Here is a 111154-nt window from a genome sequence, read left to right on the forward strand (position 1 = left end):
AGGAGGCGATCACTCCCGGAGTCAGTCACACACCGTGACACCACGTCAGTGCGTGAGACGAGGCGCACCGCTCAACTTCGAAGACCCCACAATTGCCGAGGTCTGGCCTCCTACTACCGCCGCGAGGCCGGTATCCCGCCTCCACTCCGCTGGCAAAACCCTGCCCTCAGCTCGGACGACCCCGCGCTGCGGTCGGCCGCGGCCCACGCCAAGCAGCTCGGCGACGCCAACGGCTGGTCACCATCGCTTATCCGGTGCGCGATGGACGGCCTGATGGCGGTGCTGGAGGGCCGCCCGCCCGGCAAGCCCGTGAAGCTCACCGAAGTCCGTACGCCAATACCGCGACAGGCTTCCAGCCACCGGGTCGCCGAGGTCCTCGCCAATCTGGATCTTCTCGACGATGACAGCACCCTGGCGATCCGCGCCTGGATCGACCGCCGCACCAGCGAACTGCCCGCCGGCTTCGCCGCCGACGTCCGGGCCTGGCTGCTGGTCCTGCTCGACGGTGACAGCCGCACCAGACCCCGGTCCCACACCTGTGTCTACGTCTACTTCGGATGCGTGAAGCCCCTGCTGGAGATCTGGGCGACCACCCGTGGGCACCTGCGAGAGATCACCGTCGCCGACGTGACTACGGCCCTGGACCGGTTGTGCGGATGGCGGCGTCGCAACGCGATCGCCGCACTGCGCTCACTGTTCCGCTTCGCCAAGAAGCGCGGGCTGATCTTCGCCAACCCCACCACCCGCCTCGAAGCCGAGAAAATCGAGCGGAGCCTCCTGCCGATGACCGACGCCGAGGTGCTCGCCGCCCAGCAGATCACCGTCACCCCGGCACAACGGCTGATCGTCGCCCTGGCCGCCGTCCACGCCGCCCGCGCCACCGCCGTCCGACGCCTCACCCTGGACGACCTCGACCTGCCCAACCGCCGGATCACCATCGCAGGACACGCCCAACGACTCGGCGAACTGCCCCACCGGACCCTGCTGGCCTGGCTCGACCAACGCCGGCACCACCTGGCCCAAGACTCCGAACCGGCACGTGCTCATCAACGCGAAGACCGTCCTGGGGACCGGGCCAGTCAGCGCCGAATACCTCAAGCGACACCTGCTGCACCAGGGCGTCTACCTCGAACGCATCCGCGGCGACCGGGTACTGCACGAAGCTCTGACGATCGGCGCCGACCCGTTGCACCTCGCCCTGGTCTTCAACCTCCCCCACACCACCGCGAGACGCTACGCGACCATCGCTCAGAGCCTGCTGGAGGACCAGATCGAGCGGGCCGCCGGGAACGAATGAGCATCCTGCCAATCAGGCGCTCGGGGGCGGTCAGTTGCCCGCGATCGGCCTCACAGCTGCGGTGGGACCGGCCGGCCGAGAAACGCGGCGAGCCGATCGATGGCCGGAGCGGTCTCCTCGACGGGTTGCGGCTCGGCGAATCGTCCCGTTCGGGACTGAGTGGAGAGCTGGACCTGAACGAACGCCAGGGCCTGCTCGGCAAGGTCTTCGGGCAGCCGGGCAGGGATTCCGGTGGCCTGGGCGAGGTCCCATCCGTGAGCGAGCAGATCGTACAGGCGGATGTGCAAGCGCTCGGCGCCCGTGGCACTCCCCAAGGGTCCGCGATAACTCCGCTCGAGTACCCCGGGACGGGAGAAAGCGGCCTGCAGCGAGGCGCTGGAGGACCGGTAGGCTCCGACCGGGTCGTCACCGAGGCGGTCTGCTCCGCGCTCGGGCATCGGGCCATCCTCGATCATGGCTGCGAACACCAGGTCCATGCCGACCAGGTGGTTGACCACCTCGCGCACGTTCCATTCCGTGCACGGCGTCGGCGCCTTCCACTGCTCGGCGGGGACCTCGGCGATCAGGTCGCCGACGACTTCGGACGCGCGCGCGAGATCTTCAACAGAAACGGTAGTCATCCGGGGAGACTACGGCGTCATCTGCCAGACCTCCCAAGGGTTTTGCGTCGGTGCGGAGAAGCCCTGTCGAACCGGGTGACCGCGCGATCGCTTAACGTCGATGAGTACCTCCTCCGCCCACCAATAACAGCGACGCGGAACCCACCGCCCTTCCGAGCACGCCTGCAGAAGATGCCGTGGGTTCCCGGTGAAAGCCCCTCAGTCACGCTGGATCGTCGCCGAGTAGGACGCCGCCCCCAGGAACGAGAAGGGCGCGGTCTTGCGCCGGGAACGGCTCTACCACTCGCACGTCAAGGAGTGGCGGGCCGCCCGGGATGCCGGGGCCCTGGAAAGCCTGGTCGACCGCCGGACCAGCCCGGCCCGCACGAAGAAGTCCGCCGCGGAAGTGGAGAACGAGAAGCTGCGCCAGCAGGTGGAGCGGCTGCAAAAGGACCTGGCCCGGAACAAGGCCGCACTCGAAGTGATGGGAAAAGCCTCTGCGCTCTTGGAAATGATCTCCGAGAGCGCGGACTGAGGCACGCGGCCGACCCGGTCCTCGACACCGCGTTCCACCGGTGTCGAGGGCCGGCTGGGCATCACGGCCGCGTGCCGGCTGACCGGCCGCTCCAGGGCCACCCACTACCGTCGGCTCAAGCCCCCGGCAACCCCGCGCAGCCCGCTCCCGCGTCCAGGCGCAGCCCTCGGCTCTGACGGGCCAAGAGCGTGCCGTGGTACTGGAGTTGATGAACAGTGCCGAGTACGCAGAGCTGCCGTCGGCGCAGATCTGGGCCCGTGAGCTGGACGCCGGCCGCTATCACTGCTCGGTCTCCACGATGTACCGGGTCCTGCGCGAGCACGGGCAGTCCGGCGAGCGGCGTCGTCAGGCCACCCACCCGGCCAAGGCGGTGCCCGAACTGGTGGCCATCGCCCCCTTGCAGGTCTTGGGATATCACCAAGCTCGCCGGACCGGCCAAGGCATCTGGTACCACGCCTACGTCGTCATCGACATCTTCAGCCGTTACATCGTCGGGCACACCGTGGAGCGTGCCGAATCCGCGAGCGTGCCGAGGAGTTGATCCGCGAGAGCATCGAATGCAACGGCATCGTGCCCGAGGCCGTCCACGCCGACCGGGGCACCTCCATGACGTCCAAGAAGGTCTCCCAGCTGCTGATCGACCTCGGTGTCACCCGCAGTCATTCCCGGCCGAAGGTCTCCGACGACGCCCCCTACAGCGAGGCCCAGTTCAAGACCACCAAGTACATGTCCGACTACCCGAACGATTCGATTCCCTGGCGCACGCACGCGAGTGGTTCGACGCGTTCACGTCGTACTACAACCATGAGCACCGGCACTCGGGTATCGGCTGGCACACACCTGCGAGTGTCCACTTCGGCACCGCCGAAGAGGTCCGCGACCAGCGCGCCGTCACCTCGCCGCGGCCTACACCAGCCACCCCGAACGCTTCGGCCGCCGCCCCACACCACCCGAAACACCCCGGCAAGCGTGGATCAACGACCCCGCCAACCGCAGGGAACCCACACCACAGATCTCATAGCATCACAAACGTCTCACTGGACTTGAAATCTTCCGCGGCGCCCGCCAGTACGGGACGAGGCTGGGAACTCAGCGACTGTTGCTCACCCAACTCGGCGTCGGCTGCGCGTCCCGGCCCACCTCGTCCTTGCAAGGAGACGACACCGGTCGTACTGTTTGTGCCCGAACGACTTCGGTCCTTCGAGGGGAGCCGCAGTGGAAGACGTTCGGGAGTACGCCGCCGCACTGACCGTCGAGGACCTCGACCGCGACCCTTACCCGGTCTATGCCAGGCTGCGCCGGGAGGCGCCGGTGGCCTGGGTGCCCGCCGTCGGTCTGTGGTTCGTCACCCGGTGGCGGGACGTCGAGCGGGTGGCCACGGACACCGAGTCGTTCACAGCCGCACTGGACGACTCCCCGCTCGACCACTCCTTCGGCAGTCCCACGATCCTCACGGTCGACGGCGACGTCCACATGGAACTCCGCAGGAGCCTGGACGCCAAGTACCGCCCCCGCGCGGTCGCCTCCTACATCGACGACCTGGTGGGTCCCCTGGTCGAGGAACGGATCGCCGCCCTGCGCGGCAGGGACCGGGCCGAGTTGATGACCGAGTACTTCGAACCCATCTCGGTGCTCAGCCTGGGCCGCGTCCTGGGCCTGGGCGATCTGCCTGCCGACACCCTCCGCTCCTGGTTCTCCCGCCTGTCCGACGGTGCCACCAACTTCGAGAAGGACCCGCGCAAGCAGGCCCGGTCCGACGGCGCCGCGCGGGAGATCGACCAGCATGTCGGGGCTCTGATGACGCGGCTCGCCACCGCCCCGGACGACAGCACGGTCTCGCACATGCTGCACACGGCCATGCCGCCGGGCCGGTGCCGCGCACGGGAGTTCGTCATGCCGAGCTTCAAGGTGATCCTGCTGGGTGGCATGCAGGAACCCGGCCACGGCGGCGGCACGGTCGTGGCCGGCCTGCTCGCCTCCCCCGGCCAGGCCGCCGCCGTGCGGGCCGATCTGGACGAGATGGTTCCCAGGGCCGTCGAGGAGGGACTGCGCTGGGTGGCCCCGATCGGCACACAGACCCGCCAGACCGCCCGGGAGGTGGAGTTGGCGGGCGTCACCCTGCCTGCTGGAGCCCCGGTCGCCGCCGTGGTGTCGTCGGCCTCCCGCGACGAGGAACTGTTCGACGCTCCCGACACGTTCAACGTCTTCCGCGCGGGCCGCAACCACCATGCCGCGTTCGGCTTCGGCCGCCATTTCTGCACGGGCCACGCCTTCGCCCGCCACCAACTGCGCCTGGCGCTCCGCGGCCTGCTGGAGGCGTTCCCGAACCTGCGCCTCGACCCCGAGCACCCGCCCGTCTTCCGCGGCTGGGAGTTCCGCGCACCGCGCAACCTCGACGTCCTGCTCTCTTAAGGGGTCCTTGCACTGTGCCCGCCCCAGCCGAAGCCACCTGGGCCTTTTCCAGAGGAGAGATGAGACGCCGGTGGCATCGGCTCGCTCACAACCCCCACAGCCCCTTTCCGAGGGTGATCACACCTCCGGCCAGGGCAAGCAGGAGTACGAGGAGACGCGCTCGTTTCTCGGGGACGTGTCCGGCGAGTTTCCTGCCGGTCAGGGCGCCCGCGGCCATCGCGCCGACGGCGAGGCCCCAGACGGTAGCGCTGAGCCTCGGTATCCCGTTGGACGCCACAGAGACGGCGTTGACGACGACCCCGTAGAACTGTGCGTTGGGCACGAACTCCACGACGGTCCACTCCGCGTTGACGGCATACAGAGACACGGGCGGCCCGCCCACGCCCGCCGCGGAGTTCATGAATCCGCCGACAGCACCAGCGGTGACCGCACCCGCGCCGTCCCGCAGGGCGGCAACGCGCGTGCCGCGCATCACCAGCACGACGGCCACGGTCACGAGCACCCCCATACAAGCCATCAGCACGGGCTCGGGCAGCCGCCGCGCCATCCACGTCCCGGCCGGCACGGTGCACACGGCCGCCGTGCACAACGGCACCATGGCCTTCAGCCGCACCCTCCGCCATCCGACGGCGAGCCCGACGACACTGATGACTCCGGCAGCACAGTTGGCGAGCACGACGCCTTCAGCCGGCCCAAGGAGCAGCACCAGCGCGGGAACGGCGACGAGGGCAAAACCCATCCCGGTGAGCCACTGCACACAGGCACCCAACAGCACGACCCCGCCCAGCAGCAGCTCCTGCGCCCACGCACCCGTCAACGGCGGCATCCTCTCGGACGTACAGGCGGCCCGGGAACGCCAGGCTACTCAGGATCGGGGTGAACGGCCCAGGGCCAGTGCCGGGTCCGCAGCAAGGTCAGAGCATGCCGGGGGCGGATGCGTGGGCCACGCGGCGGAGGAACCTGTCGACCAGGTCGTATGCCCGCTGCCGGGAGTCCTCGCGCGACGCTCGGGTGTCGGCTATCAGGCGGTCCGGGGCTACGCCGTGTTGCTCGGCCTGGGTTCTGCCTCCGAGCACGAGCCATTGCCGGAGGGTCTCCTCGGTGATCTCGGGGTGGAACTGCACGCCGAGGGCCCGCCCGGCGCGGAACGCCTGAGGGCCGACCGCGCTGCGGGCCAGTTCCACAGCTCCGGGTGGGACGGTGAACCGGTCGAAGTGCCACTGGAACCACGGCCCTTCGGGGACCGAATCCGCGGCCTCGGGTTCGATGGTCATCCAGCCGATCTCGGGGCGCGGGGCGCGTTCGACGGTTCCGCCGAGGGCCGTCGCCAGGGCCTGCCCTCCGAAGCAGATGCCGAGGATGGGAATGTCCGTGGCGTGGGCGCGGCGCAGAAGGTCCAGTTCGCCTTCGATCCAGGGGCCGGTCGCGGTCTTGTCGTAGATGGACCAGGGAGCGCCCAGTATCAGGATCAGGTCGTAGGCGTAGGGGGCGGGGAAAGTGAAGTCCACGGCGGGGTCGTGGTGCCGCTCGGCCGGGACCACCGTCCGCTCGTCGAGGTCGTAGCCGTGCTCCGCGAGACGGCTGCCGATGGGGCCGGGCGAGGAGGCGTGGTCGTGGCGTATGACGAGGGCGCGCACGTGAGTTCTTCCCTTCGGTTCTGCCCTTGTTCGGTGGCCTGTCAGACCAGTGCGGATACGCGCCGTACGACCTCGCGGCAGAAGACTCCGACGCCGTCGGGATCGTCGATGAACTGCGAGGGCTTGACGCAGAACGTGGTGAAGCCCTGCGCCATCTGCTCGGGAATGGACGCCAGTGCCTGGCCGAGGTCGGCGCACGAGGTGTCGTCGGGGAAGACCGCGCGGGTGCCGCCGATCAGCTCCAGGTCGGCGATGTCCCGTCCGGCGGTGCTCATCGCGTCGGCGAGCTTGCACAGCTCCTCGGGTGCCGGGCGGCCGAGGGGGTTGAAGGCGTGGCCGTGGCGGACGATCCGGCGGACCATGGCGTCGTGCATGCCGGCGCCGCCGAAGCACAGGCGCGGTCCGTCGGGGCGGTACGCCTTCGGCTCGAAGTAGACGTTCTCGAAGGAGTAGTGCTCGCCTTTGTGGGACACCGGGGACGGGCCCCACAACTTGGCCCAGATCTCCAGGTGCTCGTCCAGCAGCCTGCCGCGCCGGGCGAACGGCACCCCGAGCGCCGCGTACTCGTCGCGGCTCCAGCTGACGTTGGGGAGCACCGTCAGGCGCCCCTCGGAGAGGAGGTCGAGGGTGCCGAGTTCGCGGGCGAGCAGGAGTGGGTGGCGCAGCGGGGCGATCACGGCGGAGGCGGCGAGGCGGATCCGCTCGGTGACCGCCGCGGCGGCGCTCAGCAGGAGCAGGGAGTTCGGCCAGGGGGTGTAGGGGTCCTGGTTGCCCGGCAGGGCGTAGTCGCGGGGGTTGCCCATCACGCCGTTCGCGCCCGCGTCCGGGCCGAGGACAATGTGCTCGCTGATCATGACGGAGTCGAACCCGGCGTCCTCGGCCTCGCGCGCCCAGCGCACCACCGCGGGCAGGTCGGCCCGGCCGCCGGTCATGGTCCAGTTCTCGCTCAGCACCAGTTGCATGCGGGGAACAGTCGTCATGGTCCCTCTTTCGTACACAGGGTCGTCGAGGCGGCTCACGGGTTCGTCGAGGCGGCTCAGAGCATCCACGAGTACTCGTGGAACTCCCAGTCGGCGACGGCCCGTTCGAACCAGGCCAGCTCTTGGCGCTGAGCGCGGCGAAGACTTCGGCAAAGCGCTCGCCCAGCGCCTCGGCGAGCACCTTGCCCCCTTCGAGGGACCTCAGGGCTGCGCCGAGCGAGGCGGGCAGCGGCGCGCCCACGCCGCCGTGGTCGCCGGTGATGGGCGGCAGGGGCGTGAGCTCGCGTTCGATGCCGTCGAGTCCGGCGGCGAGCAGGGCCGCGACGGACAGCCAGGGGTTGCACGCTGGTCGCCGATCCCGATCTCGATGCGGGCGCCGGGTCCGCGCTCGGGCGGGATGCGGGCGTAGGCGAGTCGGTTGTCGTAGTCCCGGTTGGCGGTGACGGGCGCAACGACGGGGTGCAGTCCGCGCGCGGCCAGGCGGTCGCTCTGCGCGCGCAGCATCGAGCGCGGGTCGAAGCGCAGCGGGGTGCCTCCGGCGGCGGGGTCGGAGACCTCGGCGAGGAGGTAGGCCGCGCGCGGCATGCCGCCGGAGACCGCGAGCGTGCCCGGGTCGATGCGGTCATCGGCGTCGGGCCAGCCGCTCTTGGCGGTCTCGGGGACGTCGGGTCAGTTGGTCGGCGGTGGCGGGCGGATGGCGGGCGGGCACCGAGCCTCCTCCAGTCTGCGACTCATTTGAAGCCAAACAATAGGCGCCCATGAGGTGCCAGGCAAGGTTTCTTGAAAGTTTGCCGACCCGGGGCGCCGCCTCGACATCGACGTGGGCTGCGCGGGCGTCCCGGAACTCAGGAGAGGGGCCGTCCGGTGGCTCCTCAGCCCTGTGACGCTTCGCTGGTTGCCGCCGATTCCAGGCGGGCCGACGTGACCCCGGCGCTCGTCACTGGCCCACTCTTCCGTCGATGCACTCGCGCAACAGGTCGGCGTGCCCGCAGTGACGGGCGTACTCCTCGATCATGTGGACCATGAGCTCCCGAACCGCGATCCTGTCCTCCCCCAGACGCTCGCTCAGCTCCGGGTGCTCGGCCAGCGCGGCGTCGGTCGCTGCCTGTTCGCGTGCCAGAGCGGAATACGCGGCGTCGACCACGGCCTGGTCGGCGACGGCTCCGTCGAAGTCCGCGTCACGCTTGCCGTACAGCTTCGGCAGCGGATCGCCGTCGCTGATCCAGTTCTGCCAGTCCCGTTCCACCTCGGCGAGGTGCCGGAGCAGGCCGAGCAGCGACATGGTCGACGGTGGAACGGACCGACGGGCCATCTGCTCCGCGGCAAGGCCCTCGCACTTCATCCGCAAGGTCGTGCGGTAGTCCGTCAGGAAGTCCCGAAGTGTGTCGAGTTCGCCGCCCGGACTGGCTCCGTCGCGGTTGCGGGGGTCGTCGTCCGGGTCAGCCCACATGTCGGGGTAGACCGTTGCCCGGCTCCATCGTGTGGGTTGGTCAGTCACACGCTCCATCGTCGTCCGTGAGGTAACGAGTTCGCCAGTGATTTGCGGTCCGGCATCGGCGCTGTGCCGGCACACCGCCGCCCGCGTCGGCGACCAACGGATTCCATCGCGTCGTCCGGACGCGAACCGTCAGTACGCCACGGTGATGCGGCGGCGTTTCGGCGCGCTCTTCTCCACCTCGCCGGGGGCGATCTCGCCGGCCGGGGAGACGTAGGTCCAGTCGAGATCGGCGACCTCGGCACGGAAGAGGCGCCGCAGCACCTCGCGCTGGGCGAGCGACTCGGCAGATCTCGGCGACGTCCGGGGTGTCGACCCGGTCCACACCCGACGTGGTCCGCAGGCTGCCGACGCCGCCGACGACCACCCGGCGGCGTACGCCCGCCGTGCGCAGCCACTCGATCGGTGAGCGGTACGTCGCCAGCAGCGGGGCCGCCGGTCGGAGCCGTCGCGGGGCGGGAGACGGCGGAGACCACCGCATCGTGACCGGCGGCGGCCTCTGTTACCGTGCCCGGCACGGAGGCGTCGAGCGACGCGACCGCCGGCGCCGACCACCGGGGGAGGCCGGCCGAGGCATGAACCGCGCCTACTTCCACATCGACGGCGGCCTCTACTCCGAGGGCCAGGATGCGTGGCTCGTGCTGCACAACAACCTGTACGCCAGGTTCCGGGACGACATGGAGGACATCGTCCCGACCACCAATCTCCCGAAGTTCCGGCAGAAACCGTACTCACCCGAGCCGTACCTCGAAGGCGCCTACGTGTTCAGGTACGAGGGCAAGTACTACGTCGTCCAGGCCGCCTGGGACTGGAAGACGAATCTCGACGGCACCACGCGGTACGCCTACGACGAGGGTCGCCAGCAGTACCAGTACGACGCGGTCGTCGCCGTTTCGGACACCTTCGAGGGGCCGTACTCCGAGCGATGGACTGCGGGCGTCGGCGCCGGCCACAACAACTTCTTCGTGGACCACCACGGCCGCCCGTGGGCGACGTTCTTCCTCAACCCGGCCGCCGGCTACTGGTCCGTCCCCGAACGCATCACCGACGCCGCCGTGCCCGGTGTCGTGCAGCTGGAATGGACCGGCCTGGAGGGCAACCGCTTGTACGTCAAGCGCCGAAACGGTGGTCGCGCGGTCAGCAGTTGACCACACGACGCGGGCAGCAGCCTGGCGGGCCGGCCCGCCAGGCTGCCCTCCTTCCGGTGGAGGTACGACGAGGGTGAGGTCGCGACGCCGGCCAACTCGCTCCTGGTGACCTTCGAGCTGGTTCCGTCCGGTGCGGGCACGCTGGTGCACTTCACCGAGTCGGGGCTCGGGGAAAAGGGCCGGGATGCAGCCGTACTCGAGGAGGCGTACCGCGAGCACGTCACCGGCTCGGATCACTTCCTGCCCCGCCTGGGGACCCGACCGGAAGCTGGTCGAAACCGGCAGGGGCGAGCCCGCGCCGCACGACGTCAAGATCAGCAACTGGCACTGGACCTTGCTAGGGGATGGCCACCGGGTCCGCGGCAAGGTCGATGGTGAACGCCACCCGATCGAATCCGGGGCCGTCGTAGTCCGGCTTCACGGCTGAGGCCGCGAAGCCGAGCCGAGCGTGAAACGCTTGCGACGCAGTGTTCTGGGGGCTGGTGATGCAGTGCACGTGTCGGCGCCCGTGTGACCGGGCGAGGGCGAAGAAGGCCCGGTACAGGGCACGCCCGATGCCCTGCCCGTGCAGCGCCGGGTCGACGCCCACGAAGTGCACATAGGCGGTTTCGGGCTCTGTCTGCGACAGAAAGCCGACCAGGAAGGCGGCGACCTCTCCACTGCCACGTTCGACCAGAAAACTGGTGGTGGTGAAGTGCTGGAAGTACAGCCGGGGCAGAAGCAGCGCACGTTCCGTCGCCCCTGCCTCCCCTTTGAGGCCACCCCACCACGTGTCCAGTACGGCGAGCACTCGGAGATGGTCTTCGACGGCAAGGTGCCGGGCCCTCAGGCCAGCGGGTAGATCGTCGATCATCTGGGCATGATGCCATCCGCGCGAGGCGACCGGGACGGCGATCCGCCGGCGGCTGCACGAGAGCCGGGGCCCCGGTCCGGAGCCGTCGAGTGACAGGAGGAAGCGCACCAGCTTCCTCAGCGCTGGGCGCGGGCGTGGAAGTCGGCGATCCGCCCCACACAGCGACGGGGTTGGAGTACATCGGCCAGTGACCGCTGTGCGGGACCTCGGCCAACTCGACGCCGTTCGCGGCGAGTTTTCTCAGGCTCGCCGCGTACAGGGCGCCGGCGAACTGCGGGGAGCGGCGCACCCGTTCGGTGAAGTCGGCCGCGAAGCATTCGGGGTCGTCCGTGGGTGCGTAACGATCTGCCGGCTCAGAAAGCAGTCCTCCGGGGCCACGTTGCCCTCGATGTCGACAAAACTGAGGACGCGGTCGGGCTGCTGGTGGCCGAGCAGCAGCGCGGTCAGGCCGCCCATGGAGTGCCCGGCCAGATGGAACCGCCGGATCTCCGCCCGGTCCGGTACCGCCTGGGCGGTCCGTATCAGGAACGGTTCAGCACCGCCATGGCATGAGTCCACCGGAATGCCGTCCACAGACTCAAAGCCTGATTCTGACTTCCAACGATATGGAGGGCGTCTCGCAATACCAGCTCTCGCGTCAGTTCGGCCGGTGTGTGCCAACGGGCCGCGCCACTGTCGGTATCACCCTCACACCGGCCTCGCGCAGAGCCAAGCAGGTCGCGTCGTCTTCCGATGCGTTGGTGATGAGTGCGTCCAGCTCCTCGGGGCCGCAGATCTTGACCATGCCGGTTCCGGGGAACTTGATCTTGTCGGCCAGGAGCACTACCTTGTCGCTGGCGGCGATCATGGCGCGCCGAGCGGGCACCTCGGCCACGGTGGTGTCCATGACCTGGCCCCCGGGGCGCAGGCCGCAAGCACCCATGAACAGCCAGTCGGCGTGAACTTGGCGAAGGTTGTCCTCGGCCATGAAACCGTCCAGCATGCGTGACTCACGGATGACCATGCCTCCGAGCAGCATCAGGTCGATGCTTTCGTCACCGTTGAGTTCGTCATACACAGCGAGGTTGTTGGTGATCACGGTGAGTCGGCGACCGTGCAGTTGAAGTGCCAGCCGGTGGACCGTTGTGCCGCTGTCGAGAATGACCGACTGGCCGTCCTCGATCATTGTGGCCGCTTGGGCGGCAATGGCGTCCTTCCCTGCCACCTGAACCTCGGCGGCCTCGTCGAAGGGCGGCTGCTCCTCCTCGACAACCGCTCCGCCATGGACCCGGGTGAGCAGCCCGTCCGCCTCCAGCTTGAGAAGGTCACGGCGGATGGTCGCCGCACTGGCGTGAAGCCGCTCGGCCAGGCCGGTCACGGAGGCGGTGCCGCCGGAACGCAGGGCCTGCAGGATGAGTTGGTGTCGTCGCTCAGCCAGCACACAACGGGACACTACACGCTACGGGCTGGGGCAATCTGCTGACTTCAGCGGCAGTTGACGACTACGCCGGTCAGTAGCCGACGGTGCAGCGGCGGTTGAGGTACCGGGGGAACTCGATCTCGTCGACGAGGGCGAAGACGTAGTCCTCGCAGGTGATGCGGGCCTGGCCATCGGCGTCGGCGAGGGCGCACCAGGCGTCGAGTGCCCGGATCCGGCCGATGGCGTACGGCTTGAACTCCGCCGGGAAGCCGGGGGCGTCGAAGAAGCGCAGGCCGTCCCCCGTTCAGGAGGCTCGCGCCGCCGCCCCTGTGGAGGATGCGCGGGGCCCTTTGGGCCCAGGGCACGGACGGCCCGCGGCGACCGTGGCCACGGCGACCGTGTAGAGACGCGCGTCGGGGCCGCCGACGGCGGTGACCTCGTGGCCGCGGGCTGCTGCCTTTGTGACGACGCGGGAGCCCGCCTTTCCGGCGGCTCCGAAGAGTCCTGGCCATCGCCCTGGGCCGCGGTCTGGTCGCGTACGGCGGGCAGTGCGTGCACGGCTGTGCCGAAGCGTGCGGCGCCGTGGAAGTGGTCCGGTGGGCGTGGGTGGTGATCAGCCGATCGATCGGCTTGCCCAGTGCCCCTTGGCGTACGCGACGGCCTCGTCGGCGCAGGCCAGCGCGTACTCGGCCTCCGTCCGGCCGTCCAGGGCCCTTCCACCCTCGCCCCTGGTGGGCGCACGGACGAGATACGCTGGGGACCCTCCCTGGTCGAAATCGGACATCGCCGGGTGAGGTCATCATGTCCGCTCAGGACAACAGCCCTGCGAGTGGCGGCCTGATCCCGGGGTCCGGCTTCAGCCCTCCGGCCGCTCCCGTCTCCGGCTTCGAGATCACCGACCTGGCCACGCTGCCCGGCCGGATGAGCGGCGGCGCCCTCCAGCGCGTCGCGGCGGGTGAAGAACTTGCCGAAGGTGGTGGCTTCGGAGAAGCCCCGGGCGCGTCCGGTGATCGGTCGACGGGCGATTGTCAGTGGTCGGTGTCACGCTGGGGGTATCCAGGATCTGCGAAAGGGAACCGGCATGATCACCACTGACTTCGCCCCCGGCTCACCTTGCTGGCTCGACCTCGGCGCGCCCGACGTCCGGGCCACCGCGGCCTTCTACGGCGCGGTGCTCGGCTGGGAGTACGAGTCGATGGGCGAAGGAGAGGACATGGAAGGCGGGATGTTCCGGAAGGACGGCAGGGTCGTCGCCGGACTCGGCAAGCTCACCGAGGAGGGAGCGCGGCCCGCCTGGATGATCTACTACTGCGTCACCGACGCGGACGCCACCACCCGGGCGGTGCAGAGCGGGGGCGGCACGGTGCGGGTGCCACCGAGAGATCTCGACGACTGGGGCCGAATGGCCCAGTACAGCGACCCGCTGGGGGGTCAGTTCGCGGTCTGGCAGCCGGGGACGAACAAGGGCGCCGAGCTGGTGGACCAGCCGGGTTCGCTGTCGTGGACCGAGCTGTTCACGAGCGACGCCAGGGCCGCGAAGGAGTTCTACGGCGATGTCTTCGGCTGGCAGTTCAGCGACATGGAGCTGCCGGGCGGCGGGGGCACGTACAGCCTCATCACACCCGCCGGGCTGCCCGAGGAGCGCATGCACGGCGGCGTGATGGAGCTGCCCAAGGAGAACCTCGCCCTGACGAACGGGCGGCCGTACTGGCACCCGGTCTTCGCCGTCACCGACTGCGACGCGGCGGTCGCCGCGGTCACCGGGAACGGCGGCAGCGTGCAGATGGGGCCGGAGGACGCGGAGGGCGTCGGCCGGCTGGCGGTCTGCCTCGACCCGTGGAACGCGGACTTCGTGGTGCTCACCCCTGCCGAAAGCTGAGACGGCCCTACGACCGGCGAGCGACGCCCGCGTACGCGTGCGCGGACTGCGGCCCGCGTCCCGCTCACCCACCTGTGGCCGGGGACAGATCCGGACGCCGCCCAGGAGGCGGCTGCCGAAGCCTTCGAGCACCCTCTCTGCGTCGCATCCCCCGGACTCGTCGCACACCTCAGCCCCACCGCACGCCGCGCGAAGTGATCCGGAAGGGCTCCGAAATATTTCGGCGATACCGCCCCGGAGATCCATCACTGAAACTCAGGGCACCGTCACCAGCGACGGCGGTACGTACGACATCTACCGTCGGCGGTCGTTGAGCCGGGCGGCCTGGCGTGTCAGGTAGTCGCGTTCGGCGAGGTTGGAGGCCTTGTGGGCCGCCTCGGCGTACAGCCGTGCCGCCGCCGCCAGGTCGCCGTCGCGCTCGTGGAGGTACGCCGCCACCGCGGCGTGGCGGGGCAGTGAGTCGTCCAGCGCCGCGAGCGCCGCCAGACCGGCGCGCGGCCCGTCGGCCTCGCCGACGGCCACGGCGCGGTTGAGCCGGACGACCGGGCTGTCGGTCAGGCGCGTGAGCTCGTCGTACCACTCGACGATCTGCACCCAGTCGGTCTCCTCGGCGGTGGGCGCGTCGGCGTGGAGTGCCGCGACGGCGGCCTGGGCCTGGAACTCGCCGAGGCGGTCGCGGGCGAGGGCCGCCTGCAGGATCTCGACGCCCTCGGCGATCGACTCGGTGTCCCAGCGGCCGCGGTCCTGCTCGGCGAGCGGCACCAGGCTGCCGTCGGGCGCGGTCCGGGTGGCGCGCCGGGCGTGGTGGAGCAGCATGAGGGCGAGCAGCCCCGCGACCTCCGGGTGGTCGATCGTGGCCGCGAGCTGCCGGGTGAGCCGGATGGCCTCGGCAACGAGGTCGACGTCGCCGGAGTAGCCCTCGTTGAAGACCAGGTAGAGGACGCGCAGCACGGTGGCCACGTCGCCGGGCTGGTCGAACCGCACGCCGGAGACGGTGCGCTTGGCCCGGCTGATGCGCTGCGCCATGGTCGCCTCGGGCACCAGGTAGGCCCGGGCGATCTGGCGGGTGGTGAGTCCGCCGACGGCGCGCAGTGTGAGCGCGACGGCGGACGACGGCGTCAGCGACGGGTGGGCGCACAGGAAGTAGAGCTGGAGCGTGTCGTCCACGGTGGGCGCGGGCCCGGGCGCCGGCTCCTCGCCGACGAGGTCCTCACGCCGGCGGCGGGCGGTGTCCGCGCGGGTCGCGTCGAGGAACTTGCGCCAGCCAACGGTGACCAGCCAGCCCTTCGCATCCCGCGGCGGGTCGGCCGGCCAGACGCGGACCGCCTCGACGAGTGCGTCCTGTACGGCGTCCTCGGCCGCCGCGAAGTCGGCTCCGCGGCGGACGAGGATGGCGAGCACGCTCGGCGTGAGGCTCCTGAGCAGGGCCTCATTCAATGATGAGGTCACTCCGTGATGGTGGGCGGCGCGGCCAGGAACGGGCGCAGCTCGAGCCACTCGTGGATCGGCTTCCCGCCGGCCCCGGGGGCGGCCGACAATTCCCCGGCCAGTTCGAGGGCGCGCTCGTAGCTGTCGACGTCGATCACCATCCAGCCGGCGATGAGGTCCTTGGTCTCGGCGAACGGGCCGTCGGTGACCGGCGGCCGCCCCTCGCCGTCGTAGCGGACCCACGCTCCCTCGGGGGCGAGCGCCTGACCGTCGACGAACTCGCCTGTCTTCTCCAGCCGGGCCGCGAAGTCGTTCATGTACTGCACATGCGCCGAGATCTCCTCCGGCGTCCACTCGTCCATGGGCACGTCGTTGACCGCCGCCGGAGCGCCGCGGTAGTGCTTGAGCAGCAGGTACTTGGCCATTGTTTTTCTCCTCGGTGCTGTGCGACCCATTCTGGTCGCGTTCACCCCGGGGACGGAGCCAGCCACGCGTTCTCGACATCGCCGCCCGAGTTTTTCGGTTTTTGTTGATGAGCCCTGGGCGGGCCGTCCCGTGGTGCGCTCGGACTGCGCATGTTGCCGGTTAAGCGGCTCTAGGGGTAACGTGCGTACCCGCTCAGCGCGGCGCCATCTCGCGCCCGACCACCACAAAGGGGAGACCGGATGGCCGAGGCACGCGACATCGACGCCGTCGTCTTCGACGTCCTCGGAACGATGGTCGACGAACCGGGCGGACTCCGAGCGGCCATTCGCGAAGCGGTGCCGCCATCCGACGACGGGCGTTGTCGACGAGGGTGAGCAGGGCGGCGTCCGTGCGGTCCTGTTTGTCGTCGTCGGCCATGTCGAAGGTGTGGGTGGCGACGGTCCGCACCTCGCGCCGCAGCTCGGCGCGGGTCAGCCCGCCGGACCCGGCGTCCTCACCGGCGTGGGCCACCGGTGGTGACGCCGGTGAGCGTGACCAGCGTGGCGCACCCGAGGGCGACCGCCAGGCCGGCCACCCGCCGACGGTGACCGGCCGCACCTGTGTCGTTGCTGTCATCGGCCATGCCGGTCAGCCTCGCCGGTCCGGGCGCCCGGCCGCCATCAGGCCAACTCCCCTGTGTGGGTGGGGATAACCCGAGAGCGCACGTCCTGTCGCCCGGCCGCCCGAAGGCCGCCGACGGCCTCGCTACCGTGTGCCGCCCGCCGCGGGGCTGGTGCGGACGGGCTGCTGCCCGCCGCCGCTGTAGTTGCCGTTGAAGCGGTACAGCCACAGGCCGTCGACGGCCAGGTAACCCTGGAGGTACGGCTGCTGGTCGACGGCGAACTGCAGGCTACGACCGCACTCTCACCGACCTCGTCGGCGACCTGTCCACCCGCAGGGAAACCTTCCGCCGGCTCTGGGCCGGCCACGACGTGCGCGCTACGGCCGAGGCACCAAGCGTCTCCAGCACCCGGTCGTGGGCTCGCTCGACCTGCGCTACGACATCCTCCAACCGGCCGCCGAGCCCGGCCTGACGCTGATCACACCGACCAGAACCAGGCGTCGGCGCGGGATGCCGAACACGGCGGCGCGTCCACCGGGACACCGGGTGGCTGAGAGGAGCCCGTAAGGGCCTGGGCCTGCCTGTTCGCCCGGCCAACGCGGCACGACAGTGCGTCCGAGGCGGGCCGCAGCTGCCCGGGCCTGCTCGTTGCTGACCGGGTGGGTTCCGTACAAGCCGCTCTCGGCCGGCGTCTGCCATCAACTGCGCAAGTACGAGGCGCCGTTGACGTCGAGGATGGTGCCCGAGGACCACTCGGCGGCGGGAGAGGCGAGCCACAGGACGGCCGCCGCGATCTCCTCCGCGGTGGCAACCCGGCCGAAGGGGCTCTGGGCACGGATCGCGGCGCCCTCGGGGCCTTCGAGACGCGCGGAGACCCGTTCTGTGGCGAAGAAGCCGGGGGCGACCGAGGCCACGGCGATACCGTGCGGTGCCAGCGAGACCGCGAGCGACTGGCCCAGGGCATGCACCGCCGCCTTCGTGGCCCCGTAGGCCGGGTGGTCGGGTTCGCCGCGGAAGGCGCCCCGGGAGCCGACGTTGACGATCCTTCCGCCGCTGCCCTGGTCGATCAGGCGCCGGGCCACGAGATGGCTGAGGTTCGCCGTGGCGAGCAGGTTCACGGCCACATGCTGCTGCCAGACCGCCACCCACTCCTCGTACGAGGTCTCCGCCAGGGGGTGGCGGATGTTCACCGCGGCGTTGTTCACCAGGACGTCGATCCCGCCGAGCGCCTCCGCCGCCGCGTCCACCACGGCCGCCGCCCCCGCCGGGTCCGCGAGGTCGCCTCCGACCAGGGTGTGGCCGGTGCCGGCGAGGGAGTCGAGGGTGACGCGCGCTTCCTCGGCGCGCGTACCGAAGTGGACGGCGACCCAGTCGCCGCCCGCCGCGAACGCCTGCGCCACCGCACGGCCGAGGCCCCGCGACGCGCCACTGACGAGGACGCGCCGACCGGATTCTGGGATGCTCATGAAGGGGTGCCTTTCGACCAACGATGTGGGGAACTCACCTGATCCTCCTGCATCGGCCTCTCCCTCAGCTCGAGGTGGCCTTCTCCGCGTCGTCATTGCGGTGGGCGAGCTCGGTGACCCCCACAGGGCGATGCCGATCACCAGTGGGACGCCGGCTATCCGGTACTGCATGGCGGGGCGCCCGGAGGACCAGGGCAGGACCAGGTAGAGGCAGGTGATCGCGCCCACCACTGGCAGGATGCGGCCGGCCCGGAAGTGCTTGGCCGTCACCTTGTCCCTGCGCAGCACGAGCACCGACACGTTGACGACCGCGAAGACCGTGAGCAGCAGCAGTGATGTCGTCCCGCCCAGCAGGGACACGACCGGGCTGTCGGGGTTCAGCGAGACGAAGCTGACCAGCCCGAAGGCGATGGCGGTGGTGAACAGGATCGCGGCCTGCGGAGTACGGCGCACGGCGTCCACCTTCGCCAGCAACGGCGCCAGCACTCCCTGCTTGCTCATCCCGTACAGCTACAACTGCCTCGGCTTCGCCTTGCTGCTGGGAGCCGGTATCGACCGCGCCATCCGCCGACGACCGGCTCGGGTGCCGTGGGCGGCGGCAGCCGCGGTGCTGATCGCCCTGGTACCCGTGAGCCTGCACCTGCGGCCCCCCGAGAGCCGCCACGACGATGTCGTCGCCATCGGCCGCGCCGTACCCGAGGCCGGCCACCCCGGCGACGGCCTGCTCCATCTGCCCGGCCGCCACCATGTCTGAACACAGGCCCGCCCCCGGACACCCGAGGCCTGACGGACCTCGCCACGCCCAGGAGGTCGCGAAGCGCCGCACACTGCAAAAGTATTTCCCGCACACCACTATGCTTCTACGTTCCTGTAGAACATGTGCGCGGCTAGATCGCGTCGCGCAGACACACGTACGTGAAGGAGCGGACGCCACGATGGTGTTCAAACGACTGCTCGGCTCGCTCGGTGTGGGTGGCCCCACGGTCGACACGGCCCTCGACCAGGGCCCGATCCGGCCCGGCGACGCGCTCAACGGCCAGGTCCGTCTCCAGGGCGGCAAAGCCGGCTTCGACATCGAGCACATCACGCTGGAGCTGGTGGCGCGGGCCGAGGCCGAGCACGAGGGGGGCGAGAGCGAGGGCGTCGTCGCCTTCGACCGGCTCACCGTCGGCGGCGGCTTCCGGCTCGGCGAAGGCGAGCCGCACAGCGTGCCGTTCAGCGTGACGCTGCCGTGGGAGACGCCGATCACCGAGCTGTACGGCCAGAGCCTGGGCATCGTCCTGGGCGTGCGCACCGAGCTGTCGGTGGCCGGCGCGAAGGACAAGGGCGACCTCGACCGGCTGACCGTCGCGCCGCTGCCCGTACAGGAGGCGATCCTCGAGGCGTTCGGGCAGCTCGGGTTCGGCTTCAGGTCCGCCGACCTGGAGTACGGGCGCATCGGCGGCACCGGCCAGCAGCTGCCCTTCTACCAGGAGATCGAGATCACCCCGTCGCCGGGGTACGCGCGCCAGGTGAACGAGATCGAGGTGACCTTCCTGGCCGGCCCGGGCGGGCTGGAGGTGGTCCTGGAGGCCGACAAGCGCGGCGGCCCGTTCTCGTCCGGCCATGACGCACTGACCCGCTTCACCGTCACCCACGACGGCGTCGGGCACCAGGACTGGAACGCCGTCGTCGACGGCTGGGTCCGGCAACTGATCGAACACCGAGCGGCATACGGCGCGCACGCCGCGTACGGTCACCACGGGCCCGGGTTCGACGAGCATCAGCAGGGCGGCCACCGTTCCGGCCCCGGCACGGGCACCGCGATCGCGGCCGGAGCGGCCGGGCTCGCGGGCGGCATGGTCGCGGCCGAAGTCGTCGACGAGGTCGGGGACTTCTTCGAGGGAGAAGAGGACGACGAAGGCTGAGCAGCACTCCGTCTGACATCTCCTGGATCACTGTTGTACGGCGTCCAGGAGCACGGGCAGGGAGCGGCGGAACTCGCGTGCCCGTACGGCGGAGAGTGGGTGTCGGCCAGACGTGGGTGGTCGTGGCGGAGCGCCTGGCCTCCCTCGGCACCCCTTTCCAGGACGAGCCGGAGTCGGTCGTCGCCCAGGAGAAGATCCCGCGGGAGCGCCCTCCTGGGCGGCACCACCGCCGAGAGCCTCCTGGCCACGGTGGTGGTGTCGTACTTCGCCGCCTTCGGCGCCCCGAACCTGCTGTTCGAGCACATCGTGGGCCACCTTCACGGTGCGCTTCGCGAGCGCCGACTGCCCCTCCTGGTCAGCACCCGCACGAACACCGCCACGTCGAACGCCGTGCGCTGGCAGGCCACGTCGTGCACGATGCTCGCGGTGATCGGGGCGCGCTCGCTGCCGGACTCCGCGTCCTGCCGCATCCAGGCCAGCTCGGCGGCCTCCTTCACGGGCCGGGACAGGGCCGCCGTCGCCATCAGCATGACCGTGTCCCGCCCCTCGGGCGAGCTCGACCAGTTCCTCGACCGGGTGACGCAGCGCGAAGGCGTGCAGGGCGCGCATGGCCATCGCCTCGCGGTGCTCCTCCCTGCGCAGGATCCCCACGAACCGCTGGACCTGGATCCGTGTCACCCAGGCGTAGGCCTCGTTGAGCGACTCGGCCAGGTCCGGCTGGAACAAGCGGTCCGTGCGGCGGCTGCCTTCGGTGCGGTCGGTAGGGGGGCGCCGGTCATCCGCCGCCCAGCATCGCGGGTTCGATCTCACCCCAGTGGGATACCACGGGGCGATCGCGGCGGCCGCGGCCCTGCTGGCGCGGGCGACTGGGGCAGATCGTGCTGCCGTAGACATGCTGCTGCACTTCGCCCTGCCCCCGGTCACCCGGCTGCACCGGGCCGCCGCCCTCCGCAACACGCAGGGGCCGCGGGCCGCGCTGGCGGAGGTGGACGGCCTCGCCGCGGAGCTCGACCGGTACTACCTGTTCCACGCCACGCGCGCCGGCCTCCGGCGCGCGCTGGGCCACCCCGACGAGGCCCGTGCCGCGGACCGGCTCGCGCTCGAGCTGACCGCCAACCCCGCCGAACACGGCCCTGCTCCAGGAACGCGCCGCGTCCTGAGCGATCGATGCCGCCCGCCGGGCGGGAACCAGGCCGGCCCTCCCCGGCGTTGAGCAGTACAGGAGCGAAGCTGGGGGTCCTCATGGTGTACGGATCGCATGACCACCCTGGATCTCGGTACGGACCGGGCGGTGCGGCCCGCCCCGCACGCGGGGCGCGCCGGGCCCGGGTGAGAGATGCCGGCGTTCTGATGGTTGCCTGGGTCGCCCTGCTGTGGGTGCTCGAGGCCGTCGACGCGGCGAGCGGCCACGCGCTGGACACGTTCGGCGTCAGCCCGCGCGAGGCCGGCGAACTGCGGGACGTCGTGCCCTCCGCCTTTGTGCACTTCGGCTTCGACCATCTCGCTGCGAACAGCGTGCCGCTGCTGGTACTCGGCTTCCTCGCCGCGCTGTCCGGTATACGCCGGTGCCTCGCCGTCGTCGCTGTGATCATGCTCGTCGGCGGCCTGGGCGTGTGGCTGACGGCCCCCGCCCACTCCACGACCGCGGGTGCGTCCGGCGTCGTCTTCGGTCTCTTCGGCTATCTGCTGCTGCGCGGCTTCGTCGATCGCCGCGTCGGCGACATCCTGGTGGGTCTCCTGGTCGGCGCGGTCTACGGCTCGATCCTGTGGGGTGTCCTGCCGACAACGACCGGGGTCAGCTGGCAGGGGCATCTCTTCGGACTCCTGGGCGGCATAGCCGCGGCCTTCGCGTTCCGGCGGTCCCGCGACGGCAGCGATGCGCTCTCGGACAGAGGAAGCCGCCGGTACGCGTGAGTGCCGCGGGGCGGCCAACGTGGCAGGACGGCGCCGCCCGCCGAGCGCACGGGTTTCGGGACCCGTCCCGTCGACGACGGCTACGGTTCGCGTCGGGCCAGACCGAACACCCGACGAGAGGGAGGAAACCCTCCATGCCAAGCACTCGGACCTGCGTGCTGGCGGTCATCACCGCGGCCGTTTCGACCGCCGTGTTCACGCTGCCCGCCCAGGCCGCCACAGCGGTCCCGCCCGAGCGGGCCGCCGCCCGGTGCGCGTACCCGTCCGAGGTCCTCGACCTGACCGACTGGAAGCTGACGCTGCCCACCGGCGAGGACGAGGATCCCACCGAGATCACCCAGCCGGAGCTGGCGGCCTTCTCCGCCGACCCCTGGTTCCGGGTGCGTGGCACCTGTGACGCGGTCCGGTTCCGGGCCCCCGTCAACGGCGTGACGACGGGAGGTTCCAGCTACCCGCGCGCCGAGCTGCGGGAGATGACCGACGGCGGCGAGGACGAAGCCGCCTGGTCCACCACGGACGGCAGGCACACCCTGGCGGTGACCGAGGCGTTCACGGCACTGCCCGCCGAGAAGCCGCACCTGGTGGGCGCGCAGGTCCACGGCGGGGACGACGACGTCACGGTCTTCCGCCTCGAAGGAAGCAGCCTCTACATCACCGACGGCGACGACCGGCACCATCACCTCGTCACCGACGACTACGAGCTGGGCACCGAGTTCGAGGCCAGGTTCCTGGCAGAGGACGGGAAGATCCGCGTCTACTACAACGGGAAGCCGCAGACCACGATCTCCCACGACGGCGACGCCAACTACTTCAAGGCCGGGGCCTACACCCAGGCCAACTGCGACAACGCCGACCCGTGCGCCGACTCGAACTACGGCGAGGTTCGCATCTCGGACATCAAGGTCGCCCACTCCTGACCGGCGGACGGGCCGGCAGCGTCCCTCCCCTACGTCGTGCCGAGGGCGGCGAGCCAGTGGTCCACTGGGCCGAGGGTGACCAGGCCGCTGCCGGCGCCGGCGAGTTCTCCGGAGGCCGGCTGCAGGCGGGTGCGGAGGGTCTGCAGCGCGGCCTGGTCGCCGAGTTCCAGGGTCAGGGCGGCGTGCAGGCAGCACAGTACCTCGTAGAGCAGGTCCGCGGGCGGCTCGGGCAGGGTGTGCAGTCTCGCCCGGGCGTCGGCGTGGCGGCCGGTGCGCAGCAGGACGAAGGGTTCGGCCCAGGGGGCGTACGGGCCCCAGTCCGTGTCCGCCGCCGGGTCGATGTGTGCGGCGGCCCGTGACGCGGGTGTGGTGGCGTCGGCCAGGTGCAGGCAGAGCCGGGCGAGGGGCAGCAGTCCGTGCTCCACGCCGGGCATGCCGGCGCCGTCCAGCAGCCGGGCGGCGGCCCGGTATGCGGTCCCGGCCCGGGCACGCTGCCCGGAGGCGGCCAGCCGCAGCGCCCGGTACCAGTGGGTGAAGACGCACACCAGTGGCCGTTCGTGGCGCTCGGCCAGCGCGTCCGCCGCGGCGGGGTGTTCGTCCGCCGTCGTGAAGTCGCCGAGTGCGCTGTTCGCCTGTATGCGGATCAGGTGGCCGAGCACCTCGAAGTTGACCAGGCCGTGCCGGGCGGCGAGCGCGATCAGCTCCTCGCCGATCACGTCCCGCCGCGGCGCGAGACCGGCCCGGGTGCAGGACTGCATGAACGCCCCGTTGAGGGCGAACGCCAGCAGCGTAAGGTCGTCCAGGCGGCGGGCGGTCTCCTCCGCCTCGCGGGCGGCCTGCGGGCCGCGCGGTGATCTGGTGCCGCGCATCTCCAGCGCGATCGTGGCGAGCAGCCGGCAGCGGGCCACCTCGTGCGCGGTGTCGTCCGGCAGCGCTGTCAGGGTGCGCTCGGCGGCCGCGACGATCTGCCGGGCCTGCTCCGGGTCGTCGCTGCGGGGCCAGATCGCGGGGACGTCGTACGCGCCGATGACCCGGGCGATCAGTTCCGGGTCGCCGAACTCCTCCGCTGCCGTGACGGCTGCGAGGCGATGCTCCCGGGCCGCCGCGAGGCCGCTGCCTCCGGTCACCGCGAGGTTGCGGAGCAGGCCGACCGTCGACTCCAGCCGGGATCGCGCCCCCGCGGCGACCGTGCGGTCGTACGCCTCGGCCGCCCGCGTCCACAGCCGGGCCGCCGCCGTCACCGGTTCTGCCGGCGGGTCAGGGCGTGGGTCCTGGGCGAGGACGTCCGCCTCCAGGCGGCGCAGCCGCGGGCCGGGATCCACCCCGAGGCGGTCGGCCAGCATCGCCCGGGCCCGGCGCAGTACGGCGAGCGCGTCCGCCTGGCGGCCCGCGCGGTACAGCGCGAGGGCCAGCAGCCGCCAGGCTTCCTCCCGCCAGGGGTGCTCGGCCACGTGCGCGTCCAGGGCACGGCCTCGGCGGCCAGCCCGAGGGCAAGCCGGGCCTGTGCCTGCTGCTCGCCGGCCCGCAGCCGCAGCTCGGTCAGGCGAGCGCTCGGCGCGGACCCAGGCGTCTGCGGCGGCCTCGGCGTAGGCGGGGCCGCGCCACAGCGCCAGCGCGTTCTCCAGGTGCTCCAGTGCCTGCCCGGGCGGCGCCGCGGCGGCGGCGTCGACGGCCGCCTCGAACCGCCAGGCGTCCACGGCGTCGGGTGCGGCCCGCAGCGCGTAGCCGGGGCCCTCGGTGACCAGCAGGCGGGGCGCGTTGCGGGCGGTCCGGCTCCAGGATGCGGCGCAGTGCGGCGACGAAGGTCTGCACGGCGCCGACCGCGCGCGGTCCGGGCTCGTCCCACAGGTCCTCCACCAGCCGGGCGACCGGGACCACGCGGCGCCGAGCGACGATCAGCCGGGCGAGCACGGCCCGGTGCCGGGGGCCCTTCAGTGCGAGGGCGTCGCCGGCGCCGTCCCACGCGGAGGCGCCCGAACAGGTCGCCGCCGAGCTCCGCAAGCTCCTGGCGCGGCGAGCCCACATCCGACGGCCGTCAGGAAGAGAGTTACGCCGTCACTCCCCTGGGTGATCTGGCAGGCCCGCGAGCTCTGACGCCCACCGTCGCATCCCTGGGTTCTCCGCGATCTCCGCATAGGCTCGAACTGTTCACGGCATTGCCGCCGAAGGATGCCGCCGGCGGTGGCGGGGACCCGCTCGACACGATCCTGCGCAACCTCGGCCGGGACACGGTCATCGTCACCGGAACGCTCACCAACTACTGCTGCGGCACCACGGCCCGGCAGGCGTACGAACGCGGATACCCGGGTGATGTTCGGCTCGGACGTCACGGCCACCGACGACGAGTCCCGCCAGGAACCGGAACTCGCGGTCCTGCGCAAGGGCTTCGCCCTGGTGCTCACGGCCGAGGAGATCACGGACCGGCTGAGCGAGCGGACAAATGGTGAGACAATCGACATCCGCTCTCTCTGAACACCGTTCTCTCTGAGACGGAGGGGAAAACGCCCGTGGACCTGGACGCCGTCGCCGACGAGCTCTACGGGCTGCGGCCGGAGGACTTCACCGCCGCCCGCGACGCACGCGCGGCAGCAGCACGCAAGGAGGGCGACCGAGCCCTCGCCGAGAAGATCGGCAAGTTGCGCCGGCCGAGCCTGTCGGCGTGGGCCGGCAACCTGCTCGTCCGCGAGCAGCCCGAGCAGGTCGAGCCGCTGCTCCGGCTGGGCGAAGGGCTGCGCCAGGCGCATCGCGAGCTGAACGGTGACCAGCTGCGCGAACTCGGCCGCCGGCAGCGGACCCTGATCAACGCGCTGACCCGTCAGACCCGCCACCTGGCGGCGGAGGCCGGTCACCCGATCGGTGAGAGCACCCTGCACGAGGTCGAAGACACCCTGCACGCCGTGCTCGCCGACCCGGAGGCCGCGCAGGAATGGGCGGTCGGCCGCCTGGTCAAACCCCTCTCCCCCACCGCCGGTTTCCCCACCGCCGAGGCCGAAGCCCTGGCCCGGGTACCCGCCTCGCCTGCAAAACCACCGGCCGACCGCCAGAAGAGCCAGAAGAGCCAGCCGGACGCAGAGCGGCACCGGCGGCTTACTCGGGCGCGACAGGAAGCCGAGGAGGCGGAGCAGGAACTGCACACCCTGGAGGAGGAGGCCACGGCGGCCGGACGCGCCGCGCAGGACGCGGCAGAGTTGGTGGGCAGGCTCCAGCAGCGCATCGACGAGCTGACCGAGGCGCTGAAGGGCGCCGAGGACGAGCAGCAGGAGGCCCGTGCCGCCGAGAAGGAGGCGCGCGAGCAGGTGCGGAACACCGACCGCCGGGTCCGGGAGGCCCGGCGCCGGGCCAGAACCGCCGTCGCGCGTGCCGAGCGGCTGTCCGCGAAGGAAGAGCGTGCCTCTTAGTCCCCCACCCGGATCCCAGGCCCGGCGCGACCGGATCCTGCACCTGGCCACCACGACCGGCCTCACCAGCGTCGAGGAGTTGTCGCAGCGCTTCGGCGTCACCGCCTCCACCATCCGCCGCGACCTCGCCAAGCTGACCGCCGACGGCCGCCTCGCCCGCGCCTACGGCGGAGCCATGGCGCTGACCGCCCATCCGGAGGCGTCGCTGCGGCAGCGCACCGGCGAGGCGTTCGAGGAGAAGCGGGCCATCGCGCGCCGGGCCGCCGCCGAGGTGCGTGCCGGTGAGACGGTGCTGCTGGACGCCGGATCGACCGTGGGCGCCCTCGCGCACGAACTGCGCTCGGCGAAGGAACTCACCCGACCGACACCCCGATGCTGTCCGACCCCGGCCGCTCCCGCACTCCCCGGCACTCCCGCCGCTCGGCCGGCTCGTCTCACCCGACGAGGTCGCCGGACTCACCGCCTTCCTCCTCGGCCCGGAGGGCGGCACGATCACCGGCCAGCAACTCGTCCAGTGCGCCGGGGCCTCGCTCTGACGGATCCGGTGCGGCAACGCCGACGATGTTCTCGCCCACGGTCCGGACACGGGCCGCCCATCCCAGCGCCGTGAGTTCGCCCGTCAGGGTCCGGGCGTCGTGGAACACCTTCACGATGCGGTACCGGCCGCCGTCGCCGAGTCGGCGCAGCACTGTGGGAACGGGCCCCGGCTCGACGCCTTCCTCGCTCACGGCGGCGGCCGGCCCGTCGTCGACGAAGACGGCTCTGCCGCCCGGCGCGAGAAAGCCGGCGACGGTGTGCCAGAAGGCCGGCAGCCGCGCCGGCGGGACGTGGGAGAGCCAGAAGGCGAAGAACACCGTGTCGTAGCGCCGGGGCGGCTGCCAGTCGAAGACGTCGGCCCGGACGAACCGCACGTTGAGGGCAGGAGTACGCCCGCGAGCGATGGCCAGCACCTCCGCGGCCGCGTCGACAGCGGTCACCGAGTGCGCTCGGGCGGCGAGCGCGGGAGTCCACGGGCCCGTTCCGCAGGCCAGCTCCAGCACATCTCCGGCCACCGGAAGGCAGTCCACGACGGTCAGCAACCGCCGTAGCTCCTCGCGCTCCGCGTAGGGCCGGTCGTATTCGGCCGCACCTGCACGGTAGTAGGCGAGCTGTTCCGCCAGGAGGGCGTCGCCATCGTCGGTCATGACCCGTATGGTCGGGTCTGTCCCTGGGACAAGGTCAACCCCGGCAGCGCTACCGCTCTCAACCGGAGGGGCGCTCGGGAGGCCCGGACGAGTATCTCGGATCCCGGTTGACGGAGGGCGAAGGTGGCCCCTGCAGCAGTTCCGCTGCCTGGTTCTCCGTGTGCGCGGCCGCCATCTGGGCCTCCGCCACCACGTCACCGCGTTCGCGCACCAGGTCCTCGTAGATCGGCAGATGGTCGGCCTCGGCGGATGCCTGTGTCACCGTGCTGCTCCTTCCGTTGCTCGCCAAAGTCAGTGGCTCACCACATACAAAAGAGCCGGAAGGCTGTTATCAAGGAAACTAAGTAGGAGTTGCGCGTCCATCGTGAAAAGGTCCTGTGACCAGCGCTGTAGCAGGGGCGGGCACCGAGTGGCGCGGTCGGGGTGCACCAGAGGTGCGACGGCGTACGGGAAAGGGGCGGCACAGGTCCTCCGTGCGGCCGTCCCTCCTCCGGTCGTGGCGGAGGGAGGCGACGGGCATGGGTGGGGGCGGCATCTACGAGCCGGACCGAGCCGCGCGTCGGCGCGGACGCGCTCCGGTCGCGGACGACAGTCGTGGGAGGACTGCGGCTGCTACACCTGCTGGACCACGGAGCTTCTTATGGTCACCGCTGACGCCGTAGGGAGTTCGGCGCCCGTGCCGCCCGGCTGCGCAGCGGACCGGACCGACGCGGCCGGTTCGCGAACCGATACGGCAAAGCAGCCGGACAGCAGCGCCGTCCGCCAACTCCCCCGAACCTCGGGTCGACAAGCCACGCTATGGCCTGTTCGCTTCGGCGACGGCCCCGTTGGGGGTACGGGCACCTGTGACGCGAAGACGGTCCAGTTTCCCGGCGTCGTCGCTTCCGGCCGCCGCCGTGTAGGTGACCATGCGCAGGTCCGCGCCGGGGACGAGGAGGACGTCGCAGTCGAGGTGGAGATCGCCGATCTGCGGATGGCGGATCGTCTTGCGGTCGGTCGTGTGCTCGGCGGCAGCCGTCGCCGCCGCCCAGTGCCGGGCGAAAGTGCCGGAGGTTTCGCGCAGTTCCCGCACGAGACGACCGAGTTGGGCGTCCCCTGGATAGCGGGACACCGTGTCCTTGAGGTCGGCGACGATCGACGCGGCGAAGGCGTCGTGTCCCCGCTCGGACCGGACCGGACGCATCGCGGCACGGGCGGCGCCGTTGCCGAAGAGGGCGCGGGCGAGGTTGCGTTCGGCGGCGGGTACGTCGGAGGGGTCGCCGTGCAGGGCGCTCCACGTGGTGTTCCACCACACCAGGCTCCAGTCGGCGGCGAACACCCCGATCGGGACGTCGCCCAGGCGGGCGGTGAGCCGTTGGATCCCCGGGGGCACATGGGTGCTGACCGTCCCGTCCTGGGGCGGCAGGAGTCCGGCGCTCCGGAACAGCTGGTCGCGCTCGGTACGGGAGAGCTGGAGGGCCCGGGCGAGGGCGCCGACGACCTGGGCCGAGGGGTTCTTCGCGCGTCCCTGCTCCAGGCGCAGGACGTAGTCGAAGGAGAGCCCGGCGAGCTGTGCCAGCTCCTCGCGGCGTAGCCCCTTGGCACGGCGGCCGTCCGTCACGGTGAAGCCGGCGTCGGCCGGGGACAGTCGGTCGCGCCAGGCGCGCAGGAGTGCGGCGAAGCCGGAGCGGGAGGAAGCCATGGTGTCATTCTCGCTGTGCGGCGCCGGATGAGCCTGGGTACTGCCGGTCCTAGTGACGCGCACGGCCCTGGTCGGCGTCGGCGCCAGCAGCGAGCGTGGGGACGTCCCGGCGGCCGACCAGGTGAGGAGTCCCCATGCAGCACACCCTCGTGATGACGGGCGTGAGCAGTGGCATCGGCCGCGTGGCCGCGGAGCAGATCCTGCGCCGGTCGCCGCACGTGCACCTCCTCGTCGTCACCCGCGGCTCCTCCGGCACACGGCCGGCCGCGAACCTCGGCGCGGGCGGGCACGCGGTCTCGCACGTCCCGGCGGACCTCGGTTCACTGGAGAGCGTCCGCGCGGCCGCCGCCGGCATCCGCGACCGGCTCGACCGCGGTGAACTCCCGCCCCTGCGCGGGTTCGTGGGCAACGCGGGCACGCAGTACGCGAACGCACTCACCGAGGGACCCGACGGGTTCGAGTCCACCTTCACCGTCAACGTGCTCGCCAACCACCTGTTCGTGCGCCTGCTCCAGGACCGCCTCGCCCCTCCCGCCCGGATCGTGCTCACCGCCAGCGACACCCACTTCGGCGACTTCCGGCACAACTTGGGCATGGTGCCGGGCCCCGTCTGGAAGTCCCCGGACGTCCTCGCCCGCACGGGCGCCTTCCCCGAGCCGGAGACCACGACGGCCGGCCGCACCGCGTACTCGACGAGCAAGCTGGCGGTGATCCACCTGGTGCACGAGTACGCGCGCCGGCTGCCGGCCGGGATCGACGCCGTCGCCCACAACCCGGGCTTCGTCCCTGGCACCGGCCTCGCCCGCAATGCAGGCCCCGTCGCCCGGTTCGCGGTACGGCGCATCCTGCCGGTACTGGCCCTCACTCCGTTCGCCACCGGCCGCACCACCGCGGGCCGCCACCTCGCCGACGTGGTCCTCGGCACGACCCGGGCGCCGAACGGCTCCTACGTCGACCGCAGGCGTGCGGCCCGCTCCGCGGCGGAGTCCTACGACCCAGGGCGCGAAGCGGAACTCTGGGAGGCCGTCGAGCGGTTCACCGCAGATCGAGGTCGCGGACGCCCTTGACCGTCAGAAGTACGATGCGAGCGTGCCGCGGCGGCGGATGTCGAGCGTCGCGCAGTGGAACGAGCCGCCGAACGGGGCGTAGTGCAGCAGGTCGCACGGGATCGGCTCGAACCCCCACTGCTCGAGTGCGCGCAGCATGCCGGTGTGGTGCCGCTCGGCGATGACCCGCTTCTCGTCGATCATCAGGACGTTCATGCTGAGCCACTTGCCGCACATCGAGGTGATCCTCAGCAGGCGGTCGTCGATCGGGTCGGGTTCCGGGGCGACGAGGACGTCCCAGGAGTTCAGCACGTCGGGCAGGCGGTCCACGTCGACGTAGTCCGGGTTGACCAGCACCTTGCCGGGCTTGAGCAGGATGAACGTCGTGTCGATGTGCATGGGGGTACGGCACCGGCTCTCGATCTCGTGGATGCGGTAGCCAGGCCCCAGGTGGCGGCGCAGCCACTCGATGCCCAAGTGGTTGGTGACGTTGCTCCGGGTGACGAACAGGTCGCGTCCCGCGCGTACGAAGTCCGCCGCGTCGAACACCGGCTCGAACTCGGTGAGGATGTAGCGCATGGGCTCGCCGGACTCCGGGACCCGGAACCCCGGGTCGTACAGCTCGTCGGTGAGCTGCGGTTTGGGGGCCGCCGTCCAGCGCGCACCGCGGCGGAAGTAGTCCTTGAGGAGCTCGCGGTACGAGTGGGTCTCGAAATACCGGCAGGGCCAGGCCATCGGCGTCTCGATGATCTCGTCGCCGATGACGAGCATGCTGTCCCGCGGGCAGGTGTTGCAGAAGCCTCGCGAGGACCAGTCGGGGGTGCGGAAGCGCTGCCGGTGGTCGACCGCGTCCGGGCGCCGGACCGTGACGCCGAGGGACTGCAGCAGAGCGACGAACTGGTCGAGTTCGTGCTGTGCCCGCTCGATCAGCACCCGCGGGTACCTGTAGCCGGCGGCGAGACCCTGCAAGCGCGCCGCCCAAGGAGGGACGTTGCAGGTCACGACCGGATGCCTGGAGGGCATGGTCGCGCCGTCGAGACGCCCGACGATGATCTCTTCCAGCGGGTCCCATTCGTTGTGCGAACGGACCGGCGAGACGAGGGTTTCCGCGGCGTCGCCGGCCGAGGCCGACGGCGCCTGCGTCACATGGTCCAGTTCGACAGCTACGTTCTTGGACCCGGCCAACTCCATCACCTACCCGTCGATCCGGTTTCCCCGGGGTGCAGGCGTCCTGGCGGACGGAAGTCGCCCAGCGGGCGAGCAGGAAGCCGTGCAGCCCTGCGGAACCGGAGCCCTGTCACCGGGCACCGTCTCTGTGCCGCGCTCTGCCTCATACGTACCCGCGGTCGCCGACGTACCAACGCGTATGCACCGTGCTCGCTCTCGGGGGATGATGGAAACAGTCCATGCCCGGACGGTCGCGGAGGTGGTCGCAGTGGCATCCGAACCCGGCCGAGCCCCGTCGCCGACGGTCGACATCGCGGCGACCGGCCCCCAGCGCATCCGGCTCACCCTGGCCGGGGACCTGGGCACCGGAGCCCTGCGCGAGCTGGAGGAACGGTTCGCCGACCGGCGGCTCGCCGAGGCCGTCGAGTGGGACGTCGACATGAGCGGTGTCGGCCACCTCGACCTCGCCTGCGCCTACGCCCTCCTGCGGGCGGCCACCGAGCGCCCGGCGAACGCGGCGCTCACCGTCCACGGCGCCCGGCACGATGTGCGGCGCACCCTGCGGCACACCGGATTCGAGGCGGTGGCGGAGATCGGCGGCTAGGGCTGTTGCCCTTGAAACATCCCTGTCCGCCGCTCTGTGTGAACGGGTTTCGGCGCCTCGCGTGACCAGGCCGCCGGGTGCGGACAACTGCGGGCAGGTACACGGGCGTTGGTGCGCGAAGCTGTGATCCGCCGTGCGCGACCCCTAGGTGTGCTGAGATCGGCTTCTACGGGGGCGTGGCCCACAAGAGCGGCTGACGCCGGGGGCGGCGGTCGTCGTACGGTTCGGGCGCCTGTTCCGCCAAGGGCGGACCGGGCCACGGGGCCGCGCCGGTAGTGGATGCCCAGCTCCGAGACCGGCCGGGTGGGAGCTGGTGGCTAGGGTGAACGCGCGGTCGGTGAGGCGGCGGACGCTGCGGGCCGACCGGGGCCCCGGCCTCGTACGTGTCCAGCAGCTCCTGGGGCGCCGCGCCCCGGCAGACGAGGGCGATCTTCCAGCCGAGGTTCAGGGCGTCCTGGATGCCGGTGTTCCTGCCCTGGCGCCGGCCGCGGGCTGTCGATGTGGGCCGCGTTCCCGGCCAGGAAGCAGGGGCCGGAGCGGATGGGGGTGCCCCCGGTCGGGCGAAGCCGAGACTGGGTGAGGGCGGCGCCGCGGTTGTGGAGCCGGAAGCCGGTCATCCAGACCGGGTCACGCAGCGGCAGCCGGTGCGGGGTGTACCGGTCGGCGATGTCCTGCGGGAGCGGCACCGTCACCTCGGTGTCCGGTGCTCCGGCCCTCGGAAGCCGGTGCCCGCCTGGGCGCGGACGGTGCTGTGCGCTCCGTCGCAGCCGACGACATGGCGGGCCGCACGGTCTCCTGGGTGCCGTCCCGGTGCCGCCGATGCTCGGCGAGCACCCTCTCGGTCTCCGCCTGTGAGAGGAACCGCAGGAAGGAGTACGGGGTGTCCTTGCCGCCGATGTCGAACAGCGGCAGCGCTACGACGCGCCGTGGCAGGTGCCGCCGCAGCCGCGGCGCCGGGTTGCCGCGCTCGACCAGTTCGTAAGTCACCCCGAATCCAGCCAGGGCCTCCAGCGCCCGCGATTCCCGACCCACGGTATGCGGCGAGGCGCCCGCGTGATCTGAAACATACTGGCCTCGGACATACACGTTGGCCGCCCGATTGTGGATAGCTTGTTGTGCTTGTCCCGCACCCGGCGCCGTGTCATCGGGAGAGCCGTCCCACCGACCGTCCAGGAGACCCATGCGCCCCCGGATACCCTCCGTCCCGCGAATGACCTCCGTTGCGCGAAGAGGCTCCGTGCCGCGGACAGGCTCGATGCCGCCCCTCGCCCTGGCCGTCGGCGCGCTGGCCGTCGGCGTCGGCGGCCTGTATCTGGCCGGGCTGCTGCTCACGGGCGGCGAGATCGACTCGGGTACGACGGTGGGGGGCGTGGACATCGGCGGCCTGAGCCGTGCGGAGGCGGTCCGGAAGCTGGAGAAGCAGCTGGACCGGCCCCGCGAACTGGCCGTCCGGGTCGGCGACCGCAAGGGCACGGTCGATCCGCGGCGGGCCGGATTCACCTACGACATCGAGCGGAGCGTCGACCAGGCGACGCGCAGCGGCGCGGACCCGGTCAGTGTGATCGGCGGGCTCTTCCGCTCGGGCGGTGCCATCGAGCCGGTCGTACGGGTCGACGAGGACAGGACCCGCGCCGCCCTGGGAACGCTGGCCAGGACGCTCGACCAGAAGGTCCGCGACGGCGCTGTCGGCTTCAAGGACGGCAAGGTCAGGCAGACCGCCCCGCGCACCGGGTACGCGCTGGACGTGGACACCGCGGTCGGCGTCCTGCGCACCTCCTTCCTGCGCGGCACGGACGACGCTGTCACGGCCCTGCCCGCCCGCGAGGCCGAGCCGGAGGTCACGGCGGCGGAGGTGCGGCGGGCGGTGCGCGAGTTCGCGCGGCCGGCCATGTCGGCGCCCGTCAGGCTCACCGCGGGTGACCAGCGGTTCACGGTCAGCCCGGCCGTCCTGGGCGAGCATCTGAGCATGCGGCCGGACGACACCGGCAGGCTGACACCGAATCTCGACGGCAAGGGCCTGTACGCCGCCCCGACGGTGACCCGCTCCCTGGCCGACGTCACCGGCAGGCCCGAGAACGCCCGGCTGCGGCTCGACGGCGACAAGGTCGTGGTGGCCGAGGACGCCAGACCCGGCCGCCAGGTCACCGCCAAGGCGCTGGGCGAGGCCGTGATGCCGCTGCTCACCAAGTCGGGCGCCGCCCGCACCGGAGAGCTGGCCACGCGGACGGTGCGGCCGGAGGTGACCCGCGACAACGCCGCGCGGCTGGGCCTGACGAAGAAGATGTCCTCCTTCACCGTCAACTTCGAACCGACGCCCTACCGCACGAAGAACATCGGCCGGGCCGCGGAACTGATCAACGGCTCCGTCGTCATGCCCGGCGAGACCTGGAGCTTCAACCGGACCGTCGGTGAGCGCACCGAGGCCAACGGCTTCGTCGAGGGCATCATGATCCTCGACGACCGGTTCACCAAGGCGTCCGGCGGCGGTGTCTCCGCCGTGGCCACGACCGTGTTCAACGCGATGTTCTTCGCCGGGGTCAAGCCCGTGGAGTACGGCGCGCACTCCTTCTACATCGAGCGCTACCCGGAGGGCCGTGAGGCGACGGTCGCCTGGGGCAGCCTGGATCTGCGGTTCACCAACGACTCCGGCAAGGCGATCTACATCCAGGCCGGGTCGACCGACACCTCGGTGACCGTCTCCTTCCTCGGCACCCGGAAGTACGACGAGGTCAAGTCGGTCAAAGGGCCGCGTACCGAGGTGAAGCAGCCGGAGCGGAGGGTGAGCAAGGACAAGGAGTGCGTGCCGCAGACGCCGCTGGAGGGCTTCGACGTCACCGTGGAGCGGGTCCTCGTCGACGACGGCCGGGAAGTGAGGCGGGAGCCCTTCCGCACCCACTACGCCCCGCGCAACGAGATCGTCTGCGAGTGACGTCAGGCGCGCGACGCGGCCGCCTGGCGGTAGGGCTCCGGCTTCATGCTGCGACTGTCGGTATCCGAGCCGTATTCAGTCCGTGTCGACGGACGCGACCTGGCAGCACCCTCCTTCCCTAACAACTGTTTGGTAGATTAACGTTGGCGGGGCGTCAGCCGTCGAGCGCCGTCCGGAGTGCGTCTGCGGCGGCCTGCCGAAGGAGGTCCGCCGGTGACCACGCCGTCGTATGTGCCGGGCCACGAGCTGCTGCGTGGTCGCAGCGCCGTCATCACCGCCGCCGCGGGTGCCGGCATCGGCGGTGCGACCGCGCGGCGGCTGCTGGAGGAAGGGGCGCGGGTCGTGCTCTGCGATGCCCACGCCCGCAGGCTGAAGGAGTCCGAGGCGGAGCTGGCCGATGCCTTCGGAGCGGACCGGGTCGCGGCCGCAGTCTGCGATGTCACCGACGAGGCGCAGGTCGCCGCGCTGTTCGAGCTGGCCGAGGAGCGGCACGGGCGGCTGGACATCGTCGTCAACAACGCCGGTCTGGGGGGTACGGCCGACCTCGTCGACATGACCGACGAGCAGTGGGGCACGGTCCTCGACGTCACGCTGAACGGCACCTTCCGCTGTACTCGTGCCGCGCTGCGGCGGTTGAAGGCCGCGGGCGGTGGCGGGGTCGTGGTCAACAACGCCTCGGTGATCGGCTGGCGGGCGCAGAAGGGCCAGGCGCACTACGCCGCCGCGAAGGCCGGGGTCATGGCGCTCACCCGGTGCGCGGCGCTGGAGGCCGCCGAGTTCGGGGTCCGGGTCAACGCCGTCGCGCCGAGCCTCGCCATGCATCCGCACCTGGTGAAGGTCACCACGCCCGGTCTGCTGGAGGAGCTGACGGTCCGCGAGGCCTTCGGGCGGTACGCCGAACCGTGGGAGGTGGCCAACGTGATCGTCTTCCTGGCGTCCGGCTACTCGTCGTACATGACCGGTGAGGTCGTATCGGTCAGCAGTCAGCATCCGTGAGGCGAGAATGACCTGGTGCCGAACAGCAATAGTGACCGTAAGAAGACGGCTGTGAGCGCCGCTCCCGAGCGGCGGGAGGAGATCCTCGCCACCGCCGCCGAGGTGTTCGCCGCGCAGGGCTACCGCGCCACCACCGTGCGCCGGATCGCGGACGAGGCGGGGATGCTCGCGGGCAGCCTCTACTACCACTTCGACTCCAAGGAGTCGATGCTCGACGAGATCCTCTCCGGCTTCCTGAACGACCTGTGGGCCAGGTACGACTCCGTGCTCGCGGCCGGCCTCGGGCCCAGGGAGACGATCGAGGCCCTTGTCACCGAGTCCTTCCGGGAGATCGACCGGCATCTCGCCGCCGTCGCCATCTACCAGAAGGAGGCGAGGCAGCTGCAGGCCCAGCCGCGGTTCGCCTATCTCGCCGAGTCGCAGGTGAAGTTCGAGAAGGCGTGGCTGGGCACGCTGGAGCGCGGGGTGGCCGACCGGGTCTTCCGCGCCGACCTCGACGCCCGGCTCACGTACCGCTTCCTGCGCGACACCGTCTGGGTCGCCGCGTCCTGGTACCGGCCGGGCGGACTGCACAGCCCGGAGGAGATCGCCCGCCAGTACCTGTCGATGGTGCTGGAGGGCATCACGCTCCGGGGATGACCCCGAGAGGCTTCAGAAGGAGTGGCCATGGCCGAGGCATACATCGTCGAAGCGGTCCGCACCCCGGTCGGCAGGCGAGGCGGCGGACTGTCCGCCGTGCACCCCGCCGACCTCGGTGCGCATGTGCTGGGGGCGCTGATGGAGCGCTCGGGTGCCGACCCGGCGGCCGTCGAGGACGTCGTGTTCGGCTGCCTGGACGCGGTCGGGCCGCAGGCCGGCGACATCGCCCGCACCTGCTGGCTGGCCGCCGGTCTGCCCGAGGAGGTGCCCGGCGTGACGGTGGACCGGCAGTGCGGCTCCTCGCAGCAGGCCGTGCACTTCGCCGCCCAGGCGGTGCTGTCGGGCACCCAGGACCTGGTGGTCGCGGGCGGCGTGCAGAACATGTCGATGATCCCGATCGCCTTCGCCACCCGCCAGGCTGCCGAGCCGCTCGGCATGACGCAGGGCCCCTTCGCGGGCTCCGAGGGCTGGCGGGCCCGGTACGGTGACCGGCCGGTCAACCAGTTCGTCGGCGCCGAGATGATCGCCGGGAAGTGGGGCATCTCCCGCCTGGACATGGAGGAGTTCGCGCTGCGCTCCCACCAGCGGGCGGTCCGCGCCATCGACGAGGGCCGCTTCGACCGCGAACTCGTCCCGTACGGCGACGTGACGACCGACGAGGGGCCGCGCCGCGACACCAGCCTGGAGAAGATGGCCGGCCTGAAACCGGTGATCGACGGCGGCAATATCACCGCCGCCTGCTCCTCCCAGGTCTCCGACGGCGCCTCCGCCATGCTGCTGGCGAGCGAACGGGCCGTACGGGAACACGGGTTGACCCCGCGTGCCCGCTTTCACCACCTCTCGGTGCGCGGCGAGGACCCCATCCGCATGCTGACCGCGCCGATCCCCGCCACGGCGCATGCCCTGAAGAAGACGGGGCTGGCACTCGACGCCATCGACCTGGTCGAGATCAACGAGGCGTTCGCACCCGTCGTACTGGCCTGGCTCAAGGAGACCGGCGCCGACCCCGACAAGGTCAATGTCAACGGCGGCGCCATCGCCCTCGGCCACCCCCTGGGCGCCACCGGCACCAAACTCATGACCACACTCCTGCACGAACTGGAACGCACCGGCGGCCGCTACGGCCTCCAGACGATGTGCGAGGGCGGCGGCCAGGCCAACGTCACCATCATCGAGCGGCTCTGAGACCCTGCTGCTCAGGCAGGGCGTGCACGGGCCAGTTCGAGGACGGCCAGGCGGGCCGCTTGGTGTACCGCGACGGTGCGCAGGCCGGTGCGGGCCGCGAGGGCGGTGAGGTCGGCGACGGTGCGTTCGCGGCCGCCGAAGTAGACCAGCATGCGCAGGTCCATCTCCGTGGGCGGTGTGCCGTCGGCGCCGGTCTTCTCGATGACGAAGACGCGGCCGTGCCATCCCGCCGCCTGCGCGCAGCGCCGCAGGATGGCGAGGGCCGTGTCGTCGTCCCAGTCGTGCAGGACGGCGCACAGGAGGTAGCCTCCGGCGCCCGGCGGCAGGGCCTGGAAGAAGTCGCCGGGTACGGCGTCGCCGCGGTCGGTCAGGCCCGCTGCCGCCAGGGTCTCGCGGGCCGCCGCCGCGGTGTCCGGCTGGTCGAGGACCGTGCCCCGCAGCGCGGGGTAGGCGCTCAGCAGGGCGGTGAGCAGGGTGCCGTTGCCGCCGCCGACGTCGATCACCTCGCCCAGTGAACCCCAGTCGAAGGCGGGCACGATGTCCTCGGCCCAGGCTGCCGCGTCGGTGCCCATCTGGGCGTCGTAGGAGGCGGTGCGCACGGGGTCCGCCGCCAGGTCGTCCCAGAAGGGCCTGCCGAACTGGGCCGGGAAGGCGGCCTCGCCGGTGCGCACGCTGTGCAGCAGCCGGGTGAAGGCCAGATCGGCGCGGCCTACGGCACCGTCGAGGTCCAGTACGGTGCGGAGGCCGGACGGGTGGCCGCCGCGCAGTTCCTGGCCTCGCGGTGTCAGCGCGTAGCCGGCGAAGGGGTCGTGGGTGAGCACGCCCACCGAGGCCAGGTGCCCCATCAGCCGGTCGAGGGCGTCCGCGTCGGTGCCCGTGGCCGCGGCCAGTTCGGGTGCCGTGCGCAGTCCCGCCGTGATGTGGTCGGCGAGCCGCAGGGTGGCCGCCACGCGCAAGGCCATCGGCGTCACCAGGTCCGCCATCGCCCACAGCCCCGTCCCGGCCGAACCGTCCTCCGCCATCAGGCCCTCCCCCATCCCGGCACATGACGACACCAGCCTGTTGGGCCCGGACAGCGGGCGGCAACCGGTTATCCGCCGGATTCGCACCGTACGGCTGTGCGGGCCGAGCGCAGGTCCGCCCGGCAACTTCTCTCCCCACGCCGCGTCCTGCGCCAGCTTCTCGGCGATCCGGTCGTGGAAGCTCTTGTGCTCAAGGGCCTCCTCGATGTCGGTGACGACCCGGCAGAGCGGGTACGGGATCTCCGCCTCAAGGTCGGCCAGGGCCGCCTCGGTGGCCCGCCACTCGGCCGCCAGACGGCCGACGACCCGGCGGGCCTTGTCGGTGAGCATCACCTGTTTCGTGCGCGCGTCGTCCCCCTCGACGGTCTGCACCCAGCCCGCCTTGCGCATCGCGGCGACCTTCTGGCTCAGCGCCGAATGCGTGCGCTGCACCGACTCGGCCAGGTCCGTGATGGTCATGGGCCCGTGCGCATGGAGCCGCAGCAACTCCATGACATAGCTCGGCTTGAGCCCGTCGATCCGCTGCTCCGAGTAGACCCGGGCGATGTCGGCGTCCATGGCGGCCTGGAGCAGGCGCAGCGGCCGCCAAAGGCTCTGCTCGGTCGGGTCGGGCGCATGAGGATCAGTCATGACGGTGAATATAACAGTACTTATATAAGTGCTGTTACTACTTTGCGGTGATGCTGATGTGGGAGTCAGTCCGGGTGGGGCAGACCATGCAGCGCGGCCTGCGCCTCGGCCATGATCCGGTCGACGAGTCCGGCGCAGGACGGCAGGTCGTCGATCACGCCGGCGACCTGCCCGGAGGCCATCACGCCGAGGTCGGTGCGGCCGTCGACCATCGCGGCCCTGAGCAGCATGGGGGTGTTGGCGGCGAGCAGGACCTGGCTCCAGGTCAGGTCCTTGCCGTGCTTCATCGCCAGGCCGTCACGGACCATCGCCGCCCAGCTCATGCCGGTCTCGCGCCGGAAGGCGGCGGCGTGGCGGACCGCGCGCCACAGGGACGCGGCCCGGCCGGAGCGCTCCAGCGTGTCGACGAGTTCGCTGCGCAGCATCCGGTGGGGCAGGCCGTCGACCTTGGTGGTCACGGTGACGTCCTGCACGGCGGCGGCCAGGTAGCGGGCCTTGACCGGGTGGGGGACGGTGCTGTCGGAGGTGAGCAGGAAGCGGGTGCCCATGGCGACGCCGGCGGCGCCGTAGGCGAGTGCCGCGACCAGACCGCGCCCGTCATGGAAGCCGCCCGCCGCGACCACCGGGATGTCGACGGCGTCCACGACCTGCGGCAGCAGCACGGTGGTGGCGACGCTCCCGGTGTGCCCGCCGCCCTCACCGCCCTGCACCACGACCGCGTCCACGCCCCACGCGGCGACCTTCTCCGCGTGTCGCCGCGCGCCCACGGAGGGGATGACGACCACACCGGCGTCCTTGAGCCGCGCGATCAGCTCACGCGAGGGCGCGAGCGCGAAGGAGGCGACCTTGACCCCCTCGTCGATGACGATCCCGACCCGCTCGGCCGCATCGCCCGCGTCCGCCCGGACGTTGACTCCGAAGGGCGCGTCGGTACGGGACTTGACCTCGCGGACCGCCGAGCGGAGCTGATCCACCGTCATGGTGGCGGAGGCCAGGATGCCCAGCGCCCCGGCATTCGCGGTGGCCGACACCAGGCGGGGGCCGGCCACCCAGCCCATGCCCGTCTGCACGAGGGGATGCCGCACACCGACCAGCTTCGTCAGCGCAGTGTCGATCGTCATGCCGCCGGCACCTCGCGCTCGCGCAGCCCCGTCGGGTCGACCACCTCACGGATCAACCGCAGTTCCTCGGCGGTGGGTTCGCGGGTGTGCGGCACGTCGTCGGGGATCGTCAGCGCGAAGCCCGTGGCGGCGGCGACCTGTCCGGCCGTCACGCCGGGATGCAGGGAGCGCACGCGCATCGTGCGGTCCGGTGTGGCGAAGTCGAACACGGCGAGGTCGCTGACGACTTGGGCGAGGTGGTGGTAGCGGGTGGCGGACGGGCCGGCCGCGACGGCACGGTCGTAGCCGACACCGCAGACCATGTCGACCCGCTCGACGAAGACCCGCTCGGAGTGGCGCGGAATCCAGTAACTGGTCGGATTGTTCAGGGTGTTGACCGGGGCTCCGCGCACGCCCAGCAGCTGCCGCTTCGGCCGGGACCAGTAGCCGATGCAGGAGATGTTCTGGTTGCCGTACCGGTCGATCTGGCTGGCGCCCATCATCACGTGCCGCCGACCGGTGGCCACCAGGGCCAGGTGCTGGCGGTACGGCAGCCAGCCCTCGACCACCTCCGCCCTGGCACCCACCGCCGGGACGTCCGCCGTCAGCAGCGCCTCGCCGTCGGTCAGGAGCAGGTCGGGGGCGAAGGTCAGCCTCGCCAACCGGGCCCCGATCGCCGGGACGGTGCCGATGGGGGCGGCCAGGATCTCGCCGGCGCCCCGCCAGGCCTCGGCGCAGGCCACCACGCAGTACTCGGCCCGGGTCACCGTCATCGGGCATCCTCCTCTTCGAAGGCCTTGTGAAAGGCGGCGACCGCGGCCCGGTAGGCGTCCTCGTCTCCCGACAGGAAGCGTTCGGTGAAGGCACGCCAGGTCGCCGGGTCGCGGGCGGCCTGCGCGTAGGCGCGCTGGAAGGGCTCGTCGCGGTCGTGGTCGGGGACGCAGGAGGTGAAGTGGGCGCCGTTCGGGGTCTCGGCCACGCCGGTCACGAACGCCCGCTTGACCAGCAGAGTTTGTGGTCCGGCGGCCTTGAGCAGGTCCGCGGTGTCCACGATCCGCTCGCAGGAGACGTAGGCCGTGTCGGCGGCCTGGCAGAACAGGTCGTCGAAGTACGGGTCGGGACCCAGGTACTGGGCGTTGCCGTGCACGTCCGCCCGGTTGAGGTGGACGAGCGCCGCATCCAGCCGGAGGGCCGGGACCGCGAGGAGTTCCTCGCCGTCGTCGTACGGTGACGTGACCGTGCGCAGATGCGGGTTGACCCGCATCACGTCCGAGCCGAGTCCGGCGCGGATCGGCAGGAAGGGCAGCCGGTGCGCGGCGGCGGTCAGGCCCCACATGAACATGGCCTCGTCCAGCTCCACCAGCTCCAGGGCTCCCTGCTGCCGGGCCGCCGAGAAGTGAGGTTCCAGCGGGATCGAGTCGAGCGTGACGAACGCCGCGACCAGCTTGCGGATCTTGCCGGCGGCGGCGAGGAGGCCGACGTCCGGGCCGCCGTAGGAGACGACGGTGAGATCGGTGACATCGGAGCGCAGCAGTGCGCGCACCAGTGCCATCGGCTTGCGCCGCGAGCCCCAGCCGCCGATACCGATCGTCATGCCGCTGCCGAGCCTCCCGACGACCTCGTCGGCGGTCATCATCTTGTCCCTGCTCACGCCTACTGCTCCTGCCCGGAGTCGCCGGTGGTGCCGGAGGTGCCGAAGGTGCCGCGCACCCGGTCGGCGACGCCGCTGAGGCCCGCCTCGAAGGTGAAGCCCTGCTCGAAGCGGTAGCTGCGGCGGACGTCGACCGGGTCGATGCCGTTGATCGCGGCCTTGGCGAGGCGGAGGAGGTAGCCGTCCTTCGCGGCGATCTCGCGCGCCAACTCCAGGGCAAAGGCGTGGAGTTGATCGCGTGGGACCACCTGCCACACCGATCCGTGCCGGTGCAGCTCCGCGGCGGTGACGGTGCGCGAGGTGTAGTACATCGTGCGCATCAGGTGCTGCGGGACCAGGCGGGCCAGATGGGTGGCCGCGCCGAGCGCGCCCCGGTCCAGCTCCGGCAGGCCGAAGGTCGCGTCGTCGCTCGCCACGATCGCGTCCGCGTTGCCCACCAGGCCGATCCCGCCGCCCACGCAGAAGCCTTGCACGGCCGCGACCACCGGGACCTCGCAGTCGTAGACCGCGCCGAACGCCTCGTAGCAGCCGCGGTTGACGCCGATGAGGGCTCCGTTGTCCGCCGAGCGCTGGAGCTCCTTGATGTCGACACCGGCGTTGAAGCCGCGCCCGGCCGCGGTGAGCACCACGCACCGCGCCTTGGGGTCGGCCCCGGCGGCGCGGACCGCGGCGGCCAGGTCGTACCAGCCCTGCACCGGAAGGGCGTTGACGGGCGGGAAGTCCACGGTGACGACGGCGACGCCTTCTTCCGGGGCGGAGGTGGAGACACCCATGAGCGGATCAGCTACCTTTCCACCAAACGTTTGTTAGGTGAAGGGTAGCAGCGGTCCATGCGCTGCGGGAGGTGTCCATTGGCAGCGATCACCGATCTGTCCGGGTCCGTCGCCGTCGTCACCGGCGGTACCCGGGGCGTGGGCGCGGGCATCGCCCGCGCCCTGCTGGAGGCCGGCGCCGCGGTCGTCATCTGCGCCCGCCGCGCCCCGGACGAGCCGGTCGAGGGCGGCGGGCGCACGGCCCGCTTCCTGCCGGTCGACCTGCGCGACCAGGACTCGGCCGGCGTCTTCTTCGAGCGGATCCGGGACGACTACGGCCGCCTGGACACCCTCGTCAACAACGCCGGCGGCACCCCGTACCGGCTGCTCGGCGAGGGCGGGGGCGCCCGGCACGCCCGCGTCGTCGAGTTGAACCTGCTCGCCCCGCTGACCGCCTCGCTCGCCGCGTACGAGGTGATGCGCGGTCAGTCCGGCGGCGGGTCGATCGTGATGATCGGCAGCGTCAGCGGCAGCCGCCCCTCCCCCGGCTCGGCGGCGTACGGCGCCGCCAAGGCCGGTCTGGAGCACCTGGCGCGGACGATGGCCGTCGAGTGGGCCCCGCACGTCCGGGTCAACACCCTCGTCCTCGGCATGGTCCGCACCGAACTGTCCCACTTGCACTACGGCGACGAGGACGGCATCGCGGCCGTCGGCCGCACGGTCCCCCTCGGCCGCCTCGCCGACCCCGCCGAGATCGGCGACGCCTGCGTCTTCCTCGCCTCCGACCACGCCTCCTACATCAGCGGCGCCAGCCTCCTCGTACACGGCGGCGGGGAGCGGCCCGCCTTCCTGGACGCGGCCCGCCAACGAGTGACCCCTACGGCTCGGAAGGACACCCCACCATGACCGGACTGTGCACCGCACGCGTCGTCGCCGTCACCGGAGCCGGCCGCGGGCTCGGCCGCGCGCACGCCCTCGCCTTCGCGGCCGAGGGCGCCCAGGTCGTCGTCAACGACCTCGGCGTCGGCATCGACGGCACCGGCAGAACCGCCGGGCCCGCGCAGCAGGTCGCAGACGAGATCCGGGCGCGGGGCGGGCACTCGGTCGCCCACACCGGTGACATCACCACGGCCGACGGCGCCGCCTCCCTCGTACGCACCGCCCTGGACACGTACGGCCGCCTCGACACGCTCGTCAACAACGCCGGGTTCCCGCGCGACCGTATGCTCGTCAATCTCGGCGAGGACGACTGGGACGCCGTCCTGCGCGTCCATCTCAAGGGGCACTTTCTGCCGCTCAAGCACGCCGCCGCGCACTGGCGGGCCGAGGCGAAGGGCGGCCGCACGCCCGAGGCGCGGGTCGTCAACACCAGTTCAGGAGCCGGGCTGCTGGGCAGCGTCGGGCAGGGCAACTACTCCGCCGCCAAGGCCGGCATCGTGGGCCTGACCCTGGTCGCCGCCGCCGAACTGCGCCGCTATGGCGTGCAGGTCAACGCCATCGCCCCGGCCGCCCGCACGCGCATGACGGAGCACACCTTCGCCCACACCATGGCCGCCCCCGCGGACGGCGGCTTCGACGCCATGGCCCCGGAGAACGTCTCCCCCCTCGTCGTCTGGCTCGGCTCCGCCGCCTCGGGCGGGGTGACCGGCCGGGTCTTCGAGGCCGAGGGCGGCCGCATCACCGTCATGGAGGGCTGGCGTCCCGGCCCGACCGCCGACAAGGGCGCCCGCTGGAGCCCGGCGGAGGCGGGCGAGACGGCACTGAAGCTGCTCGCGGAGGCGGAGCCGCCGCAGCCGGTGTACGGAGCTCAGTAAGCGGCGCCGTACTGGGGGGGCGAACCGGGTCGGTCGTACGGGGTCGGTCGTACGTGGACGGCGCGTTCGCCCGCGGCTATGTCGTCGGCGGCGCTGTTGCCGCGGCGGGCCGTGGTGATGCCCCAGGCGGCGACGAGGACGGCCAGCCCGGCAGCGGCCGCCACCGCGCGCGGACGCCACGAGGGGCGGTTCCCGGGCCCGTTGGCCCCGGAGGCACCGGGTTCCCGGTCACCGGTCCGGGAGTTGCCGGCCGACTGGCGGGTCAGCGCCCGCACCGCACGCCAGGGGTGCCCAGCGGTGCTTCCAGGCACGCGCCGAGGGAGCCGCGAGCGCGAGCGCGGCGCCGAGCAGCAGGCCGAAGGCGCGGGTGTCGCTGCCGAAGTAGGCGCGGGAGCTGTCCTCACCGGGCTGGTGGACCAGCGCCATCGCGATGAGGGACGCGATCGCCGCCGCCAGGACGACGGCGAGGCCTTGTCCGTGGTGATGGCGCTGGTGACGTCGTCGAGCAGCTGGTACGAGTGGACGGGGTCCGTCAGCACGTCGGTGGAGCGTATCTGGGTGAGCAGGGCCTTCATGAAGGTCCGCTGGAGCTCGATGCGGCCGAGGTCGCTGCCGTCGCCGATGCCGTGCCGGGTGCGTACGAGTCCCAGGGCCTGTTCACCGTTCAGGCGCTGCCAGCCCTTGGAGAGGTGGGCGTGGCTGTCGGGATCGTCGATGTTCTGCGGGACGTTGACCCGGACCCCGCCGAGCACTCGTTCGGTGCACGGGCCCCGGGGTTCAGCCCGTGCCCGGTGTCGTGTGGGACTCCAGGGCGGCGCGGGTGTCGTTGCCGTAGACGCCGGTCTCGTCGCCGCGGACGCCGTACCAGAGTTGGAAGCGGGCCACCGCGTCGGTGAGGACGGCGTCGTAGCGGCCGCTGGTGGAGCCGTTGTCGTAGACGTTCGGGACGCGCAGCAGACGTTCCTGGAGCGCGGTCACCTCTGGGCCGGTGTCTCCCTCGCGGAGGGTGCCGGCCCCGTCGGGGTCGGCCGGGCCCGTGGGGGCGGGGTCGGCCGGGGCTGCCGCGGACGGCGGCGGGGCCGGTGCCGCCTTGTCGCCCTTGTCGTCCGCCCGGCCGGGCAGCAGGAGGGCGCCGCCGAAGCCGATCACCGCGGCCGCGGCCACGGCCACCGCGACGGCGGCACGCCGCGGCCCGGATCGGTTTCCGGCGGTGCGGTCCGGGGCCCGCGCCGGCCTTCCGGCTCCCGTCGCAACCGGGGGCAGTTCCTGTGTCGCGGCCTCGGAGCCGGGCGGCGGATCCGGCAGCGCGACCGTGTCGTAGCCACCAGGGGTGATGTCACGGCCACCGACGCCGGGAGGCAGTGGCAGGTCCTTCAGCAGTTCCGCGAGCGCGTCGGTGCGGCGGGGCCGCAGAACGCGCACAGGTTCGAGTACCGGGCCGTGCTGCGGCTGCCCGGGGTCGGACGGTGTCGACACGCTGCTCTCCTTGCGTCCCTTGCGTGGGCTGGGCCCATCCCCGACGAGTGATACGGGCCGGCGCCCCCCGGGAGTTCACCGGCACCGCGCCAGTGCACTCAGTTCCGCGGCGGGAGAGCACTGAGTGCCATCGCGGCCGGTCGGATGCTACGTTCCCGTTCATGAGCTCCGGCAGCGCGGCGCCCCGTCGCGGTGAGAAGGCGCAGGCGGCCGCGGTGAAGCCGCCCATGCGGGACGCGCTGGTCGCGGCGGCCTTCCGGCTGTTCCTCGAGCGGGGCTACGAGCAGACCACCGTCGACGACATCGTGGCCCTCGCCGGGGTCGGGCGGCGGTCGTTCTTCCGGTACTTCCCGTCCAAGGAGGACGTGGTCTTCCCTGACCACGAGCGGTGCCTGGCCGACATGACGGCCTTCCTCGCCGCGAGCGGGGGCGAACACGAACCGGTGCAGCGGGTGTGCGACGCGGCCCGGCTCGTGCTGCGGATGTACGCCGAGAACCCGTCGTTCTCCGTGCAGCGCTACCGACTCACCAAGAAGGTGCCGGGGCTGCGCGCGTACGAGTTGTCGGTGGTGTGGCGCTACGAGCGGGCCCTCGCCGAGTACCTGCGCGGGTGCTTCGCCGGCCGCCGGGACGGAACCCTCCAGGCCGATGTCATCGCGGCCGCGGTGGTCGCCGCGCACAACAACGCGCTGCGCTCCTGGCTGCGTTCGGACGGGAAGGACGACGCGAGCGCGGCGGTGGACCACGCGCTGGGCTATGTGCAGGCCCGCTTCGGCGCCGCTTCCGCGCCTGCGGCGGACGCGCAGGCGGAGGAGGACGTGGTGGTGCTCGTGTCGCGGCGCGGAGCGCCCCTGTGGCGAGTGGTGCAGGAGATCGAGTCCACGCTCGGCCGCCCCGGAGGCGGGCACGAGAACTCCCCACAGTGAGGGTACGGAGTGCCTTTACTAGTGGCACTGAGTGCCATACGCTGAGCATGTGCACGGTGGCACGGCGAACCGCGCACGTGGGATTCCGGCCGAGTGCAGGGAGTTGACCAGCGTGTACCACCACACAGGAACCGCCGCTCGGCAGGCAGCCGGCTCCGCGACGGGCGTGCTCGACCCCGGCGCAGGCGCCCCGGGCTCGGAGGCCATCCTCTTCCAGCGCTGCACCTGGTGCGGCACCGCCATGTACCACCGGCTGCTGTGCCCGGTCTGCCGGGGCAGCGAGCTGCGCACCGAGCACAGCCAGGGCACCGGCACGGTGCGCCACTCCACGGTGGTGCACCGCAACACCCCGGCCGCACGCAACGTGTCCCTGGTCGAGATGGCCGAGGGGTTCGTCGTACGCGGCCGGGTCATGGGCCCGCCCATCGGCATCAACAGCGGGGACCCGGTCCGGCTGTCCACGGCCAAGGACCCGGTACGCGCCGAGCCGGTCTTCCAGCTCGTCGACGAGCCGTACCGCGCCTGGAGCTGACGGCCTGAATCAGTAGGCGCCCGGTATCAGCGCGTCGGTGCGGACCGGGCCTCCCGTCTCGAAGCTCCGGTTGGCGGCCAGGCCCACGGCCAGGGCGAGCGCGCCGTCGCGTTCGGTGGCCGTCGGGTGGGACGCCGCCGGTTCGGTCGGCCCTGCGGAACCGGCCGGCCGTGCGGGGCCGGCGGGGCCGAACAGCGCGTTGAGCGTGCGCGGGTCGCCGCCGCCGTGGTCCTCGTGGGCGACCTCGAGCCGGACGTCCCGGGGCGGCTGCCCCAGGGGACGCACGGTGAGGCGGGCGCCGCCCGCGTGCTCCGCGGTCGTGTCCCCGTGCACGGCGCCGTACGCCGAGGTGACCCGGGTCAGCGGCGGCTGCCAGCGGCTCTCCTCGACCTCCAGTTCCAGCCGGCCGGCGCTGCCGTTGAACATGACCCGGTAGCCCTCCCACGGCGAGTAGGCGGTCAGGTGGTACGTCATCGTCGCGCCGCCCACGTACCGCACGAGCACCGCCATGTCGTCCTCGATGCTTACGGGGCCGTCGAAGACGGTCACGTAGGGAGCCGTCGTCGCCCTCGGCGTCGAGGTACAGGGCGCGCAGCGTGTCGTTGGCGGCGAGGTCCAGGGCGAAGGGGTCGTCGGCGGCGGGGGCGGCGCCGTGGGCGCGGTCGTAGTCCCGGCGCAGTCCGTGGCGTTCGCCCGCGGCGCGGCCGCAGAAGCCGAGCCGTCCGTAGCCGAAGGCCTCCTGCGGTACGTCGGCGAGCCACCAGTTGACCAGGTCGAAGTGGTGGGACGACTTGCCGGTCCCCCGGACGGTGTGGAGGATGCGGGCGCAGCGCTCGGCGTCGACGGTCATCGGCTTCTCGGTGACCACCCGGCAGCCCGCCTGCAGGGCCGAGACGATGTAGCGGTCGTGTGCGGCGTCGACGGTGGTGACGACGACCTCGTCGATGTCCTCCTTGGCCAGCATGTCCGTGAAGCGGTCGGGCTCCCGCTCGGTCGCGGCGGGCGCGCCGGCCCCGGTGAGCAGCCGGTTGTGGAAGGCCATGCGGGTCGGGTTGGGGTCGCACAGCGCGGCGACGACGTGGCCGGGGCGTTCGGCGAGGCCCCGGGTGAACAGCTGGGCACGGTGGCCGGTGCCGACGACGGCTGCACGCAGGCGGGAAGTACGGCTCATGGAGGTGGCCTTTCCCGCCGCCGGACCGTCCACTCCGCCGGGTCGGGGCCCTTCTGAAACGGTTCAGCGAGGAGGCCGGGCGCGTCCGGCACATCCGGTTCGCCGGACCATGCCGTGGGCCTGCTGTTCGGCGCCCCGGCCGTGGCCGTCCTCCTGTTCCGCGAGGACCGGCGGGACTTCGGCGAGGAGGGTGGCGGGCGTTCCTGGCGGCGGCCAACCCAACACGATCGAGTTAAAGCTGTCTGGCCCCTCCTGAGCCCTCAAGCTCCCGGCGCCTCGGCCACTCCGCGACCACCTGAACCGACGAGATCGCCCGCACACTGAACACCGCCACCTTCCGCCCCGTATGAAAGTAGGGCACTCAACTGCCTGAGCGCCCCGCGATGTTGACCGCGCTGCACGGGTTCGGGAGCCATGCATGAGGCACGCACGACGACGGGTCGTCCGGCGAGTGACACGGCTGGCTGCCGTCGGCGGACTCCTCCTGGGAGGAGTGATGGTCACACGCGCCGTGGCGAGCGAGCCGCCCGACGCGTCCGCCGTCCCGCGCACGACCGCCGCGACCGGCGACAACGGCCCCGGCATGGGCGCCGACCTCATGGAACGGCTCGGCACCTCGCGTACGGCGGGCAGCTGGATGGACGCCGACGGGAAGCCGGTCGTCGCGGTCACCGACGAGGAGTCCGCCACCGAGGTCCAGCGGGCGGGTGCGAAGGCGCAGATGGTCGAGCACAGCATGCGTGAGCTCAAGTCGGCCACGAAGACGCTGCGTTCGGCGCCCCGGGTGGCGGGGACGGCGTGGATGATGGACTACAGGACCAACGAGATCGTGGTCCGCGGCGACAGCACCGTCTCGGCGGCCGACTGGTCGCGGATGACCGACCTCGCGCACGACATCGGCGCCTTCGTCCGCATGGAGCGCACCGAGGGCACCTTCACCACCCGCATCAACGGCGCGCAGCCGATCCTGTCGACCGCCGGGCGCTGCTCGGCCGGCTTCAACGTGACCGACGGCCGCAGCGACTTCATCCTCACGGCAGGGCACTGCGGCCCCAACGGCTCCGTGTGGTTCGCCGACAACGGCGGCCGGCAGCAGGTGGGGCCGACGATCAAGGGGAGCTTCCCCGGCGACGACTACTCCCTGGTGAAGTACGACAGCGGCCGGGCGGGCGAGGGCGCCGACGTCGTGTCGGTCGGTGGCGGCAAGGGCGTGCGGATCACCGGAGTCGGTGATGCGTCGGTCGGACAGCGGGTGTTCCGCAGCGGCAGCACGAGCGGGCTCCGCGACGGCGAGGTGACCTCGGTCGACGCCACGGTGAACTACCCCGAGGGCACGGTCAGCGGCCTCATCGAGACGAACGTGTGCGCCGAACCCGGCGACAGCGGCGGTCCGATGTTCGCCAACGGGATCGCGCTCGGGGTGACATCGGGCGGCAGCGGGGACTGCACGCAGGGCGGTACGACGTTCTTCCAGCCGGTGCCGAAGGCGCTCACCGACCTGGGCGTCAAGCTCATCGTGTCGGCGCCGGCCAGCTCGGGCGAGAAGGGCGGGTCCGCGCCGCCCACGCAGGGCGCCGCGGCGCCGGGTGACGCCTCGCCGGGTTCCTCGGCCCCCTCAGCGGGCGGCACGACCGGTGAGACGCTGCTGGCCAGCCTCTCCGACCCCCGGAACATCGGCCCCGGGCTGCTGGTGATGGGCGGCAGCATGGTGGCTCTGGTGGCCGCGCGCTGGATCCGCGCGGAGCAGGACCGCAAGGCGTACCGGCGGTACTACTCGGCGACCTGGGGCTGACCGGTCGTCCCGGCGTCGGCGGCGCGGAGGCTCGGGAGGCACCTCAGCGCTGCCGGTGCCGGGCACTGCGCGGTCGCGGGGGCGGGCGGGCAGACGCACAAGCGCCCGTGGCATGACGTGACCCGGCCCGCAGCCTGCCGATCGGCCGTGCCGAGGTCGGTGTGAGAAAGGGCACCCGTCCGGAAGGGCACCCTTCCGGTCAGGTCAGCGGGAACAAGGCGGCGAGGCGCGGAGCGCTCAGGCGGCCTTGTCCGGGTGCGGGGCCGCGGTGGCCCACTCCATGACGAGCCGCTGGTACTCTTCGCGCTGCTCGACGCTCAGTGTCCCGCCCGCCCGGCGCCACAGCGCCCGGATCTCCTCGTTGACCTCGGCTGCCGATCGCTCGGTAGGGGGTTCAACAGTGGTGGACATGGTGTGAAGCATACGGCTCCGCAGGTGAAGGTGATGTGAGCAATGGCGAACAATTCGGACCTTCCGGACCGTGTTGCTGATCACGTCCATCTCCCAGGGGAGATCACGGAGTTCACGCCCGCGCGGTGCCCAGCACCAGCACCTGGATCGCCAGGACGGCAGCGCCGCGCGCCCAGTCGTGAAAGTCGGACACCTTGGTCTCCAGATCGAGCGGTGCGGCCAGCGGATGCCGATTGACCCGGATCGCCTCCTCCACCGCCTTGGCGGCCACGTCCATCAGGCCGACCCCCTCCCCGGCGAGCAGGATCTTCTGCGGCAGGACGAAGTTGGAGATCTGTGCCACCAGCGTGCCCAGGGCACGGGCGGCCTCGTCGACGACGCGGGCGGGCATGGGGTCGTCCTCGGCGGCGAGGGCGAGGATCTCGTCATAAGGCAGATCGCGGCCCGTGGCGGCGCGGATCTGGTAGCAGATGCTGGGGATCGTCAGCAGCGAGACGGCACTGCCCCGCCGGCCGTCGGGGGTGAGCGGACCGTCGGGACTGAGGATCCAGTGGCGGCCGAAGCCCCGGTCCTCCTCCGCGTACGGCACCCGCTCGCCGCCCAGGACCAGGCCGTAGCCGATGCCGGCGCCGATGGTGAGGACGACGAAGCGGTCCAGGCCCCGGCCGGCGCCGAACCAGCTCTCGGCCTCGACGAGGGCGGCGACATCGTTCTCGACGACCACCGGCAGCCCGGTGCGCTGCTCCACGAGGCGGGCCAGCGGGACGTCCCGCCACTGCAGGAACGGTGACTCGTCGACCACGGCACGGTCCTGGACCAGGCCGCCCACGCCGATGCCGATGCCGGCCAGCCGCGGGTGGCCGCGGGTCAGCTCGGTGGTCATCTCTGCCAGCAGGTCGGCGACCTCGTCCGGGTCGTGCGAGGTCAGGGGACGGTCGTAGCGGGCGACGATGTCGCTCCTGAGGGTGGTGACGACGCCGTACACCATGTCTTCGGTGATCTTGAAGCCGAGGAAGGAGCGGGAGTCGGCGACCACGTCCAACGGCAGCGAGGGGCGGCCCTGGCGCACCTCGCCCGGGGGGCCGGCCTCGGGCACCTCCACCAGCAGGCCGGACTCGATCAGCGGCTTGGTCAGCCGGGTGAGGCTGCCGGCCGAGAGGTCCAGGCGCCGGGCCAGCTCGGTGCGCGACAGCGGTCCGTGGACGAGCACCTCGATCGCCACCGAGCGTTCGCCGGGGCTGAGCGGGAGCCAGCTGGCGGCACCTGCGGCCATGGACATCGACCTCCCTCATGATTCCTTTCGCACTGAAACCAACATGGCCACTGTAGGACGAAACCTGCCGCTCGGAAAAGATGATTGCAGGCCTCTTGACGCATTGATTCTTTCGCATCAAAAGTAAGTGGCCCGAGGATGAGCCGCCGCACGCGAGGGAGTCTCCGATGACCATCGCCTCCAGCAGCCCACCGTCGCGTCTGCCCCTGGGCGGCGCCACCGGGGCGCAGAGCCGACAGAAGACAGGCCGGTCGACGGCCGGTGAGAACCAGGGCGACGGACGCCTCGCCGCGGTGTTCATCGCACCCGCCCTGCTGGGCTTCCTGGTCTTCCTGCTCTGGCCGACGCTGCGGGGCATCTACCTGAGCTTCACCGACTTCAACCTGCTGACGCCGGAGAAGTGGGTGGGTCTGGACAACTACGTCCGGATGGTCAACGACCCGATCTTCTGGAACTCGCTCTGGGTCACCGTCGAGTACGTGGTCCTCAACATCGGCGTGCAGACGGTCGCGGCCCTGGCCATCGCCGTGCTGCTCCAGCGGCTGACGCAGTCGTCGGTGCTGCGCGGGGTCGTGCTCACGCCGTATCTGATGTCGAACGTCGTCGCCGGCATCGTCTGGCTGTGGATCCTCGACACCCAGCTCGGCATCGGCAACGAGATCATCTCGGGCCTCGGTTTCGGCCGCATCCCGTTCCTGGCCGACGAGACCTGGGCGATCCCGACGATCGCCCTGATCAACGTCTGGCGGCACGTCGGCTACACCGCGCTGCTGCTGTTCGCGGGCCTCATGGCCATCCCGAACGACATGTACGAGGCCGCGAAGGTGGATGGTGCGAGCGAGTGGCGGATGTTCTGGCGGATCACGATGCCGCTGCTGCGGCCGGTGCTGGCGGTCGTGCTGATCATGACGGTGATCGGGTCGTTCCAGGTGTTCGACACGGTCGCCGTGACGACTGCGGGCGGACCGGCCAACGCCACCAACGTGCTGCAGTTCTACATCTACGGCGCCGCCTTCGGCCGCTTCCAGTTCGGCTACGCCTCCGCGATGTCCGTGGCCCTGCTCGTGGTGCTGAGCGCGATCACCGTCCTCCAGTACCGGCTCACCCGGGCCGGCCAGACCGACCTCGGCTGACGGAAGGGAGACGCCGACATGGCTGCCGTGGCAGAAACGACGACGACCGTACGGCCCGCACGGCGCAGGCCCTCCTTCGGGCGGGTCGTGGCCTGGACGGTGATGACCGCGATCGTGCTCATCACCCTGCTGCCGTTCTACTGGATCCTGCGCACCGCGCTCTCCTCGAACCCGGGGCTTGCGGCCCATCCGACCGATCCGCTGCCGGTCGACCTGACCACCGGCGGTTTCGAGCGGGCGCTCGGCCTGCAGTCCGCCGAGGAGGCGGTCGCGCAGGGAGGCGCGGGCGGCGGGCTGAAGTTCTGGCGCTATCTGCTCAACTCGGTGCTCGTCTCGACGCTTGTCACCACCTGCCAGATCTTCTTCTCCGCGATGGCCGCCTACGCCTTCGCAAGGCTGCGCTGGCGGGGCCGGGACACGGTGTTCGCCCTGTTCCTGGCCGGGCTGATGGTGCCGACCATCTTCACCCTGCTGCCGAACTTCGTGCTCATCAAGGAACTCGGCCTGGTGGACAACCTGCTGGGCATCGCGCTGCCGACGATGTTCATGACGCCGTTCGCGGTGTTCTTCCTGCGCCAGTTCTTCATGAACCTCCCCAAGGAGGTCGAGGAGGCGGCACTCCTCGACGGCGCCGGAAAGGTGCGGATCTTCTTCCGGGTGCTGCTGCCGATGGCGTCCACGCCGGTCATGACGCTGGCCGTGCTGACGTACATCACGTCCTGGAACGACTACTTCTGGCCGCTGATGGTGTCCTACAGCGACAGTTCGCGCGTGCTGACGGTGGCGCTGGCCATCTTCCGGGCACAGACCCCGCAGTCCGGCATCGACTGGTCGGGCCTCATGGCGGCGACGCTCATCGCGGCGCTGCCGATGCTCGTGCTGTTCGGCTTCTTCGCGCGCCGCATCGTCAGCTCCATCAGCTTCACCGGGCTCAAGTGAGGGAATGGTCATGCGATTTCGATTCCGTACGGTCGGGGCGCTGGCCGGGGCCCTAACGTTGTCCCTGGCGACCGGGTGCGCCCAGGGCGGCGGCACCGGCTCGTCCGCGAAGAACACGGTGACGTACTGGCTGTGGGACGCCAACCAGCTGCCCGCCTACCAGGCCTGCGCCAAGGGCTTCGAGAAGCAGAACCCGGGTCTGAAAGTGCAGATCACCCAAATGGGCTGGGACGACTACTGGACCAAGCTCACCGCCAGCTTCATCGCGGGCACCCAGCCGGACGTGTTCACCGACCACATCCAGAAGTTCGGCCAGTTCGCCGACCTGCAGGTGCTTGAGCCGCTGGACGACCTGGGCATCAAGGACTCCGCCTACCAGCCGGGGCTGGCCGCCAACTGGATCGGCCAGGACGGCCACCGCTACGGCGCCCCGAAGGACTGGGACACCGTCGCCCTCTTCTACAACGAGAAGATGGCGAAGGACGCCGGTCTCACCGCCGAGGAACTCAACAACCTGTCCTGGAACCCGAAGGACGGCGGTTCCTTCGAGAAGGCCCTCGCGCACCTGACCGTCGACAAGAACGGCAAGCGGGGCGACGAGCCCGGTTTCGACAAGAACAACGTCAAGGTGTACGGCCTGGCGTCCAAGGGCGGTGGCTACGCCGACGGCCAGACCCAGTGGAGCAGCTTCGCCGCCTCCGCGGGCTGGAACTACACCGACAAGAAGCGGTGGGGCACCAAGTACCGGTACGACGACAAGACCTTCCAGTCGGTCGTCAAGTGGTACTTCGGCCTGGCGAAGAAGGGCTACATGGCGCCCCTGTCCGACTGGAACTCCCAGTCCAACGAGGGCAACGTCCAGGTGGCCGCGGGCAAGGCGGCGGCCTCGCTGGACGGGGCGTGGATGATCTCGACGTACGCCGGTTTCAAGGGGATGACCATCCGCTCCGCCCTCACGCCCGAGGGCCCCACCGGCAAGCGCGCCACGATGATGAACGGACTCGCCGACTCCATCACCAAGAACGCCCGCAACAAGGCGGGCGCCAGGAAGTGGGTGAAGTACCTGGCGTCGGACGAGTGCCAGACGACGGTGGGCCGTTACGGCGTCGTCTTCCCGGCCACGCCCGACGGCACGGACGCCGCGGTGGCGGCGTACAAGAAGAAAGGCATCGACGTCTCGGCGTTCACCGAACCGGTGGCCGACAAGAAGAACTTCACCACCTTCTCCTACCCGATCACCGACTTCGCGGCGGACGTGCAGGCGCTGATGGACCCCGCCATGGAGGACATCTACGGCAACGGCAAGCCCGTGAGCAGCCTCGACCAGACCAACGACCAGATCAATCTCATTCTCGACCAGTGAAGGGCACGCCTTACATGACGTTCTCGCTCGGCATCGTCGGCGCCGGCCAGTTCTCCGGCCAGTTCGCCACGCTGTTCCAGGCACACCCCGGCATCAGCGACGTCTACGTCACCGATCTGCTGCCCGAACGGGCCGAACAGCTCGCCGCCGCCCAGGGGCTGGCGGGCACCTTCCCCACGTACGAGGCCATGCTGGAGTCCCCGGCCGTCGACGCGGTCGCCATCTTCACCCAGCGCTGGACCCACGGGCCGCTGGTCGTGCAGGGCCTGAACGCGGGCAAGCACGTGTACTCCGCGGTTCCCATGGCGATCGCCACGGAGGAGATCGCGGCGATCATCGACGCGGTCAGGGCGACCGGGCTGACGTACATGATGGGCGAGACCAGCCAGTACAACCCGGCGACCGTGCACGCCCGCAACCAGATAGCCGAGGGCGCCTTCGGGCGGCTGTTCTACGCCGAGGGCGACTACGTCCACGACATGGACCTCGGGTTCTACGAGGCGTACCAGTACAGCGGCGGCGAGAACTGGAAGGCGACCGCCAGCTATCCCCCGCTGCTGTACCCGACGCACTCGGTGGGCGGTGTGCTGGGTGCCTGGCAGACGCACGCGGTGAGCGTCTCCGCGATCGGGGTGAGCGACGACCGCGCGGACGGCGTCTTCGACACGTCGGTCAGCCAGTTCGGCAACGACGTCTCCAACGCGACCGCGCTGTTCGAGGTGGCGGGCGGCGGTTCGTTCCGTACGAACGAGTTCCGGCGGGTGGGCTATCCGTCCCACATCCGGGAGTCGCGGTTCCGGTTCTTCGGGACGGAGGCGAGCATGGAGCAGGTCGCCACGGTCGCGCTGTGGCAGGACAAGAAGGGCGTGAAGGACATCAGCGAACTGCTGGAGCCCAAGCCCACCCTGTCCCCGGACGACCCCTCGCTCCAGCACATCGCGCCGGACCTGCGGGCCGCGTTCACCTCCGGGTCGGCGCCCGTGCACGACCGTGCGCGGCTGCCGCGGGAGTTCGACAACCTGCACAACGGCCACGAGGGCAGCCACCACTTCCTGGTGGACGACTTCGTGACCGCGGTGAACACCCGCACCCTGCCGTCGGTGAACGCGTGGGTGGCGGCCCGCTACACCCTGCCGGGCATCATCGCGCACGAGTCCGCGCGGCAGGGCGGGGCCCGGCTGGAGATCCCGGACTTCGGGGACGCTCCCCAGTAGCGGCTGTGCGGGCCGGGTGCCTGGGATCAGGTGCCCGGCTTGCGGCCGTACACGAAGACGTCGTCGCCCTTCTTCAGCAGCGACCAGTACCTCTTGGCGTCGGTCTTCGTCATGTTGACGCAGCCGTGCGAGCCCGGCGGGTTCCACATGCTGACGCCGACGGAGTGGAAGGCCTGCCCGCCGTCGAAGAACTGGCTGTAGGGCATCGGCACGTGGTAGATCGACGAGACGTGGTCGATGTTCCGCCAGTAGATCTTCTTCATGCCGGTGCGGGTCTCGTACCCGTTGCGCCCGGTGCGGACCGGCACCGGGCCGTAGACCAGCTTCTTGCCGTCCTGGATCCAGCTCAGCTGGAGCGTGAGGTTCACGCAGGCGATCCGGCCCTTGTTGACCGGGCACTTGCCGGCCTTGTTGGGGTGCTTCCCGACAGCCTTCTGCTTGTTCATGAGGTTCATCACGCCCCAGGTGACGGACCCGGCGTAGCCGATGTTCGGCGTGATGCCGTGTTTGGTCTGGAATGACCGGATCGCCGTGCAGTCGGCGGCGGACTGCTTGCCGTCGGCCGGGCGGCCGAGGAACTTCTCCACCTGCTTCTGGTACGGCCCGGTCTGCGTGGTGCAGCTCGCGGCCTGCGCCGGTGTCGCGCCGAGCGCGAGCGAGAGCGGCGCCACCAGTGCGGTGATCCCGGCGGCGACGGCGGTCCGTCTGCGTATGTCCCCCATGGCTGGTCAGCCCTTTCGCACAGTGTTCGACGGGACCGCGCGGGCCGCGGTCCCTGCCATCTAGACCGGCGCCGGGCGGCAGCGGTTGCCGGGGGCGCTCACGCTGCGACGAAACGGTGACAATCCGCGCCGCGCAGCCGCCCGGGCGGGAGCCGCCGGTGCGTACGCGCGTGCCGCGCTCGCGAAGGACACCTCCGACCGGATGCTCGCGGCGCTGCGCAGCGGTGAGCTCGACATCGCCGTGGCCGGGCTCACGGACGCCGGGCTGCCGCCCGGTGTGGCGGTGCGGGTGCTTGTCGACGTGCCGCTGGTGGCGCCGCGGCCTCGGACCATCCGCTGCTACGGGCGTGCGCCGGCCGTACGGCCGTGCCGCCGACCGCGCTGCGTGAGCACACGTCGAGCGAGCCGAAGGCGGCCGCGGCGTACGCCACGGCCGCCTCGCCCGCCGCCCGGTCCGCCACGTCGCACGCGAACCCTTCGGCGGCCACCCCCTCGTCCCGCAGTAGCGCCGCCGTCTTCTCGGCCTCGGCCAGGTCCGCGTCGGCCACGAGGACCCGCGCCCCCTCCGCGGCGAACCGGCGCGCCGTGGCCGCACCGATGCCGCGCGCCGCGCCGGTGATGAGAACTCCGTATCCCTCGAAGCGCCTTGTGTCCGTCATGGCGCCGACGGTACGTGCGGGACGAGCGGCCGGACAGGTGCTGTGCCGGTGCGGTCTCAGCGGTACCCGGTCGTGTCGGCCGGCTTGTCCGCGTCCTGGACCTCGAGGAGGTAGCGCCAGGCGTCGGGGCGGCTGCCGTCGAGGTCGGTGAAGCCGTAGACCTGGGCGAGGCCGCCGCTGGAGAGGGAGGCGCCGTTGAAGCGGGACACCTCGGGGTCGGCGGCGAGTGCGGCGACGGCACGGCCGACGTAGCGGGGTGTCTCCGAGATGGCGAAGTGCGGCGTGCGGGCGAGGGCGTCGCGCCAGTTGTCCTCCCTTACGCCGAAGTTGTCGAGCATCATCTCCGAGCGCAGCCAGCCGGGGGTCAGCGCGACGGCCGTGGCACCGCGCGGGCCCAGTTCGTGGCCGAGGGCGAAGGCCATGCGCAGGACGGATGCCTTGGCGAGGTCGTAGAAGAAGTTGACCCGGTAGTTGTCCCGGTTGTACTCCGACGTGCCGTCGGTCATCTCGACCACCAGGCCACCGGGCCGGCGCAGCAGCAGGGGCAGGGCGTGGTGGCTGGTGATCGCGTGGGTGTCGACCGCGAGCCTGAGCAGCCTCAGCCCGTTGTCGAGGTCGTGCTCCCACACCGGACTCTCCCATTCGAAGAGCGTCTCGCCGCCCCAGATGTCGTTGACGAGGATGTCGAGGCGGCTCTGCTCGTCCGCGATGCGGTCCACGAGGGTGCGGACCTGTGCCGGGTCGAGGTGGTCGGTGGGTACGGCGATGCCGTGGCCGCCGGCCTCCGTGACCAGGTCGGCGGTGTCCTCGATGGTCTCGGGGCGGTCGTACTCCGAGCGGCGCTCGCGGGTGCTGCGCCCGGTGACGTAGACGGTGGCCCCGGCGGCCCCCAGCTCCACGGCGGTTCCCCGTCCCGCTCCCCTGGTCGCCCCGGCGACCAGTGCGACCTTTCCGTGCAGCGGCTGTGACATGTCCGGCCTCCCGAATCCTCTGCGGTGCTCGTCGCTTAGAGGGTGACGGGTAAGCCGGACATCTTCTGTCGCCTATTGCGGGCGTCGTCCGTCAGTGTCGTCGCCGTCAGTGTCCGCGCGCGATCCACTCCTCCAGGTGCGGGGCCTCGGCACCGATGCTGGTCCCGTCGCCGTGGCCGGTCAGGACCTTGGTCTCGGGCGGGAGGGTGAGCAGCCGGTCCCGGATCGAGTCGATGATCGTCGGGAAGTGTGAGTAGGAGCGGCCGGTGGCGCCGGGGCCGCCCTGGAAGAGGGTGTCGCCGGTGAAGACGGTGCCCAGGCCGGGGTCGTACAGGCATACGGCGCCGGGCGCGTGCCCGGGCGTGTGCATTACCCGCAGATCGGCACCCGCCGCCTCGATCAACTGGCCGTCGGTCAGCCAGGCGTCGGGGTCGCGGTCCGGATGGGCCTGCTTCCACAGGGGCAGGTCGTCCTGGTGCAGCCAGATGGTGGCGCCGGTGCGGTCGGCGAGGGCGGGGGCGGCGTTGACGTGGTCGTTGTGGGCGTGGGTGCACACGATCGCGGTCAGCCGGCGGTCGCCGACGGCCCGGGCGATGGCGTCGGCGTCGTGCGCGGCGTCGATGACGATCACTTCGTGGTCGTCGCCGACGAGCCACACGTTGTTGTCGACGTCCCAGCTGCCGCCGTCGAGGGTGAACTGACCGGAGGTGACGAGGTGTTCGACGCGGGCGGCCATCAGAGCATCACCACCGAGCGCAGGACGTCACCGTGGTGCATCCGCTCGAAGGCCTTCTCCACCTCGTCCAGGGCGATCGTCTCGGTGACGAACGCGCCCAGGTCCAGGCGGCCTTGCAGGTGCAGATCGACGAGCATGGGGAAGTCGCGTGAGGGCAGGCAGTCGCCGTACCAGGACGACTTCAGCGCCCCGCCCCGGCCGAAGACGTCCAGCAGCGGGAGTTCGAGTTTCATCTCCGGGGTCGGTACGCCGACGAGGACGACCGTGCCGGCCAGGTCGCGGGCGTAGAAGGCCTGCTTGTACGTCTCCGGGCGGCCCACGGCCTCGATGACGACGTCGGCGCCGAAGCCGCCGGTCAGCTCCCGGATCGCCTCGACGGGATCGGTCTGGCGGGAGTTGACGCTGTGCGTGGCCCCCATCGACCGGGCCGTCTCGAGCTTACGGTCGTCGATGTCCACGGCGATGATCGTCCCGGCGCCGGCCAGGTGCGCCCCGGCGATCGCCGCGTCCCCGACGCCGCCGCAGCCGATCACGGCCACACTGTCGCCGCGCCCGACGTTCCCGGTGTTGATCGCGGCGCCGATCCCGGCCATCACCCCGCACCCGAGCAGCCCCGCCACCTGCGGCGCGACGCCCGGGGCCACCTTCGTGCACTGCCCGGCCGCGACCAGCGTCTTCTCGGCGAACGCCCCGATCCCCAGCGCCGGGGAGAGTTCCTGGCCGGTGGCGGCGAGGGTCATCTTCTGCTCGGCGTTGTGGGTGTCGAAGCAGTACCAGGGCCGTCCGCGCAGACACGCCCGGCAACGACCGCACACCGCCCGCCAGTTCAGGATCACGAAGTCCCCGGGCGCGACCTCCTCGACCCCGTCGCCGACCGCCTCCACCACGCCGGCGGCCTCGTGCCCGAGCAGGAAGGGGAAGTCGTCGTTGATGCCGCCCTGCTTGTAGTGCAGGTCGGTGTGGCACACCCCGCACGCCTGCACCTGTACGACGGCCTCGCCGGGGCCGGGGTCGGGCACGACGATCGTCTCGACCCGTACCGGCTCGTCCTTGCCCGGTGCGATCACACCCCGTACTTCCTGCGCCATGGTGCTGACTCCTTCGTCGGCCGCGTGTCGGTTCGTCTCGACCCTACGCGCGACTGATCAGTAACAGCGGAAATGAGCGATGCATCCGCCCGATGATTCAAGCCACATCCCAAAACAAATACCCCAGGGGGGTACCATGCGCTTCTCCAGCCGGGCCTTCGTCTGCTCCGTCGTCTCGCCGTTCGCGGCCGCACTGCTGGGCAGTCTCCCCCACAACCGTCCGCCCCCGGCCGATCTCGACGCCACACTGGCCGAGTTGGTCCGGCGGACGGCGACCCCGTAGCCGGCCGCGCCAAGCGGAATTCGCAGGCCGTGCGGGCGGGTGCGACGTAGCCTGAACGTTCCGCCGACTCCCCGAGGAGCCCCGTGAGCATCGCCGACATACGCACAGGTCCGCCCGCCTGGCGGCAGCTGCTCGGTTACGTACGACCGTACCGGTGGAGCCTGTTGGCGGGCGCGCTGCTCTCGCTGGTCACCGGGGCGACCGGGCTGCTGCTGCCGCTGGTGGCGCGCGGGCTGATCGACGACCTGGGGCGCGACCGGGCCATCACCGGCGCACTGCTGCTGATGTCGGTGCTTGTGGTCGCCAACGCGGCGGTGGGCGCGCTGGGTTCGTACGTCCTGCGGCGCACCGCCGAGTCGGTGGTGCTCGGCGCGCGCCGCACCCTGTCGTCGTATCTCCTGCGGCTGCGGATCGCGGCCGTGGACCGCACGGAACCCGGCGACCTGATGGCCCGCATCACCTCCGACACCACCCTGCTGCGCGCGGTCACCACCGACTCCCTCGTGGGCTTCGGCACGGGCGGGCTCACGCTGCTCGCGACCGTGGTGCTGATGGGCCTGGTGGAACCGGTCCTGCTGGGCGTCACGCTGGCCGTGATCGTGGGCGCGGGTGTGGTCCTCGGCGTGATCGTGCCACGTATCAACAAGGCGAGCCGGCAGGCGCAGGACGCGGTCGGGGTGATGGGCGCCTCGCTGGAGCGGGTGCTCGGCGCGCTGCGGACGGTGAAGGCGTCCAGCGCCGAGCACCGGGAGGAGCGCGCGCTGCACGAGGCGGCCGAGGAGTCGTGGCGGCAGAGCGTGCGGGCCGCCAAGTGGTCGGCGGCGGCCGGGAACACGTCCGGGCTGGCGATGCAGATCGCGTTCATCACGGTGCTCGCGGTGGGCGGTGCGCGGGTCGCGACCGGCGCCATCGACGTGGCCACGCTGGTGGCGTTCCTGCTGTACGTCTTCTACCTGATGTCGCCGATCGCGCAGGTCGTCGGCGCCGTCACCGAGTACCAGACCGGTGCTGCCGCGCTCGCCCGCATCCAGGAGGCGCTGCGGCTGCCCGCCGAACCGGCCGCGCAGCCCGCGCCGCTGCCCCCGGCGGGCGCCGAACCGGCCGCGCTCGCCTTCGAGGACGTGCGCTTCCGCTACGCCGACGACCTGCCGTACGTCCATCACGGGGTGACGTTCGCGGTGCCCGCCCGGGGCATGACGGCGTTCGTGGGCCCGTCCGGCGCGGGCAAGACCACGGTGTTCTCCCTCATCGAGCGGTTCTACGACCCCGACTCCGGCCGGATCGCCCTCGACGGCCGGGACCTCGCCGACTGGGAGCTGCCCCGGCTGCGGTCCGCGATCGGGTACGTCGAGCAGGACGCGCCGGTGCTGTCCGGCTCGCTGCGCGACAACCTGCTGCTGGGCAACCCGGAGGCGGACGAGGACACGCTCACCCGGGTGCTGAAGACGACCCGCCTGGACGGCCTGGTCGCCGGGCTGCCGCAGGGGCTCGACACGCTCGTCGGGCACCGCGGCACCAAGCTGTCGGGCGGCGAGCGGCAGCGCGTCGCCATCGCCCGTGCCCTGCTGCGCCGGCCCCGGCTGCTGCTGCTCGACGAGGCCACCTCGCAGCTGGACGCGGTGAACGAGGCGGCGCTGCGGGACACGGTCGCCGACGTGGCCCGGACGACCACGGTGCTGGTCGTCGCGCACCGGCTGTCGACGGTGACGATGGCCGACCGGATCGTCGTGATGGACATGGGCCGGGTCCGCGCCGTCGGCACCCACCGTGAGCTCGTGACCGCTGATCCGCTCTACGCGGAGCTGGCGGCGACCCAGTTCCTGGCCACGGCGGACTGAGCACGGCGGGAGGGGGCCGCCCGGCGTCGGGCGGCCCCCTCGGGGCGGGGCTCAGCGGCCACTTTCAGTGGACGGCGGGGACCAGGTTCATGAGGTCCTGGGCGCCTGCCCCGGCCGCGTTCGCCATGGGTGCGGCGAGGCCGGCGACACCGGCGGCGAGGCAGACGGCTGCGCTTGCCGACCCCGCCGGAGCGGAGGACGCTCGAAGGTGAGGCCTCGCGGCCCGTGCCCCTCGGGCCGAAGGCCTGCGAAGGAGGTCACCATGGGAACCGCGGCAGAACCCGCGTTCGACAGAGAGACACTGCGCCGGGCCTTGGAAGGCCAGGCCCCGGACATCCTGCTCTCCCTCTACGCCGACGACGCGGAGTTCCGCATCGTCGACCGCACGACCCAGCCCAGTCACCCCAAGGTCCTGCACGGCCGGAACGAGATCGGCCGGATGCTGGAGGACGTCTACAGCCGCGACATGACGCACAAACTGGAACGCTGCGTCATCCAGGGCGACCAGGCCGCCTACAGCGAGAGCTGCGAGTACGCGGACGGCGTCCGTGTGCTCTCCGAGTCGATGCTCTCGCTGCGGGGCGGCAAGATCGCCGAGCAGACGCTGGTGCAGGCCTGGGACGAGTAGGAGGAGCCTCGCCGACGGCCCGTGCGCCCCTCGGTTAGGGTGGGCCCGGGCCGTGACTGGCGCTGAGGTGGAGCACCACCGGGGAGCGGCCCCGCGGAGCAGATGCCGTGCGCCTGGGCGAACCGAGCACCAGCCCAGGAGTGGATCATGTCCCAGGCCCGATTCATGGACGGCACCGCGCTCGCCCGCCGCATCGTCGAGAACACCGCCGAGCGCGCCGTCGCCCTCACCGACCGCACCGGCACCGCGCCCTGTCTGGCCACGGTCCTGGTCGGCGAGGACCCCGCGTCCGCCACGTACGTCCGGATGAAGCAGAAACGCTGCCGCAAGGCCGGCATCACCTCACGGCACGTGGCACTGCCCGCCGCCATGACCACCGCGGAACTCGTCGGCGCGCTCCGGGAGTTGTCGGCCGAACCCGCCGTGCACGGCATCCTGCTCCAGCACCCGGTGGGCGACCACATCGACGAGCGGGCCGCGTTCGAGGCGATCGCGCCCGAGAAGGACGTCGACGGCGTCACTTTCGCGTCGTTCGCGGCGATGAGCTTCGCCCGGCCCGGCTTCGTCTCCTGCACACCGGGCGGGATCATGCGGCTGCTCGACGAGTACGACGTCGACCCGGCCGGGAAGCGGGCCGTGGTCGTGGGCCGCAGCGCCATCCTCGGCAAGCCCGTCGGCATGCTGCTCCTGGCCCGCGACGCGACGGTGACGTACTGCCACTCCCGCACCCGGGACCTGCCGTCGGTGGTGCGGGAGGCGGACATCGTCGTGGCCGCGGTCGGGCGGCCCCGGCTGATCGGCGGCGCGGACATCAAGCCCGGCGCCGTCGTGATCGACGCGGGATACAACGCGGGCACCGCGACCGGGGGCGCCGACGTCGACTTCGACTCGGCCGTGACGCGGGCCGGGCTCATCACGCCGGTGCCGGGCGGGGTCGGTCCGATGACGATCGCCACGCTGCTGGAGCAGACCGTGGACGCCGCCACGCGGCAACTCGGCGTCCACGGAGCGTGATCCGGGCTCAGTGGCCGACGTAGAAGGTCGCGTCGGCCCGCTCGGTCGCCGTCGACACGGGGTCGATGCGCAGGGCGTAGTCGGCGTGCCGGATGTACCGCGTCGGGAGGTTGTGCGAACGGAACGACGCCCAGGAGGAGTCGGCCAGGCCCGCCGTGCGGTGGAATGTGGCGTCGGCGGCGAACGTCGGCGTCGCGTCGTTCTCGTCCAGGCGCAGCGCGTAGCTGTAGTGGCGCAGGTAGCGCTTCGGGTAGTTGACCGACTGGAAGGACACACCGGAGGAGTCGGCGAGGCCCGGCACCAGCTTCCACTGGGAGTCGGCGTACGGGTCGATGGGGTAGGTGTCGATCCGCGCGGCGAACCCGGCGTGCCGTACGTAACGGGCCGGGTAGTTGTACGACTTCAGCCGGTTCCAGGCCGGGGCGCCCCACTTGGCGAGCAGGTTGCTGTACTCGCTGCCGGTGATCGGGTGGATGGCGCAGTGCTTGGAGTTGACCGGCTGGGTGTACCGGCGCTGGTCGAGTGCCGTCCAGGTGCCGCTGGCGAGGTCGTTGGTCTGCCAGGCGTAGAAGACGCCGTTGGGGGTGTAGGTGTCGCCCCACAGGTACCAGGTGTTGGACGTCAGGGACTTCACCAGCGTCGGGGCCTCGGTGCCGCCGTGCGCGACCGGGGTGCTGAAGGGGGTGAAGCTGCCGGGGTTGAGGGAGGTGGAGCGGGCACCGACGAGGGCCTGGTTCCGCTTGTAGTAGAGGTAGTTGACGCCGTTCACGCCGACGGCCATGTTGCCGTCGATCACGTCGTAGCCGGGGTCGAAGAACACCTGCGGGTTCTGGGTCGTGCGGAAGTCGGTGGTGTAGCTCACCATGATCACGTTATGGCCGCTGGCGTTGACCGACGAGTACAGGATTCCGTATCTGCCGCGTCCGGCGTCCCAGAAGGCCTCCGGCGCCCAGCTGTGGGTGTCGGTCATGTCGTGCAGCTTCAGCAGCCGGTAGCCCGTGAAGGAGCGCAGATCGGCCGAGTCCCAGACGTGGATGTTGACGCTGTCCCGGTTCCAGTCGGTCCCCTTCAGGTCGGTGGCCAGCACGACGAACGAGCCGTCCTGCTTGCGCATCACGAACGGGTCGCGCAGGCCTCCGGCGCCTCCGGTGGGGGTGACCAAGGGGTTGTTCTGGTTCAGCGGCGTCCACTGCAGGCCGTCGGTGCTGACGGCGAGGTGCAGGCCGTAGTCGGTGCCGGCGCCCAGGTTGGTCGACTCGGTGAAGTAGCACATCACGTACGCCGAGTCGGCCGCGTGGGCGGAGCCGGCGCCGAGGGCCAGCGCGCCGGTCGCGGCCAGCGGGCCGGCCGTCGCCATGCGCAGGAACCGCCGACGCGAGGGGGGTTGGGGTCCGTTCATGCCGGGCTCCACTTCTGGTTTGTGGCCGCTGATACAGACAGGGATTCTTCGATATATCGAACACAAGTCGGGAAACCGAACGCGACCGTAGAGCTGGTGGGAGGGCGAAGTCAACGGGTGCGTCAGGCGCGAAATCGCCGCTGCCGACGGGTCGTTCACCCGGGAAGACCGGCCGCGTCCGGCATACTGCCGTCGTGCGCTTAGCCATCATGACGGCAGGATCCCGGGGCGACGTGGCCCCGTTCACCGGACTCGGACACGGTCTCGTGCGGGCCGGGCACCGGGTCACCCTGGTCACACACGGCCGCTTCGAGCCGCTGGTGGCCGGCTCGGGGGTCGCGTTCCATCCGCTGCCGGTGGATCCGCGGGCCGAGTTGGAGTCCTCGCGCGGGCGGGGCCTGCATCGCAGCGCGACCGGCGTGGGGAAGATGGTGCGGTTCGTCGCGCTGGCGCGGGCGGTCGTCGGGCAGATGACGGACGACCTCCTGGCCGCGGCCCGGGAGAGCGACGTGGTGCTGCTGGCCGGGGCGACCGGACCGCTGGGGCACGCCATCGCCGAGGGGCTGTCACTGCCGAGCCTGGGTGTGCATCTCCAACCGTTGCATCCCACACAGGAGTTCGCGCCGCCGATGCTCACCGCCGGCTCCTGGGGGGCCGCCGGCAACCGGCTCGCCGGGCACGGTGTGAACCTCGCCGTGGAGCGGGTCTTCGCCCGGGCCGTGCCGGAGGTGCGGGCCCGGCTGGGACTGCCCCGCGCGGGGACCGCGACGGCGTGGCGGGAGCGGGAGCGCCGGGGCTGGCCGGTGCTGCACGGCTTCAGCCCGCTGGTGCTGCCCCGGCCGCGCGACTGGCGAGCGGGCCTGGACGTCACCGGCTACTGGTGGCCGTACAATCGCGAGAGCGAACTTCCGCCATCCGTACGGGACTTCCTCGACGCGGGCCCGCCGCCGGTGTTCGTGGGCCTGGGCAGCGCGACCGTGCCCGACCCCGAGCGACTCAGCGCCGAGATCGTGCGCGCGCTGCGCCGGGCGGGGCTGCGCGGGGTGATCCAGCGCGGCTGGGGCGGGCTGGAGGCGTCCGGCGACGACGTGCTGACCATCGACGAGGTCCCGCATTCCGTGCTGTTCCCCAGGATGGCCGCCGTCGTCCACCACGCGGGCGCGGGCACGACGGCGGCCGGCGTCCGGGCCGGGGTCCCGGCCGTGCCGGTGCCGGTCCAGTTCGACGAGGGCTTCTGGGCCGCACGCCTGGTCGCCCTGGGCGTGGCCCCGCGCGCGATCCCCCTGCGCCGCCTCACCGCCGACATGCTGGCCGCTGCCCTCACGCGGGCCGCGCGCGACGAGGGTTACCGGGAACGGGCACGGGCCCTGGGAGCCCGGGTGCGCGCGGAGGACGGAATCGCACCGGTGGTCGACGCGGTGAACCGGCTCGCCTAGGTCCTGCCCCGGGGTTCCTCATCCCCGCCGGGGACGGGGACGGCCGAGCCGTATCGTCCGGATCACCCGCGGACTACGATCCGTGGTGCGGGGGCAAGGTCGTACGGCAGGCTCACAGCGGGTGGCTCGCGGGCATTCCGACAACACCGGAGGAACGGCGGGGAGTTCGCATGGCCCAGCAGCTCCGCCTGGTCGGCGGTTTCCTCCGCGGTGGGGGCTCCGGTATCGCCAGGTAGCTGGCCCTCACCTCCGCAGCTCGCGCGCCCCCCTCACCCCGGCGGATCCCCCTCCTCCGACGGGCTCCATCCCACCGGCCGCAGGATGCCCAGCAGTTGCCGGACGAGTTCGTCGACGACGTCGTCCAGCGTCGCGTCCACCCAGCCGGCACTCCAGTCGTGGAGCAGGCCGTTGACGCTGCCGATGAACGCCGTCGCGGCGAGCCGGTAGTCGCGCGGCGCGGCCTCCCCGCGCTCGGCAGCCCGCTGCGCCTCCGCGCAGATGAGGTCGATCCAGCGGGCGCGGCGGGCGAGCCGCTGCTCCTCCAGGCGCGGACTGACTCCGATGATCTCGACGAAGGTGATGCGGATGCGGCGCGGGTCGGAGGTGACGTTCGCGGCGTACGCGCGGAAGATCACGGCGGCGCGCTCCGCGAGCGGCAGCCGCTCGGCACCCGCCACCGCGGTCACCACGGCCGCCTCGGCCCAGTCGTTGACCTCCAGGTGCAGGGCAGTCAGCACGTCCTCCAACGTGCTGAACCCCTCGTAGAACTGACGCGTCGACAACCCGGCGGCCTCGCTGAGCGCCGCGACGGTCGTCGACCGGTACCCCGGAGTGTCCCCGAACAACTGGAGCGCGGCGTCCAGGAAACGCCGGCGCCGCTCGGCCTGCCGTTCCGCGGCGGACTTGCCGCCGTAGCGACCGGTCGGCGCCTTCAGCCTGCCCGCCACCCGCCCCTCCTCTTCCTCGTCCGGAGCGATGCCCGGCGATCTCGACTCGAACCCCGATTTTGTCGTGCACGCGGTCTTGTGGAGAAGGCCACCCCTTCCTTACTTTGCAGTAAGTTGACTCTGAAAGCGTCTGTGTTCAGATTCCCGCTTCTGCGCCGACCCCTGCCCGGCCTGCCAGCTCACCGCGCCCACACAGAGGAGAGAGCAGTCATGCCTGCCAGCAAAACCAGGCACCTTTGCTCCGTAGCCGCCGCCCTCACGCTCACCGTCGCCGCTCCCGCGACCGTCGCCTCCGCCGCCCCGGCAGCCGGCTCCTCCGCCGCGCTGCGCGAGGTGCTGTTCGTGGGCAACAACTGGGACGGCACCGCCGATGTCATCAGGTCCGGTGGCGACCTGGCGAGAATCGGCCGGATCAACGTCATCCCGGACAAGGACGAGCGGATGGCGGAGATCAACGCCGATCCGATCCGCTGGGTCGCCTTCATGACGATCCGCAACACCGTCGGCGAGGGCCACGACCAGTTCGTCGACGACATGTACTCCACGCCGGACGGCAAGTCGGTGGTCGTCTCCCGGCCGAGCTTCGCCGACGTGGTCTCCCTCGACCTCGCCACCGGGCGCATCAACTGGCGCTTCCCGGTGTCCGGTTTCCGCGCCGACCACATGGCGATCTCCCCCGACGGCAAGCGCGTCGCCGTCTCCGCCTCGACCGGGAACACCGTGCACGTGCTGGACATCGAGACCGGCAAGCAGCTCGGCTCGTTCCCCACCGGGGACAAGCCGCACGAGAACATCTTCACCAAGGACGGCAAGTACATCTGGAACATGTCCATCGGGGACGTCAACACCGCCCTGGACGCCCCGTGGCTGGACTGGACGAAGGGCAACCGCCGGATCACGGTCGTCGACGCAACGACGTACAAACAGGTCAAGGTCATCGACATGCGCGAGCGCCTGAACGCGATCGGGCTCGACGACCACTCGGACGCCGTGCGGCCCGCGGTCTTCTCGCCCGACGAGTCCAAGCTGTACTTCCAGGTCTCGTTCTTCAACGGCTTCTTCGAGTACGACGTCGCCACGGACAAGATCACCCGTACGAAGACACTGCCGAAGAACCCGGCGACCAGCGAGGGTCGCACGACCTGGGTCAACGACTCGCGTCACCACGGCATTTCGATGAGCCCGGACGGCAGCAAGCTGTGCGTCGCGGGCACGATGGACGACTACGCGACCGTCGTCGACCGGTCGACCCTGAAGGAGGGCCCGCTCGTCGCCGCCGCCAAGCCCTACTGGGCGACCGTCAGCGGCGACGGCAAGTCCTGCGTCGTCTCCGAGAGCGGGTCCGACCAGGTCACCGCCATCGACTTCGCCACCGGCAAGAAGTCGGCGTCCGTACCGGTCGGCGACCACCCGCAGCGGGTGCGCCTCGGCCACGTACGGGCGGACTGGACGGGGCCGTCGGCCGGCTGATCGGCGGTATTCGGCGGACAGTTGATCTGCGGCACCGTCAGCCGGTTGGCCTACGGCCCGTCAGTGACCTGCCTGGTCGGCGCGTCGAGGCCCATCCCTCCAGGGCCCCGACAGCCTCGCCCGTGCCGTCCTCGGCCGCCGTGCGCTGCGCGGCGACCGAGGCGGCACGGGCGTACGTCTGTTGCCGTACGACCCGGCCGAGGGCCGGCATGCGCCGGCTGCACCGGCTGGCCACCGGGTCATCTGGGCCAATCCGCGCAAGGCCCGGCCCGGCTACGCGCCCCTGGCGGCCGGGATGGCGGCGGCGCTGCCGAGCGTGGACGCGTTCATCGAGGGGCACAGCCTGGCCGCGCTGGAGCGGCGGGCGGCGGCGGTGCAGGGGACCCTTGGAGTACGGGGGGCAGCCTTCAGCGGGCCCCGGCGCCCCTGTCGGCTCTGGCGCCCCCGACGGCTCTGGCGCCCCCGACGGCTCTGGCGCCCTCGGTGGCTCCGGCGCCCCCGTCGGCCCCGATGCGTTCGGCGCCCCAGTGGCCTCGGTGGAAGGAGCGAATAGTGCGTGACATTATCCCGGTGCTGAAGGACTGGTACGCCGCCCGGGCACCGTTCGGCCTCGCCACGGTCGTCGGGGTGCGCCGCAGCGCGCCGCGCGGGCCGGGCGCGGCCATGGCCGTGGGTCCGGACGACCAGGTCGTGGGCAGTGTGTCCGGGGGCTGTGTCGAGGGCGCCGTGTTCGAGCTGGCGCAGGAGGTCGTGGCCGACGGCGAGGCCCGCCTGGAGACCTTCGGCTACAGCGACGAGGACGCGTTCGCGGTCGGCCTCACCTGCGGCGGCGAGATCACCCTGCTGGTGCGTTCCGTCACCCCCGAGCGGGACCCCTCCTTCGGCCCGTTCGCGGACTCCGTCGGCGCGGGCGAGCCGGTGACCGCGGCCACGGTCACCGACGGCCCGGCACCACGCGGAGCGACCCTCGCGGTCTGGCCGGACCGGGCCTCCGGCACCCTGGGCACGCCCGGCCTGGACGCGGCGGTGACCGCCGACGCACGCGGCGAACTCGACCTCGGCGCCACCGGCCTGCGACACTACGGGCCGCACGGCGAGCGCCGCGAGGACGCCGTCACCGTCTTCCTGCACTCCTTCGCGCCCCCGCCCCGCATGCTGGTCTTCGGCGCCATCGACTACGCGGCGGCCGTGGCACGCATCGGCGCCTTCCTCGGCTACCGCGTCACCGTCTGCGACGCCCGCCCCGTCTTCGCCACCCCCAAGCGTTTCCCCCAAGGCGTCGAGGTGGTCGTGGACTGGCCGCACCGCTATCTGCACGGCACCGCCACCGACGAGCGCACGGTCATCTGCGTGCTGACCCACGACCCGAAGTTCGACGTGCCGCTGCTTGAGGAGGCGCTGCGCCGCCCGGCCGCCTACATCGGCGCGATGGGCAGCCGCCGCACCCACCGGGACCGGACGAAACGGCTGGTCGAGGCCGGGCTCACGGAGCGCGAGCTGTCCCGGCTGCGCTCGCCGGTCGGGCTCGACCTCGGCGCCCGTACGCCCGAGGAGGTGGCCGTGTCCGTCGCCGCCGAGATCGTCGCACTGCGCTGGGGCGGCACCGGTGCCCCGCTGACCGCGACCGCCGGAGCCATCCATCCGGCCGACGCCCCCTGAGGCGCGAGGAGGAAGCCATGGCTGCACCACGATTACCGGGTGTCGGTGCGCACCGATCTTTCGGAGCGGGGGGGGACCCATGGCGGCGCCGCGGCTGCCCCTGGCCCTGGCCTGCACCTGGCCGATGAACGCGTCGTGCTGCATGACTCACACCCACCTCGTGGTCGTGTCGGCGGCGGCTGGGGCGCCGCGGCTCCCGCACCCGGCCCGCCGAAACAGGCCACCGGTGCCGCGGTCAGCGGAGCGGCAGGCGGTGCAGCTCCACGTCCGTGAGGCAGCCGCCGGCGACCGTGGCGGTCATGTACGTGCAGTGCGGCTGACGACGGCGGTCGGTCGGCGAACCGGGATTGAGCAGGCGCAGCCCGGTCGCGGCGGTGGTGTCCCAGGGGATGTGGCTGTGGCCGAAGACCAGCACGTCAAGGTCGGGGAAGCGGGCGGCACACCGTGCCTCCCGCCCCTGCGCGGGACCGGTCTCGTGGACGACGCCGAAGCGCAGGCCGCCCAGGTCGGCGTACGCCACCTCGGGCAGCCGGGCCCGCAGCGCCGGTCCGTCGTTGTTGCCGTACACACCGACGAGCCGGCGGCAGCGGCTCTCCAGCAGGTCGAGGGTGGCCGTGTCGACCCAGTCCCCGGCGTGGAACACGACGTCGGCGCGCGGGAGTTCGGCCAGCAGCGGCGCAGGCAGCTCCCTGGCGCGCTTGGGGAGATGGGTGTCGGACATCAGCAGCAGGCGCACGGTGTCAGGCTACGGCGCGCCGGCCGCCGCCACCTCCGGCCGCTGCCGCCGCGCCGGGACACGCCGAAGGCCTCGAACGGCCGCCCGGAGCGCACGGCCAGCGTGATCGAACGATACCGTTCCGGCAGATTGTTGGGACGTGGGCCCCACAGGTGCCCGCGTTAGCATCGGCACACACGCTCCACACCCGTACGTGAACGGCGAGAGAACCCAAAGGGGGCCCCGGAGCCTGATGCCGGTCAAGGTCAGCGTCATCGTCCCTGTGTACAACCCGGGGACCTACATCGAGGACTGCATCGCCTCGCTGAAGAGGCAGTCCCTGCCCCCCGACGAATACGAGGCGATCTTCGTCGACGACGGCTCCACGGACGACACGCCGGCCCGGCTCGACGCGCTCGCCGCCGAGGACCCCCGGATGCGGGTGATCCACCAGGAGAACTCCGGCTGGTCGGGCAAGCCCCGCAACGTCGGCATCGAGGCCTCCCGGGGCGAGTTCGTCATGTTCGTCGACAACGACGACTACCTCGGCGACGAGGCCCTGGAGCGGATGTACGACTACGCCGTGGCCAACGGCGCCGACGTCGTGGTCGGCAAGATGGCCGGGCAGGGCCGCGGGGTGCCGGTGGAGTTGTTCCGCCGCAACCATCCGCGGGCCAGTGTCGAGAACGCACCGCTGCTCGACAGCCTGACCCCGCACAAGATGGTCCGCCGGGCGTTCCTCGACCGCACCGGCCTGCGCTTCCCCGAAGGGCGGCGGCGCCTGGAGGACCACGTCTTCGTCACCGAGGCGTATCTGCGCGCGGACAACGTCTCGGTGCTCAGCGACTACGTCTGCTACTACCACGTCAGACGGGACGACTCCTCCAACGCGGGCTTCCAGCGCTTCGACCCGGTCGGCTACTTCAGGAACCTGCGCGAGGCCCTCGACGTCGTCGAGAAGTACACCGAGCCGGGACCGGTGCGCGACCGGCTCTACCGGCGCTGGCTGCGCGTGGAGATGGTCGAGCGGCTGCGCGGCCGTCGCTTCCTCGGCCTGCCCGACGACTACCGCCGGGAGCTGTTCAAGGAGATCCACGAGGTCGTCGTGGAGCGCTTCGGGCCCGGCGTCGCGGCTCCGCTGCAGCCCACGCAGCAGGTCGTCGCCGCGCTGACCGCGGCCGACCGGTACGACGACGTCGTGGAGTTCGCCCAGTGGGAGGCGTCCGTCGCGCCCAAGGCGAGCCCCGTCGGCGTGGAGTGGCAGGACGGTGCGCTGCGGATCTCCTTCACCGCCGAGTACGCCTGCGCGCGCGAGCCGATGACGTTCCCGGCCCAGGCCGGCCCCGCCCCGCTGACCGACGCGCCGAAGGACGTGGCCGAGGCCATCGCCTGGGTGGGCGCGCAGAACGCCGCCCGTTTCGGCAGCGCCACCGCGGATCTGCTGCTGCGCGCGCGCTCCAGCGCCGCCCAGTACTTCCAGCCCGTGAAGTTCACCCGCGAATCCGTGCCCGCCGGGGAGGACGGTCAGGTCCGGCTGGTGCTGCGGGCGACGGCGACCGTCGACCCGGCCGCGCTGCCGGAGGACGGTTTCTGGGACGCCGTCGTACGGGTGAAGCTGGCCGGTTGGACCAAGGAGTGCCGGCTGGGACCCGCCTCCCGCTCCGGCCGCCCCGAACCGCACCCCGGAGTGATCGCAGGGCGCGTGGTCCGGCCGTACTGGACGGACCCGCACGGCAACCTCTCTCTGGAGGTCGGCGACGGGGGCAAGCACCTCGCCCTCGGCCGGGCGAACATCGGTGTCTCCGGCGGCCGCTTCCGCGCCACGGTGCCGGTGTACGTGCCCAGCGACACCGAGGTGCGGCTGCGGCTCACCCGGCTCACCGCGGCCGGCGGGTCGGTCGACACGCCCGCCACCCTGTCCCCCGCCGCGGACCGGCCCGGGGCCGTGGTGTCGGCCCCGCTGCCCGCCGGCGGACTCGCGCGGGCGTCGTGGCGCCCCGCGCTCTGCCTGACCCCGGACCGCGCCACGCCGCGCTTCCACCGGCTGTCCCTCGCGCTGCGCGCCACCCGCGACGGAGTGCAGGTGGTGCCCGTTCCCCAGCAGCCCGGTCTGGGACAGCGGCTGGTCCGCAAGGCGCGGCGGACGGCCGGAGCCGCCCTGCGCAGGGCGGAATCGAAGATCAAGTCACGGAGGACGTGAGAGCGTGCGTGCACTGGGGATCGAGGGAGCCTGGGTTCTGGAGCCCAAGGTGTTCACCGACGGGCGGGGGAGCTTCCACGAGTGGTTCCGCGGGGCGGAGTTCCGCGAGGCCACCGGCTTCGACCTGTCCCTCGCGCAGGCCAACTGCTCGGTGTCCCGCCGGGGCGTGGTGCGCGGGGTGCACTTCTCGGACGTGCCGCCGGGGCAGGCCAAGTACGTCACGTGTGTGCGCGGCGCCGTCCTCGACGTGGTGATCGACCTGCGTGTCGGTTCGCCCGCCTTCGGGCAGTGGGAGGCGGTACGGCTGGACGACGACACCCGGCACGCGGTGTTCCTCGCGGAGGGGCTCGGGCACGCCTTCATGGCGCTCACCGACGACGCGACGGTGGTGTACCTGTGCTCGACCGGGTACGCGCCGGAGCGGGAGCACGGGGTGGACCCGCTGGATCCGGACCTGGGCATCGCCTGGCCCGAGGGCATCCCGCCCGTCCTGTCACCGAAGGACGCCGAGGCACCGTCCCTGGCCGAGGCCCGCCGCACCGGCCTGCTGCCGTCGTACGAGGCCTGCCGCGCGTATGACGAGGAGCAGCGCGGCAGATAGGCACGCATCTGACTCGCCGGCCCACTCACACGACAAGACCGGACGACGGATCCGACCACCCCCGGGCGGTGGCCGGCCCCGTCGTCCGGTACGGAGTCAGCGGCTGACGCCGACCTGCTCCACGGCGCGGCGCAGGGGCTCCCAGCCGCGGGAGCGGGACAGGCCGAGGCCGCGGGCCTTGGCGAGCCGGCCCCAGAAGCTCGCTTCCAGCAGCGTCTGAGGCGTTACGGCACTCGCACGCTCCAGGATCGCCTCGGGCACCTTCTGCGGGTCGGGCACGTCCTTGTACTCGGCCATGATCTCGTCGTACTTCTCGTGCAGCACGGTGTTGCCGGGGTCGGCGCCGAAGACCACGAGCTGGCCGGTGGGCTCGGTGTCGACCAGGACGGTGACCAGGTCGGGGCGGTACCGGTTGAGGACCTCGGTGACCTTGTAGACGTCGCCGGTCCAGGCGCCGGTGTGGCGGTCGCGTGCCGCCTCGTCGACGTTGCGCGGCAGCATGTCGTCGAAGACGATCACGCTGGTCCAGTCGGAGTGCTTCTCGACGTTCATGAAGTCGCGCAACGCGAACTCGAACAGGTGCATGCCGTCGATGAAGGACAGGTCGACCGTGGTGCGCCGCCAGTAGCCGATCGGGCTGCGGCCCCGGCGCAGGTTGCGCAGCGGGTGACGTCCTCCCTTGAGGTGCGCCAGGGGGTTGTCGCGGGCGAAGAAGTCGTCACTGGTGGCCTTCACCAGGTGGACGTCGCACTTCAGCTCCGAGACCACCTTGAAAGCGGGGTCGACCGCGATACTGGGGACGCGCGACAGATGCAGACTGCGGCCGTCGTTGACGCCGATCTCCAGATAGTTGCGGTTGGCGCTGACCTTGTGCAGTTCCCGCAGGAACTCATGGCGCTTCACGAACGGACTCCTTGGGACGCCTTGTGGATCAGGGGTAGAGCTTCGGTCAGGGCGGCGCGCCAGTCACGCGGCTGTGGCAGGCCGATGTCCTGCCACCGGCCGTGCGCGAGGACGCTGTACGCCGGGCGGGGCGCGGGCCGGACGAAGGCCACGCTGCTGGTGGGACGGACCCGGTCCGGGTCGGCGCCGACGAGGCGGAACACCTCACGGGCCAGCTCGTACCAGGTGGCCTCGCCGGCGCTGGTGGCGTGGAACACGCCGTGCGCGGCGGGGCCGATCCGGGGGCCGAGGTCGGCGATGCGGTGGGCGACATCCGCGGTCCAGGTCGGCTGTCCGTGCTGGTCGTCGACCACGTCCACGGTGGGCCGGCCGGCCTCCAGGTCCATCATCGTGCGCACGAAGCTGCGGCCGTGGGTGCCGTACAACCAGGCGGTGCGCAGCACGGCACTCGCACCCGGCAGCTCCTGCAGCACGGCCCGCTCACCGGCGAGCTTGGTGCGGCCGTAGGCGGTGCGCGGGGCGGGCTCGTGGTTCTCCGGGTAGGGGGTGGTGCGGGCGTCGCCGGAGAAGACGTAGTCGGTGGAGACGTGCACCAGGCGCGCGTCGTGCGCCGCGCATGCCCGGGCGAGGTGTCCCGGCCCGTCGCCGTTGATCTCCAGGGCGCGTGCCTCGTCGGTCTCGGCATCGTCGACGGCGGTGTAGGCGGCGCAGTTCACCACGAGGTCGGGGCGGTGCGCGGCGAGCGTCCGGTCGACGGACTCGGGCCGGGTGATGTCGAGGGCGGCGTGGTCCAGGCCCGCGACGTCCTCGCCGCGGCGGGTGAGCTCCTCGACGACGTCCCGGCCGAGCATCCCGCCCGCGCCGGTGACCAGCCACTTCATGCTCGCTCCTCGGTGACGCGCCGCTTCAGCGGCTCCCACCAGGCGCGGTTGTCCCGGTACCAGGCGACCGTCTCGGCGAGGCCCGTGGTGAAGTCGTGGCGCGGCTGGTAGCCCAGCTCGGTGCGGGCCTTGGTGCAGTCGACCGAGTAGCGCAGGTCGTGGCCCTTGCGGTCCTCGACGTACTCCACCTGGTCCCAGTCCGCCCCGCAGGCGTCCAGGAGCAGGCCGGTGAGCTCCTTGTTGGTCAGTTCCGTGCCGCCGCCGATGTTGTACACCTCCCCGGGCCGGCCGTTGGTCCGTACGAGATCGACACCGAGGCAGTGGTCGTCGACGTACAGCCAGTCGCGAACGTTGAGCCCCTGACCGTACAGGGGGACCTTCTTTCCGTCGAGCAGGTTGGTCACGAAGAGTGGAATGACCTTTTCGGGGAATTGGTGAGGGCCGTAGTTGTTGGAGCAGCGGGTGACCCGGACGTCCAGGCCGTGCGTGTGGTGGTAGGCGAGGGCGAGCAGATCGGAGGAGGCCTTGGAGGCGGAGTACGGCGAGCTGGGCAGCAGCGGGTACTCCTCGGTCGCCGAGCCCGTCGTGATCGAGCCGTAGACCTCGTCGGTGGAGACGTGCACGAAGGGTTCCACGCGGTGTCTGAGGGCCGCGTCCAGCAGGGTCTGGGTGCCGACCACGTTGGTGAGGACGAAGTCGTTCGCGGTGAGGATCGAGCGGTCCACGTGGGACTCCGCGGCGAAGTGCACGACCTGGTCGGCCTCGGCCACCAGCTTGTCGACGAGTTCGGCGTCGCGGATGTCGCCCTGCACGAACTCCAGCCGGGGATGGTCGAGTTCGAGGTTGTCCAGGGTGCCGGCGTAGGTGAGCTTGTCGAGGACCGTGACGCGTGGCGGGTCGGGTGCGTCCGACGCGAGCAGTGTGCGGACGTAACGGGAGCCGATGAACCCGGCGGCACCGGTGACGAGGAGGTTCATGAATGGATCTGCACCTTGCTGTGGTCTCCGAGGACTAGGCGGTGGGCGCTGGGGACGCTCGGGGCCGGGGTCACCTCGACGTGCCGGCCGATCAGTGAGGACTCGATGCGGCCGACGCCGCGGATCGAGGAGTCCCGCAGCACGATGGAGAACTCCAGCTCACTGTCGGTGATCTCGCAGTTCTCCGCGACGGAAGTGAAGGGTCCCACGTAGGAGTCGCTGACCAGGGTGCCGGCGCCGATGACGACGGGGCCCACGATGCGGGAGTTGACGATCCGCGCACCCTCCTCCACGACCACCCGCCCGATCGTCTCGGATCCGGCGTCCACCTCGCCGTCGATCCGGCGCTCCATTCCCTCCAGGACGGTGCGGTTCACCTCCAGCATGTCGACGACGTTACCGGTGTCCTTCCAGTAGCCCTGGATGACCGTGCAGCGCACGTCGGCGTGTCCGTCGATCAGGTGCTGGATGGCGTGGGTGACCTCCAACTCGCCGCGCCAGGACGGCTTGATGGCGCGGACGGCGTCGTGGATGAGGGGCGTGAAGAGGTAGACGCCGACCAGGGCGAGGTCGCTCTTGGGGGCGTCCGGTTTCTCCTCCAGGCCGATCACCTGACCGGAGGCGTCGAGTTCGGCGACGCCGAAGGAGCGCGGGTCGGCCACGCGGGTCAGCAGGATCTGGGCGTCGGGCCGGTGTTCGCGGAACTCCTCGACGAGGCCCGTGATGCCGCCGACGATGAAGTTGTCGCCCAGATACATCACGAAGTCGTCGTCGCCGAGATAGTCCCGGGCGATCAGCACCGCGTGGGCCAGTCCCAGGGGGCGTTCCTGCGGGATGTAGGTGACGTTCAGGCCGAATTTCGATCCGTCGCCGACCGCGTCCTCGATCTCGGCAGCGGTGTCGCCGACGATCATCCCGACCTCGGTGATCCCGGCCGCGGCAATGGAATCGAGCCCGTAGAACAACACGGACTTGTTCGCGACCGGGACGAGTTGTTTCGCCGAGGTGTGAGTGATCGGGCGCAATCGGGTACCGGCGCCGCCGGACAGCACGAGAGCCTTCATCTGCTCCACCATAGCCGCGATCCGGCACAGTGGAACATCGGCTGTTTACTTGTCCATTACTACGGGTTTCGTAGTCGTTGGCCGAGCCGCAGGTCAGTCCTCGCCTCGGACGATGTTCCACTCCGGGCCCACGTGCGGTGTGCGCGGCGTGTCGCGCTCCTCGACAGCGGGCAGCCAGGTGCGCAGGGCCTTCATGCCGCGCAGGCGGCGGGCTCGCGACCAGCCCGTCTCGGGCCGGCGGACGGCGGCGTTCTCACTGGTGTCGGTGGTCACGGTTCTCATCATCCTTTCCGCATCCACTGGCGCCCCGGGTCCCCGCCAGCCGTCTCGTCAAACATCGTGCGGCACAACCACCTCCCCTGACGGGCTGACATCAGGGCGTGGCGCGGTCCGGCAGGCCGGTGGGCGCCGGTAGCGTCGCGGCGGTCCGGGAGGAGGACGATGACGCACCCGCCACAGCTCGCCGGGGCCGCCGGACCCCGTGGCCGTGAGCGCTCGCTCGGTTCCACGATGCTGCGCTGGGCCACGACGACCGATCACAAGGTGATCGGCCGGCTGTACATGGTGACCGCCTTCGGGTTCTTCCTGCTGGGAGGTCTGCTGGCGCTGGCCATACGGGCCGAACTGGCCCGCCCGGGGCTGCAGTTCGTGCACGAGCACACCTACAACCAGCTGCTCACGATCCACGGCACCGTCATGATGCTGCTGTTCGCGACGCCGATGTTCGCCGGCTTCGCGAACGCGATCATGCCGTTGCAGATCGGCGCCCCGGACGTGGCCTTCCCCCGCCTGAACGCCCTGTCGTACTGGATGTACCTGTTCGGCGGGCTGATGGTCGTGGCCGGGTTCGTGGTGCCCGGCGGTGCGGCGGCCTTCGGCTGGTTCGCGTACGCCCCGCTCAACAGCGCCAATCACTCCCCCGGCGCGGGCGCCGACCTGTGGGTGATGGGCCAGGTCGTGACGGGTGTGTCGACCACCCTGGGCGCGGTGAACTTCATCGCCACGATCATGTGCCTGCGCGCGCCGGGCATGACCATGTTCCGGATGCCGCTGTTCACCTGGAACGTGCTGTTCACCTCGATCCTGATCCTGCCCGCGTTCCCCGTGCTCACCGCCGCCCTGCTCGCCCTGGAGGCGGACCGCAAGTTCGGCGCGCACATCTTCGACGCGACGAACGGCGGGGCGCTGCTGTGGCAGCACCTGTTCTGGTTCTTCGGGCATCCCGAGGTGTACATCGTGGCGCTGCCGTTCTTCGGGGTGATCTCGGAGATCATCCCGGTGTTCGCCCGCAAGCCGCTGTTCGGCTATCTGCCCCTGATCGGCGCCACGATCGTCATCACCATGCTGTCGGCGGTGGTGTGGGCGCACCACATGTTCGCCACCGGCGCGGTGCTGCTGCCGTTCTTCTCGCTGATGTCGTTCCTGATCGCCGTGCCGACCGGAATCAAGTTCTTCGCGTGGATCGGCACCATGCGGCACGGTGCGCTGTCGTTCGAGACACCCATGCTGTGGGCCTGCGGCTTCCTGGTGACGTTCCTGCTGGGCGGTCTGAGCGGGGTGCTCATCGCCTCGCCGCCGCTGGACTTCCACCTGACCGACTCGTACTTCATCGTGGCCCATCTGCACTACGTGCTGTTCGGGACCGTCGTGTTCGCGATGTTCGCCGGGTTCTACTTCTGGTGGCCCAAGTTCAGCGGCCGGATGCTGGACGAGCGGCTCGGGAAGCTCCACTTCTGGCTGCTGTTCCCGGGCTTCCAGCTGACGTTCCTGGTGCAGCACTGGCTCGGCGAGGAGGGGATGCCCCGGCGGTACGCCGACTACCTGGCCGCCGACGGCTTCACCCTGCTCAACACCCTGTCGTCGCTGGGGGCGTTCCTGCTGGGCGTGTCCACGCTGCCGTTCCTGTACAACGTGTGGCGCACCGCCCGGTACGCGCCGCGAGTCACCGTCGACGACCCGTGGGGGTACGGGCGTTCCCTGGAGTGGGCCTCCTCCTGCCCGCCGCCGCGGCACAACTTCACGGCGCTGCCCCGGGTGCGCTCGGAGTCGCCCGCGTTCGACCTGCGCCACCCGGAAGTCGGCAGGCGGGAGCGCGTGCGATGAGGACGGAGGCGTTGCTGTTCGGCGGTGTGGCGCTGTTCTTCGCGGGCATCTCCGCCCTCTACGGCTGGTGGTCCGCCGAACCCGCCGGGACCACCGTGCTGGTGATCACCTTCCTGATGGCGGCTCTGGTGTCCTTCTTCGGCGCGGTGCAGTACCGGCGCAAGGGGAAGCGACCGCAGGACCGTCGCGATGCGGAAGTGGCCGACAGCGCAGGGCCGTTGGAGTTCTTCCCGGCCGGGAGTCCGTGGCCGGTGGTGACGGCGGCGGGGTTCGCGGTGGCCGCCACGGGCGTGGTGTACGGGCTGTGGCTGTTCCTCATCGGTGCCGCGGTGCTGGCCCGCGGCGTTCTGGGGCTGGTGTTCCAGTTCGTGGACCGGGGGGAGGACTGAGCGGCGGTCCGGGTGCTCCCGGCCGCAGGTGCCCGACCGGGCGGTGTTCGGTCTCGTAGCCGCCCTCGACGGTCTGCCGTACGTCGCCGGTGGGCACCCCCTCCCGGAGCCGTTCCCGTTCGGCGTGCAGCAGGGCGTGGCACAGCCGCCGGGTGAGCAGGAACGCGAGGACCGGCGCGACCACCAGGGAGATGCGCAGCACCCAGGTCAACGCGTTCACGGAGACCTCGAAGGCGTACGCGACCACGTCGTTGCCGCCGGCCAGCAGCAGGACGCCGTAGAAGGTGATACCGGCGACGCCGAGGGCGGTGCGGACGGGGCGGTCGCGCGGGCGGTCGCACAGGTGCTGTTCGCGGTGCGACTCGCCGGTCAGGCGCTGCTCGGCGAAGGGGTACAGGTACAGCACGAGGAACATCAGGCCGGGCAGGACCACCGCGGGGAGCAGCACGTTCCACATCAGGGTGTGCCCGGCGATGGTCGTCTCCCACGGCGGTACGAGGCGGAGCGCGCCCTCCAGGAAGCCGACGTACCAGTCGGGCTGGGAGCCGGTGGAGACCAGGTCGGGGCGGTAGGGGCCGTACGCCCACACAGGGTTGATCTGGGCGATGCCGCCGAGCAGGGTGAGCAAGCCGAACACGATCAGGAACAGGCCGGTCGAGGTCGCCGTGAACCGCGGGAAGAACGTTCTGCCGACGGCGTTGTCCCGGGTGCGGCCGGGCCCGCGCCACTGGGTGTGCTTGAGATAGAAGACCAGGATCAGGTGCACGGTGACCAGGCCGAACAGCGCGCCGGGGAGCAGCAGGACGTGCAGGCTGAACAGCCGGGGGATGATGTCCTCGCCGGGGAACTCGGCACCGAAGGCGAACATGCTGACGTAGGTGCCGACGACGGGCAGGGACAGCATGATGCCCTGGGCGATGCGCAGTCCGGTGCCGGACAGCAGGTCGTCGGGCAGGGAGTAGCCCGCGAAGCCCTCCGCGAGGGCGAGCGCGAACAGGGTGACCCCGATGATCCAGTTGACCTCCCGGGGGCGGCGGAAGGCGCCGGTGAAGAAGATCCGCAGCAGGTGCAGGCCGATGGCGCCGAGGAAGACGAGCGCCGCCCAGTGGTGCACCTGCCGCATGAGCAGCCCGCCGCGCACGTCGAAGCTGATGCGCAGGGTGGAGTCGAACGCGGCCGACATGCGTTCGCCGCGCAGCGGCACGTACCGGCCGTCGTAGACGACCTCGGACATGTCCGGTTCGAAGAAGAAGGTCAGCCACACTCCGGTCAGGAGCAGGACGAGCAGGCTGTAGAGGGCCAGTTCGCCGAGCAGGAACGACCAGTGGTCGGGGAACGCCTTGCGGGTCAGTCCCCCGCCCTCGTACACCGGCAGCCGGGCGTCGGCGGCATCGGCGAGCCGGACCCCACGCGACTGCCCGGCCGTCCTGGCCGCACGGCCCTTCCGCTCCCGCCGCTTCACCCGGGCCTCCCGTCCCCGTCCGGTTCACCACGGGCGGCGCTTCCGGTGTGCGCCGCCCGTGGTGTCCCTCCCCCGCCGGGTACGGCGCCGACCGCGTGGCGGTCGTGAAGCACCCGCCGGTCCCGCACACAGCACCCGTTCGGGTGAGTGTGCGGCGGGGCGGGCGCGTGACGGTCAGGTGTTCGGGCGGGCGGCGCTGATGTCGCCGAGCGCCGACTTCGGGTCGCGTTCCATGGCCATGTCGCCGATGGAGACGATGCCCACGGGGTGTTGTTCGTCGTCGACGACCGGGACGCGGCGTACGGCGTGCTCGCGCATCATCCGCACCGCGTTGTCCAGGTCCTCGTCGGGTCGTACGGTCACCAGGTCGTCGCTGAGCGCGCCGACCACGGTGGTCTGCTCCGGGTCGCCGCCCTCACAGACCGACCGGACCACCAGGTCCCGGTCGGTGACCAGGCCGCGCAGTTCCTCGCCGTCCGTCACCAGGACGGCGCCGACGTCCTGGTCGCGCATCAGGCGGGCAACCGCGGCGACGGATGCCTGCGGCTCGACGGACACCGGTGCGCCGGTCATGATGTCGCGCACGTGCTGGGCCATGGGGTGCGCCCCCTTTCTCGGGTTTCTCGGGTTTCTCGGGTTTCTCGCGCCTTCGCGGTTCTGCGTCGTCCCCGGGTACCCGCCGTCGCGCCGCGGTCACCACGTGCGGGCGGAATCGAGCAGGCGGTCGCGTACGAGGGTGGCGGCCAGGACGGTGCGCAACAGGTTCAGGTCGGGCTGCATGACCGGGCCTTGGGTTCGATTTGCCTGACGGCGGCGGACTCATGGCCCGGTCATGAGAATTCCTGTGACTGACGTTGACGACGGTATTGGAATCCGCAGGGTGCGCCCCACTAGCGTCGAGTCGTCGCCGCGCCGACGGATTAGCGGCAGCCTGGAGGACCTACGAGGCGTTCAAGGCCGTCGGCCACGAGATCGTCGTCGCCACTCCGGGCGGGGTCGTCCCTACCGTCGACCGGGCCTCGTTCGCGCCGGAGCTGAACGGCGGCCAGGAGAACGCCGACCGGATCGCCAAGGCGCTGGGTGCCTTCACCGAGCTGCGACAGCCGATCGCGCTGACCGACGTGAAACTGGAGGACTACGCGGCCGTGTTCTACCCCGGCGGCCACGGACCGATGGAGGACCTCGCCGTCGACGCCGACTCCGGCCGGCTCCTCGCCCGCGTCCTGGAGGCCGGTACGCCGCTGGGCGTGGTGTGCCACGGCCCGGCGGCGCTGCTGGCCGCGGTCGGCGCCGACGGCGGCAATGTGTGCGCCGGGTACGAAGTGGCGGCGTTCACCAATGCCGAGGAGATCCAGGGCGGCCTCGCGGAGAAGGCGCAGTGGCTGCTGGAGGACCGGCTCACCGAGGCCGGGGTGCGCGTGCGGGCCGGCGAGCCGTGGGCCCCGCACGTGGTCGTCGACCGCACGCTGGTGACCGGGCAGAACCCGGCGTCGGCGGCTCCGGTCGCCGAAGAGCTGCTGAAGAAGCTGGGCTGAGCACCGAGGCGCGAGGCGTGCTCGGCGTTTTAGCGCCACCCCGTTGGCGTCCTCGGCGTTCCCACGCCACCTCGGCAGCCTTCTCAGTGCCCCAGCGGCACCTCGGCCCACACCTGCTTGCCCCCGCTGACCGGCACCGTCCCCCAGGTCGCCGACATCGACTCGACGAGCAGGATGCCGCGGCCGCCCGTGGCCTCCCAGCCGATGCTGGTGGGCTTGACGGGGGTGCGGGGCGAGGCGTCGGCGACCGCGACGCGCAGGCGCCCGTTGACGAGGGTGAGGTCCATGCGGACCCGGCCGTCGGTGTGCACCAGGGCGTTGGTGACGAGCTCGGAGACGACGAGGAGGACGGCGTCGAGGTTCCCGGTCACGCCCCAGGAGCGCAGGGTGCGCCGGGTGAAGCGGCGGGCGTGGCCGACCGCCTGGGGCACCCGCCACACCGTCCAGCTCTCGCGCAGCGGGCGCAGCGCCATCCCGTCGTAGCGCAGGAGCAGCAGGGCGACGTCGTCGCTGCGGCGGGCGTTGCCGAGCAGGGCGTCGGCGACGAGACCGAGGTGGGCGGGGTCGGCGGCGGCCAGTTCGCGGGCGAGGCGGTCCATGCCGGCGTCGATGTCGGCCTCGACGGACTCCACGAGCCCGTCGGTGGCCAGCGCGATCACGGTGCCGGGCGGCAGCCGCAGCGGGCTCATCGGGAAGTCGGCTTGCGCGGCCACGCCGAGCGGCGGGCCGCCCTCGGCCTCCGCGATCTCCGTGCCGCCGTCCGGATACCGCAGCACTGGCGGCAGATGACCGGCGCGCACGCACCACCCGAAGCCCTCCTCCAGGTCGATGTCGACGTAGACGCAGGTGGCGAACAGGTCGGTCTCCATGTCGGTGAGCAGACGGTTGGCGCGCGAGACCACCACGTCCGGGGGGTGCCCCTCGACGGCGTAGGCGCGCAGGGCGGTGCGCATCTGGCCCATGAGGGTGGCGGCGCCCGCGCTGTGCCCCTGGACGTCGCCGATGACGAGGCCGACGTGGTTGCCGGGCAGCGGGATCACGTCGTACCAGTCGCCGCCCAGCTCCAGTCCGGCCGTGCTGGGCAGATAGCGGGCGACGGCGACCGCGCCGGGCAGCCGGGGCAGGCGGCGCGGCAGGAGCTGGCGCTGGAGCATGCCGACGAGTTCGTGTTCGGCGTCGAAGGCGCGGGCGCGCATCAGTGCCTGTCCGGCGAGACCGGCGGAGGCGGTGAGCAGGGCGCGTTCGTCGGGGCCGAAGTCGTGCGGGCTGTCCCAGCCGATCAGGCAGACGCCGGCCATGCGGCCCGCGGCGGGCAGCGGCAGTATGGCGAGGCCGCCGGGGCCGACATCGGTGAGGGCGGGTTCGAGGACGGTGCCGGCCGGCCAGATCCGGGCGCGGCCCTCGCGCAGCGCGGACGCGAGGGTCGGCATGGCGCGCATCGGTGCGTCGGGCCATTCGGTGCGCCACTCCGTGCGCCACAGCTCGGGCCAGTGCTCCGGTGCGGGCGGGTCGAGGACGGTGACGACGAGCCGGTCGTTCTCCAGCTCGGCCAGCGCGATCCGGTCGGCCCGCAGCGGCCCGCGCAGCGCGGTGACCACGGCCTGGCCGACGTCGCGGACGGTGACCGCGGTGGCCAGCGCGGCGGCCAGGCGCTGCACGCGGGCTACGTCGTTGACGGCGGGGCGCAGCGTGGAGGCGTCGACGACGGTGCCGACGAGGCGGGCCGGATGGCCCTCGCCGCCGGGCAGCAGGCGCCCGCGCAGCCGCAGCCACTTCGGCGGGCCGGCGGGCCGGAGCACCCGGAACTCCAGTTCCCGGTCGCCGATGGACATGTGGTCGGCCTCCACCACCGACATCAGCGAGGGCAGATCCTCCGGCACGGTCAGTCCGAGCAGCGTCTCGACCTTGCCGTCGAACCCGTCCCGGTCCAGGCCGAACAGGCCCAGGATGGCGTCGCCGACCTCGACGCGGCCGGTGTCCATGGCGAGGCTGAACGCGTCCGGCGGCGGCTCCCCGCCCTCGACCGCCGCGGCCGGGGCCGGGTGGGCGACCGCGTCGGCGACGCGGTCCAGGCAGGCGCGGGCGTCGGTGCCGAACCCGTCGGGGTGCTCGCTCACCGCGAGCAGGCAGCCGCCGCCGTCGTCACCGGACACGGGCAGCGCCGCCAGATGGAAGTCCCGCCCGGCCACGCGCCGCGTCTGCGCACACTCGGCGAGTTCCTCCGGGCCGAGCCACACCGTCCGCCCTGCGCGGTGGGCGTCGGCCACCGGGGAGCGCCCGGCGACGGCGTAACTGTCGCGCAGCCCGTACAGGGTCCGGGGCACGCCGGCCCACTCGACCAGGCACAGCAGTTCGCCGCCCTCGCCGAGGGCGTAGACGGCAGCGAAGGAGGCGCCGGCGAAGACGAGGGCCTGCTCCAGGACCCGGCGCAGCCGTTCGGGCGAGTCCGCGTCGTCGGTGATCGTCTTGAGGGTGTCCTCGACACGCAGGGCCCTCGCTCTGCGTCCTGCGGCGCCCTCGTTGACCACGTCCGTTATTACAGCGCTTACGGGACACCCGCGCAGCCCCTGTGAGCGTTCCGTGACCCGGCGCGGTGTACCTGCTCGCCGCCGACGAGCCGGTGCTTCAGATGGCGGTGATGGCGGGGCTGCCCCGGGCGTTCGCGGCGCCGTGGGAGCGGGTGGGGCTGCCCGCGCCGGTCCCGGTGGCCGAGGCGGTGCGGGAGCGGCGGCTGGTCTGGGTGGGCGGCGAGGAGGAGATGGCCCGCCGCTATCCGCGGATCGCCGTGGTGCTGCCGTATCCCTTCGCGCTGGCCGCGCTGCCGATCGCGACCGAGTCCACGGTGTACGGCGCGGTGTTCGTGACCTGGCCCGGCTCGCATCCGCCGGAGCTGTCCGACCGGGAGCGCGAGCATCTGATCGCCGCCTGCGGCCGGCTGGCGGTGCGCATGGAGCGGGCCGCCGAGGAGAGCCGTCCGGTGTACGCGGAGCCCGATCTGCTCGCCGGGTCGCCGCTGGGCGGGGCGGCGGGCACGCTCGGCACGGTGGAGGCGGCGCGTTTTGCTGGCCAGGCTGCCGTACGGGCTGTGCTCGCTCGATCTGCAGGGGCGGATCTGCTTCGTGAACGCCGCGGCGGCCGATCTGATGGGCGTACCGGTCAGCCGGCTGCTCGGCACGCAGTCGTGGGCGTCGGTGCCGTGGCTGAACGATCCGGTGTACGAGGACCGCTACCGGGCGGCGCTGATCAGCCAGCACACCGCATCGTTCGTGGCGCTGCGGCCGCCCGGGGACTGGCTGTCGTTCCGTATGTACCCGAGTACGACGGGGCTGAGCGTGCGGGTCACCCGGGCCCGGGCGGTGTCGGAGATGACCCGGGCTGCTCAGTGGCCCGGCGAGGCGCCGTCCCGGCTGGTCACCATCTCGCAGGTGCTGAGCCTGGCCGGGGCGCTCACCCAGGCGGTGGGGGTGCAGGACGTGGTGCGGCTGGTCGCGGACGAGGTCGTCCCGGCCGTGGGCGGCCAGGCGCTGGTCGTGCTCGGTTCGCAGGCGGGCCGGATGCGGGTGCTGGGGCACCACGGCTATCCGGACCCGCACGTCGTGCAGCGGTTCGACAGGCTGCCGCTGACCGATCAGACGCCGGGCACGCAGGTGCTGGGAACCGGGGTGCCCGCGTTCTTCGAGTCCCGCAGTCAGCTGGAGCACCTCTATCCGGCGCTGCACACGACGCCCGACGGCTTCGAGGCCTGGGCCTACCTGCCGCTGATTGCCTCGGGCCGCCCGGTGGGGACGTGTGTGCTGTCGTAGGAAGGCGCCGACGCCGCGGATGAGGCGGAACGCCTGGACGACGTGGCGCTGCTGCTGCTCCGGGCCCGCCGGGAGGTCTGAGCCGGAGCTTCCCGCGGGCCGGAATCAGGACGGCCCGGCCCTCCCGCCGGAGCTTCCCGCGGGCCGATCCACCGCCGACCGGAATCGCGGTGAAGGCCGACAGTGGCTGTAAGGGGTCCTTGCACCATGAGCGCCCGACCCGGGCGGGCATAGTGCAAGGACCCCTGAGTGCCCAGGGCTTGGCAGCGACCGCGGGGCGATGGCACGCGGCCATCTGAGGCAAGTCCCCTCGGGCGGAGCCCGTGGTGGCTGCCCGTGCCGTGGGCGGAGGCACCGGCGGGTCCAGGTCAGCTACTGCCGGAGCCGCCGGTGCCCGTTCAGGTGGTCTGCGTCGCAGACCCGAGCCGTCCGGCTCAGCGGGCGTCTGTCAGACCCGAGCCGTCGGCGACACCGCTGCCGGCCTCCTCACCGGCACCAGCACCGGCCCCGGCTTCCTCGCCCGCACCCGCGCCGGCCTCCTCACCGGCACCAGCACCGGCTTCCTCGCCACCGGCTCCGGCACCGGCCTCTTCGCCGCCCGCCTGGTCACCGGCACCGGCTTCCTCGCCGGCACCCGCACCGCCCGCACCGCCGCCACCGGCCGCGTCGCCGAGGGTGGCGCCGACCGCCTCCAGGGCGGTGGTGACCGGCTGGAAGAAGGTCTCGCCGCCGGCCGTGCAGTCGCCGCTGCCGCCCGAGGTCAGGCCGATCGCCTGGCCGTCCTGGGTGAACAGCGAGCCGCCGCTGTCGCCGGGTTCGGCGCACACGTTGGTCTGGATGAGACCGGTGACGGTGCCCTCCGGATAGTTCACGGTGGCGTTGAGGCCGAGGACCTGACCGTCGCTGAGCCCGGTGGTGCTGCCCATCCGGAACACTTCCTGGCCGACCGTCGCCTCGGCGGCCTCGGTGATCTGGACGGTCTGGTCGCCGAGGTTGACCTCGCTCGGCGCCTCGGTCGCGGGGTCGTCGTACTTGACGAGCGCGAAGTCGCCGTCGCCGGGGAACGTGGACTGGTCGACGGTGGCGATCGGCTGGCCACCCTCGGTGTCCGACCACTGGTCGCCCCCGAGGGTGCAGTGACCGGCGGTCAGGAAGGCGGGCGAGCCGTCGCCCGCGGTGACGTTGAAGCCGAGCGAACAGCGCGAGCCGCCCGCGAAGATGGCGTCACCGCCCGAGGCGAACGTCTTGAAGGTGCCCGCGGACTTCTTGATCGTCGCCATGTCGGAGCCGAGACTCTGCACGGTGGATTCCAGTCTGTTCCACCTGTCGCCGGTGACCGTGCTGTCGGCGGTGACGAGGATCTTGTTGGTGCGCGGGTCGACCGCCCACGAGGTGCCCGCCATGGTGGCCTTGGTCTTCAGGGTCTGCTCGCCGGCCTTCAGGTCGGCCATGCTGTTCTCGACCTCACGGACCTCCGCGCCGGCCTTCTTCGCCTGCTGCACGATCACGTTGTTGTCGTCGCCCTGCACGACGGTGACGACCAGCTGCTGGTCGGCGGCGTCGTAGTAGGAGCCGGCGAACGCGTCGCCGAGGAGCCCGGAGAGCTGCGAGGCGAGATCCGAGGCGGCGCCCGCTTTGAGGGTCTTCGGCGCGGCCGCTGCGTCGTCCGACGCGCCGTCCTGCGACGCGTTGGCGTTCGGGAGCAGGATCGCGGCAGCTCCGAGCGCCACGACGCTGCCCGCCGCTATCGCGGCCTTGCGCTTCGGAATTCGCTTGTGACTCAAACTTCTCGACCTCCTGGGGGACGGGGTCAGTGCTGCCGGTCGGCAGCTCGATCAGCGGCGCCTGGATGGCTGTTGGTACGCACGGTTCACGTGGGGCGTTCAAATCCGTTTCCGGGTGCCGGGATGTGCCGTGCGAATCGGCCAGGTCGCCGCGTCCGGGCGAGGCTGTCCGGCCGTCCCTTGCGAAAGCCCTGGTCACAGCGGTCCGCGCAGGAGAGCGCAGGGCCCTGGGCATCTGGCCGGACAGCGGCGGCAGTTGGGCTGTGGAGCCCGGTGCGGATGTCTTGATCGAAGCGGTGACGGACTCACATCGAAGCGCTGACGGTCTGACACGGTCGGCTACCGATCCGTAACCCATCGTTCCGATCACGTAGCGGAAGCAAGGCTTCAGCGAATCTGCACATCGAATACTCAACCAGGTCACCGAAGACGGCAGATCTGCACACGACTGCACCTGAGCCGACGTCATTGGCGAGGTGTGCCGGATTCGCCTCCTGGGCAGCAAGCGCGTGGACGAGCCGAAGCGGTGACGTGTGTGAAGAAGTCGCCATCTCACCGTGCACACATCTGCACGACTCGGGGCCCCTGAGGCGCAAGTGCCCTGGTGAGAGGTTTGATTGATTGGAAGCCCGCCCCCGCAGCGTGCTTTGATCCATCGCACCGCGGGGTCCGCCCAGGGCTCCCGGAGACGGGCGTCCGGACGCTCGCGGCCGCGGCCGTCCATCTGTCCCCAGAGGGGGCCGCTCCCCCTTGTGAAATATCCATAGGAAGGGAAGTTCCAACATGAACTCCACCCCCCGGGTTGAGACCGTCGAGATCTCCGACGCCGAGCTGGACAACGTCTCCGGTGGCCTGCAGGTGAACGCCGTGAACGGCGCCCTCGACGCCGTGAACGGCGTCGCCCCGGTCGGCGCGGTGCTCAACACGGTCACCAGCACCGTGGAGGGCACCACCGGCCTGAGCACCGCGCCGGTCCAGAACCTGGTCGCCGGTCTCTGATCGCGCCCTTGTGACACTGAAGTCCCGGAGCCGCAGCCCGGCTCCGGGACTCTCGGGTGCGCAGAGCGCGCAAGGTGCCGCACAGGCGCCGTGACAGTTCTCCTTCACGGGTGAGGGAAGTTCCTTGCAGTTCCGCCAACAGGCCCTCGCCAAGCTCCAGTCGCCGGAGGAGCTCGACCTTCCGGTGCGTTTCGCCCGACCGCAGGGCTGGCTCGTGCTGTCCGTGACGGTGGTCGCGATGGCGGCCGCCTCGGTGTGGGCGGTGACCGGTTCGGTGGCCTCGACGGTCAGCGCGCCCGCCATCCTCACGCACGCGCAGGGCAGTTACGTGCTCCAGAGCCCGGTCGCGGGCCAGGTCACCGCGGTCCTCGCCAAGCAGGGCGAGCGGCTGCCGGCCAACTCTCCTGTCCTGAAGGTCCGTACGAGCGAGGGCGACAGTGTCGTCCGCAGCCTCGACGCGGGCCGGGTCACCGCGCTCGCCGCCACCGTCGGGCAGATCATCCAGACCGGCGCGAACGTCGCCGCCGTCGAGAAGGTCGCCCGCGCCAAGGACCCGCTGTACGCGACCGTGTACGTCCCCGCCGAGAACGCCTCCGCCATCCCCGACGACGCCTCCGTGGACCTGACCGTGCAGTCGGTGCCCAGCCAGGAGTACGGAGTGCTGCGCGGCCATGTGAAGTCGGTGGACCACTCCGTGCAGTCGGCGCAGCAGATCACCGCGTTCCTCGGGGACAGCCAGCTCGGCGAGCAGTTCACCAAGAAGGGCAGGCCGGTCGCCGTCACCGTCCGCCTCGACAAGTCCTCCGCCACGAAGAGCGGTTACAAGTGGTCGTCCGCGGACGGGCCGCCGTACCGGCTCACCTCCATGACGATGGCCGAGGGCGCCATCCGCCTGACCGACCAGCATCCCGTCGACTGGCTGCTGCCGTGACCGCCGCGCAGGAGACCCGGGGCCGGCGCCGTTCCGCCCCGCCGAAGCGCAAGGTGCCCAAGGCGCAGGCGAAGACCGTCCGCACGCCGACCGTCCTGCAGATGGAGGCGGTGGAGTGCGGCGCCGCCTCCCTGGCGATGGTGCTCGGCCACTACGGCCGCCACGTCCCGCTGGAGGAGCTGCGCATCGCCTGCGGCGTGTCCCGCGACGGCTCGCGCGCCAGCAACCTCCTCAAGGCCGCACGCAGTTTCGGCCTGACGGCCAAGGGCATGCAGATGGACCTGGCGGCGCTCGCCGAGGTCACCACGCCCGCCATCCTGTTCTGGGAGTTCAACCACTACGTCGTCTACGACGGCATCGGCCGCCGCTTCGGCCGCCGCGGGGTGTTCATCAACGACCCCGCCAAGGGCCGCCGTTTCATACCCCTGGAGGACTTCGACGGCAGCTTCACCGGTGTCGTCCTGGTCATGGAGCCCGGCGAGGACTTCACCAAGGGTGGCCGCAAGCCGGGCGTCCTGGGCGCGATGCCGGCCCGGCTGCGCGGCACCTCGGGCACCCTGCCCGCCGCCATGCTGGCGAGCCTGCTGCTGGTCCTGGTCGGCGCCTCGGTACCCGCGCTCAGCCGTACCTACATCGACGAGTTCCTGATCGGGAACCAGACCTCGCTGCTCCCCGTGCTGTTCACGTCGATGGCGGCCTGCGTGCTGCTCACCGTCGTCCTGACCTGGCTGCAACAGGCGAACCTGCTGCGCGGCCGCACCATCTCCTCCACCCTCTCCAGCGCCCGCTTCCTGCGCCATCTGCTGCGTCTGCCGGTGACGTTCTTCTCCCAGCGCAGCCCGGCCGACCTGGTGCAGCGCCTGCAGTCGAACGACGCCGTCGCCGAGACGCTGGCGCGTGACCTCGCGGCGGCGGGCGTGGACGCGGTGGTCGTCGTGCTGTACGCGGTGCTGCTGTACACGTACGACCCGCAGCTCACCTTCATCGGCATCGGCGTGGCGCTGCTGAATCTGGTGGCCATGCGGGTCGTGATCCGCCTGCGCGCGACGCGTACGGCGAAGCTGCGCGCGGACTCGGCCCGGCTCACCAACACCGCCTACACCGGCCTCCAGCTGATCGAGACGATGAAGGCCACCGGCGGCGAGGACGGCTACTTCCGCAAGTGGGCCGGGCAGCACGCCACCACGCTGGAGGAGCAGCAGCGGCTCGGGGTGCCGAGCGCCTGGCTGGGCGTGGTCGCGCCGACGCTCGCCACGCTCAACAGCGCGATGATCCTGTGGATCGGCGGCATGCGCGCGGTCGAGGGCGCCATCTCGGTCGGCCTGCTGGTGGCCTTCCAGTCGCTGGTCACCCGCTTCACCGCCCCGCTGACCCGCCTGAACGGCGTCGCGGGCCGCATCCAGGACTTCGCCGCGGACGTGGCCCGGCTGAAGGACGTGGAGAACTTCGAGGCGGACCCGCTGTACGGCCGTCCGGGCGCCGGCGAGTCCACGCGCCGCCTGCACGGTCACGTCGAGCTGCAGAACATCACCTTCGGCTACAACCCGCTCGACAAGCCGCTGCTGACCGGCTTCGACCTGACCGTCGGCCCCGGCCAGCAGGTCGCCCTCGTCGGCGGCTCCGGCAGCGGCAAGTCCACGGTGTCCCGGCTGATCTCGGGCCTGTACGCACCGTGGGAGGGCGTGATCCGCATCGACGACCAGCGCATCGAGGACATCCCGCGCGGGGCGCTGGCCGCGTCCGTCTCCTTCGTCGACCAGGACGTGTTCCTGTTCGAGGGCACGGTCCGCGACAACGTGGCGCTGTGGGACCCGTCGGTCCCGGACGACGCCGTGGTGGACGCGCTGCGCGACGCCGCACTTTACGACATGATCATGCGCCGGCCCGGCGGCATCCACAGCAAGGTCGAGCAGGACGGCCGCAACTTCTCCGGCGGCCAGCGCCAGCGCCTGGAGATCGCCCGGGCGCTGGTGCGCAGGCCGAGCATTCTGGTCCTCGACGAGGTGACCAGTGCGCTGGACGCGGAGACCGAGCTGGTCGTGATGGACAACCTGCGCAAGCGGGGCTGCGCCTGCGTGGTGATCGCGCACCGGCTGAGCACCGTGCGTGACAGCGACGAGATCGTCGTCCTGCAGCACGGCACGATCGTGGAGCGCGGGCGGCACGAGGAACTGGTAGCGAGCGGCGGGGCGTACGCGGCGCTGGTCAGGGAGCGGTGAGATGACGAGCGGGCGGAACGCCGAGAACGCCGAGAACAACGACTACGTCCTCGGCGCGTTCGGGCAGCTCGGCACGCGCCTGGACTGCACCGGGTTCAACCGCCTCGACCTGGAGAGCCCGCAGGTGCTGTGGCTGGTCGCGGCGGGCGCCATGGACCTGTTCGCGGTCGACGCCGGACAGCAGGGCCACTGGCACCACCTCGGCCGCCTGGAGGCGGGCTCGCTGCTGCTCGGCCCGGTCGCCGGCCCCCAGCACACGTTGGTCGCCCGACCGCTGCGGGACTGCTTGGTGCACCGCATCGGCCTGCGCGAGCTGTACCAGCCCGCGAGCACGCAGACCTGGTCGTACGACGAGTACGGCCACCCCCAGTACGTCCCGCCGACCACGAGCCCGCTGGAGTACGCCCTCGCCCTCGGCGTCGGCCGCAGCCTGTCGATCCTCTTCCAGGCGCCGATGGCCACCGAGCGGGCCGCCGTCCTCACGGACGACGACGTCTTCTGGATGCAGGTGCCGCCGGGCAGCGTGCAGTACGGCTCGCTGTACGGCGCCGAGGCGGCGGCCGACCTGCTGATGGACCCGGCGCTGTGGCAGAGCATGGTCGACCAGCAGTACCGGCTGCTGACCACGCTGGACCGCTGGATAGAGCAGTTGGAGCGCACCCACGAGAACCGTACGGCGGCGGGCATCAAGGCCGGTGAGGCCGTGCGCGCCCAGGCCGACCGGACGCTGCTCGCCTCCATCGGCAAGCGGTCGGACAAGCGCACGACCGCGGCAGATGCGGACGCCACGTACGCGGCCTGCAAGCTGGTCGCGCAGGCGGGCGGGATCACGCTGGCCGAGCCCGCGCAGTCCGGCACCGGCGGCGACCGCCTCGACCCGGTCGAGCAGGTCGCCCTGGCCTCGCGGGTGCGTACCCGGGCGGTGCGCCTGGACGGCCACTGGTGGCGGGACAACGTCGGCCCGCTGGTCGGGCACCGGGCTCTGTCGGGCGCGCCGGTCGCGCTGCTGTGGCGACGCGGCGGGTACGTCGCCGTCCACCCGTCGACCGGCCGGGAGACGCCGGTCGAGAAGGCCAACGCCGAGGAGTTCGAGCCGCGCGCGGTGATGTTCTACCGCCCGCTGCCCGACCGCCGGCTCAGCCCGCTGCGCCTGCTGCGGTTCTGCCTGCAGGGCACGCGCGGCGATCTGACCGGCCTGCTGCTCAGTGGCCTGGTCACGGTGGCGATCGGCGCGCTGGTGCCGATCGCCACCGGCAAGGTGCTCGGCGAGTTCGTGCCGAAGGCGCAGACCGACCTGATCGTGCAGGTGTGCCTGGCGGTGATCCTCAGCAGCGTGGTGGCGGCGGCCTTCATGCTGCTGCAGAACCTGACGATCCTGCGCCTGGAGGGCCGGATCGAGGCCACCCTCCAGCCGGCCGTCTGGGACCGGCTGCTCAGGCTGCCCACCAAGTTCTTCACCGAGCGCTCCACCGGCGAGCTGGCCAGCGCCGCCATGGGCATCAGCTCCATCCGCAAGATGCTGGCGGGCGTCGGCCCGACCGTCGCCCAGTCGGTGACGGTCGGCGCGATGAACCTCGGTCTGCTGCTGTGGTACAGCGTGCCGATGGCGATGGCGGCGATCGGCATGCTGGTCGTCATCGCGGCCGTGTTCCTCGGGCTCGGACTGTGGCAGGTGCGCTGGCAGCGGCGGCTGGTCGTGCTCACCAACAAGCTGAACAACCAGGCGTTCCAGACCCTGCGCGGCCTGCCCAAGCTGCGCGTGGCCGCGGCCGAGAACTACGCGTACGCCGCCTGGGCGTCGCAGTTCGCGCGCAGCCGTGAGCTCCAGCAGAAGGTCGGCGGTATCAAGAACCTGACGAGTGTGCTGGGCGCGGTCTATCTGCCGGTGTGCACACTGCTGATGTTCATGCTGCTGGCGGGCCCGGCGCGCGGCTCGATGTCGTCGGCGGCCTTCCTGACCTTCAACACGTCGGTGACGATGGTGCTGACCTCGGTCACGCAGCTGACGGGTTCGTTCGTGTCGGCGGTGGCCGCGCTGCCGCTGTTCGAGCAGATCAGGCCGGTCCTGGAGGCCACCCCCGAGGTGCGCACCGCGAGCACCCGGCCCGGTCCGCTGTCGGGCGCGGTCGAGGCGCGGCGGCTGTCCTTCCGCTACTCGGACGACGGTCCGCTGGTCCTGGACGACGTGTCGTTCCAGGTGAAGCCGGGCGAGTTCGTCGCGGTCGTCGGCCCCAGCGGCTGCGGCAAGTCGACGCTGCTGCGCCTGCTCATCGGCTTCGACCGCCCGCTGTCCGGGAGTGTGCTGTACGACGGTCAGGACCTGGCGGCGCTCGACCAGTCCGCCGTACGCCGCCAGTGCGGCGTCGTGCTCCAGCACGCGCAGCCGTTCACCGGTTCCATCCTGGACGTCATCTGCGGCACCGAGCCGTACACGCCGGAGGAGGCGATGGCGGCGGCCGAGATGGCGGGGCTCGCCGAGGACATCAAGCGGATGCCGATGGGCCTGCACACGATCGTCTCGGGCAGCGGGGCGATATCGGGCGGCCAGCGGCAGCGCCTGATGATCGCCCAGGCGCTGATCCGGCGCCCCCGGATCATCTTCTTCGACGAGGCGACCAGCGCCCTCGACAACGAGACGCAGCGCACGGTGATCGAGAGCACCAAGGCCCTCAACGCCACCCGTGTCGTCATCGCGCACCGCCTGTCGACGGTCATGGACGCCGACCGCGTCGTCGTGATGGAGGACGGCAAGGTCATCCAGCATGGCCCGCCCGCGCAGCTCCTCGCGGACACGGGCGGGCGGCTGCACGAGCTGGTCCGGCGGCAGATGGCGTGACGGTTCAGGCGCCGACGCCGGGGACGGGGGCCCCGGAGGGGATGCCGGTCTCGATGTAGGCGGCGTAGCACCTGTCCCGGGCCGGGGTGTGTCCGGCGTGCGCGCCCTCGAAGTCCTCGCCCCGGGCCCGGGCGTCCAGCGCGGCCAGGCAGACTTCCCAGCCGGCGCCGTTGCGGGCGGCGGTGTCGGCCGACTGCAGGACATTGGTGAGGGTGAACCGGGTGCGCCTGTCGTCCAGCGCTTCCAGGTCGAAGCGCAGTTCGTCGCCGCCCCGGTCGAAGGACAGGTGCCGGGGCACGTCGACGGCGAGCACGGTGCCCGTGGAATCCTCCAGGTCCGGATCGCCGCCGAACCTGATCACACCGCCGGTGCGCGGCTCGATCTCCATCCGGGACGGGAACCAGTGGGCCAGTTCCTCCGGGTCGGTCACGAACTGCCAGACGCGGCCGATCGGGTGGTGGTAGGTGCGGCTGAAGCGGACGGCCGGGCGGCCGTCGTCCAACGTCAGGTAGGCGCCGGTGAGTTCGGCGGCCATGGTGGATCAGTCCTTCGGTGTGGGGGCCGGGGTGTCGGGGTCCGGAGTGCCGGGGGTGTCGTCCGACGCCGCGTCGAGGCGGCGGCCCAGTGCGTCGAGGCTCTCGGTCCAGAGCTTGCGGTACGGGGCCAGCCAGGCGTCCAGTTCGGCGATCGGGGCGGGGTCGAGGGCGTAGACGCGGCGCTGCGCGTCCTGCCGCACCCGCACCAGGCCCGCCTCCCGGAGCACTCTGAGGTGCTTCGACGTACTGGGCTGGCTGAGCCCGCACGCTTCCACGATCTCGCCGACGGACCGTGGCCGCTCCAGGAGCAGCGCGACGATGGCCCGCCGGTGCGGATCGGCGAGGGCGGTCCAGAGCGGGGGGTCGGACATGGGGCCAATATGCCTCGACGGTTATATGCCAGTCAAGGAATACTCGTGCGGGCCCTCATTGGTGCCGCGCGGAACGGGGTACTCACGAGCTCGGGGAGAGAGACCGACCAGTCGAACGCGCACCGTACGGCGGAGGGAGACACCGTGCCCCAGGACCACGACGACCGGGACGACCGCGAGCAGCAGCCCGACACGGCCGTGGAGGAAGTCCTGCGCGAGATCGAGGACGCCGAACGCCGCACCCGGGACTCCGCCGAGCAGCGTCGGCACCGGGGCGAGGCCGGCGAGGCCATCACCCCGAACCCGCGCGCTCAGGAGGAGTCCCACGGGGACTGAGTACGCATGCTTGTCAATTGTTTCCGGCGGTAATCACCGGGTCGGGTGAACCAGATCTTGGCAGAGGTCCCGTCAGGGATGGCCCCGACCGTCGCGGGGTAGCTACCGGGATCGAACACGCCTCACGCCGAGGTGGAACGTACATGACACCGGAAGCCGAAGACGCCGCCTCCGCGGCACCCGGGGGTACGGCCGCGGGCTCGGCCGGACCGGGACTGCCCGCAGCGAACGCCCATGCCCGCACCCGCATCAGCGGCCCCTTCACCGTGGTCGAAGTGACGGGCGAGATCGACGTCGCCACCGCGGACCTCGTCGCGGAGCACCTGGACGCGGCGACCGCCCGGCCCGAGCCGGACGTGCTGGTCGACCTGCGGTCCGTCGCCTTCTTCGACTGCTCGGGCCTGCGATTGCTGTGCCGGGCCGGGGCGAGGGCCGAGCGGCACGGCGGCCGGGTGCGCGTGGTGTGCGGCACGCCGCGCATCCGCCGACTGCTGCGCGCCTCGGGTCTGCTGGCCCGCTTTCCGCCGTTGCCGGCGATACCGGGCGAGCGGGAGTGACACCCGGTGAGCCGGCGTGGTGCCGGGGCCGCCATGGCGGGCCCACTATGAGCAGTGCCGGGGGTGGCGGGCGGCCCCACTTCGCCCGCCGCCCCCGGTGCGGGATCACCCGGCCCCGCGACTGCGGCTCACACTCCCCATCTGCAGGCCGCGGTCATGCGCGCGGGGTCCGTGCGGTCCCGGTCCCTCAGAACGTGAAGACGCCCGCCCCGTGGGCGTTCTTCACGCACTCGTTGGCGAAGGTGCGTTCATAGGAGACGCGCTGCCCCTGCCACACGCCGTCGACGGTGACGACGACAGGGTTGTACTCCTTGGTGCACAGCACGCCTTCTCTCGCCTTCAGAGCGTCGAAGTCTCCTGCGACACGGCGCAGTTCGGCGCATGCCCGGTCGGCGGCGGGGTGCGTTCCGGAGGGCTTCGGCGCGCAGGTCAGCGTGACCGCTCGCTCAGGATCGGCAAGGGCGGCACTCTCCCCGTGGCCCACTGTGAGCACCAGGGCCGACGGGGCGTAGAGCGCGGAGGGGGCGGAGGGGGCGGCGGCCGGGGAGGCGAGGGCAGCCCCCGTGAGGGGTCCGCAGACGGCGGTGGCCGTCAGACCCAGTGTCGTTGCCCAGCGCGCGGTGTTCCGCATTGTGTGCATCCTTCCGCTCGGTTCGAGGGTTGCCGCCCGGCTCGGTCGGTGCCCGTCCGGCGAGCGCGAGTCTGCCGAGTCCGCCGCCGGAACTCACATCGACCCCATGGGTTTCAGTAACCTTACGTATTGAATCAGTGGCGTGAAGTCACGAACTTTGAACGTTCCAATGGCCGAACCGCACGGTTCTTGATCGCCCAAGGCCACCGAGTGGCGGGTTTCCCCACGCCCGGTAATAGGCCTGAAACATTCCGTTTGAGCTCTCGGCGTAGCCCGCGCAGCGCCCTTGTACTCGCGTTCGCATCGAGTAATGCTGATTACATGATTACGTCAGAGCAGCAAGCGAAACTGCGCGGCTGGTTCGCAGGCCGGCTGCCGGACGACCTGTTCGAGGAACTCGTCGAGGTCACGGCGGACCGCGAGGAGATCACCGTGATCGGCCGCATCCCCGAGCCCCGGCTCGCCGTGGACGCCTCCACCGCCGAGCGGGAGGCAGCTGTCGAGGGCCGGATCGAGGAGTTCCGGGAGCGTACCCGGCAGGACCGGATGGCGGTCGCCCGGGAGGCCGAGCACAAGTTCCGCCGGAAGGTCTCCTGGGGCGTGGAGTGCGGTACGCGGCGCGCGCTGTTCACGCATGTGGCCGCGCCCGTCATGACCCGACTGCGCCAGCCCGAGCGCCAGGTCCTGGACACCCTGATCGCCGGCGGCGTCGCCCGCAGCCGCAGCGACGCGCTGGCCTGGTGCGTCCGGCTGGTGCAGCGGCACGCCGACGACTGGCTCGCCGAACTGCGCGAGTCCCTCGAACACGTCCAGCGGGTCAGGGCCCAGGGGCCCGACGCCGAGCCGCCGGACGCTCCCCCGGTGGACGAGGAGTGAGCTGCCGCCGGGACCATTGATGCTCCTATTGCTCGTCAAGCGCTCTGAGGCACGAGGCGCAAGGTACTTTCGTTGCATGTCACTGACTCCCGACGACGAGGTCCGCAGCCGCGACGAACTGGTTTCCTTCGTTCGAGAACTGCGTCAGGACTACCTCCGTCGGGGACACGAATGGGAGAACCAAAGCCTCGACGGTTTCCTTGAGGCCCTCGCGGCATGGATGCATGACTCGCCGGGCTGGTACCAGAACGTGGGGAAGGATCTCCCGGAAGGCGGGGACTGGACCTTCCTGGCCAGAGCGCTTCAGGCCGCCACTGTCTATGAGTGAAGTGGTGTTCGCGTCGAACGGTCAGGCCGCATGGAGCCATTCGCGGTAGGTGTGGGCGAGGTCGTCGTCTCGGCGGATCCCGCGTTCGAGGGTGGAGATGGTGGTCGGCCAGAGTCCGAAGTGACGGGCGGCCGCGGTGAGCGTGATGTTCTTGGACTGGCGCAGAGGCCGCAGGTCGGCGATGCCGGGGATGGTCACCGTGCTGGTCAGGCAGCGGAACATCTCGCGGGCGATGGCCCGTTTCAACAGCCGGATGATCTCCTTCTTCGTCCGGCCCGCGGTGGTCTGCCGTGCCACGTATTCGCGGGTGCGGGAGTCGCTGGACATGCGGACCAGGGCGATGCGGTAGAGGGCGGCGTTGGCCGCCCGGTCGCCGCCGCGTGAGAGGCGGTGCCGGTTCGTTCTGCCGCTGGACGCGGGGACCGGGGCGGCTCCGCACAGGGCGGCGAAGGAAGCCTCGGTCCGCATGCGTTCGGGATTGCCGCCGGCGGTGACCAGCAGCTGGGCCGCAGTGTCGGGGCCGACTCCGTGGACAGCCCGCAGGCCGGGGTTGTGGGCGGTGACCTCGCTGTCCAGGGCCCGGGTCAGGGCTTCGTGCTCGGCGGTCAGCTCTCTGACACGCCGGGCGAGGCTCTTCAGCGCGGTGAGGACCGCGGTGTGGACCGCGTCCCCGCCCGGCCGCAGCCGGGCCAGGGCGTCGGTGCGCTCTGTTCCCTTCAGCCGGCCGTACTTGGCGCGGATGGCCTCGGGCGCGCTGATGAGGATGTGCCCGATCTGGTTCAGGGCGGCGGTGCGGGCCTTGACGGCGGAGCGGGCGGCGTTGTGCAGGGCACGTATCCCGGCGACGGTGTCGTCCTTGGGCGCACCGGAGGCCCGTCCGGACAGGCCCGTCCGGACAGGGCCGCCCGGGCAGCGGCGTAGGCGTCGATGGGATCTGACTTTCCGATGCGGCGCCGTTCGGCCCGGTCGGGCCGGTTGACCTCCACCACGTGAAGGCCCGCCGAGCGGGCGGCCCGGGTGAAGCCCGCCCCGTAGGAGGCGGTGCCTTCCACGCCGATCGCGATCACGTGTCCGTGCGCGGTCAGGAAGGCCACCGCCGCGGCATACCCCGCGGCGGTGGTGGCGAACTCGGCGTCCGCGAGGTGACCGCCGTTGTCGCTGATGACCGCGACGTGAACCGTGTCGGCGTGGGAGTCGACCCCGCCGCACACGATCTCATCGGCTGTGTCCTGTGCCGTCACTGCTGCCATGCTGGTAACGCCTTCCCAGTCCCGAGGCAGGCGTCGGCCGGGTGGCGCAGACAGGACATGAGGGGGCTTCTGACCAAGCTCCTATCAGGTCATGTTCCGCCCGGCCGAAGCCATGAGAACAAGCCCCGGCAGCCGGACAGAACAACGGGAGGACAACCCAGCAGGGCGTCAGTCAGTGCCCGAGTCACGACCACCGGAACCTGCGTACCACTATCAATGTCAGTGCCGTTCGCTACGTTGCGGGCATGACTGATTTCGTACTGGTGGCGGGGGCGCGGCTCGGGGCGTGGGCGTGGGACGAGGTGGCGGCTCACCTGCGTGCAGCCGGGCACGGCGTCCATCCGCTGAGCCTTTCCGGCCTCGCCGAGAAGCAGGGCGTACCGGCCGGGCAGCAGACGCATGTGCAGGACATCGTCGACGAGGTCGAGCGGCTCGGTCTGCGGGACGTGGTGCTGGTCGGGCACAGCTACTCGGGCATCCCGGTCGGCCAGGCGGCGGAGCGGATCGGTGACCGGCTGAGGCGTGTCGTCTTCGTCGACTCGAACGTCCCCGTCGACGGGGAGTCGTTCCTGTCGGGCTGGGACAGCGAGCACGTGCGGCGGGAGATCGCCGAGAACGACGGCTTCTGGCCCCCGGCCCCCGCGGCCCACTATGCGGGCCAGGGCCTGACGGCCGATCAGATAGCCCACATCGTGGCCGGATCGACCCGGCACCCTGGTGCCACGCTGACCGAACCGGCCGCCCTGACACGGCCGATCGGCGAGCTTCCGGCGACGTACATCAAGTGCCTGCTCGACGGCGACGAGCCGATGCCGGCCGTGGCCGAGGCGCTCAAGAGTGAGCACTGGACGCTGGTGGAGATGGCGACCGGGCACTGGCCGATGTTCTCGCAGCCGCGCGAACTGGCCCGCATCCTGCGGGAGTCGGTGGTCGGATCCTGAAGTCCGCTCCGGCTACCCGCCGGTATGGTCGGTGCGGCGCGTTCTCAGCGACTACAGGCGGGACGGACACATGGGCAGGCACTGGGCCGACTTCCAGTACGAGATCTACCTGAACGGGATGACCGGGGCCGTGCCGCGGCTGCCCACCGACCTGACCCGGCTCGAGGCGCTCACCGAGCAGCGGCTCGGTCCCGGCCCGGTGGGCTATGTGGCGGGCAGCGCGGGCCACGGCAGTACGGCCCGCGCCAACCGGGCGGCTCTCGGGCGGCGCCGGATCGTGCCGCGCATGCTGCGGGACGTGCACGAACGCGATCTGTCGGTCGAGGTGCTGGGCCGCCCCCTGCCCGCCCCGCTGGCCCTGGCGCCGGTCGGCGTGCTGTCGATCATGCACCCGGACGCCGAGCGTCCTGCACCCGGACGACGCCCGGCTCGCCGCCGACGCCGGGATGGACGGCGTGGTGGTGTCCAACCACGGCGGCCGCCAGGTCGCCGGTGCCGTCGCGGCGGCCGACGCGCTGCCCCGGGTGGCCGAGGCGGTCGGCGACCGGCTCACCGTGCTGTTCGACAGCGGCGTCCGCACCGGCGACGACGTCTTCAAGGCCCTCGCGCTCGGCGCCCGGGCGGTGCTCCTGGGACGGCCGTACGTCTACGGCCTCGGCCTCGACGGACAGGCGGGCGTCGAGCACGTGATCCGCTGTCTGCTCGCGGAGTTCGACCTCACCCTCGCCCTGACCGGGCACGCCTCCCCCGCCACGCCCGGCCCCTCCGACCTCGTCGAGGAGACCGCGTGACGGCCCGGCCGCGCTGCGCGAGGCCCGTGTGATCGTCACGGCGCTCGCCCGGGTGCCCGCCGGACACGTCGCCGCCGAGCCGCACCTGGAGCTGGTGCAGTGCGCGCTGGACGAGCTGCTGCGCACCGCCGACTACGCGCTCGCCGCCGTCCAGAACGCGGCCGGCTCCTCGCGGGCACACCACCGCGGGACGTCGTCGCCCGACCCGGGTCCCGCGGGCCGCGCCTCGCCGAGTGCGCTGCGGCCCGGGTGCTGTCGCTGACCCGTGACCCGCGCGCCGTGGTCGGGGGCCTCGGCCGGCCAGCGCCCCCGACACCACGGCCCGTCGGCTACTCCTCCCCGCCGGGGAAGTCCACGGCCCGCGCGCCCGGCGTCTGGCTCTCGGCGATGGACAGGGATCCGGCGGTCGTCGGCACCGGATCGGTGCGCCAGCGCTGTTCGGCGGAGCGGTCGCGGACCTTGACGACGATCTCGGCCTCCTGGTCCTGCGTGGTGGACGTGAGGACGAGCTGCTCGTCCCAGCGCGGCAGCAACTCCCCCTGCACGGTGAGGTCGTAGCGCACGTCGTCCCCGCGCTCGTCGTCCTCGTCGGCGCAGCTGTCGAGGATCACGACGCCTGCGTCCTTGTGCGAGTCCAGGCACAGGTCGGGCTCGGCCACACTGCGCAACAGCCCGTCGTCCTCGTACGTCCACTGCTGCGTCCGTGCGGTCGAGCACGCCGCCAGCTCGGTCCCCGCTCCCGACTCCGGCTCGCCCCGCACGTCGAGGCACAGGTCGGCGGCGAGGTTGCGCAGCCGGGTCTGCCGGGGCGGGGTGGGCAGTCCGGCCGCGCCAGGATCGGACGCGTCGGGCGGCGAGGGCAGGGCGCCGCTGCCGCCGACGGCACTGGTCGAGGCGGCCGGGTCGGCGGCGCCGTCGTCGTACGACCAGACGCTGACGATGAGTACGGTCGCCAGTACCCCGGCCGAGACGGCGCCGACACCCGAGAGCAGGGCGCGGGGGCTGCGCGGCAGCGGCAGGGGGATGCGCCGCACCTGTGCCGGGATCCGGGCCAGCATCCGGTGCCGGCCGTTCTCGGCCGCCCTGCGCCCGCGGGCCGTCCGTCTGCCGCCGTGCTGTGCGCCGCGCCGGCCCCCGCCGACGGAGGCCCGGCCGGGCCGGGAGTCGAGATAGCGCCGGGCGCCCCAGCCGAGCACGGCCTCGGCGAGCAGCGTGCCCAGGCCGCCCTCGAAGTGGCCGAGCTGCTCGGCCGCCTGCCGGCAGTAGCGGCACTCCACGAGATGCTGCTGGACATCCGGCAGCTGGGCGCCGCCGCGGCGAATGGGGACGTCGAGGAGACGGTTGTAGAAGCGGCAGTCCTTGGTCGGCGCGAGTTCCCGGTGCGCCTGGACATGCCCCTCACGGAATTTGTCCCGCGCCTGCTCGAGCATGGCCGCCGCGCTGTCGGTGTCCATGCCCAGCAGACCGGCCGGTACGGTTATGGACTCCGCCTCGACCTCCGTGTGCCAGAGCAAACAGCGGGCGGCTCCGGGAAGGGCCTGGAATGACCGATCGACGAGTACGCGATTCTCGGGTGTCATCGACTTCGCCGAGCGCATGCCCCGCCCGCCGGCCGGTTTCTGCAGCGCGGGCAGAACTGCGGCTATTCGGTCGTCGGAGGACCACTCGCGGACCGTGTCACGCACGGCCAGCAGTAACCGGGGGCGCAGGGCCAGGCCCGGCTCGCCCTGCGTGACCCGGTCCAGGACCCGGCGGAAGGCGGCCGCGGTGACCATGTCCGCGGGGGTCGCCGAGGCGGCGAGGCAGATCACCGCGTAGTCGTGCACCGACTGCCAGTGCCGCGCCATGAGCAGCCCGACGGAGTGGGCGGCCTCGCCCTCCGGGAGGCCCCGGAGCCGGGTGGCGAGGGACTCGTCGGACTCCCCGGCATCCCCGCCGGGCGGGGGAGAGGGAGGACGAGGAGGGTGGGGGGTGGGCACTGAGATGTTCCTTCCCACGCGCACGTGTCACTCAGAAGTTCTGGGGGCCGAAAAGGAGCGCGGGCTGGTGCGTACCTCTTGGCGCGGCGCAGGGGGCGCGAATTCACCACGGGCAGGGCCCACGGCGATTCGGACCCGGCTCGTCAACGCGCGCGTGACACCCGGCCATTACCCCCCACACGGTGGTTCACTCTCGCACAAGTCACTCGGGGCCAACAAGGCACTCGGACCACATCCGCCTCGTTGAAAGAAAGTCAGAAACGCATGGGCTAGCGTGCTCGCTCGCACCTGTTTTCGACATTTCATGCGCCCCGTGTGAATCGCACGCACATGCCGGGTGCGCCGCGCACGCTCCCGGCGCACGCGCCGGCGTAGTGCACTGGGTGCGGCCCTTCCCTGAAGGCCGCGCGCAGGACGACTGCTCTCCTGTGCGCCCGGGCCGCCGGCCTTGTTCCTCCCGCCCTCGGCCGGCGGTCCCGAGGGCATGCCGCCGCCAGAGCCCGGCTGCCGGGTCTCAGATCTGCCAGGAGCGCAGCCGGTCCGCCGCGCCGTAGACGTCCGTCGTACCGGACATCAGATCGCGGGCCAGGTCGACGAGGGCGCCGTAGGGCGGGTCGATGCCGACGCCGCTGACGAACATGTACGCCACGGCCGTGGCACAGGCGAAGCGGGCGTTGGCCGACGGCAGGGGCCGCAGCAGGGCGAGGGTGTGCAGCAGGGCGGCGGCCCGCCAGGCGGGGTCGGAGTCCACGCCGAGGCGCGGCGGGTCGACGCGGTGCCGGGCGACGGCGGCGACCAGCGCGGAGAAGTCGTTGATGGTGGGCTGGTCCGGCAGGACCTCTTCGTGACGCTGGAGCAGCCAGGGCACGTCGATATGGAGGACGGGGGGTGCCATCGGTCAGGCGACCCGCCCCGCGCCCTTGGCCGCCGGTTCGTCGTCCGGGAAGGCGGCCGCGAACTCGTCGGCGTGGGAGGCGAAGAACCGGCGGAACGCCTCCGCGCCCTCCTGCAGCGCCCGGTGCCGCGCGATGTCAGCCGCGGCGGCCTCCCGCACGAGGGCCTTCATCGACGTACCGCGCTCCTTGGCGATCTGCCGCAGGTCCTCCAGTTCGCGGTCGCTGAACTCCACGTTGAGAGCTGGCATGCCCTCACGGTACCTCTCGGGTACTTACTCGTAAATAAAAGCAGGTCACGGCGGTTACCGGACGGTACCGGAGACGTGGGGGCCGACTGTCATGGACGGGCTCCCGGTGAGATGCGGGTCACATTCCGCCCGTCCGATGTCACAATCCGGGCCGCGCCGCACCTCGTAGTGGTGAGCACGCCACTGGGGAGGGCCGCGCATGCCACCGAAGTCCGAGACACCCGCTCCCGGCGCCGACGCCCGGCTCGACGAGGCGATGGGGGTCTTCGTCGAGCACCGTGAGCTGCTGTTCGGCGTCGTCTACAACCTGCTGGGCACCGTCGCCGACACCGAGGACGTCCTCCAGGAGACCTGGTTGTCCTGGACGGCCCGCGGCGGGGGCGCCCCGCTCGACGGGATCGCCAACCTGCGGGCCCACCTCGTCCGCGTCGCCGTCAACCACGCGCTGCGGCGGCGCGCCGCGATCAGCCGGCGCCGCGAGACGTACGTCGGCCCGTGGCTGCCGGAGCCGCTGGTCGCCGACGACACCGACGTCGGCGCCGACGATCCGGCGCTGCGCACCGAGTCGGTGTCCATGGCCCTGCTGGTGGTGCTGGAGACACTGACCCCGCTGGAGCGGGCGGTGTTCGTGCTGGGCGAGGTGTTCGGGTACCCGCTCACCGAGATCGCCGGGATCATCGACCGCAGCCCGGCGGCCGTACGGCAGCTGGCGCACCGGGCGCGGGGGCATGTGAACGCCCGCCGGCCGCGGTACCGGGCGCATCCGCGGGTGCGGCGGGAGGCGACGGAGCGGTTCGTGCGGGCGGCGCTCGGCGGGGACATCGCCGGGCTGATGGAGATCCTCGCCCCGGACGTGACGGTGTGGACGGACGGCGGCGGCAGGCCGCGCGCCGGGGGTCTGCGCCCGGTGCACGGCCGGGTCAAGGCGGCCCGCCTGCTCGCCGCGCAGGCGACGCGGCGACGCTTCCCGCCGGAGCTGGACCTGCGCTACCGGCGGGTCAACGGCGACGACGCGGCCGTGCTGTTCCAGGGCGACGCGCCCTTCGCCGTGATGGTCCTGGACCTCACCCCGGAGGGCGACCGGGTCTGCGGCGTGTACGTCGTGGCCAACCCCGACAAGCTGACGCACGTACGCAAGGAGGAGCAGTGACCGCTGTGGAGCGGCCCACCCCTGTGGAGCGACCCGACGCGGCGGAACGTCCCGGAAAGGGCGAGCGCGTCGCCGACTGGTTCGACGGCCGGCTCGGCGTCCATACTGCGAAGGCGGGCGGCTTCTTCTTCCTGGTCTTCGGCGTCCCCACGCTGCTGGCGGCGGTGGCCACGATCAACCCGGTCTGGGCGTACGGCCCCTTCCGCGCCGACCAGGTCTCCACGCGTGCGCAGCCGGACTGGTACCTGGGCTTCGCCGAGGGTCTGGTGCGGATCATGCCGGGCTGGGAGGTCACCCTGTGGGGTCACACGCTGGCGCTCGGGGTGCTGATCCCGGTCGTGGCGTTCCCACTGCTGCTCGCGTTCATCGGCGTGTACCCGTTCCTGGAGGCCAGGTTCACCGGCGACAAGCGCGAGCACCACATCCTGGACCGGCCGCGCAACCGCCCCGTGCGCACGGCGATCGGGGCGGCCTGGATCAGCGTCTACCTGATCCTGCTGGCGGGCGGCGGCAACGACATCGTGGCCACCCGCCTGCACCTGTCGGTCAACACGGTGACGTGGGCGATCAGGATCGCCCTGCTCGTCGTCCCGGTGGCCGTCTTCGTCGTCACCCGGCGGATCTGCCTGGGTCTCCAGCTCCGCGACCGGGAACTGGTGCTGCACGGCCGGGAGACCGGCGTGATCAAGCGGCTGCCGCACGGCGAGTACGTCGAGGTGCACGAGCCCCTCAGTCGGGCCCAGGTCCACTCCCTGACCGCGCACGAGCGGCCCGGAGAGCTCGTCGAGCACGAACCCCGAACAACCACCGACAAGCAGGTTACCGGCGGCTGAACGCGCCATGCACAAACACCGCACTCTCGGCGACGTCCACAACCACAGGTGAGGTCCCACGTGTCGAACCCGGTGCCAGAACCGCCAACCGACCAGTCACCAATGGAGTTCACGTGCAGATGCGCTTACCGGCCGCCCGTCTCACCACGGCCGCCGCCCTCGTCCTGGCCACCCTGATGGCCGGCGCCCCATCAGCCCAGGGAGCCGACGACCCGCCCGGCCCCGAGCCCGAGGCTCCCTTCGAGGTGACCCTCACCAGCAGCCCCGCCACGACCGACTTCGGCCACCGCACGGTCGACCTGACCGGCACCGTCACCGAGGATGACGGCACTCCGGTGGCCGACGCCCCGGTCAAGCTCCACGAGTCCGTCCAGTACGACACCTGGAACCCGTGGTACGACCCCATCGACCCCACCGAGCGGGAGACCCGCGACCTGGGCACCGTCCGCACGGACGCCGAGGGGCGGTTCTCCCTCGCGGACGTCAGGGCGGACCGCTGGGAGGACGAGCCCAGCCCTTACCTGTTCCCCAGCAACGAGGTGCAGTTCCAGGCCTCCTACGACCCGGGCGACCCGAACGACCACCACTTCTTCTTCGCCCACCACACGGTCGCCGTCGAGCCCGTCGCCGGCGCCATCACCTACAAGGTCAACCGGACCAGAGTGCAGGCCGGTGACCATCTCGTCGTCACCGGCAAGGTCTCCTGGCCCGCCGGGCACGGTCCGGTCGCCGGACCCCGGGTCCTGCTGCGAACTTACTGGGAGTCCGCGTACAACGCGCAGACCACCACCGACGCGCAGGGCAACTTCCTCGTCCAGACCAGAATCCGCGACTACGACAACGAGTTCGTGCTCTTCTCCGCGCCCAAGGACTACTACATGGCGGGCGCGAGCGCTGACCTCCCGGTCAAGAACGTCACCCCGTAAGCCGGACACCGGAAGGAGCCCGCCGCCGGCCACCGGGCGCGGGCTCTTCGCCCCGCTCAGCCCTGGTCCGCCACGAAGGACGCCATCCGGACCAGCGCCGCGTTCCAGTTGATGGTGTGCTCGTTCGTCGACCAGGACTCGATGTGGTCGACGTAGCAGAACTGACCGACGCAGCCCTGGAGTTTGCTCTGCGCGTAGGGGTCCTGGATGCTCGAGTTCGGCCCGCCGGCGAGCGTGCCCTGCGGCGGGTTCGGCATGCTCGGGTCGAGCTGATGGGCGTACCAGCGGGCGTGCTGGTTCTGGGAGCTGACCTCGCCGTAGCCGGTGACGTAGGAGATGTTCAGCGCGTTGCGGCCCAGGATGTAGTCCATGCTCTGCAACGCGCCGTCCCGGTACTTCGCCGCTCCCGTGAGGTCGTACGCGGTGGCGAGGACGACCGCGTTGTTGAGGACCTGGTGGCTGGAGCCCCAGTCGTACGTGTTGTCGTCCGGGGCGTACGGCATGCCGTACGGGTGTGCCTTCAGGGTGGCCAGGTAGCGGTCGGCGCCCTTGACGACGGACTGGCGCACCTTGTCCCGGCCGGGCAGGGCGCTCGGCACCAGCGCCAGGTCGAGGCGGCCCGCCGCCGCGGTGCGCGCCCAGTCGAAGCCGAGCGGGCCGAAGATGTCGGCCGTGTGCACCGGGGAGTTCAGGATGTGGGTCTCGAACTGCTTCTCCCCCGTGGTGAGGTACAGCTCGGCCGCCGCCCAGTAGAACTCGTCGGCCACGGCGGTGTCGGGGTAGGCGCCGCCGCCGATGCCGTCGCTCTCGGACGCGTACCGGTCCGGGTGGGCGAGCGCCGCCGCCCAGGCCTTGCGGGCGGCCGCCAGTGTCCGCGCCGCGAACTCCCGGTCGTAGGACCTGTACAGGCGGGCGGCCTGCGCGGCCGTCGCAGCCAGGTTCAGGGTCGCCGCGGTGGACGGCGGGTGCAGTTCCCGCTTCTGCGGGTCGGCGTGCGGCATCAGCGGCAGGCCGGTCCACTGCTCGTCGTGGATTTTGTGGTGGGCCATGCCGGCCAGCGGTTTGCCGTCGGGCACCTGCATCCTCAGCAGGAACGCCAGCTCCCAGCGGGCCTCGTCGAGGATGTCCGGCACCTGGTTGCCGCTCTCCGGGATGGCGAGCGTGCCGTCGCCGAGCTTGTCCTGCTGCCCGGTGCGGGCATGCCGGGCGCGTTCGTAGGTGCTCAGCAGTTCCCAGGTGGAGATGCCGCCGTTGACGACGTACTTGCCGTGGTCGCCGGCGTCGTACCAGCCGCCGCTGACGTCGAGCCGGTAGTCGCACACGCCGGGCTGG

The 111154-nt window shown here is 71.5% G+C and carries 110 protein-coding genes, 13 pseudogenes and 1 riboswitch (1 of these 124 cut by a window edge); of the genes and pseudogenes, 60 read left to right on the forward strand and 63 right to left on the reverse strand.

Going from position 1 to position 111154, the window contains the following annotated elements:
- Positions 1–690: 690 nt before the first annotated feature.
- Positions 691–975 (reverse strand): hypothetical protein, encoded by a 285-nt coding sequence (locus H8R17_RS45580; protein WP_223124762.1) that lies wholly within the window; start codon positions 973–975, stop codon positions 691–693.
- Positions 976–1039: 64 nt separating this feature from the next.
- On the opposite strand from H8R17_RS45580, the gene H8R17_RS45585 reads away from it, so the two are divergent.
- The gene (locus H8R17_RS45585; RefSeq protein WP_223124763.1) at positions 1040–1297 is read left to right on the forward strand and encodes a hypothetical protein; all 258 of its coding nucleotides are present in this window, start codon (positions 1040–1042) and stop codon (positions 1295–1297) included.
- Positions 1298–1347: 50 nt separating this feature from the next.
- On the opposite strand, the gene H8R17_RS07110 is transcribed toward H8R17_RS45585, so the two are convergent.
- Positions 1348–1917 carry a TIGR03086 family metal-binding protein gene (locus tag H8R17_RS07110; protein WP_187822287.1) on the reverse strand — a complete coding sequence of 190 codons (570 nt, stop codon included), beginning with the start codon at positions 1915–1917 and terminating at the stop codon, positions 1348–1350.
- 259 nt (positions 1918–2176) lie between these two features.
- Between H8R17_RS07110 and H8R17_RS07115 the strand changes: the two genes are divergently transcribed.
- From H8R17_RS07115 to H8R17_RS48575, 4 genes and pseudogenes are all read left to right on the forward strand, one after another.
- Positions 2177–2431 carry a hypothetical protein gene (locus H8R17_RS07115; RefSeq protein ID WP_187822288.1) on the forward strand — a complete coding sequence of 85 codons (255 nt, stop codon included), beginning with the start codon at positions 2177–2179 and terminating at the stop codon, positions 2429–2431.
- Between the two features lie 208 nt (positions 2432–2639).
- A complete protein-coding gene (locus tag H8R17_RS07120) occupies positions 2640–2972 on the forward strand; it encodes a hypothetical protein (RefSeq protein WP_187822289.1) in 333 nt (110 codons plus the stop codon).
- Between the two features lie 16 nt (positions 2973–2988).
- Positions 2989–3225: pseudogene (locus H8R17_RS49085) on the forward strand (hypothetical protein); the annotation flags it as partial.
- Between the two features lie 421 nt (positions 3226–3646).
- The gene (locus tag H8R17_RS48575; protein ID WP_187822291.1) at positions 3647–4843 is read left to right on the forward strand and encodes a cytochrome P450; all 1197 of its coding nucleotides are present in this window, start codon (positions 3647–3649) and stop codon (positions 4841–4843) included.
- Between the two features lie 85 nt (positions 4844–4928).
- Here the strand turns inward: H8R17_RS48575 and H8R17_RS07135 are convergent, their stop codons facing one another.
- The 6 genes and pseudogenes from H8R17_RS07135 to H8R17_RS07160 form a co-directional block, all read right to left on the reverse strand.
- The gene (locus H8R17_RS07135; RefSeq protein WP_187822292.1) at positions 4929–5669 is read right to left on the reverse strand and encodes a sulfite exporter TauE/SafE family protein; all 741 of its coding nucleotides are present in this window, start codon (positions 5667–5669) and stop codon (positions 4929–4931) included.
- Positions 5670–5757: 88 nt separating this feature from the next.
- Complete coding sequence (locus H8R17_RS07140; RefSeq protein WP_187822293.1) at positions 5758–6480, reverse strand: type 1 glutamine amidotransferase; 723 nt, start codon at positions 6478–6480, stop codon at positions 5758–5760.
- A gap of 41 nt (positions 6481–6521) precedes the next feature.
- Positions 6522–7460: a TIGR03619 family F420-dependent LLM class oxidoreductase gene (locus H8R17_RS07145; RefSeq protein ID WP_187822294.1), complete on the reverse strand. Its 939-nt coding sequence runs from the start codon at positions 7458–7460 to the stop codon at positions 6522–6524.
- Between the two features lie 178 nt (positions 7461–7638).
- Positions 7639–7791 (reverse strand): annotated as a pseudogene (locus H8R17_RS49090) (glutamine synthetase); the annotation flags it as partial.
- A gap of 606 nt (positions 7792–8397) precedes the next feature.
- A complete protein-coding gene (locus H8R17_RS07155; protein ID WP_187822295.1) occupies positions 8398–8967 on the reverse strand; it encodes a DinB family protein in 570 nt (189 codons plus the stop codon).
- A 120-nt stretch (positions 8968–9087) separates the two neighbouring features.
- On the reverse strand, positions 9088–9282 hold the full coding sequence (locus H8R17_RS07160) for a hypothetical protein (RefSeq protein WP_187822296.1): 195 nt from the start codon (positions 9280–9282) through the stop codon (positions 9088–9090).
- 257 nt (positions 9283–9539) lie between these two features.
- On the opposite strand from H8R17_RS07160, the pseudogene H8R17_RS07165 reads away from it, so the two are divergent.
- Positions 9540–10103 (forward strand): annotated as a pseudogene (locus H8R17_RS07165) (hypothetical protein); the annotation flags it as partial.
- Between the two features lie 337 nt (positions 10104–10440).
- Here the strand turns inward: H8R17_RS07165 and H8R17_RS07170 are convergent.
- The 4 genes from H8R17_RS07170 to H8R17_RS07180 all read right to left on the reverse strand — a co-directional run bounded on the left by H8R17_RS07170 (position 10441) and on the right by H8R17_RS07180 (position 13139).
- Positions 10441–10956, reverse strand: a complete 516-nt coding sequence (locus H8R17_RS07170; protein WP_187822297.1) for an N-acetyltransferase — start codon at positions 10954–10956, stop codon at positions 10441–10443.
- A 240-nt stretch (positions 10957–11196) separates the two neighbouring features.
- Positions 11197–11412 carry a hypothetical protein gene (locus H8R17_RS49095; RefSeq protein ID WP_399476426.1) on the reverse strand — a complete coding sequence of 72 codons (216 nt, stop codon included), beginning with the start codon at positions 11410–11412 and terminating at the stop codon, positions 11197–11199.
- 181 nt (positions 11413–11593) lie between these two features.
- Positions 11594–12376, reverse strand: a complete 783-nt coding sequence (locus tag H8R17_RS07175) for a DeoR/GlpR family DNA-binding transcription regulator (protein ID WP_187822298.1) — start codon at positions 12374–12376, stop codon at positions 11594–11596.
- Between the two features lie 592 nt (positions 12377–12968).
- A complete protein-coding gene (locus tag H8R17_RS07180; RefSeq protein WP_187822299.1) occupies positions 12969–13139 on the reverse strand; it encodes a hypothetical protein in 171 nt (56 codons plus the stop codon).
- Positions 13140–13436: 297 nt separating this feature from the next.
- Between H8R17_RS07180 and H8R17_RS07185 the strand changes: the two genes are divergently transcribed.
- Entirely contained in the window at positions 13437–14234 is a 798-nt protein-coding gene (locus tag H8R17_RS07185) for a VOC family protein (RefSeq protein WP_187822300.1), read from the forward strand.
- A gap of 294 nt (positions 14235–14528) precedes the next feature.
- Here the strand turns inward: H8R17_RS07185 and H8R17_RS07190 are convergent, their stop codons facing one another.
- Both H8R17_RS07190 and H8R17_RS07195 read right to left on the reverse strand, forming a co-directional pair.
- Positions 14529–15671 carry an RNA polymerase sigma factor gene (locus H8R17_RS07190; RefSeq protein WP_187822439.1) on the reverse strand — a complete coding sequence of 381 codons (1143 nt, stop codon included), beginning with the start codon at positions 15669–15671 and terminating at the stop codon, positions 14529–14531.
- Between the two features lie 8 nt (positions 15672–15679).
- A complete protein-coding gene (locus H8R17_RS07195) occupies positions 15680–16087 on the reverse strand; it encodes a YciI family protein (RefSeq protein WP_187822301.1) in 408 nt (135 codons plus the stop codon).
- A gap of 240 nt (positions 16088–16327) precedes the next feature.
- Between H8R17_RS07195 and H8R17_RS07200 the strand changes: the two are divergent.
- A pseudogene (locus H8R17_RS07200) lies at positions 16328–16441 on the forward strand (haloacid dehalogenase type II); the annotation flags it as partial.
- 140 nt (positions 16442–16581) lie between these two features.
- Here the strand turns inward: H8R17_RS07200 and H8R17_RS46435 are convergent.
- A complete protein-coding gene (locus tag H8R17_RS46435; protein ID WP_262505082.1) occupies positions 16582–16710 on the reverse strand; it encodes a hypothetical protein in 129 nt (42 codons plus the stop codon).
- A 301-nt stretch (positions 16711–17011) separates the two neighbouring features.
- On the opposite strand from H8R17_RS46435, the gene H8R17_RS46440 reads away from it, so the two are divergent.
- Positions 17012–17161 carry a hypothetical protein gene (locus H8R17_RS46440; protein ID WP_262505094.1) on the forward strand — a complete coding sequence of 50 codons (150 nt, stop codon included), beginning with the start codon at positions 17012–17014 and terminating at the stop codon, positions 17159–17161.
- Between the two features lie 226 nt (positions 17162–17387).
- On the opposite strand, the gene H8R17_RS45595 is transcribed toward H8R17_RS46440, so the two are convergent.
- Together H8R17_RS45595 and H8R17_RS49100 are read right to left on the reverse strand one after the other, a co-directional pair.
- A complete protein-coding gene (locus H8R17_RS45595) occupies positions 17388–18155 on the reverse strand; it encodes an SDR family NAD(P)-dependent oxidoreductase (protein WP_223124772.1) in 768 nt (255 codons plus the stop codon).
- A 267-nt stretch (positions 18156–18422) separates the two neighbouring features.
- Positions 18423–18656, reverse strand: a pseudogene (locus H8R17_RS49100) (amino acid permease); the annotation flags it as partial.
- On the opposite strand from H8R17_RS49100, the gene H8R17_RS07215 reads away from it, so the two are divergent.
- Together H8R17_RS07215 and H8R17_RS07220 are read left to right on the forward strand one after the other, a co-directional pair.
- Positions 18649–18909: a hypothetical protein gene (locus tag H8R17_RS07215; protein WP_187822303.1), complete on the forward strand. Its 261-nt coding sequence runs from the start codon at positions 18649–18651 to the stop codon at positions 18907–18909. The pseudogene H8R17_RS49100 and the gene H8R17_RS07215 sit on opposite strands and share 8 nt — an antisense overlap.
- Before the next feature lie 181 nt (positions 18910–19090).
- Positions 19091–20062: a sporulation protein gene (locus tag H8R17_RS07220; protein WP_187822304.1), complete on the forward strand. Its 972-nt coding sequence runs from the start codon at positions 19091–19093 to the stop codon at positions 20060–20062.
- 317 nt (positions 20063–20379) lie between these two features.
- Here H8R17_RS07220 and H8R17_RS07225 read toward each other — a convergent pair whose 3' ends face one another.
- The gene (locus H8R17_RS07225; protein ID WP_187822305.1) at positions 20380–20586 is read right to left on the reverse strand and encodes a hypothetical protein; all 207 of its coding nucleotides are present in this window, start codon (positions 20584–20586) and stop codon (positions 20380–20382) included.
- 290 nt (positions 20587–20876) lie between these two features.
- On the opposite strand from H8R17_RS07225, the gene H8R17_RS07230 reads away from it, so the two are divergent.
- From H8R17_RS07230 to H8R17_RS07240, 3 genes are all read left to right on the forward strand, one after another.
- Positions 20877–21275, forward strand: a complete 399-nt coding sequence (locus H8R17_RS07230) for a hypothetical protein (RefSeq protein WP_187822306.1) — start codon at positions 20877–20879, stop codon at positions 21273–21275.
- 137 nt (positions 21276–21412) lie between these two features.
- Complete coding sequence (locus tag H8R17_RS07235) at positions 21413–21976, forward strand: rhomboid family intramembrane serine protease (protein ID WP_262505083.1); 564 nt, start codon at positions 21413–21415, stop codon at positions 21974–21976.
- Between the two features lie 134 nt (positions 21977–22110).
- The gene (locus H8R17_RS07240) at positions 22111–22893 is read left to right on the forward strand and encodes a polysaccharide lyase family 7 protein (protein ID WP_187822307.1); all 783 of its coding nucleotides are present in this window, start codon (positions 22111–22113) and stop codon (positions 22891–22893) included.
- A gap of 29 nt (positions 22894–22922) precedes the next feature.
- Here the strand turns inward: H8R17_RS07240 and H8R17_RS07245 are convergent, their stop codons facing one another.
- Positions 22923–24590: a BTAD domain-containing putative transcriptional regulator gene (locus tag H8R17_RS07245; RefSeq protein WP_316959334.1), complete on the reverse strand. Its 1668-nt coding sequence runs from the start codon at positions 24588–24590 to the stop codon at positions 22923–22925.
- A gap of 127 nt (positions 24591–24717) precedes the next feature.
- Positions 24718–24918 (reverse strand): annotated as a pseudogene (locus H8R17_RS46445) (hypothetical protein); the annotation flags it as partial.
- Here H8R17_RS46445 and H8R17_RS48580 point away from each other — a divergent pair.
- From H8R17_RS48580 to H8R17_RS07260, 4 genes and pseudogenes are all read left to right on the forward strand, one after another.
- Positions 24828–25142: pseudogene (locus H8R17_RS48580) on the forward strand (hypothetical protein); the annotation flags it as partial. The pseudogenes H8R17_RS46445 and H8R17_RS48580 sit on opposite strands and share 91 nt — an antisense overlap.
- A 61-nt stretch (positions 25143–25203) precedes the next feature.
- Positions 25204–25365, forward strand: a complete 162-nt coding sequence (locus tag H8R17_RS46455) for a hypothetical protein (protein ID WP_262505106.1) — start codon at positions 25204–25206, stop codon at positions 25363–25365.
- 35 nt (positions 25366–25400) lie between these two features.
- Entirely contained in the window at positions 25401–26291 is an 891-nt protein-coding gene (locus H8R17_RS07255; RefSeq protein ID WP_187822308.1) for a hypothetical protein, read from the forward strand.
- Positions 26281–26589: pseudogene (locus H8R17_RS07260) on the forward strand (DeoR family transcriptional regulator); the annotation flags it as partial. The gene H8R17_RS07255 and the pseudogene H8R17_RS07260, both read left to right, overlap by 11 nt.
- Before the next feature lie 136 nt (positions 26590–26725).
- Here the strand turns inward: H8R17_RS07260 and H8R17_RS07265 are convergent.
- The 3 genes from H8R17_RS07265 to H8R17_RS07275 all read right to left on the reverse strand — a co-directional run bounded on the left by H8R17_RS07265 (position 26726) and on the right by H8R17_RS07275 (position 29156).
- On the reverse strand, positions 26726–27475 hold the full coding sequence (locus H8R17_RS07265; RefSeq protein ID WP_187822309.1) for a trans-aconitate 2-methyltransferase: 750 nt from the start codon (positions 27473–27475) through the stop codon (positions 26726–26728).
- A gap of 58 nt (positions 27476–27533) precedes the next feature.
- Positions 27534–27737, reverse strand: a complete 204-nt coding sequence (locus H8R17_RS07270) for a hypothetical protein (RefSeq protein ID WP_187822310.1) — start codon at positions 27735–27737, stop codon at positions 27534–27536.
- A gap of 534 nt (positions 27738–28271) precedes the next feature.
- Positions 28272–29156, reverse strand: a complete 885-nt coding sequence (locus H8R17_RS07275; protein ID WP_187822311.1) for a helix-turn-helix domain-containing protein — start codon at positions 29154–29156, stop codon at positions 28272–28274.
- A 134-nt stretch (positions 29157–29290) separates the two neighbouring features.
- Here H8R17_RS07275 and H8R17_RS07280 point away from each other — a divergent pair, with 134 nt between their 5' ends.
- Positions 29291–30223, forward strand: a complete 933-nt coding sequence (locus H8R17_RS07280; RefSeq protein ID WP_187822312.1) for an SDR family NAD(P)-dependent oxidoreductase — start codon at positions 29291–29293, stop codon at positions 30221–30223.
- A 3-nt stretch (positions 30224–30226) separates the two neighbouring features.
- On the opposite strand, the gene H8R17_RS07285 is transcribed toward H8R17_RS07280, so the two are convergent.
- The gene (locus H8R17_RS07285; protein WP_187822441.1) at positions 30227–31348 is read right to left on the reverse strand and encodes an amidinotransferase; all 1122 of its coding nucleotides are present in this window, start codon (positions 31346–31348) and stop codon (positions 30227–30229) included.
- A 289-nt stretch (positions 31349–31637) separates the two neighbouring features.
- Here H8R17_RS07285 and H8R17_RS07290 point away from each other — a divergent pair, with 289 nt between their 5' ends.
- Positions 31638–31973 carry an STAS domain-containing protein gene (locus tag H8R17_RS07290; protein ID WP_316959335.1) on the forward strand — a complete coding sequence of 112 codons (336 nt, stop codon included), beginning with the start codon at positions 31638–31640 and terminating at the stop codon, positions 31971–31973.
- 166 nt (positions 31974–32139) lie between these two features.
- Here H8R17_RS07290 and H8R17_RS49105 read toward each other — a convergent pair whose 3' ends face one another.
- A complete protein-coding gene (locus tag H8R17_RS49105) occupies positions 32140–32433 on the reverse strand; it encodes an FAD-dependent monooxygenase (protein WP_399476429.1) in 294 nt (97 codons plus the stop codon).
- A 228-nt stretch (positions 32434–32661) separates the two neighbouring features.
- Positions 32662–32994, reverse strand: a complete 333-nt coding sequence (locus H8R17_RS49110; RefSeq protein WP_187822443.1) for an FAD-dependent monooxygenase — start codon at positions 32992–32994, stop codon at positions 32662–32664.
- Between the two features lie 159 nt (positions 32995–33153).
- On the opposite strand from H8R17_RS49110, the gene H8R17_RS07305 reads away from it, so the two are divergent.
- From H8R17_RS07305 to H8R17_RS07320, 4 genes are all read left to right on the forward strand, one after another.
- The gene (locus tag H8R17_RS07305; RefSeq protein ID WP_187822313.1) at positions 33154–34902 is read left to right on the forward strand and encodes a VanW family protein; all 1749 of its coding nucleotides are present in this window, start codon (positions 33154–33156) and stop codon (positions 34900–34902) included.
- A gap of 213 nt (positions 34903–35115) precedes the next feature.
- Positions 35116–35898: an SDR family oxidoreductase gene (locus H8R17_RS07310; protein WP_187822314.1), complete on the forward strand. Its 783-nt coding sequence runs from the start codon at positions 35116–35118 to the stop codon at positions 35896–35898.
- A 51-nt stretch (positions 35899–35949) separates the two neighbouring features.
- Positions 35950–36537, forward strand: a complete 588-nt coding sequence (locus tag H8R17_RS07315; RefSeq protein WP_399476391.1) for a TetR/AcrR family transcriptional regulator — start codon at positions 35950–35952, stop codon at positions 36535–36537.
- A gap of 27 nt (positions 36538–36564) precedes the next feature.
- A complete protein-coding gene (locus tag H8R17_RS07320) occupies positions 36565–37722 on the forward strand; it encodes an acetyl-CoA C-acetyltransferase (protein ID WP_187822316.1) in 1158 nt (385 codons plus the stop codon).
- Between the two features lie 11 nt (positions 37723–37733).
- Here the strand turns inward: H8R17_RS07320 and H8R17_RS48590 are convergent, their stop codons facing one another.
- The 5 genes from H8R17_RS48590 to H8R17_RS07350 form a co-directional block, all read right to left on the reverse strand.
- Positions 37734–39374: a methyltransferase gene (locus H8R17_RS48590; protein ID WP_316959336.1), complete on the reverse strand. Its 1641-nt coding sequence runs from the start codon at positions 39372–39374 to the stop codon at positions 37734–37736.
- A 65-nt stretch (positions 39375–39439) separates the two neighbouring features.
- Positions 39440–40495, reverse strand: a complete 1056-nt coding sequence (locus H8R17_RS07335) for a nitronate monooxygenase family protein (RefSeq protein ID WP_187822317.1) — start codon at positions 40493–40495, stop codon at positions 39440–39442.
- The gene (locus H8R17_RS07340; protein WP_187822318.1) at positions 40492–41247 is read right to left on the reverse strand and encodes a CoA-transferase subunit beta; all 756 of its coding nucleotides are present in this window, start codon (positions 41245–41247) and stop codon (positions 40492–40494) included. Before H8R17_RS07340 ends, H8R17_RS07335 begins: the two co-directional genes overlap by 4 nt.
- Positions 41244–42110, reverse strand: a complete 867-nt coding sequence (locus H8R17_RS07345; protein ID WP_399476431.1) for a CoA transferase subunit A — start codon at positions 42108–42110, stop codon at positions 41244–41246. Before H8R17_RS07345 ends, H8R17_RS07340 begins: the two co-directional genes overlap by 4 nt.
- Before the next feature lie 17 nt (positions 42111–42127).
- Positions 42128–42898 carry an enoyl-CoA hydratase family protein gene (locus tag H8R17_RS07350; RefSeq protein WP_187822319.1) on the reverse strand — a complete coding sequence of 257 codons (771 nt, stop codon included), beginning with the start codon at positions 42896–42898 and terminating at the stop codon, positions 42128–42130.
- Between the two features lie 78 nt (positions 42899–42976).
- On the opposite strand from H8R17_RS07350, the gene H8R17_RS07355 reads away from it, so the two are divergent.
- The gene (locus tag H8R17_RS07355; protein ID WP_187822320.1) at positions 42977–43783 is read left to right on the forward strand and encodes an SDR family oxidoreductase; all 807 of its coding nucleotides are present in this window, start codon (positions 42977–42979) and stop codon (positions 43781–43783) included.
- Complete coding sequence (locus H8R17_RS07360; protein ID WP_187822321.1) at positions 43780–44691, forward strand: SDR family oxidoreductase; 912 nt, start codon at positions 43780–43782, stop codon at positions 44689–44691. The genes H8R17_RS07355 and H8R17_RS07360 overlap by 4 nt, the downstream gene beginning before the upstream one ends.
- On the opposite strand, the gene H8R17_RS46470 is transcribed toward H8R17_RS07360, so the two are convergent.
- Together H8R17_RS46470 and H8R17_RS07370 are read right to left on the reverse strand one after the other, a co-directional pair.
- Entirely contained in the window at positions 44685–45443 is a 759-nt protein-coding gene (locus H8R17_RS46470; protein WP_187822322.1) for an LCP family protein, read from the reverse strand. The two genes, H8R17_RS07360 and H8R17_RS46470, sit on opposite strands and share 7 nt — an antisense overlap.
- A 25-nt stretch (positions 45444–45468) precedes the next feature.
- Positions 45469–46167: a peptidoglycan-binding protein gene (locus H8R17_RS07370; RefSeq protein WP_187822323.1), complete on the reverse strand. Its 699-nt coding sequence runs from the start codon at positions 46165–46167 to the stop codon at positions 45469–45471.
- A gap of 161 nt (positions 46168–46328) precedes the next feature.
- Here H8R17_RS07370 and H8R17_RS07375 point away from each other — a divergent pair, with 161 nt between their 5' ends.
- The gene (locus tag H8R17_RS07375) at positions 46329–47093 is read left to right on the forward strand and encodes a TetR family transcriptional regulator (protein ID WP_187822324.1); all 765 of its coding nucleotides are present in this window, start codon (positions 46329–46331) and stop codon (positions 47091–47093) included.
- 112 nt (positions 47094–47205) lie between these two features.
- A complete protein-coding gene (locus tag H8R17_RS07380; protein ID WP_187822325.1) occupies positions 47206–47625 on the forward strand; it encodes a Zn-ribbon domain-containing OB-fold protein in 420 nt (139 codons plus the stop codon).
- A gap of 9 nt (positions 47626–47634) precedes the next feature.
- Here H8R17_RS07380 and H8R17_RS07385 read toward each other — a convergent pair.
- Positions 47635–48796 (reverse strand): annotated as a pseudogene (locus tag H8R17_RS07385) (Gfo/Idh/MocA family protein).
- A gap of 418 nt (positions 48797–49214) precedes the next feature.
- Between H8R17_RS07385 and H8R17_RS07390 the strand changes: the two are divergent.
- Entirely contained in the window at positions 49215–50588 is a 1374-nt protein-coding gene (locus H8R17_RS07390) for a S1 family peptidase (protein ID WP_187822326.1), read from the forward strand.
- Positions 50589–50825: 237 nt separating this feature from the next.
- Here H8R17_RS07390 and H8R17_RS07395 read toward each other — a convergent pair whose 3' ends face one another.
- Both H8R17_RS07395 and H8R17_RS07400 read right to left on the reverse strand, forming a co-directional pair.
- The gene (locus H8R17_RS07395) at positions 50826–51011 is read right to left on the reverse strand and encodes a hypothetical protein (protein ID WP_187822327.1); all 186 of its coding nucleotides are present in this window, start codon (positions 51009–51011) and stop codon (positions 50826–50828) included.
- Positions 51012–51111: 100 nt separating this feature from the next.
- Complete coding sequence (locus H8R17_RS07400) at positions 51112–52272, reverse strand: ROK family transcriptional regulator (RefSeq protein WP_187822328.1); 1161 nt, start codon at positions 52270–52272, stop codon at positions 51112–51114.
- 167 nt (positions 52273–52439) lie between these two features.
- Here H8R17_RS07400 and H8R17_RS07405 point away from each other — a divergent pair, with 167 nt between their 5' ends.
- Genes H8R17_RS07405 through H8R17_RS07420 form a run of 4 tightly spaced genes read left to right on the forward strand, consistent with a single transcriptional unit; the run spans position 52440 to position 56921 of the window.
- Positions 52440–53405, forward strand: coding sequence for a carbohydrate ABC transporter permease (locus tag H8R17_RS07405; RefSeq protein WP_187822329.1), 966 nt, complete (start codon positions 52440–52442; stop codon positions 53403–53405).
- A gap of 18 nt (positions 53406–53423) precedes the next feature.
- Positions 53424–54344, forward strand: coding sequence for a carbohydrate ABC transporter permease (locus H8R17_RS07410; protein WP_187822330.1), 921 nt, complete (start codon positions 53424–53426; stop codon positions 54342–54344).
- Positions 54345–54354: 10 nt separating this feature from the next.
- Positions 54355–55707, forward strand: coding sequence for a sugar ABC transporter substrate-binding protein (locus tag H8R17_RS07415; RefSeq protein ID WP_187822331.1), 1353 nt, complete (start codon positions 54355–54357; stop codon positions 55705–55707).
- 14 nt (positions 55708–55721) lie between these two features.
- A complete protein-coding gene (locus tag H8R17_RS07420; protein WP_187822446.1) occupies positions 55722–56921 on the forward strand; it encodes a Gfo/Idh/MocA family protein in 1200 nt (399 codons plus the stop codon).
- A gap of 26 nt (positions 56922–56947) precedes the next feature.
- On the opposite strand, the gene H8R17_RS07425 is transcribed toward H8R17_RS07420, so the two are convergent.
- The 5 genes and pseudogenes from H8R17_RS07425 to H8R17_RS07445 form a co-directional block, all read right to left on the reverse strand.
- Positions 56948–57643, reverse strand: a complete 696-nt coding sequence (locus H8R17_RS07425; protein ID WP_187822332.1) for a L,D-transpeptidase — start codon at positions 57641–57643, stop codon at positions 56948–56950.
- Between the two features lie 385 nt (positions 57644–58028).
- Positions 58029–58302 (reverse strand): annotated as a pseudogene (locus H8R17_RS07430) (SDR family NAD(P)-dependent oxidoreductase); the annotation flags it as partial.
- Between the two features lie 56 nt (positions 58303–58358).
- Positions 58359–59273 (reverse strand): SDR family oxidoreductase, encoded by a 915-nt coding sequence (locus tag H8R17_RS07435; RefSeq protein WP_187822334.1) that lies wholly within the window; start codon positions 59271–59273, stop codon positions 58359–58361.
- A 106-nt stretch (positions 59274–59379) separates the two neighbouring features.
- Positions 59380–60009 carry an MBL fold metallo-hydrolase gene (locus H8R17_RS07440; RefSeq protein ID WP_187822335.1) on the reverse strand — a complete coding sequence of 210 codons (630 nt, stop codon included), beginning with the start codon at positions 60007–60009 and terminating at the stop codon, positions 59380–59382.
- Positions 60009–61097: an S-(hydroxymethyl)mycothiol dehydrogenase gene (locus tag H8R17_RS07445; RefSeq protein WP_187822336.1), complete on the reverse strand. Its 1089-nt coding sequence runs from the start codon at positions 61095–61097 to the stop codon at positions 60009–60011. The genes H8R17_RS07440 and H8R17_RS07445 overlap by 1 nt, the downstream gene beginning before the upstream one ends.
- Before the next feature lie 136 nt (positions 61098–61233).
- Between H8R17_RS07445 and H8R17_RS07450 the strand changes: the two genes are divergently transcribed.
- The 4 genes from H8R17_RS07450 (at position 61234) to H8R17_RS07465 (ending at position 64860) form a co-directional block, all read left to right on the forward strand.
- Positions 61234–61380 (forward strand): hypothetical protein, encoded by a 147-nt coding sequence (locus H8R17_RS07450; RefSeq protein WP_262505086.1) that lies wholly within the window; start codon positions 61234–61236, stop codon positions 61378–61380.
- A gap of 83 nt (positions 61381–61463) precedes the next feature.
- A complete protein-coding gene (locus H8R17_RS07455; protein ID WP_187822337.1) occupies positions 61464–63218 on the forward strand; it encodes an ABC transporter ATP-binding protein in 1755 nt (584 codons plus the stop codon).
- A gap of 262 nt (positions 63219–63480) precedes the next feature.
- Positions 63481–63846 (forward strand): nuclear transport factor 2 family protein, encoded by a 366-nt coding sequence (locus H8R17_RS07460; protein WP_187822338.1) that lies wholly within the window; start codon positions 63481–63483, stop codon positions 63844–63846.
- 42 nt (positions 63847–63888) lie between these two features.
- Positions 63889–63972: riboswitch (ZMP/ZTP riboswitch) on the forward strand.
- A gap of 21 nt (positions 63973–63993) precedes the next feature.
- A complete protein-coding gene (locus H8R17_RS07465) occupies positions 63994–64860 on the forward strand; it encodes a bifunctional 5,10-methylenetetrahydrofolate dehydrogenase/5,10-methenyltetrahydrofolate cyclohydrolase (RefSeq protein WP_187822339.1) in 867 nt (288 codons plus the stop codon).
- A gap of 7 nt (positions 64861–64867) precedes the next feature.
- Here the strand turns inward: H8R17_RS07465 and H8R17_RS07470 are convergent, their stop codons facing one another.
- Positions 64868–66259, reverse strand: a complete 1392-nt coding sequence (locus H8R17_RS07470; RefSeq protein WP_187822340.1) for a glycoside hydrolase family 43 protein — start codon at positions 66257–66259, stop codon at positions 64868–64870.
- 209 nt (positions 66260–66468) lie between these two features.
- Between H8R17_RS07470 and H8R17_RS07475 the strand changes: the two genes are divergently transcribed.
- Positions 66469–67695, forward strand: coding sequence for a glycosyltransferase (locus tag H8R17_RS07475; RefSeq protein WP_187822341.1), 1227 nt, complete (start codon positions 66469–66471; stop codon positions 67693–67695).
- A gap of 269 nt (positions 67696–67964) precedes the next feature.
- Here H8R17_RS07475 and H8R17_RS07480 read toward each other — a convergent pair whose 3' ends face one another.
- Positions 67965–68642 (reverse strand): TetR/AcrR family transcriptional regulator, encoded by a 678-nt coding sequence (locus H8R17_RS07480; RefSeq protein ID WP_187822342.1) that lies wholly within the window; start codon positions 68640–68642, stop codon positions 67965–67967.
- 210 nt (positions 68643–68852) lie between these two features.
- Here H8R17_RS07480 and H8R17_RS07485 point away from each other — a divergent pair, with 210 nt between their 5' ends.
- The gene (locus tag H8R17_RS07485; RefSeq protein WP_187822343.1) at positions 68853–70112 is read left to right on the forward strand and encodes a YncE family protein; all 1260 of its coding nucleotides are present in this window, start codon (positions 68853–68855) and stop codon (positions 70110–70112) included.
- Positions 70113–70149: 37 nt separating this feature from the next.
- On the opposite strand, the gene H8R17_RS07490 is transcribed toward H8R17_RS07485, so the two are convergent.
- Positions 70150–70323: a hypothetical protein gene (locus H8R17_RS07490; protein WP_187822455.1), complete on the reverse strand. Its 174-nt coding sequence runs from the start codon at positions 70321–70323 to the stop codon at positions 70150–70152.
- Positions 70324–70664: 341 nt separating this feature from the next.
- Here H8R17_RS07490 and H8R17_RS07500 point away from each other — a divergent pair, with 341 nt between their 5' ends.
- Positions 70665–71771 (forward strand): XdhC family protein, encoded by a 1107-nt coding sequence (locus H8R17_RS07500; protein WP_187822344.1) that lies wholly within the window; start codon positions 70665–70667, stop codon positions 71769–71771.
- Between the two features lie 235 nt (positions 71772–72006).
- Here the strand turns inward: H8R17_RS07500 and H8R17_RS07505 are convergent, their stop codons facing one another.
- A complete protein-coding gene (locus tag H8R17_RS07505; protein ID WP_187822345.1) occupies positions 72007–72507 on the reverse strand; it encodes a metallophosphoesterase in 501 nt (166 codons plus the stop codon).
- Between the two features lie 232 nt (positions 72508–72739).
- On the opposite strand from H8R17_RS07505, the gene H8R17_RS07510 reads away from it, so the two are divergent.
- Positions 72740–74686: a glycosyltransferase family 2 protein gene (locus H8R17_RS07510; protein ID WP_187822346.1), complete on the forward strand. Its 1947-nt coding sequence runs from the start codon at positions 72740–72742 to the stop codon at positions 74684–74686.
- Positions 74687–74690: 4 nt separating this feature from the next.
- Entirely contained in the window at positions 74691–75287 is a 597-nt protein-coding gene (gene rfbC, locus H8R17_RS07515) for a dTDP-4-dehydrorhamnose 3,5-epimerase (RefSeq protein WP_187822347.1), read from the forward strand.
- Positions 75288–75383: 96 nt separating this feature from the next.
- Here rfbC and H8R17_RS07520 read toward each other — a convergent pair whose 3' ends face one another.
- The 5 genes from H8R17_RS07520 to H8R17_RS07540 form a co-directional block, all read right to left on the reverse strand.
- Positions 75384–76190, reverse strand: coding sequence for a class I SAM-dependent methyltransferase (locus tag H8R17_RS07520; protein WP_187822348.1), 807 nt, complete (start codon positions 76188–76190; stop codon positions 75384–75386).
- The gene (rfbD, locus tag H8R17_RS07525; RefSeq protein WP_187822349.1) at positions 76187–77071 is read right to left on the reverse strand and encodes a dTDP-4-dehydrorhamnose reductase; all 885 of its coding nucleotides are present in this window, start codon (positions 77069–77071) and stop codon (positions 76187–76189) included. The genes H8R17_RS07520 and rfbD overlap by 4 nt, the downstream gene beginning before the upstream one ends.
- Entirely contained in the window at positions 77068–78048 is a 981-nt protein-coding gene (gene rfbB, locus H8R17_RS07530; RefSeq protein WP_187822350.1) for a dTDP-glucose 4,6-dehydratase, read from the reverse strand. The genes rfbD and rfbB overlap by 4 nt, the downstream gene beginning before the upstream one ends.
- Complete coding sequence (locus tag H8R17_RS07535) at positions 78045–79112, reverse strand: glucose-1-phosphate thymidylyltransferase (protein ID WP_187822351.1); 1068 nt, start codon at positions 79110–79112, stop codon at positions 78045–78047. The genes rfbB and H8R17_RS07535 overlap by 4 nt, the downstream gene beginning before the upstream one ends.
- Positions 79113–79205: 93 nt before the next feature.
- Positions 79206–79385, reverse strand: coding sequence for a hypothetical protein (locus H8R17_RS07540; protein WP_187822352.1), 180 nt, complete (start codon positions 79383–79385; stop codon positions 79206–79208).
- Positions 79386–79622: 237 nt separating this feature from the next.
- On the opposite strand from H8R17_RS07540, the gene ctaD reads away from it, so the two are divergent.
- Together ctaD and H8R17_RS07550 are read left to right on the forward strand one after the other, a co-directional pair.
- Positions 79623–81215: a cytochrome c oxidase subunit I gene (ctaD, locus tag H8R17_RS07545; protein WP_399476432.1), complete on the forward strand. Its 1593-nt coding sequence runs from the start codon at positions 79623–79625 to the stop codon at positions 81213–81215.
- Positions 81212–81604 carry a cytochrome c oxidase subunit 4 gene (locus H8R17_RS07550; protein WP_187822354.1) on the forward strand — a complete coding sequence of 131 codons (393 nt, stop codon included), beginning with the start codon at positions 81212–81214 and terminating at the stop codon, positions 81602–81604. The genes ctaD and H8R17_RS07550 overlap by 4 nt, the downstream gene beginning before the upstream one ends.
- Here H8R17_RS07550 and H8R17_RS07555 read toward each other — a convergent pair.
- Together H8R17_RS07555 and H8R17_RS07560 are read right to left on the reverse strand one after the other, a co-directional pair.
- Positions 81531–83066, reverse strand: coding sequence for a cytochrome bc complex cytochrome b subunit (locus tag H8R17_RS07555; RefSeq protein ID WP_187822355.1), 1536 nt, complete (start codon positions 83064–83066; stop codon positions 81531–81533). The genes H8R17_RS07550 and H8R17_RS07555 overlap by 74 nt on opposite strands.
- A 174-nt stretch (positions 83067–83240) precedes the next feature.
- Positions 83241–83663, reverse strand: coding sequence for a CBS domain-containing protein (locus tag H8R17_RS07560; RefSeq protein ID WP_187822356.1), 423 nt, complete (start codon positions 83661–83663; stop codon positions 83241–83243).
- Positions 83664–83932: 269 nt separating this feature from the next.
- On the opposite strand from H8R17_RS07560, the gene H8R17_RS07565 reads away from it, so the two are divergent.
- Positions 83933–84601 (forward strand): type 1 glutamine amidotransferase domain-containing protein, encoded by a 669-nt coding sequence (locus H8R17_RS07565; RefSeq protein ID WP_262505087.1) that lies wholly within the window; start codon positions 83933–83935, stop codon positions 84599–84601.
- 83 nt (positions 84602–84684) lie between these two features.
- On the opposite strand, the gene H8R17_RS07570 is transcribed toward H8R17_RS07565, so the two are convergent.
- Entirely contained in the window at positions 84685–87129 is a 2445-nt protein-coding gene (locus tag H8R17_RS07570) for a SpoIIE family protein phosphatase (protein ID WP_187822357.1), read from the reverse strand.
- 59 nt (positions 87130–87188) lie between these two features.
- Here H8R17_RS07570 and H8R17_RS07575 point away from each other — a divergent pair.
- A pseudogene (locus tag H8R17_RS07575) lies at positions 87189–88401 on the forward strand (PAS domain-containing protein); the annotation flags it as partial.
- Between the two features lie 437 nt (positions 88402–88838).
- Here the strand turns inward: H8R17_RS07575 and H8R17_RS07580 are convergent.
- Positions 88839–90188: a S1 family peptidase gene (locus H8R17_RS07580; RefSeq protein ID WP_187822358.1), complete on the reverse strand. Its 1350-nt coding sequence runs from the start codon at positions 90186–90188 to the stop codon at positions 88839–88841.
- Positions 90189–90971: 783 nt separating this feature from the next.
- Here H8R17_RS07580 and H8R17_RS07585 point away from each other — a divergent pair.
- From H8R17_RS07585 to H8R17_RS07600, 4 genes are all read left to right on the forward strand, one after another.
- Positions 90972–91187, forward strand: coding sequence for a type A2 lantipeptide (locus tag H8R17_RS07585; RefSeq protein ID WP_187822359.1), 216 nt, complete (start codon positions 90972–90974; stop codon positions 91185–91187).
- A gap of 124 nt (positions 91188–91311) precedes the next feature.
- Complete coding sequence (locus H8R17_RS07590) at positions 91312–92118, forward strand: HlyD family efflux transporter periplasmic adaptor subunit (RefSeq protein ID WP_187822360.1); 807 nt, start codon at positions 91312–91314, stop codon at positions 92116–92118.
- Positions 92115–94337: an NHLP family bacteriocin export ABC transporter peptidase/permease/ATPase subunit gene (locus tag H8R17_RS07595; protein ID WP_187822361.1), complete on the forward strand. Its 2223-nt coding sequence runs from the start codon at positions 92115–92117 to the stop codon at positions 94335–94337. Before H8R17_RS07590 ends, H8R17_RS07595 begins: the two co-directional genes overlap by 4 nt.
- A gap of 1 nt (position 94338) precedes the next feature.
- Positions 94339–97173 (forward strand): NHLP bacteriocin export ABC transporter permease/ATPase subunit, encoded by a 2835-nt coding sequence (locus H8R17_RS07600; RefSeq protein ID WP_187822362.1) that lies wholly within the window; start codon positions 94339–94341, stop codon positions 97171–97173.
- A gap of 4 nt (positions 97174–97177) precedes the next feature.
- Here H8R17_RS07600 and H8R17_RS07605 read toward each other — a convergent pair whose 3' ends face one another.
- Positions 97178–97708, reverse strand: a complete 531-nt coding sequence (locus H8R17_RS07605) for an SRPBCC family protein (protein WP_187822363.1) — start codon at positions 97706–97708, stop codon at positions 97178–97180.
- Between the two features lie 6 nt (positions 97709–97714).
- On the reverse strand, positions 97715–98080 hold the full coding sequence (locus tag H8R17_RS07610; protein WP_187822364.1) for a helix-turn-helix transcriptional regulator: 366 nt from the start codon (positions 98078–98080) through the stop codon (positions 97715–97717).
- 144 nt (positions 98081–98224) lie between these two features.
- Here H8R17_RS07610 and H8R17_RS07615 point away from each other — a divergent pair, with 144 nt between their 5' ends.
- A complete protein-coding gene (locus H8R17_RS07615; RefSeq protein ID WP_187822365.1) occupies positions 98225–98416 on the forward strand; it encodes a hypothetical protein in 192 nt (63 codons plus the stop codon).
- 143 nt (positions 98417–98559) lie between these two features.
- Entirely contained in the window at positions 98560–98973 is a 414-nt protein-coding gene (locus tag H8R17_RS07620; protein ID WP_187822366.1) for an STAS domain-containing protein, read from the forward strand.
- Positions 98974–99160: 187 nt separating this feature from the next.
- Here H8R17_RS07620 and H8R17_RS07625 read toward each other — a convergent pair whose 3' ends face one another.
- On the reverse strand, positions 99161–99604 hold the full coding sequence (locus H8R17_RS07625) for a protease inhibitor (RefSeq protein WP_187822367.1): 444 nt from the start codon (positions 99602–99604) through the stop codon (positions 99161–99163).
- A gap of 321 nt (positions 99605–99925) precedes the next feature.
- Between H8R17_RS07625 and H8R17_RS07630 the strand changes: the two genes are divergently transcribed.
- Entirely contained in the window at positions 99926–100480 is a 555-nt protein-coding gene (locus H8R17_RS07630; protein WP_187822368.1) for a hypothetical protein, read from the forward strand.
- Positions 100481–100556: 76 nt separating this feature from the next.
- The gene (locus tag H8R17_RS07635; RefSeq protein ID WP_187822369.1) at positions 100557–100808 is read left to right on the forward strand and encodes a hypothetical protein; all 252 of its coding nucleotides are present in this window, start codon (positions 100557–100559) and stop codon (positions 100806–100808) included.
- A gap of 21 nt (positions 100809–100829) precedes the next feature.
- Here H8R17_RS07635 and H8R17_RS48595 read toward each other — a convergent pair whose 3' ends face one another.
- Positions 100830–101693 carry a transposase gene (locus H8R17_RS48595; protein WP_316959341.1) on the reverse strand — a complete coding sequence of 288 codons (864 nt, stop codon included), beginning with the start codon at positions 101691–101693 and terminating at the stop codon, positions 100830–100832.
- Positions 101588–102058, reverse strand: a complete 471-nt coding sequence (locus H8R17_RS46485) for a transposase (RefSeq protein ID WP_262505088.1) — start codon at positions 102056–102058, stop codon at positions 101588–101590. Before H8R17_RS46485 ends, H8R17_RS48595 begins: the two co-directional genes overlap by 106 nt.
- 245 nt (positions 102059–102303) lie before the next feature.
- Here H8R17_RS46485 and H8R17_RS07645 point away from each other — a divergent pair, with 245 nt between their 5' ends.
- The 3 genes and pseudogenes from H8R17_RS07645 to H8R17_RS48600 all read left to right on the forward strand — a co-directional run bounded on the left by H8R17_RS07645 (position 102304) and on the right by H8R17_RS48600 (position 104052).
- A complete protein-coding gene (locus tag H8R17_RS07645; RefSeq protein WP_187822370.1) occupies positions 102304–102999 on the forward strand; it encodes an alpha/beta fold hydrolase in 696 nt (231 codons plus the stop codon).
- 70 nt (positions 103000–103069) lie between these two features.
- Positions 103070–103790, forward strand: a pseudogene (locus H8R17_RS07650) (alpha-hydroxy-acid oxidizing protein).
- Between the two features lie 28 nt (positions 103791–103818).
- A complete protein-coding gene (locus H8R17_RS48600) occupies positions 103819–104052 on the forward strand; it encodes a hypothetical protein (protein ID WP_187822371.1) in 234 nt (77 codons plus the stop codon).
- A gap of 67 nt (positions 104053–104119) precedes the next feature.
- On the opposite strand, the gene H8R17_RS07660 is transcribed toward H8R17_RS48600, so the two are convergent.
- The 3 genes from H8R17_RS07660 to H8R17_RS07670 all read right to left on the reverse strand — a co-directional run bounded on the left by H8R17_RS07660 (position 104120) and on the right by H8R17_RS07670 (position 106913).
- Complete coding sequence (locus H8R17_RS07660; protein WP_187822372.1) at positions 104120–105769, reverse strand: RICIN domain-containing protein; 1650 nt, start codon at positions 105767–105769, stop codon at positions 104120–104122.
- 514 nt (positions 105770–106283) lie between these two features.
- The gene (locus tag H8R17_RS07665; protein ID WP_187822373.1) at positions 106284–106664 is read right to left on the reverse strand and encodes a toxin Doc; all 381 of its coding nucleotides are present in this window, start codon (positions 106662–106664) and stop codon (positions 106284–106286) included.
- Between the two features lie 3 nt (positions 106665–106667).
- Positions 106668–106913 (reverse strand): hypothetical protein, encoded by a 246-nt coding sequence (locus H8R17_RS07670; protein ID WP_187822374.1) that lies wholly within the window; start codon positions 106911–106913, stop codon positions 106668–106670.
- Between the two features lie 199 nt (positions 106914–107112).
- On the opposite strand from H8R17_RS07670, the gene H8R17_RS07675 reads away from it, so the two are divergent.
- The 3 genes and pseudogenes from H8R17_RS07675 to H8R17_RS07685 all read left to right on the forward strand — a co-directional run bounded on the left by H8R17_RS07675 (position 107113) and on the right by H8R17_RS07685 (position 109822).
- Positions 107113–108063: a sigma factor-like helix-turn-helix DNA-binding protein gene (locus H8R17_RS07675; protein WP_187822375.1), complete on the forward strand. Its 951-nt coding sequence runs from the start codon at positions 107113–107115 to the stop codon at positions 108061–108063.
- A gap of 98 nt (positions 108064–108161) precedes the next feature.
- Positions 108162–108896, forward strand: a pseudogene (locus tag H8R17_RS07680) (ubiquinol-cytochrome c reductase cytochrome b subunit); the annotation flags it as partial.
- A 113-nt stretch (positions 108897–109009) separates the two neighbouring features.
- Positions 109010–109822 carry an acyl carrier protein gene (locus H8R17_RS07685; protein ID WP_187822376.1) on the forward strand — a complete coding sequence of 271 codons (813 nt, stop codon included), beginning with the start codon at positions 109010–109012 and terminating at the stop codon, positions 109820–109822.
- Between the two features lie 56 nt (positions 109823–109878).
- On the opposite strand, the gene H8R17_RS07690 is transcribed toward H8R17_RS07685, so the two are convergent.
- Positions 109879–111154 carry the 3' portion of a glycoside hydrolase family 9 protein gene (locus H8R17_RS07690; RefSeq protein ID WP_187822377.1) on the reverse strand. Its footprint extends 968 nt past the window's final position, so 1276 of the gene's 2244 nt are visible here — the last part of the coding sequence; the start codon falls outside the window, past its right edge; it ends in the stop codon at positions 109879–109881.

It is taken from the genome of Streptomyces sp. TRM68367, assembly GCF_014495685.1.
Taxonomy (GTDB): domain Bacteria; phylum Actinomycetota; class Actinomycetes; order Streptomycetales; family Streptomycetaceae; genus Streptomyces.

Coding starts and splice junctions, on each gene's coding strand:
- H8R17_RS07110 (WP_187822287.1), bottom strand. CDS start 1,917: ATGACTACCGTTTCTGTTGAAGATCTCGCGCGCGCGTCCGAAGTCGTC.
- H8R17_RS07120 (WP_187822289.1), top strand. CDS start 2,640: ATGAACAGTGCCGAGTACGCAGAGCTGCCGTCGGCGCAGATCTGGGCC.
- H8R17_RS07135 (WP_187822292.1), bottom strand. CDS start 5,669: ATGCCGCCGTTGACGGGTGCGTGGGCGCAGGAGCTGCTGCTGGGCGGG.
- H8R17_RS07145 (WP_187822294.1), bottom strand. CDS start 7,460: ATGACGACTGTTCCCCGCATGCAACTGGTGCTGAGCGAGAACTGGACC.
- H8R17_RS07155 (WP_187822295.1), bottom strand. CDS start 8,967: ATGGAGCGTGTGACTGACCAACCCACACGATGGAGCCGGGCAACGGTC.
- H8R17_RS07170 (WP_187822297.1), bottom strand. CDS start 10,956: ATGATCGACGATCTACCCGCTGGCCTGAGGGCCCGGCACCTTGCCGTC.
- H8R17_RS49095 (WP_399476426.1), bottom strand. CDS start 11,412: ATGGGCGGCCTGACCGCGCTGCTGCTCGGCCACCAGCAGCCCGACCGC.
- H8R17_RS07180 (WP_187822299.1), bottom strand. CDS start 13,139: ATGTCCGATTTCGACCAGGGAGGGTCCCCAGCGTATCTCGTCCGTGCG.
- H8R17_RS07185 (WP_187822300.1), top strand. CDS start 13,437: ATGATCACCACTGACTTCGCCCCCGGCTCACCTTGCTGGCTCGACCTC.
- H8R17_RS07195 (WP_187822301.1), bottom strand. CDS start 16,087: ATGGCCAAGTACCTGCTGCTCAAGCACTACCGCGGCGCTCCGGCGGCG.
- H8R17_RS46435 (WP_262505082.1), bottom strand. CDS start 16,710: ATGGCCGATGACAGCAACGACACAGGTGCGGCCGGTCACCGTCGGCGG.
- H8R17_RS45595 (WP_223124772.1), bottom strand. CDS start 18,155: ATGAGCATCCCAGAATCCGGTCGGCGCGTCCTCGTCAGTGGCGCGTCG.
- H8R17_RS07220 (WP_187822304.1), top strand. CDS start 19,091: ATGGTGTTCAAACGACTGCTCGGCTCGCTCGGTGTGGGTGGCCCCACG.
- H8R17_RS07225 (WP_187822305.1), bottom strand. CDS start 20,586: ATGGCGACGGCGGCCCTGTCCCGGCCCGTGAAGGAGGCCGCCGAGCTG.
- H8R17_RS07235 (WP_262505083.1), top strand. CDS start 21,413: ATGGTTGCCTGGGTCGCCCTGCTGTGGGTGCTCGAGGCCGTCGACGCG.
- H8R17_RS07240 (WP_187822307.1), top strand. CDS start 22,111: ATGCCAAGCACTCGGACCTGCGTGCTGGCGGTCATCACCGCGGCCGTT.
- H8R17_RS46455 (WP_262505106.1), top strand. CDS start 25,204: ATGTTCGGCTCGGACGTCACGGCCACCGACGACGAGTCCCGCCAGGAA.
- H8R17_RS07265 (WP_187822309.1), bottom strand. CDS start 27,475: ATGACCGACGATGGCGACGCCCTCCTGGCGGAACAGCTCGCCTACTAC.
- H8R17_RS07275 (WP_187822311.1), bottom strand. CDS start 29,156: ATGGCTTCCTCCCGCTCCGGCTTCGCCGCACTCCTGCGCGCCTGGCGC.
- H8R17_RS07280 (WP_187822312.1), top strand. CDS start 29,291: ATGCAGCACACCCTCGTGATGACGGGCGTGAGCAGTGGCATCGGCCGC.
- H8R17_RS07305 (WP_187822313.1), top strand. CDS start 33,154: ATGCGCCCCCGGATACCCTCCGTCCCGCGAATGACCTCCGTTGCGCGA.
- H8R17_RS07320 (WP_187822316.1), top strand. CDS start 36,565: ATGGCCGAGGCATACATCGTCGAAGCGGTCCGCACCCCGGTCGGCAGG.
- H8R17_RS48590 (WP_316959336.1), bottom strand. CDS start 39,374: ATGACTGATCCTCATGCGCCCGACCCGACCGAGCAGAGCCTTTGGCGG.
- H8R17_RS07335 (WP_187822317.1), bottom strand. CDS start 40,495: ATGACGATCGACACTGCGCTGACGAAGCTGGTCGGTGTGCGGCATCCC.
- H8R17_RS07340 (WP_187822318.1), bottom strand. CDS start 41,247: ATGACGGTGACCCGGGCCGAGTACTGCGTGGTGGCCTGCGCCGAGGCC.
- H8R17_RS07345 (WP_399476431.1), bottom strand. CDS start 42,110: ATGATGACCGCCGACGAGGTCGTCGGGAGGCTCGGCAGCGGCATGACG.
- H8R17_RS07350 (WP_187822319.1), bottom strand. CDS start 42,898: ATGGGTGTCTCCACCTCCGCCCCGGAAGAAGGCGTCGCCGTCGTCACC.
- H8R17_RS07360 (WP_187822321.1), top strand. CDS start 43,780: ATGACCGGACTGTGCACCGCACGCGTCGTCGCCGTCACCGGAGCCGGC.
- H8R17_RS07375 (WP_187822324.1), top strand. CDS start 46,329: ATGAGCTCCGGCAGCGCGGCGCCCCGTCGCGGTGAGAAGGCGCAGGCG.
- H8R17_RS07390 (WP_187822326.1), top strand. CDS start 49,215: ATGAGGCACGCACGACGACGGGTCGTCCGGCGAGTGACACGGCTGGCT.
- H8R17_RS07395 (WP_187822327.1), bottom strand. CDS start 51,011: ATGCTTCACACCATGTCCACCACTGTTGAACCCCCTACCGAGCGATCG.
- H8R17_RS07400 (WP_187822328.1), bottom strand. CDS start 52,272: ATGGCCGCAGGTGCCGCCAGCTGGCTCCCGCTCAGCCCCGGCGAACGC.
- H8R17_RS07405 (WP_187822329.1), top strand. CDS start 52,440: ATGACCATCGCCTCCAGCAGCCCACCGTCGCGTCTGCCCCTGGGCGGC.
- H8R17_RS07410 (WP_187822330.1), top strand. CDS start 53,424: ATGGCTGCCGTGGCAGAAACGACGACGACCGTACGGCCCGCACGGCGC.
- H8R17_RS07415 (WP_187822331.1), top strand. CDS start 54,355: ATGCGATTTCGATTCCGTACGGTCGGGGCGCTGGCCGGGGCCCTAACG.
- H8R17_RS07420 (WP_187822446.1), top strand. CDS start 55,722: ATGACGTTCTCGCTCGGCATCGTCGGCGCCGGCCAGTTCTCCGGCCAG.
- H8R17_RS07425 (WP_187822332.1), bottom strand. CDS start 57,643: ATGGGGGACATACGCAGACGGACCGCCGTCGCCGCCGGGATCACCGCA.
- H8R17_RS07435 (WP_187822334.1), bottom strand. CDS start 59,273: ATGTCACAGCCGCTGCACGGAAAGGTCGCACTGGTCGCCGGGGCGACC.
- H8R17_RS07440 (WP_187822335.1), bottom strand. CDS start 60,009: ATGGCCGCCCGCGTCGAACACCTCGTCACCTCCGGTCAGTTCACCCTC.
- H8R17_RS07445 (WP_187822336.1), bottom strand. CDS start 61,097: ATGGCGCAGGAAGTACGGGGTGTGATCGCACCGGGCAAGGACGAGCCG.
- H8R17_RS07450 (WP_262505086.1), top strand. CDS start 61,234: ATGCGCTTCTCCAGCCGGGCCTTCGTCTGCTCCGTCGTCTCGCCGTTC.
- H8R17_RS07460 (WP_187822338.1), top strand. CDS start 63,481: ATGGGAACCGCGGCAGAACCCGCGTTCGACAGAGAGACACTGCGCCGG.
- H8R17_RS07465 (WP_187822339.1), top strand. CDS start 63,994: ATGTCCCAGGCCCGATTCATGGACGGCACCGCGCTCGCCCGCCGCATC.
- H8R17_RS07470 (WP_187822340.1), bottom strand. CDS start 66,259: ATGAACGGACCCCAACCCCCCTCGCGTCGGCGGTTCCTGCGCATGGCG.
- H8R17_RS07475 (WP_187822341.1), top strand. CDS start 66,469: ATGACGGCAGGATCCCGGGGCGACGTGGCCCCGTTCACCGGACTCGGA.
- H8R17_RS07485 (WP_187822343.1), top strand. CDS start 68,853: ATGCCTGCCAGCAAAACCAGGCACCTTTGCTCCGTAGCCGCCGCCCTC.
- H8R17_RS07490 (WP_187822455.1), bottom strand. CDS start 70,323: ATGCCGGCCCTCGGCCGGGTCGTACGGCAACAGACGTACGCCCGTGCC.
- H8R17_RS07510 (WP_187822346.1), top strand. CDS start 72,740: ATGCCGGTCAAGGTCAGCGTCATCGTCCCTGTGTACAACCCGGGGACC.
- rfbD (WP_187822349.1), bottom strand. CDS start 77,071: ATGAAGTGGCTGGTCACCGGCGCGGGCGGGATGCTCGGCCGGGACGTC.
- rfbB (WP_187822350.1), bottom strand. CDS start 78,048: ATGAACCTCCTCGTCACCGGTGCCGCCGGGTTCATCGGCTCCCGTTAC.
- H8R17_RS07535 (WP_187822351.1), bottom strand. CDS start 79,112: ATGAAGGCTCTCGTGCTGTCCGGCGGCGCCGGTACCCGATTGCGCCCG.
- ctaD (WP_399476432.1), top strand. CDS start 79,623: ATGCTGCGCTGGGCCACGACGACCGATCACAAGGTGATCGGCCGGCTG.
- H8R17_RS07550 (WP_187822354.1), top strand. CDS start 81,212: ATGAGGACGGAGGCGTTGCTGTTCGGCGGTGTGGCGCTGTTCTTCGCG.
- H8R17_RS07560 (WP_187822356.1), bottom strand. CDS start 83,663: ATGGCCCAGCACGTGCGCGACATCATGACCGGCGCACCGGTGTCCGTC.
- H8R17_RS07585 (WP_187822359.1), top strand. CDS start 90,972: ATGAACTCCACCCCCCGGGTTGAGACCGTCGAGATCTCCGACGCCGAG.
- H8R17_RS07600 (WP_187822362.1), top strand. CDS start 94,339: ATGACGAGCGGGCGGAACGCCGAGAACGCCGAGAACAACGACTACGTC.
- H8R17_RS07605 (WP_187822363.1), bottom strand. CDS start 97,708: ATGGCCGCCGAACTCACCGGCGCCTACCTGACGTTGGACGACGGCCGC.
- H8R17_RS07610 (WP_187822364.1), bottom strand. CDS start 98,080: ATGTCCGACCCCCCGCTCTGGACCGCCCTCGCCGATCCGCACCGGCGG.
- H8R17_RS07620 (WP_187822366.1), top strand. CDS start 98,560: ATGACACCGGAAGCCGAAGACGCCGCCTCCGCGGCACCCGGGGGTACG.
- H8R17_RS07625 (WP_187822367.1), bottom strand. CDS start 99,604: ATGCGGAACACCGCGCGCTGGGCAACGACACTGGGTCTGACGGCCACC.
- H8R17_RS07630 (WP_187822368.1), top strand. CDS start 99,926: ATGATTACGTCAGAGCAGCAAGCGAAACTGCGCGGCTGGTTCGCAGGC.
- H8R17_RS07635 (WP_187822369.1), top strand. CDS start 100,557: ATGTCACTGACTCCCGACGACGAGGTCCGCAGCCGCGACGAACTGGTT.
- H8R17_RS46485 (WP_262505088.1), bottom strand. CDS start 102,058: ATGGCAGCAGTGACGGCACAGGACACAGCCGATGAGATCGTGTGCGGC.
- H8R17_RS07645 (WP_187822370.1), top strand. CDS start 102,304: ATGACTGATTTCGTACTGGTGGCGGGGGCGCGGCTCGGGGCGTGGGCG.
- H8R17_RS07665 (WP_187822373.1), bottom strand. CDS start 106,664: ATGGCACCCCCCGTCCTCCATATCGACGTGCCCTGGCTGCTCCAGCGT.
- H8R17_RS07670 (WP_187822374.1), bottom strand. CDS start 106,913: ATGCCAGCTCTCAACGTGGAGTTCAGCGACCGCGAACTGGAGGACCTG.
- H8R17_RS07675 (WP_187822375.1), top strand. CDS start 107,113: ATGCCACCGAAGTCCGAGACACCCGCTCCCGGCGCCGACGCCCGGCTC.